Source organism: Sunxiuqinia elliptica (assembly GCF_900113005.1).
GTDB classification, from domain to species: domain Bacteria; phylum Bacteroidota; class Bacteroidia; order Bacteroidales; family Prolixibacteraceae; genus Sunxiuqinia; species Sunxiuqinia elliptica.
The window spans coordinates 1-115,343 of sequence record NZ_FONW01000002.1; the positions used below are offsets into that span (position 1 = coordinate 1).

Genomic DNA, 115,343 nt, shown 5'->3' on the forward strand with positions numbered 1-115,343 from the left:
CCAGAGCAATGATGCAGGCGAGTGTTCTGCGGTTGTGAGCTGGATAGAGCCTACGGCTTTGGATAACTGTACTGCTCCGGGTTCACTGGTCTGGAGTAAGTCCCACACTCCTGGCAGCACGTTTGCAGTGGGTACAACAGCGGTGACTTACGCGGCTACAGATGCAGCAGGAAATATCAGTTTAACCTGCAGTTTTGATGTAACGGTTACCGATGATGAAGCACCGACAATCACCTGTGGTAACACAATTGAGAAAACGATACAGTCAAATGCTTCTTGTACTAGTTATATTGAGGTTCCTGTGCCTGAGGTAAATGATAATTGTGGAATTGCTTCTATTGAGAATAACATCAACGGTGCGAGTGATGCAAGTGGCGATTATCCAGGAGGAGAAACAGTTATAGAATGGATGGTAACAGATTACGGTGGGAATAGTAAGACGTGTGAACAACTGATTATTGTTTATGCAATTCCATCGGCTTTTGATGATGTAGCGATCACAGCAGAAGATACTCCTACAACAATTGCAGTTGTGGCAAATGATGTGGATTGTGATAATAATATTGATTTGAACACTTTGACAATAACTTCTGGGCCTGCGCATGGAAATGTTAATATCACAAGCAATGGAGGAATAAACTATACTCCGGATAAGAATTATGCTGGAACCGATTTCTTTTCTTATCGGATATGTGATGAAGATGAGCAGTGTGATGAAGCAAACGTAGCGATCACCGTTAGGTCACAGAATGATCCTCCTGTAGCAGTAGATGACCTGAACAATACATTTGTCGATATAAATGTTGGTGGCAATGTGCTAACCAATGATTATGACATTGATGGAAATAGTTTGAGTGTCGCAATTGCTGGAAATCCTTCACATGGATCAGTGGTGTTAAATTCTAATGGAGATTATACTTATAGTCCTACAGCTGGCTATTTGGGAGAAGATCACTTTAGCTATCAATTACGAGACGGTCATGGAGGCACAAGTACCGCCGAAGTGTTTATCACGATTATTAGTGATCATGCCATGAGTAACCAACCTCCGGTTGCAAACGAGGATGTTTATGTCGGGAAAATGAATACCTCTATAATTGGGAATGTTCTTAAAAATGATTACGATCCAGATGGAGATCCATTAACATTGAATACGAATTTAGTTGCTCAACCTTCAGAAGGAACAATTCAAATAAATGCTGATGGTTCATTCATTTATTCTCCAAAGACCAACTATTCAGGTCAAATTTCTTTCACCTATCAAGTGTGTGATGATGGAGAGCCCCTTCAGTGTAATACGGCACAAGTAATTTTAATTATTGATCGCAATAGCAATGATAATTCAACAGTGGCTGTTGACGACGCCTTCTTCACAAAGGTTAATAATACGCTAACAGCAAATGTTGTGGGGAATGACTACGATCCGGAGGGACATAGCACAACTGTTTCTTTAATTGGGCAAGCCTTGCATGGAGATGTGGTGCTAAATGCCAATGGAGGCTTCAGCTATACTCCTGATACTGATTATATCGGACCTGACCATTTTACTTATCGATCATGTGATCAAGGAAGCCCAACAGCATGTGATCAGGCGACAGTATACATTAATGTATCTGAAGTGAATCATCCACCTGTCGCTGTTGACGATTGGTTTGGACGAGACGGGGCAGCTGCTAATATCCTATTGAATGATTATGATCCGGATGGAGATGAACTAGTGCTGAATACAACTCCTGTCGTTTCGGTGCAGCATGGAACATTAATTATTAATGCAGATGGTTCGTTTAGTTATACTCCTGAGCAATTATATTTTGAACAAGATTCGTTTACTTACCAGGTTTGCGATAATGCATTGGTTCCATTATGCGATGAAGCAACAGTGATCATTTATGTGGACTCTGATAATGATGGTGTTGCCAATGTATTTGATATTGATGATGATAATGATGGCATCCTGGATATAGTTGAAGGTGATAAAGCAGTTGACACGGATAATGACGGCGTGCCAGATAGTTTGGATATTGATTCGGATAATGATGGTATCCCAGATAACCTGGAGAGTCAGCATGCAGAAGATTACGTTGCTCCATCGGGAGCTGACGCTGATGGAGATGGCTGGGATGATGCTTATGATAATGACAATGGGGGAACACCGATTGTAATTGTAGATACTGATGGAGATGGTATAGGTGATTACTTAGATGTTGACTCAGATAACGACGGAATTATTGATGCAATTGAAGGAAATGATTCTAATCATGATGGCGTTGCAGATAGTATAGCAACTGGCGTTGACAGTGACGGAGATGGTTTGGACGATGCCTACGATACGGTCAATAACAAATCTAGTACAGCTACAAATGCCTTAGGTTCTAATGTTATAATGGGCAACTCAGATGGAGATGAAGTTCCGGATTGGAGAGATATCGACTCAGATAATGACGGAATAGTAGATAGTGTAGAGGGACAAGACAGTCAACTAGCCTATGTCGCTCCAACGGGGAATGATAGCGATGGAGATGGTCTGGATGATGCCTATGATCCTGATGTTGGAGGTATTCAAGTCGGTGTGGTGGATACGGATAGCGACGGTATTCCAGACTACCTGGATGAGGATAGTGATAATGACTTGGTCCCTGATTTTGTTGAAGGACAGGATTTGAATAAAGACGGACAACCTGACCATGAATTTATGGGACTGGATGCAGATGGAGATGGCTTGGATAATTCCAATGATACCTCAGACGATATTACAAGACTTGAAAACCCAATGGGGACTAATGTTCCTTTAGCAGATTCTGATGGAGATGGAATTCCTGATTGGCGTGATACAGATGATGATGGAGACGGTTTACAAACCGCATCCAAAGAAGACTGGAACGAAGATGGGGATCCAACCAATGATGATTGTAACTACAATGGCATTCCGAATTACCTGGATGAAGAATCTTGCGATTTGCTCATTCCTGATGCTTTCTCTCCTAATGGAGATGGAATTAATGACCACTTCAGAATTCGAGGAATGTATAAATATCCGAATGCTAAGATTGAAATTTATAATCGCTGGGGAGCAGTGGTTTATACAAAAGAGAACTATGGAAATATCACCATGTATGGAGACCCTGATGCATGGTGGGATGGTCGTGCTAACAGTAAAGGAACTTCTGGTTCCGAAATACTTCCGACAGGAACTTACTTCGTCGTGTTGATATTGGAGAATTCATTTGTCCATAAAGGCATTGTATACATAAACCGGTAAAATGAATTAAGATGAAGATGATTAAGAATATATCTAAATATGCGATAAGCTTACTGTTGTTAGTATCTTCAGTTGCTACTTCATTCGGACAGCAGGATCCTATGTATAGTCAGTATATGTTTAATATTCAGGCATACAATCCGGCTTACACAGGAACTTGGGAAAGCATTGGTATTATGGCTCTTGGGCGTCATCAGTGGGTCGGGTTTAAAGGAGGACCCGAAACCTATACACTTACAATTCAAGCTCCGTTGAGAAAAAAGAATGTTGGCTTGGGGCTTTCGGTGATGAGTGATGATATTGGTTTTGAAAAACGTTTTGCCGTATTTACCGATTATTCCTACCGGTTTAGTATTACGAATGATATTTCACTTCGCTTAGGTTTAAAAGCTGGTTTTACCAATTACGAGAATAACCTGTATGATTATACTTTGTATATACCAGGTGGTGGGAGTGATCCTGCTTTTGAAGGAGTGATTGACAAAAAGTTGATGCCTAATTTTGGAGTTGGAGCTTTTATGTATTCTGACCGCTTTTATGCAGGATTCTCAATTCCCAAAATTCTACAGAACGATTTTGACAATAATGTTACAAACTATACAACAGGGTATGAACTAAGGCATTTTACTCTGATTGGAGGTTATGTGGTTAACCTGAGTGATGTGGTAAAATTTAAGCCATCATTCAATGCACGTTATATCAAGGGATCACCAATCGTTACAGATATTAATGCAAGCTTCTTATTTGCTGACCGGTTTTGGATTGGAGCTATGTATCGGACAGCTGATTCTTTCGGATTCAATACTCAGTTTATTATCAATCGAAAATTGCGCTTGGGGTATGCCATTGACTTTAATACATCAGATATTAGTTCTTATAACGATGGAATTCATGAGGTGATGATTTCCTATGAATTGAATTTTGTCAAGACACGTTATACATCACCACGTTACTTCTAATCTGCAAAATCAAACAGGATATGAAAACAAAATATTTACTTGCGTTTATCTTCATCTTGATCACAACAAGTGGTATGGCTCAAAAAAGTCTGTTTGAGGATGTAAAGATGTCAATTGATACCTTGGATATTAATACCCCATACAGTGACTTTGGCCCGGCAATTATTGAGAATGAGTTAATCTTTTCTTCTTTTACAGATGATATTGGGAAAAAATCCAAGAATCAGAATAAAGCATTTTACGATTTATTTTCTTCTGATCTGAATCAAATAGGAAATATTATTACCCCAAGAAGAATGTTAACAACAATGATTTCGCAATATCACGAGGGGCCGTTAACATTTTGTGAGAAAACCGGAGAGCTTTTCTTAACCCAGTCAAACTGGGAAAATCCGGAAGAACTTAATATCGTTTTTAAAAAGCGGAATATCCGATTGGGCATTGTCGTTTATGAAAAAACAGCATTGACTTGGCAGTTCAAAGAAAAGTATCCGTTTAACAGCAGCGAGTACTCCATTGCCCATCCAACAATAAACGCCACCGGCGATACACTGATTTTTGTAAGTGATATGCCTGGTGGATATGGAATGACAGACTTGTACTATTCTGCAAAAGTAAACGGAGAGTGGGAAGATCCGGTAAACCTGGGACCAAAAGTAAACAGTGCCGGGAAAGAGATGTTTCCGTTCCTGAATATTGATGGTAGTTTGGTGTTTTCCTCTGATGGACATGAAGGAGTGGGAAGTCTGGACCTGTTTTTTATTGACTTTCCAATTCGTGATTACAGTGCTCGGTCAACTTTTGGCGATCAGATTAATTCATCAGCTGATGATTTCGGATTAGTCATTCATCCTAATCAGCGATCAGGCTATTTTTCTTCAAACAGAGAGGGAGGAGCCGGTGATGATGATATTTACTTTCTGAAGATGGAGGATTATCGATTCAATGTTGTGACACTCTCGAATTATACCAAGCGGGCCTTGACAGGAACCAATGTGAACATTATTGACGAAGACGGGAAAGTTGCCGCAACGGGGCAATCTGATGAAACAGGAAAGATATCGGTCAAATTGAAAGTGGATAAGAAGTATACTTTAATTGCTTCGTTAAATAATTACCTGGATAAGGTGGCTGATCTGGATTTGACCAACGAGGGCGATTTCGTTGAGAAAAATCAAAAAGTTTATCTCGATCCGGAGTTTATGTTGACTGGCCAGGTTGTTGATATCTTAGGAAACATTCCAATCCCGGATGCAATGCTAATTGTTTCGGATGGAAGTAAGGCTGATACGATTTATGCGGACTATCAGGGGCAGTTCTCACATTATATCGAACCTGACAAAGATTATAAAGTTGATGTAACAGCTTATAATTTCTTTGGAACCGAAGTTGAGTTCAATACGCTGGGGATGAAACCAGGAGCTGTAGATTATTTAGTTCAGCTGAATAGTTTGGATGCAGGATCTCGTATCGAACTGAAAAATATTTATTATGATTTGGCTAAGTGGAATATTCGGCCAGATGCAGCAGCGGAACTGGATCGATTGGTCTCAGTGCTAGAAGAATATCCAGACCTTCAGATTCGTTTGGAATCGCATACCGATTCACGTGGTGCGGATGACTTTAATATGGAACTGTCACGCAAGCGGTCTGAATCAGCTTTCCAGTATCTTGTTAGTAAAGGAATCGATCCGGACCGACTTGAGCATGTTGGATTTGGAGAGACTCAGCTAGTAAATAAATGTGAAGACGGAGTGAATTGTACAGAAGAAGAACATGCGGAGAACAGACGAACCGTCGTCGAAATATTAAAAGCAAAAGTTACAAGAAGAAGCAAAGGAAACATCTTCTACTTCTAATAACAAATCTCTCATCGCATAGTCTTTAATTATTTTCTGGTTGATGAAAAGGGGATCGCGAAATTTCGCCATCCCCTTTTTTAGCGTATTATTTTTTTATTAGCTCATTGATCTTCAGTGGAACTTTCATCTCTTTGGCAGATTCTCGTCGGGTTAGTAGCATTGGTGCGGAAACGCCTACTGAGAGAGCCATCAATACAAAAAAAGCTTTTAAGCCGTTGGTCACGGTATCGTCTAACAGTTGATTAAACGAGTTGGGATCAACCTGCTCGGTCAGTCGGATGATTCCCAGCATCATGCGATAGGCGAAAGCTCCGGGAACCATGGGAATAACTGCAGGTATGGCAAAAACAAACGGGGGTGAATGTTTGAAATGCGCAGCGCCAATACTTAGAAATCCAACCAAAAGAGCACCGGCAAAGGAGCCAAGAATAATTCCTCCTCCCAGACTTAAGGTGAGCAACTTGGCAGCGCCTCCAAGTGCGCCCATCAAAAAGATAACCCACAAGGTACGCTTGGGGACATTAAATAAGATGGCAAAACCAACGGCTGCAAATCCGAGCCAGATCCATTTCTCAAAAAAGGCGAACCAATCCATTGTTGTATTGTTTTTGAAAATCAGTTTAAATATTATACATCAAGATTGCACATAATAGTCCAGCGGCAATGGATAGTGCAATGATTAATCCATTCATGCCACGGACAATACCATTCATCAAATTTCCGTCCAGTAAGTCTGAAAGTGAGTTGATTAGAGGGATTCCGGGAATGAGGTACAGTACAGAAGTGGCAAAGGCAAAATCGGGATGGGTGCCTAGCTGAAGTTTTACAGTTGCCCCGGCAATTACCGATGAGCTTAGCGCAGCAAAAAAGATCGCCAGGTAGGGATTGAATGCTTTCTTTACTGCTTCCTGCCGGATAAATAAACCAGCAACAGTTGCTGAAAATGCGATTAGCATATCGATATAACTTCCTCCAAACAAGCGGCAAAACGAGGCTCCAGCAAGCCCAACCATCAGAAGCGTTGTTAAGCGCGAATAGTGTGGCAGAGACTTTAAACGCTCAAGTTCCTGTTGAATTTGGTTCAGATCCCATTTTTCTTCTACAATTTTCCAGCTCATCCGGCTAATGCCACTCACCATTTTGAAATTTGCTCCGTGCGGCGATGTCCGTTTTAAACGGCTGAAGAAGTAGTCTTTTTCTTCGTCAAATAAGGTCAGCATTAAGGCTCGGTGCGTAATGAGCAGTTCGGCATTGTATCCGTAGCTATTGGCTATTCGCGTTATTGTGATGCGAATACGTGATGAGTTTGCACCTGAGGACATGAGGAGTGCCCCAATCTCAAGTAGCAACTTACACAACTTATTAATCATTTCTTCTTTGATATGCATGAGCAACTGTTCAGAAAGTTTATTTGAAGTCGCGAAATAACTAAAATATTGGCGATGCCTGTTTTTTTGCAATTATTCAGACAATACAATTTAAAGTATTGTTATTACTCCAAATCATTCGATTAAGTTACTCGCTTGATTCTGTAGAGACAATACGTAAAAAGCTTCAGTCTGTTAACCTGAAAGAAAACTATTTTGTGAAATTAAGAAGTTAATTAGCAGCGATAATTCCCATTTTTCGCATTAAGAAATTGGCATTCATCGTAGACGTAACGCCATCTGTCAGTTTGTAGTCAAATAGCAGTTCCTCTTCAGTAAGTTGAATTTCAAAACACTTATTGGTGATCTGTTTGGGATAGTCGTTTTGCAATTCCGTCAATTTAAGGTCGTGTGTTGCAACCACTCCAACTGCTTTTAGCGAAAGTAATTGTTCAATCAACTTAATCGAGCCCGAGAGTTTGTCTTCGGAATTGGTTCCTTTCAGCATCTCATCAATAATTACAAAAACAGGTTGGCCGCTTTTAATTTCATCTAGAATGGCCTTGAGTCGTTGTAACTCCGCAAAAAAGTACGATTCATCATTCTGTAGGTTATCCGTGGTTCGCATGTTGGTGAAAAGCGAAATGGGTTTCATGCTGACCCAGCTGGCGTTAACCCGGCATCCGTTCATGGCCAATAGCATGTTGACACCAATGGTTCGCAGAAAGGTACTTTTCCCGGCCATATTTGCTCCGGTGATGATGGTAATCTGGCTTTCTCCGTTCATCCTAAAATCATTTCCGATGCATTTTGCAGCCTTAATCAGTGGGTGTTTTAAGTTGTTGGCAGTTAAGTGAAATTCGCCATCTTCAAATTTCGGAAGTGTCCATTCCGGGTGGTTGTGATTCAGGTTGGCCCAGCTTGACAGAGCGTCGAAATGGGCGATGGTTTTAAACCAGCGCTTGACATCATCCTTATGTTTGTTTTGCCAATCATACAACTGAACGCAGCAACGCAAGTCCCAAAGGGCAAGGCTGTTTAAAATGAATCCAACCAAAATATTTTGCCTGTAGTCAAAACTAGCCATGGTTTTTGTGAGTCTTCTTAAGACTTTACTGGCTGTCTCATGTTGTTCGGAAAATAGTTTGCTTTGATGCTCTTTCAAGAGCTGGGTCTCAAATGTTTTTTCTTCAATCAGAAGCAATAATTCCTGGTAGTTGCCCAACAATTTGGATTGACTGCCAAACAAGTTATAAAAATCCTGAATTGTTTTTCGGTACGAAGCCAAAGTAACAATATTGATAACGACCGAAAGTAGAAAAAGAATCCAGGGTAAACCAAAGAAAGCATATGTAGCAAAGGATAACAGAGTAATGATCGGGAGGATTACTAACAGCCGGCCGAGTTGCTTGGGTTGTTTAATGTGAATTTTCTGGGTGATTTGCTCCAGAAGTTTGAGGTCTTGCTCATCGCGAACATGGCCTTTGGCAGCATAGAACTGTCGCCAGCGAGTATATTTGGCTAACTCAAGCAATCCTTCTTGCCTGATTTTTAAGCTGGAGGTAGACGAATTCGCTTGTTCCAAATCTTGAGCCAGTTGTTTTTTCCCCAGCTGAGTAACCGTGCGGTTGATGAACTGGAAAAGTGATCCTTCGCCAAAGATGTCCAAGTCGTATGTGTAATGATGGTGTGGGTCTGTAAATTCAGCTCCATTTTCAAACTGGCTGTATTCTTCATCGAGTGCTTGCAGCTCTTTTTCGTTGATGGCAATCAGGTTGGTGTACAACCATTTCGCTTTTTCTTGTTTCAGAAAGACTTTGATCCAGTAGAAGAAAATAACAGTACAGCCAATGGCAACAGCATAGGCCAATAAGGGCGAAATCTTAGGAAGATAAATCAGTGACAGAGGAATACCCAGAAATGCCAATAGCCTGAATAAAGCGAGTTGGCGGATTTTCTTTTTTACAGAAGCAAGTTTTTTTTGATCGTGGTGAAGAAATTTGGTGTATTCCTGTCTAAGTTCCTGATTCATGGTTTAAATAAGTTGGGCGTGGAGGAGTTGGTTTGCAACTAAAAGAACGGTCGCTGTAAAAATTAGAAAAACCATAAACAGGCTAAAAGTTTCTTGATTGCTTAAGCTTGTTTCAGCAAGTTTCGGAAGTTTTAGCAGTAAAAATCGGTTTTCGATAATTAAGAACAGGCGATACATCAGCTGTCCAATAAGCAGACCAACCAGCGCACCGGTTAAGACATCAAAAGGGTAGTGTACTCCCAGATAGATGCGGGTGTAGCTAACCAAGGCAGCCCAGAAATAAATGAGTAGCTGGAAACGAGTATTCTTAAACAAGCGGGCAGTGAAAGCTGCAACGGCAAAGGTGTTGGTTGCATGGGATGAAAAATAACCATAGAGCCCACCTTTCCGGTATACATTGTGTACCAAATGTTGAATATCGGGATCGTGCGTGGGGCGAAGTCGCTGGACGGTTTCTTTAACAAATACCGAAAATTGATCGGCGATAACAATCGACAATGCTAGTAAAACAAGAGCAGCTATTGCTTTCATTCGGTATTTACGAATGATAAAATATAGCAGTGTCAGGTAAAAAATAGACCAGGTTGCCGTTTGGGTGAATAAGGGCATAACAACATCCCAAAACGGATTGTGCATACCATTAAAAAAAAGGAAAATAGACTGATCGATTTGTTTTATGGATTGAATAAGAGCGATCATGAAGGATTTAGGATTTGCCAGATTTTATCTTTCAATTGTAAAATACCCTGGTTGGCAACCGCTGAGATGAAACTGTGCGGAATGTCTTTTAGTTCGGCACTAATTTCTTCTTGAAGCTCCTCATCTAAAAAGTCGGATTTACTGATGACCAGGTAGCGGTCTTTATCCAGCAACTCAGGGTTATATTTTTCAAGTTCATTTAAAAGAATACCATATTCTTTTCGGTGGTCTTCACTATCAGCAGGGACCATAAATAAAAGCATGGAGTTACGCTCAATATGTCTCAAAAACCGTAGCCCTAACCCTTTCCCTTGATGGGCACCCTCAATAATTCCAGGAATATCGGCCATCACAAATGACTGCTGGTCACGGTACGAAACAATTCCTAAATTAGGAACTAAAGTGGTAAACGGGTAATCGGCAATTTTTGGTTTTGCTGCCGAAACAACTGATAGTAAGGTTGACTTCCCGGCACTTGGAAATCCGACCAGACCAACATCGGCCAAAATCTTAAGTTCCAAAATTTTCCAGCCTTCTTCGCCATCTTCTCCGGGTTGAGCATACCGAGGGGTTTGGTTGGTTGCAGATTTGAAGTGCATGTTTCCTAAACCTCCGCGGCCTCCTTTAGCCAGGTATTGGGTTTCGCCATCGCGGGTAATTTCAAATAGGAATTCTCCGGTTTCGCCATCTTTGGCAACTGTTCCTAAAGGAACTTCAATGGTGATATCTTCACCATCGGCTCCAAAACTACCATGCCCACTGCCAGATGCGCCGTGGCCTGCAAAAATGTGTTTCTTATAGCGCAAGTGAAGTAAGGTCCACATTTGCGCATTGCCTTTTACAATGACATGACCTCCACGTCCGCCATCTCCTCCGTCTGGTCCTCCTTTGGGAACAAATTTTTCCCGACGAAGGTGAGTTGATCCCTGTCCGCCATTTCCTGACCGGCAGAATATTTTTACGTAGTCAACAAAGTTGTTTTCAGCCATGATTGTAATGATCTTATGGTGCAAAATAAGCAAAAAAAGACGAATGCATTAACTACATTCGTCTTATAATATTGTGTGTATCCGCTTAGAATGAGCTAACTGTTTTTTGTAAACGAGCAGCAATCTCATCAATGGTTCCCATTCCGTTGATGTCGAAATGTTTGTCTTGAGCGGCATAGTACTCCTTAAGAGGAGAAGTTTTTTCATGGTAAACAGTAATCCTGTTTTCAATGATTGACTGATCCTGATCGTCAGAGCGGCCAGAGGTTTTGCCTCGGTTCAGTAAGCGGTCAATTAACTCTTGCTTGTCAACTTCCAGACACAGCATGCCGTTAATTGGTGTTTGCTTTTCTTCCAATAGCTGATCAAGCGCTTTTGCTTGTGCTACGGTCCGTGGAAATCCGTCAAAAATGAATCCGTTTGCTTCAGTATTTTGAGCAAGTTTATTGTTGATCATCCCAATAACCACTTCATCAGGAACCAACTCTCCTTTGTCCATGAATTTTTTAGCCTCCAGGCCCAGCGGAGTTTCTGCAGCAATCTCGCCACGTAATAAGTCTCCGGTTGACAGGTGAATCAACCCAAAACTTTTAATCAGAAATTCAGCCTGGGTACCTTTTCCTGCTCCAGGAGGCCCAAATAGAATTAGATTTAACATTTAACTATTGAATTTTGGTTTTTAGTATTTGTCGATTGTTATTCTACAACCTTGAAAATATCAATCAGGTTGCGTCCTCTTCCGTCATAATCAAGCCCGTAACCGACAATGAAATCGTTGGGGATTTCAAGGCCAACATAATCCAGTTCAACTTCTTTTACTAAAGCATCCGGTTTTAACAGCAGGGTTGCAACTTGTACTTGAGCCGGATTTTTTGCTTCAATTTGTTTGATGGTATTATCAATGGTAATCCCCGTGTCAACGATATCCTCTAAAACGACAACCGTACGGTTTTCCAAACTTTCATTTAAGCCAATTAATTCTTTTACTTGGCCAGTGGTGTTTGTGCCTGTGTACGAAGCCAGTTTAACGAATGAGATTTCTGCATCGAGTAACGTAATTCGCTTGAAAATTTCGGCAGCAAACATGAATGACCCGTTTAAAACACACAGAAACAGTGGATTCTTGCCCTTCAAATCTTCATTCATTTTTTCAGCCATTGTTTCGATAACTGACCGAATTTTCTCGTATGGAATAAACAACTCGAATTCTTTGTCTAAGATTTTTACGTTACTCATTGTGATGGTTTTTTTGTTAATGGAAAGATGAGTTTCAAATCTGTTTATTTTCAATTATTTTAGCTCAGAATTTTAAAAAGTACAAAGAAACAAAAATTAATTGAAAAGATGGAAGCTAAAGTAAGTATCATCATGGGGAGTACCTCAGATTTGAGTGTCATGGAAGGAGCTGCTAAAATTTTGGATGAATTTGAAATTCCATTTGAGATTAACGCATTGTCGGCACACCGTACGCCTGAAGAGGTTGAGAAGTTTGCAAAAGGGGCTAAAGATCGCGGAATTCAAGTGATTATTGCTGGTGCTGGAATGGCTGCTCATTTGCCAGGCGTCATTGCTGCGATGACACCACTGCCTGTAATTGGGGTTCCAATTCGGGCTAGTCTGGATGGCTGGGATTCCATGCTGGCAATTTTGCAGATGCCTCCGGGAATTCCTGTTGCTACCGTGGCAATTAATGGAGCTCGTAACGCTGGTATTTTGGCGGTACAAATGATGGCATTGGGAAATCCGGATTTGATGGCCAAATTCGTTTCTTTCAAAGAAGAATTGAAAGAGAAGATTGTAAAAGCCAACAAGGATCTTTCTGAGATAAAATTCAAGTTTAAAACAAACTAGTTTTTTGTTTAACTGAAAAGTTGTAACTTGAAACTGCTTGGTGCTTAAGGGGGGTATTGAATCTAATACGCCCTTTTGCTATGTTAAGAGTATGGTTAATCGGTTTGCTAGTTTTCTTGTTTGTGCCGATAAGGGCACAAGAATCTTTTCACAGTCCTCCTCGTTTTCAGGCACTCGGAAATGCCAGTGTTAGCCTACAATCTCCTCTTTCAATATTTTCCAATCCTGCCGGGTTTTCTAGCCATGATAAAGTTAGTTTGGGCCTGTCTTATGAAAGTCGTTTTTCCTTAAATGACCTTCAAACGGCCTCAGCCTTCGGTGTGTTTCCTCTTGCGGGTTCTTGGTTTGGTGCTTCTTTTTCTCAATTTGGCAATCAATCTTACCACGAAAATAAGTGGAGTGTCGGAATTGCAAAGCAGCTGTCGGCAAGGCTTCGCGCGGGAATTCAGTTTCATTACCTCAGTATTTTTTTAGTTGAAAATGACGAACGGCCAGCTTATTTATTGGCAGATTTTGGGGTGCAATACGCATTCAAAAATGGGGTGATCGTTGGCGCACAACTTTTTAATCCTAACGAGCTTCAATTTTTTAAAGGAAATTTAACGAACAGCCAGCCATTGGTTATCCGGCTTGGAGTTCATCAAACATTTGGCGAAGCGGTATTGCTTGCGGTGGAGCTATACCAGCAGGAAGAAAAAGTAACTGGAGCTCGTGCAGGCATTGAGTTAAATCTGAAAAGACAGTTCCAGTGTCGGGTGGGAATTGATTCGCAATTGTCCTTATTTACCATGGGGCTGGGCTATTCTGTGAAGCATTTTCAGTTTGATATCGCGTTTGCTCATCATCGTTACTTGGGATATTCTCCATCTTTTTCAGTGTACTACAACTGGCCATGAAAGCTTGCATTATAAATATCAGTTGTGTGTTTATGGCTCTAATATCTTGGGGACAGCAACCGGACATGCAACAGGTCGCTAAGTTGGAAGATGTTATTGAAGCCATTGTTGCAGACAATGAAGACGCTAATGTTGAGCAATTGCTTGATGATCTTCAGGCCTTCAGGGAAGCTCCCTTGAATATTAATCAGTGTCAACGGGCAGATTTGGAACGATTGTATTTTCTATCTCCGGTGCAGATTGATCACCTATTGACCTACCGTCAGCAGTATGGCCCGATTTTGACTCCGTTTGAGTTAGCTCAGGTTGATGGTTTTACTCGTCAGTTGATTGGTTGGCTACAGCTTTTTGTTGTTTTTGGATCGGCAGAAGCAAGCAAACGTTTTTTTCCAACTCGACAGGAAATTCTATTGCGGGCCATCAGGCAGATTGAACTACAAAAAGGCTACAAAGAACCTCGAAAGTACCAAGGTTCTCCAGAGAAACTCTATTTACGCTACCGGTTCTCTTCTTCGACGGTGAGAGCAGGTTTAACTGCCGAGAAAGATGCTGGAGAGTCTTTTTTTTCAGGAGCTAACCCAGAAGGATTTGACTATTACAGTGCTTTTGCAATAATTGGACTGAAAGACGATCAGCATCAATTGTTCTTGGGCGATTATCTGGCCCGGTTTGGTCAGGGCTTGGTGGCCTGGCAAGGATTTTCTCTTGCTAAATCGGCCGAAGTCAACCAGGTTGCTCGATTTGGGCAGGGACTTCGGACGTATAGTTCAACCGATGAAAACAACTACCTGAGAGGCTTGGGCGCGGCATTTCATTGGGGGAATTTCGGGTGGAGCCCATTTGTTTCGTATAAAAAATTTGATGCCAATCGTGAGCAACGAGCAGAAGAGACTGTTTTTACCTCTTTCCAATCGTCGGGCTTACACCGAACAGCAAACGAGATTGAAGATAAAAATTCGGTGAGTGCTTTAACCATCGGAACGAATCTGACTTATACGTTTCAACGGTTCTCTTTGGGCGTGACTGGAGTATACAATCGATATGGCTTGGCGCTTGACCGTAGGGAAGCAGACTACAACCGGTTTCTATTTGAAGGACGGCAACTAACAACGGTTGGAGCAAATTATCAATGGGGCGTGAGCCGGTATTATTTTTATGGGGAAGCAGCTTGGTCTGGAAGCAAAGGATTCGCGTTTATTCAGGGAGTAGAAGGCCAATTGGCTGATGAACTCGAACTGTCGTTGTTGTATCGTTCTATTGGCAAAAAGTACAATGCTCCTTTGGGAAGTGGGTTTACTGAAAACAGCCGCTTAAATGATGAGCAAGGTCTCTACCTGGGAGCAACTGTTGAACCTTTGGCAAATGTGAGTGTAAAGCTGTATGCTGATCTTTTCTCGCATCAATGGATAAAATACACAACAGTGGCTCCGGCAAAGGGGGCAGAATACCTTTTGCAAGTCAACTATCAGCTGAATGATGAGTGGGAAATTTACGGGAGGTATTTTTATGAAGAAAAGCCTGTGAAATCGAAAGGAGCAGATTTTCAGTTTAATTTGGAACAGCAACGGGAGAAATGGAGAGTACACTTGAGTGGAGCAATTGCCGATCGGTATCTTCTAAGGAGCCGACTTGAGTGGATCAATTATCAGCACGAGGAGCAATCAAAAGGATGGCTGGTATTTCAGGATTTTGGGTGGCGAAGCAAAGCAAACAATTGTTCTGCTTGGTTTAGAGTAGCCTATTTTTATACCGATGATTATGATTCCAGGATTTACACCTATGAGAATGATCTGCTCTACCAGTTTGCTGTGCCTGCTTTTTACGGAAAAGGCATGCGTTTTTACCTCAATGGAAAAGTTAAAATATGTGAAAAAATAGACTTCTGGATGAAGCTCGCAAGGAGCTGGTTTATTGGTGTTGACACGATTGGAACTGGTTATAGTCAGTTGGATGCCAATAGCCGTACAGAGGTTAAATTTCAGTTAAGATTCAAGTTTTAACTTGCATTTTATATCTTTGCCCGCGAAACTTAAAGGATTGGGGTGAAAATGAACTACGACGATATTCGGCCTTATGAAGACCATGAAGTCAATCATTACATTAATGTACTGTTAAAGGATGAGGTCTTCCAAGAAGTCCTTCGATTTATCTTTAAAGACGATAATCAACGTCTCGCAGCTCAAAAAGCGCTAGCTCAAATTCAGACTGTGGAAGAGTTACAATTAAGCTTCATGTATACTCTCATTAAAGACTGGATTATTGATAAAACGACCAGCGGAATTAGTTGGAGTGGTTTAGAGCACTTGGATCTATCCAAAAGTTATTTATTCATCTCAAACCATCGGGATATTATTCTCGATTCTGCAATTTTGAACTACATCATAGTCAATGCAGGGATGAATACAACGGAAGTTGCCATTGGCAATAACCTGTTGATTTATGATTGGATTCTCCACGCAGTAAAGTTGAATCGGGCATTCGTGGTTAAACGCAACCTGCCAGCGCGTGAGTTGTTGTTGGCATCGAAAAAACTGTCGAACTACATTCGTGAAGCTGTAACTAAACGGAATCGCTCTGTTTGGCTTGCCCAGCGAGAAGGTAGAACAAAAGATGGTTGTGATCAAACGCAGCAAGCTTTGTTAAAAATGCTGAACCTGAGCAATACAAAGGATTTTGCAGAAGGTTTTCGCGAACTACAAATTGTCCCTCTCTCGATTTCATACGAACGTGAACCTTGCGGAATTTCAAAAGTTGAGGAGCTCTACAAACGGGAGTGCTCTGGGTATGAGAAAACTCAGGCTGACGATATGAAGAGCATGGCTTTTGGATTGACTCGTCCGAAGGGACGCGTACATTTCGCATTTGGAAAGCCAATTGATGCTCCACTGGATGAATTTGCAAAAGCAGAGACCGTGAACGAGAGCATTCAACAGTTGGCAAGCTACATCGATTTAAGAATTTACCGGAATTACAAGCTTTGGCCGAATAACTACTTGGCAGCCGACTTGTTGAACGGTAAAGAAGAACATGCCGATAAAGTGGATGATGCAACCCGTGAAAAATTCTCAGAGTTACTGGAGGATTTGGTGCAAACCATTGGGGAAGGAGATCCAGAACGTCAGCAAGAGTTGTTCATGCAGATGTATGCCAACCCGGTGCTAAACGCAGAAAAATAAGCCATTTATAATTTTTAGTTGGTACTTGTAGCCGAGTTTCTTGGGTAAAGGGGAGTATTGTGTCTTAACCTTTAATTTGGATATTCGTAAGCTTTAATGTTAAAATAATGTTGCCGGATAAGTCTGGCACTCATTTTGCTAACAGGTTTACGGATTAGAAATTAAAGCCTTGAGAAATGAAACAATTTACGCTATTCATGTTGATGATTATGTTATCATTGAGCATGGGATATGCTCAAGATACAACAGAGAGTGCCATACAAGAGATGATTGAAGGTAAGCAGTTTAAGTTTACCGCACGTTCTGTAACCCCTTTGAGCGGATCAACAATAAATTTGACATCGACCTACGACTTGGTTGTTGATAGTTCCTTGGTTGAAGCATGGTTGCCATTTTATGGCAGAGCTTACCAGTCGGATTACGGAAGCACGGAAGGAGGAATCAAGTTTAAGGAAGAAGCTAAGCTGTATGAGGTCAAGTACAATGAGAAAAAGAAATCATATGCTCTTCGGATTGAGGTTGATACCGCAAAAGACTCGTATAAGATATATATAAGTGCGGGGGAGAGCGGTTATGCTTCTATGAGCATTTCTTCCAACCGAAAACAGTCGGTTAGCTACTATGGAATAATCGAAGCAATAGATGAATAAAAAAGGCAGGTTTTTCCTGCCTTTTTTATTTTGTTATTTTTTTCGCTACTTAATCATTCACAATAACTTCTTTCGCTTTTCCAGGTAACACCAGGTTTAATAGAATTCCAACGACTGCTGCAAGCCCGATGCCTGCCAGCGAGAAATTACCCCATGAAATAACAGCTCCTCCAATACCAATGGTCAAGACAATAGAAACAACCACTTGATTTCGAATTTCAGTCATGTCGGTTTTAGAATCAATCAATGTCTTAATACCTACGGATGCAATAAGACCAAAGAGTAGAAGCATGATTCCGCCTAGAACAGCTTGTGGAATTGTTTTCAGGATACCGCTGATTTTACCAATTAAAGAGAAAACAATAGCGGTAATAGCTGAGATACGAAGAACAAATGGGTTGGTCACTTTTGTTAAAGCAACGGCTCCTGTTACTTCAGAATAAGTAGTGTTAGGAACACCTCCCATTAAACCTGCCAAACCGGTTGCGATACCATCTCCCAATAAGGTTCTGTGCAAGCCTGGTTTCTCAATGAAGTTCTTTTGAGCAACACCTCCAATAGCATACATGTCACCAACGTGTTCGATGATCGGAGCAACAGCAACTGGGATCATGTATAGGATGGCTCCCCAGCTAAACTCGGGCATTGTAAAAGCAGGTAAACTAAACCAAGCAGCTTCTTTAATCGGGGTGAAGTCGATTACACCAAATACCAAGCCAGAAATATAACCAACAACAATTCCGATGAAGATGGGAATCAGCTTAATAAGACCTTTGGTAAAAACGACGACAATAACGGCTGTTGCCAAACTAATAATGGCAATTGCCCAGTGAGTCTTGGCCATATCAACGGCAACACTGGCCAGTGATAACCCAATAATCATGATAACTGGTCCAACAACGGTAGCTGGAAATAAGCGTTCAATGAGTTTGATTCCACGCCATTTAACGATGGCCGAAACCACGGTATATACAATACCAACAGCAACAATCCCTGAAAGTGTTCCGGGTAGGCCATAAAGTTTAGTCGCCTCAATAATTGGGGCAATGAATGCAAAGCTACTTCCCAGAAAGACGGGAACCATTCCTTTCGTAATCAAGTGAAAAAGTAGGGTTCCGATCCCAGCCGTAAAAAGGGCTATCGAAGGATCAATCCCCACCAAAAGCGGCACGAGCACAGTGGCTCCAAAAGCAACAAACAAAAATTGCACACCCAAAACCAAGTTACTTCCGGTGAACTGGTTCTGGTTCTCTTTCTTTTTCAGGTTCATAATTTACTTGAAATTTGGTCAATTGATTTTTAATATAGTTTTGCTGAAATGTCGCGAATGTACAATTGGATGTTTGTTTTTCCCCGGAATTCATTCTCGGCAATCGAGTAACAAATATCAAAAGGTAAGCCTTGGCTAATGGCTTCATAATGGTCAGCCTGGCTGAAAGCAATTGCTGGAAATACCGATGAATTACCAGTTGGCTCGACCAAGTCCAGTTTCAAGTGTTCGAGTTGGCGTCCTACACAACGGCTTGTTCCGCTATCGAGTACATTTTCTGTAACAAAAACGGGAGTCATGTTGTGAGGGCCAAATGGGGCAAACTGTTTAAGTATCCGGTAAAATTTAGGGGTGATTTCCGAAAGTTGAATCTTAGCATCAATATCAATCATTTCGGTTTGTTGCTTATCTGTAATATTTTTAACAACAATTTCTTCAAATCGACGGGTGAAAGCCGGGATGTTTTCAATTTTCATGGTTAGTCCGGCTGCATACATGTGCCCTCCATAGGATTCCAGAAGGTCGCTGCAGGAGCCAATGGCTTCGTACAGGTCAAAATCTTTTACAGAACGAGCAGAGCCGGTAGCCATACCATTCGATTCTGTTAAAATAACTGTTGGGCGGTAATAGTGCTCAGTTAACCGGCTGGCAACAATTCCAACCACGCCTTTGTGCCAGTCCCTGTTATAAAGAACGGTAGATTTTCGTTCGGATTGGTAGGGATCATGGGCAATCATATCCAGTGCTTCCTGAGTGATGTCGCGATCCAGTGTCTTACGAATTTCGTTATACGAATTGATTTCGTTACCAAGGTCGATAGCTTCTTCCTCTTCGGTAACAACAAGGATGGCCACGGACTTTTTCCCGTGTTCAATACGTCCGGAAGCGTTGAGGCGGGGACCAATTTTGAAAACAATATCACTGACCGAGATGTCTTGCCCGACCAAGCCCGATAGTTGTATGATTGTCTTTAGCCCAAGGCTGGGGTTGGAGTTAAGCTTGCGTAAACCATAATAGGCCAATACGCGGTTTTCTCCGGTTACCGGAACAATGTCTGAAGCAATACTTACAACGACCAAGTCAAGCAAATCGTATAGCTCAACAACGGGTACATCATTTTGTTGGGCATAGGCTTGCAGGAGTTTAAAACCCACGCCACAGCCCGACAACTCTTTGTAAGGGTAGTCACAATCAGGACGTTTAGGATCTAAAACTGCTACGGCTTCCGGAATGATATCATCCGGGTTGTGGTGGTCACATATAACAAAGTCAATACCACGATCTTTGGCATTCTTTATTTTCTCAACAGCTTTGATCCCGCAATCGAGTACGATAACCAGCGAAATGTTTTGTTCTTCGGCATAGTCAATACTACGCGGAGATATGCCATACCCTTCTGAGTACCGATCTGGAATATAGTAATCCAAGTCCTTAATTCGACTTCTTAAAAACTGATACATCAGGGCAACAGAAGTAGTCCCGTCAACATCATAATCACCATAAATCAATACTTTTTCTTCGTTGCTGATTGCTTGCTCCAGCCGGTGGACAGCTTTGTCCATATCTTTCATTAGGAAAGGATCGTGCAAATCCGATAGGCGGGGGCGGAAAAAGGATTTGGCTTCGTTGTAGGAAGTGATTCCTCGTTGGGCCAAAAGGTTGGCAATTACCATATTCACATTGAGGGCAGCAGATAAATGCTTGATAACATTGACATCGCCTTGAGTTTTAATGTTCCAGATTTTATCCATTCTGATTGCTTGGGCCTCGTTTGTGTCCTCTATTTTAATTGGTCAAAGATAAGCAATGCTAGTTGATCTGGAAAGAAAAAGAAACGCATTAATTCATATTCTGTTAACAGTTGTTCCCTAGTCCAATCTAAATTTCATCCATTCAAACCATTAGGAGAAGCATAAACTTATTAACATTAGCTGATAAAACCCAAGATGTTGATTATGTTCTCTTTAGTTTGACTTGGACTTTGGTAACGATTAAACTTTTCTTTGTTATCTTTGCACCAAATTTTTTTAAAAATACTTCAAATCGAAAAGGATCCATGAGTATAGCAGAGCTTAGCGAACAGGAGGTTATCCGCCGCAATTCAATGGCGAAATTACGCGAGTTGGGAATCGAGCCCTATCCGGCCGAAGAGTATCCCGTAAATGCCAAGACCGCTGAAATAAAGGCCGGCTTTGATCCGGAGAAGAAGAACTACCAGGAAGTCGTATTGGCCGGACGAATTATGAGCCGACGCATTATGGGTAAAGCATCGTTTGCTGAACTGCAAGATGACACTGGACGTATTCAATTGTACTTGAACCGGGATGAAATTTGCCCGGAAGAAGATAAAACCATGTACAACGATGTATTTAAAAAATTGTTGGACATTGGTGACATTATTGGTGTGAAAGGATTTGCTTTCATCACTCAGGTGGGAGAGAAATCAATTCATGTCAAAGAAATTACGGTATTAGGAAAATCACTCCGCCCACTTCCCATTGTAAAGGAAAAAGACGGAAAAACATACGATGCTTTTACTGATCCCGAGCAACGCTACCGTCAACGCTATGTTGACTTGGTGGTTAATCCACAGGTGAAAGATGTTTTCATCAAGCGGACAAAGATCATGAACACCATGCGCGAGATGTTTAATGAAAAGGGCTACCTGGAAGTGGAAACACCAATCTTGCAGGCAATTCCTGGAGGGGCTGCTGCTCGTCCGTTTATTACGCATCACAACAGCTTAAATATTCCGTTGTACCTGCGGATTGCCAATGAACTTTATTTGAAGCGATTGATTGTTGGTGGATTCGAAGGTGTTTATGAGTTTGCAAAAGACTTCCGTAACGAGGGGATGGACCGGACTCACAACCCGGAGTTTACTGCGATGGAGATTTACGTTGCTTATAAGGATTACAAGTGGATGATGGACTTCACAGAAGAAATGGTTGAACGTGTGGCCTTGGCTTTGCACGACAAAACCGAAGTTCAGCTGGGCGACAAAGTAATTGATTTTAAGCGTCCTTATCCAAGAGTGACCATGCGTGATGCCATCTTGGAACATACCGGACACGATATTGCTGGTAAGAACGAAGAGGAATTACGTGAGATTTGTAAAGCACTAGATATTGAAACCGACCCAAGTATGGGTAAAGGAAAACTGATTGATGAACTATTTGGAGAGAAATGTGAGCACAATTACATTCAACCAACATTCATTATCGATTACCCGGTTGAAATGTCACCACTGACTAAGAAGCACCGCGACAACCCCGAGTTAACCGAGCGTTTTGAATTGATGGTTAACGGGAAAGAAATCGCCAATGCTTATTCAGAGTTGAATGACCCAATTGATCAACGGGAACGTTTCGAAGACCAGTTGCAACTTTCTGAAAAGGGAGACGATGAAGCCATGTTTATTGACCAAGACTTCTTGCGTGCACTGGAATATGGCATGCCTCCAACATCAGGAATGGGAATTGGAATCGATCGTTTGACCATGTTTATGACCAATAGCCCATCAATTCAGGATGTGTTGTTCTTCCCACAAATGAAGCCGGAGAAAAAAGCAACGGTTGATTCAGATGAAAAATTCATCGAAATGGGGATTCCTGCTGAATGGGTGGATGTTATTCGTAAAATGGGTTTCCAAAAAACGGAAGCTTTGAAAGAAATTAAGCCAGGAAAGTTTTTTAATGACCTGTGTGGATTCAATAAGAAAAACAAACTTGGCCTAGCCAATCCGTCTATGGATGAGGTGAAGCAATGGCTTGCCTAGTCAGTAAGGCGAACGATTATGCATGGAGAACCTAAAATAGCAATTATTGGAAGTGGAAGTTGGGCGACAGCATTGGCTAAAATTCTGTTGAACAACGTTGAACATATCAATTGGTATTTTCGTAACACGGACAATATTGATCAATTTAAGCGGTTTGGTCATAACCCCAACTACCTAAGAGGTGTTGAGTTTGACATTAACCGCATTACTTTTTTCGATAATCTCGACCAGATTATTGAAGAATCAGATTTGTTGGTTTTGGCAATCCCTTCAGCGTTTTTACATGATTCTCTGAAGGAAGTGACAGTCGATATGAGCCACAAATTCATTGTTTCAGCAGTCAAAGGAATTGTTCCTCATGGCAACCAAATTGTTGGAAGTTATCTGCACGAAACATTCAAAGTACCGTACGATCGGGTTGGAGTGATTGCCGGACCATGCCACGCTGAAGAAGTGGCTTTGGAGCGTCTTTCATATTTGACTATTGCGAGTCCGGACATCAAGCGAGCCGCAGACTTTGCGAATTTACTGGAATGCGAGTACATCCGGGCACATGTATCGGACGATATCTTTGGAACAGAATACGCTTCGGTCTTGAAAAATATTGTGGCTATTGCATCCGGAATTGTTCATGGGCTGCGTTATGGCGATAATTTCCAAGCCGTACTGGTGGCCAATGCCATTCAGGAAATTAAGCGTTTTGTTGATAAAGTACATCCCATAAGCCGCGACATCAAAAGCTCGGCTTATCTTGGTGACCTTTTGGTTACAACCTACTCCCAGTTTTCGCGTAACCGCACATTTGGTGCGATGATTGGGAAAGGCTATACAACACGGACGGCACAAATTGAGATGCACATGGTGGCTGAAGGGTATTATGCCACCAAGTCAATTCATGAAATTAATGAAGAGTTTAAGGTGAAAATGCCTATTTGTGAGGCTGTTTACAGTATCCTGTATGAGAATGTGCCTCCTTCAGTTGGAATTCGACAATTAACCGAAAAATTAAGATAAAGACCATGAAAAGTATTTCATTGAATCTGGATAAAACATTCGATTTTATTTCAAAAGATACCGTTGAAAGCTATGCAGGCCAATTGCAAAAACACAATGAGGACCTGCATAACAAAACCGGAAAAGGGAACGATTTTTTAGGCTGGGTAAACCTGCCTACTTCGATAAGTGAGGCTGAATTGGCCGATTATGAAGCAACTGCAAAAACATTGCAAGACAAAAAGATTGAAGTTTTTGTGGTTGTGGGTATCGGTGGTTCCTACTTGGGCGCTAAAGCAGTGGTTGACGCGTTGACCGATAGTTTTGCGCAGTTGAAAGGAAGCGATAAACCGCTAATTCTATTTGCTGGTCAAAATATTGGTGAAGACTATTTGTATGAGCTTCGTCAGCTGTTGAAAACCAAAGAATATGCTTTGGCTGTTATTTCTAAATCAGGAACAACAACTGAACCAGCCATTGCTTTCCGTTTGTTGAAACAAGACATTGAAGAAAAATATGGAAAAGAGGAAGCTGTTTCTCGGATTATAGCTGTTACCGATGCAGAGCGCGGTGCACTAAAATCATTGGCTAACTCCGAAGGCTATAAAACATACGTAATTCCTGATGATGTTGGTGGCCGTTACTCGGTACTGACTCCCGTAGGATTGCTGGCCATTGCTGTTGCAGGTTTCGACATTCGTGCCTTGGTGCAGGGAGCCGTTGATATGGAAAATGCTTCGGGACCAGACGTTGCGTTCGAAAATAACTTGCCTGCTCAATATGCAGCGGTGCGTAATGAGTTGTACAAAAATGGCAAGATGATTGAAATCTTGGTCAACTACAATCCAAAGTTGCACTACTTTGCTGAGTGGTGGAAGCAGTTGTATGGTGAGAGTGAAGGAAAAGAAGGCAAGGGTATTTTCCCTGCAAGCGTCGATTTTACATCTGACTTGCACTCGATGGGGCAATACATTCAGGAAGGTGAGCGTAAATTGTTCGAAACCGTTTTATCTGTTGCTTTACCCGATCGTGAAGTGCGTATCCCATCTGACGAGGCGAACTTGGATAGCTTGAATTATTTAGCTGACAAGCGCGTGGATGAGGTGAATAAAATGGCTGAGCTGGGAACCATGTTGGCTCACGTTGATGGCGGTGTTCCAAACATTCAGGTTGAACTGCCGAAATTGAATGAGTACTACCTGGGACAATTAATCTATTTCTTCGAGAAAGCTTGCGGTTTGAGTGGTTACACTTTAGGTGTGAATCCATTTGACCAACCAGGAGTTGAGGCTTACAAAAAGAACATGTTTGCCTTGCTTGAAAAACCAGGTTTCGAAGAAGCAACCAAAGCAATTAAAGCACGCTTGTAAGCGTACAAAAGATAATCTGTCTAAGAGGGATGCCACAATTTGTGGTGTCCCTTTTTATTTGTCTCCACTTTTCTGGTTGAAGCCGAAATAGCTCCAATTTCTATTTAAAAGTAGGGCTGTTTTTTAAAGAATGAATTCAGGCTTAGGAGTGGGATAATAGCTAAAGAATAATTATTTTTAGTGGCTAATTACTTGTTGCTTGTCTTTATCTCGTAAAGCAATTACTCACTAATTCAAATTCGACTACTACACATTTACAAGGGGCAGTTTAACTTGTGAAACGAGCATGAAATTTTTCATTCTCATATACACGGAGAATGATTGAAACTATAAACAAATAAACTAAACTCAAACAAATGAAACGAAACATTGGATTATTGATTTTACTAACCGTTTTATTCGGCTGCAACACAGCGACACAAAAAGCTCAACAACCTGAAAAACCAGAGAAGCCAATCAAGCAGCCTATTGAAGGCACCTGGAAATTGCTTTCCGGAACTTTGATTGAAAAAGGTGATACTGTTACAACAGACTATACCAAGGGAGTTGAGTTTATCAAGATTATCAATGGAACACACTTCTCCTTTTTGCAACACGACTTAACCCAAGGAAAAGATTCGGCAGCGGTATTTGGTGCTGGCGGTGGAACCTATACCTTGAAGGATGGAGTTTACACCGAGAATCTGGATTACTGCAGCGCCCGCGAGTGGGAAGGAAACAGCTTTGAGTTCGAAGTTCAGGTCGATGGCGATACACTCATCCAGCAAGGTGTGGAGAAAATTGAAGAGCAAGGCATTGACCGAATGAATATTGAGCGCTACATACGGGTGAAAAATTAGCGTTAGGAAGTTATCCGGAAACTTGTTTTCTGTTAGCTTTGTTTAATGATGAACCAACCCTTTGGCTTGGTTTAGACACTTGATGAACTAAAACGAACGACCAATGAATCAATCGACAATAAAAATCCTACAGAGCTTGGGACTGTCAGAAGATACCCGCTTGCTGATTATCCATGCTGATGATGGTGGGCTGGCCCATGCCGAGAATAGCGCAACCATGCAAGTATTGCAGGAAGGGAGCGCCAATTCATACAGTGTGATGGTTCCCTGTCCCTGGTTTTACGAAATAGCCGGCTTTGCCAAGGACAATCCGCAAATTGATTGTGGTATCCACCTCACCTTAACGTGCGAATGGGAAAAGTACAAGTTTGGCCCGGTGCTGTCTATTGAGGAGGTGCCAAGCCTGGTGGATGAGAATGGCTTTTTCTACCGGAACCGAGCGGGAGTGGCGCAGCATGCCACAGCTGAGGATGTTCGCAAAGAGCTGGTTGCCCAAATCGACCGGGGCATGAAGTTCGGGATTCAGCCCACCCATCTCGATTCGCATATGTACAGTGTTGGGGCACGACCTGACCTGCTGCAGGTATATCGGGAGTTGGGACAGTTATATGATTTGCCTATTTTGCAGAGCAAGGACTTTGCGGACATGGTTCATCCCGGATCGGATAGCCTGTTGGAGGAGGAGGATTTATTGGTCGATCGTATTTTTTTGGGAGAATATCCTGATTTTGAAAAAGGCGAATTGCGCAAGTTTTATGCCGACAGTCTGGATCAACTGATTCCCGGGCTGAACCTGATTTTGATTCATCCGGCAATGGATACGCACGAGATGCAGGGTGTCAGCTGGAATCATCCAAACTTTGGATCTGAATGGCGGCAAATTGATTTGGACTATTTTAGCAGTGAGGCGTGTCAGCAAAAGATTGAGCAAAACGGCATCCGGATGATTACCTGGGAAGAAGTTTATGCTGCCTGGAAAGATGCCTATTTATAAACAAGCTGAGAAGGCAGCTGTTGAAAAGAACGACTGATGGAGGAAATGACCTTACATATAAAAAACATGGTGTGCCCACGTTGTGTGATGGCCGTTGAGGAAGTCTTGACTGATTTGCAAATTGCTTATGAGCGGGTACAGTTGGGTGAGGTGGTCTTGGGCAAAGCGCTAAGCAAGGAACAGCGCAAGCACTTGGAACAACGCCTGCAAAGTTTGGGCTTTGAGTTGCTGGAGTCGGCACGCTCAACCACCATCTCAAAAATCAAAACGCTGATCATTGAACAGATTCATTACTCGAAGGAGCCGATGACCATGAACTTTTCAGATTTGATTGCCGATAAGCTACACCACGATTATGGCTCCCTAAGTCGCTTGTTTTCATCGGTGGAGGGAATGACCATTGAGAAATTCATCACCCGCCAGAAGATTGAGCGGGTGAAGGAACTGCTCTTTTACAATGAGATGACCTTGTCGGAAATTGCCTGGCAAATGGGCTACAGTTCTGTAGCCTATCTATCTACTCAGTTTAAGAAAGAGACCGGCATGACTCCCTCGCAATTCCGGAAGGATCGGGAGCCTCGGTTGAATTCCTTGGATAAGCTCTGACCAAAATCTTATAAACAAGCCACAAAATAGTGTAACACCTGACCGGCTTTCCTGAGCGATCTTTGTAATGCTGAAAGGAGTTAATCCTTCAACTAAAAAGAAAATGCTATGGGAAAGTTAGAAAATAGACAACAATCATTTCCAGTTACCGGAATGACCTGCGCGGCATGTGCCTCCAGTGTCGAGTCCATTTTAAATCATACAGAAGGGGTGCAGAGTGCCCAGGTGAACTTTGCATCCGGATCAGTTTGGGTGGAGTACGAACCACAGGTTGAACCTGCCGATTTGAAGAAGGCATTGCAGGCGGTAGGGTACGACCTGATTGCTGATGTGGATGACCCCTTTGAGGCGCAGCAGCAGGAGCAGGCCCGTTTTTATCAGGAGGTTAAGCGACGTACGTGGTGGTCGGCCATCCTCACCTTGCCGGTTTTTATTCTGGGCATGTTTTTCATGGACTGGGAACCGGGGAAGTGGATTTCGCTGGCTTTGGCCATTCCAATTCTGTTCTACTTTGGTCGCCACTTCTATATTCAAGCGTGGAAACAAGCCAAACATCGCAAGGCCAATATGGATACCTTGGTGGCGCTTAGTACTGGAATTGCTTTCCTATTCAGCCTTTTCAACACCCTATTTCCTGAGTTTTGGTTGAGTCGTGGAATAACACCGCACGTGTATTACGAGGCGGCAACGGTGATCATCACCTTTATATCCTTAGGAAAGCTGTTGGAGGAGCGGGCAAAAACCAATACCTCTTCGGCCCTGCGGAAGCTGATGGGCTTGCAGCCTAAAACCTTGATTGCTATAATTGATGGCAAAGAGCAGGAAATTCCGGTTGAGGCAGTTCAGCAAGGGGCATTGATCGTGGTGCGTCCCGGAGAGAAAATTCCTGTTGACGGTTCGGTGGAATCTGGTCATTCGTTTGTGGATGAAAGCATGCTGAGCGGAGAGCCGGTGCCGGTTGAAAAGCAGGCGGGTGATGCCGTCTTTGCTGGAACGGTTAACCAAAAGGGGAATTTCCGGTTTCGGGCAGAGAAGGTGGGGAGTGAGACCATGCTGGCTCATATCATCCAAATGGTGCAGCAGGCGCAAGGAAGCAAGGCGCCGGTACAAAAGTTGGTCGATAAAATTGCCGCTGTTTTTGTACCCGTAGTGATGCTGATCTCGGCGCTGACTTTTGTGGTGTGGATGAGTGTTGGGGGAGACGATGCTTTCACGCATGCCTTACTCACTTCGGTGGCAGTGCTGGTAATTGCCTGTCCGTGTGCTTTGGGACTGGCCACGCCAACAGCGGTGATGGTGGGGATTGGCCTGGGAGCTGAGAACAATATTCTGATTAAAGATGCTGAAAGCCTGGAGCTGGGGCATCGGGTGAATGCCGTGGTGCTGGATAAAACCGGAACGATAACCGAAGGAAAACCCGATGTTGTTGGCCTGAAGTGGGCTAAATCGGCTGAGGTGGAAAAAACACAGGCCATTTTGCTGGCCTTGGAGAAAGCCTCGGAGCATCCTTTGGCTGACGCCGTTGTGCGGAAGTTGGAAGAAGAAGACCTGTCGCCGGTGGAGTTAAAAACATTTTCGAGCTTAACGGGGCGTGGGGTAGAAGCCACAGACCAACAGGATCAGGCTTACTATGTTGGTAACCTGACCTTGATTCAGGAGAAAGGAATTGCGTTGGATGCGGCGCTTGAGCAGCAGGCCGGGAAGTGGCAACAAGCGGCTAATACGGTCGTGTATTTCGCCAACAGTCAGCAGGTGCTGGCCGTAATTGCCTTAGCTGATCGGGTGAAAGCCTCATCGCAGGCAGCGATTGCCCGCTTGCGCAAGCAACACATCGACGTGTATATGTTGACCGGTGATAACGGCGAAACTGCGAAAGCCATTGCTGCTCAGGTGGGGATTGAGCACTACGAAAGTGAGTTGCTCCCCGATGATAAGGCCAGGTTCGTGAGCCAGCTGCAGGAGCAGGGCAAGGTAGTGGCCATGGTGGGAGACGGAATCAATGATTCGCATGCTTTGGCGCAGGCCGATGTAAGCATTGCTATGGGCCATGGAACCGATATCGCCATGGATGTGGCCAAGATGACTCTGATCACCTCTGACCTGGAAGCTTTACCAAAAGCTTTTGCCCTTTCGGGGAAAACGGTTCGCGGAATCAGGCAAAACCTGTTCTGGGCGTTTATCTATAACCTGATTGGAATTCCAATTGCTGCCGGCGTGCTTTACCCGTTCAACGGCTTCTTGCTCGATCCCATGATTGCCGGGGCTGCGATGGCGTTCAGCTCGGTATCGGTGGTAAGCAACAGCTTGCGGCTAAAAATGAGTAAGCTGGATGCTTAGGGTGAAATACATCGAAAATGTAGAAAAGATCAAACAAATGATAAGCAATCATTCGAATCAAGTGTTGAATAGCTAAGTAATTCACCCCGAACCACTGTTCGACATAAATTCATTTTAATAACAGCCGGGAGGCAAATTTCAAAGAACGCTTGCCTGCTGGCACAAATTTTAAATGCAATGAAGACATTAACGTTTAAAACAAACATCAAATGTGGAGGATGCCTGGCGAAGGTAACTCCGGTACTGAATGAGGAAAAAGCCATTGAAAACTGGAAGGTTGATCTGGAAGCAGCCGATCGTGTGCTAACGGTTGAAACCAACAAGCTATCGGGCAACGATGTACGCCGGCTGGTGCTGAAAGCGGGTTTCGAAGCCCACGAAGTAGGCTAGTGTCAAATCAAGCATGACCTATCGCGCCAAGCCTTGTCCTTTTCCGGTTTTGTTTCATTATAAAAAGACTCACGTAGCTACGGCTATGTTTCCTTTTTCTAATTTTACAAAACACGGAAAATTAGGGTGGCTTACACGAAATCTTACACTTGACTTGACACTAGTAGCGCTCGACGGGTTGGGCATGTAGGGACCCGATTGTTGGTGTCCCTGCAAAACTCGTTTGTCAGGTCGCTTTTGTTGGATTCCCTTTCTTATCTTTGCTGCATGAGATCGGATCAAATGAAGGGCTACCTGTTTGCAGGAATTGCAACCATTGCCTTCTCCAACATCTACATTTTCAGTAAGGCAGCACTTAACGAAGTGCACCTGGCGCAGTTTGGGGTGTACTGGTTTTTCATTGCGCTGGTGCTGAATGTAGCCTGGTTGGTCAAGTCGGGAGGACATCAGGCCATTCGGCAGTTTCGTGGACGGCAATGGCGGGTGCTTGCCTTGCTGGGCGTACTCGAAATTCTGACAACCACCAGTTTTTTTCTTTCCGTACAGGTGATTCCTGATCCGGCCGTCACCTCTTTCCTTGGAAATATGTTTCCGGTGATACTCACCGTGATGGGCATTGTTTTTCTACACGAACGCTTTACCTGGATGGAATCGTTTGGTGCCATACTGGCACTGGTTGGAGCCTTCATTATCAGTTACCAGGGCGGAACCACTTTGTCCGACCTGTTTATTCCCGGAACCGGAATTGTGCTGATCAATGCCCTTTTTGCATCAACGGCTTCGCTGGTGGTGAAGCTGAATGTGAAAAGCCTGACCCCCGAGCAAATGAACACCAACCGAGTGGTTTGGCTGTTTACTTTCTCGGTCATCATGCTGCTGGTGTTCGATCAACCGTTGTCGATTCCTTCAAGTGCCTTGCTCAATATCAGTATTGGAGCTTGCCTGGGGCCCTTCCTTGCCGTGCTGATGATCTACCATTCATTCAGCCTGATTGAAGTGTCCAAGTCCTCTATCGTTCAAAGTACCAAAGGCGTTTTTGTACTGATTGGCAGCTTCTTCTATTTCCACACCCTGCCCCTGCCACACCAATTGGTGGGTGGCGCCATCACCGTCCTGGGCGTTGTCATCATCTCCCTCAGCCGCGCCGGCCTTTTAAAGGCTAAGAAGTGAGGGGACAGCACCAGTCCAAAATAGTGTGACGTGAGTCTTAATATTCCAATAACCCGAAGGTGATAACCATAGGAAAATAATGACTAAGCTAGTCGCAAGGGAGTTGATCAATGTTTTCCAGAGTATTTCAAAAAAGGTGTTTTTTCGAATAACCCGAAGGGGTTTAATAATGGTAGCCGTAGGTTACACCTACGGACAATAATGAATCGCGCAGTCCCCAGAACCCGGAACGGGTTCAATATCTTCCTAAGGCGACGATCTTTTCAAATCAATTTCATTAATTGAACCCCCATTCGGGGTTCCTTTTTGGTAGGATCGTATTGGAATCTACAGGTTGCACTTGTCGTTATTGTTATTGAATCCAGAACTGGATTCAAAATAACCCGAAGGGTTTAATTAGTATAGCCGCAACCTATGGAAAATAATAAATAGCACAGCTCACTGAAGCTGGGGAACGATCAATGTTCTTCGGAACATTTCAAAAGGGTCTTTTTTTTAATAACCCGCAGGGTTTAATAATGATAGCCGTAGGATACACCTACGGACAATAATGAATCGCGCAGTCCCCAGAACCCGGAACCCGGAACGGGTTTAATATCTTCATAGGGGGACGATCTTTTCAAATCAATTTTATTAATTGAACCCCCATTCGGGGTTCCTTTTTGTCGTAATGCAGTTGGAAATCTACAGGTTGCACCTATCGTTATTGTTATTGAAGCCAGAACTGGATTCCAATTAACCCGCAGGGTTTAACTATGATAGCCGTAGGTGCAACCTACGGAAAATATGAGGGATGAGGCCGCCAGAACCCATTATGGGTTCAACATCGTTATAACGAAATCACAATAAATACCGTTCATCAAAATCGATTCCATGTTTTGTCAAAAGTTCGATGAACTCTTCTCTGAATGGTTTAACCCGGTGATGCTCCTGCTGGTTTTTGATGTAATTAATCAGCACTTCCTTTTGCTTTATCGAGTAAGTAAATGCTCCATAGCCCTCCTGCCATGCGGTGAAGTTGGGGAATATCCGGTTTTGTTTTATCCACAATGATGAGGCAACCTTGATGTCTTTAACCAAGGAAGACAACGGAATTGTTGGATGCAAATGCATAGCGATATGGATATGGTCTTCAATGCCATTGATTTGATAAAGTTTACAGTTTTTATTCTTCAATAGTCCCCAGATAAAGCGAAATAGTTTTTCGCGGTTGTGTTCAAGTAATGTTTTTTCCCGGTTTTTTGTGGAGAAAACAAGCTGATACAAGATTTGTGTATAGGTTGACATATTCTGTGATTTTCTTCAAGATAATTAAAATCAATTAATTGAACCCCCATTCGGGGTTCTTTTTTGTCGTAGTGCTGCTGGGAATTTGCAGGTTGCACCTGTCGTTATTGTTATTGAATCCAGAATTGGATTCAAATAACCCGCAGGGTTTAACTATGATAGCCGCAACCTATGGAAAATAATAAATAGCATAGTTCACTGAAGTGAGGGAACGATCAATGTTCTTCGGAACATATCAAAAGGGTCTTTTTCCAATAACCCGTAGGGTTTAACAAACATAGCCGTAGGTTACACCTACGGACAATAATGAATCGCGCAGTCCCCAGAACCCGGAACGGGTTCAATATCTTCCTAAGGCGATGACCTTTTCAAATCGATTTCATTAATTGAACCCCCATTCGGGGTCCTTTTTTGTCGTAGTGCTGCTGGGAATTTGCAGGTTGCACCTATCGTTATTGAATCCAGTTCCTGATTCCAAATAACCCGTAGGGTTTAACTAGTATAGCCGCAACCTATGGAAAATAATAAATAGCATAGTTCACTGAAGTGAGGGAACGATCAATGTTCTTCGGAACATATCAAAAGGGTCTTTTTCCAATAACCCGCAGGGTTTAACAACTATAGCCGTAGGTTTTACCTACGGACAATAATGAATGGAGCAGTCCCCAGAACCCGGAACGGGTTCAATATCTTCCTAAGGCGACGATCTTTTCAAATCAATTTCATTAATTGAACCGCCATTCGGGGTTCCTTTTTGGTAGAATGCTGTTGAGAACCTACAGGTTGTACCTGTCGTTATTGTTGTTGAATCCAGAACTGGATTCAAATAACCCGAAGGGTTTAACTAGTATAGCCGCAGCCTATGGAAAATAATAAATAGCACAGCTCACTGAAGTGAGGGAACGATCAATGTTCTTCGGAACATATCAAGAGGGTCTTTTTTTTAATAACCCGCAGGGTTTAATAACTATAGCCGTAGGTTTTACCTACGGACAATTGAGAATGAAGTAGTCCCCAGAACCTAGGATGGGTTCAACATCATTAATTAAACCCCCGTTCGGGGTTCTTTTTTGTCGTAATGTTGTTGAAAATCTACAGGTTGCACCTGTAGTTATTGTTATTGAATCCAGAATTGGATTCAAATAACCCACAGGGTTTAACAAACATAGCCGTAGGTTACACCTACGGACAATAATGAATGGAACAGTCGCCAGAACCCTGAACGGGTTCAATATCTTCCTAAGGCGATGACCTTTTCAAATCGATTTCATTAATTGAACCCCCATTCGGGGTTCCTTTTTGTCGTAATACAGTTGGAAATCTACAGGTTGCACCTGTAGTTATTGTTGTTGAATCCAGTTCCGGATTCAAAATAACCCGCAGGGTTTAACAACTATAGCCGTAGGTTTTACCTACGGACAATAATGAATGGAGCAGTCCCCAGAACCCAGGATGGGTTCAACATTTTCCTATGTCAATCATCATTTTAAATCGATTTGATCAATTGAATCTCCATTTCAGATTCTTTCTCCCCAAAAAATGACGTTTTTGAGACAACTAAGTCCCTTGTTGAAGCTTATTTCGGGCTAATTTGCCTTGTTTTTAAGTAGCAAAAAGTGCGCTTCGTTGGCTCAGGTGGGGGGCTCATCACGAAAAAAGTGCAGTTCATGAAATTCTGCTTAACCGGTACCCTAGTTTTGATTATTAGGATGTAACTTGTTGTGAACGAATTCTTTTAATTATTTAAAACACACAAACTATGGAAAACAAAATCAATTACCAGCTTCCCAGTGCGGTCGCTGAGGAGGCTGCGGGAAAGATCAACGAAGCCGTTAGCCTTTTGAGTCCTTACCTGATTGCCTTGAATGCTGAGGAGCGGCAATCTTTACCCAAGATGAGTGATGGTACGGCCCCGTTTGTCGAAAAGTGCCTGGACTATTGCGAGAGTGATGCCCAGTTTGCCCCTCCCTTTCTCGATTTGGAAGGCTTCCAGAATGACATGGACAGCTGGGAAAAGCTGATGGCTATTTTGCGGCCGGTTCAGCAGTTGGCGGCCAACCTGGACGATACCACCACCCAAGCCGGATCGGAAGGTTATACGGCGGCACTGATGTATTACAATTCGGTGAAGCAGGCCGCCAAGCTTAGTATTCCCGGCTCCAAAACCATCTACGACGATCTGAAGAAACGCTTTGCCAGCAATGGCAATCGGACGGTTGAGTAAGTTCCCCTAGTTGGATGGTTTTAGTTGAAGTGTTCTAAAGGCAGGATCTGTTTTCAGGAGACTGTCTTTTTTTGTTTACAGGACACCGTTTATTGAACACTCTCGAACACTACCGCCACCAAATCGGCTCAAGTCAGCCGGGATCCGACTCGAGTCAGGTTTGTGCCAACTACTGGTTGCTTTTGGGTGACTCCTTTCATCTTTTTGTCGACTGCAGTTCCCTTTGGGACAACTGGAGTCTGGCCGGAACTAACTGCAGTTAGCCTGAACCTGGGGCGAGTTAGCTGGTACCCGACTGCAGTCACCTCAGGGCTAACTTGAGTCAGGTTTGAAGTGGGAGGGGGTACTTCATAAGTGGGGGGAGGGTACTTCCGAAGTACCCCCTGAGCTGTTAAATAGAAGCTATTTAGAAACAATCCAAAATTGAATTTAGTCATACCTATATTTTGTAAAGTTTTGTAAATTGAGCGGTGAAAATGAAAAAGTAATTGACGAGTAGGTGGATATATGCAGACGTTGCGCTTCATGCGAAAAAAGACAACCTGAAAAATGATAACAGAATTCATCGGACAAGGATTAACAGATAATGTTGAAGAATCAACTGGAGACTACATTTGTTCCTCATTAAAAGAAGAAGTTTTCACAGATATTACGTTTTTTGTTGCTTTCATGAGAAGTAAAGGACTATTGAAGCTGAAACCTTTCATTCAGACCGCAATAGCTCAAAAAAGAAATATTACCATTTATGTTGGAATAGATGATAAGATAACATCAAAAGAAGCTCTGGAAATGTTGTTAGAACTTGATGTTGAAGCATATGTTTACAATTCGAAAAGATACATATTTCACCCTAAAATCTATTTATTTGAGGGAGAATTAAGAAATAGAATAATAGTTGGTTCTTCGAATCTAACTAAAACAGGTCTATTCTTTAATATTGAATCATCTATACTACTTGACTTTACAGGAGAAGATAAAAGTGGGTTTAAAGTTTTAAATCAATTAAAGGAGTATTATTCACCATTACTTGAATTTGATAGTGATAATTTAGACAAAGTAACTCCTGAGCATATAAAATTTCTAGTTGATAATTCCCGAGTTTCTATTGAGCAATATGAGTCCGATGAAGACTACACTGTTAATGCTCATGATAATTCAAAGGAAAAGAATCGGAATCCCAAAATTGGAGAACTTGGAAATATTGAAATCTCGGAGAATAAAAAATCTCCAAAGAGATATGAACTGAAGATAACAGAAGAATATCTTGAAAAATGGGATTCAATGTTCGAAAGAATGAAAGAGTTCAAAGAGAAGTATAATAAGACTACAGTTCCTAGAGATTATCATGATAGAACTTTATATGGATGGTTTCGGAAGCAAAAAAACATATACAATCATCCAACTCTAAAGATGCCTGAAGAGCATTTAGAAAAATTAATCTCAATTGATTTTCATTTTGAAGATGGTCATAAGGAACGTGAAAGGTTAATTGAGCTTAATTGGTTGAGAATTTTAAAAGAAGCATTGGAAGCAGGTGAAAACGTAAAGGCAAATCACAGATACAAATTTAATAACGAGACAATAGGAACATTCTTAGTTGGAGTAAAACAAGCTAACAACGAAAATCCTCCTAGGAAATTAGAATTAAGGAAGGAAATTGAAGAATTGGGTTTTGATTATAAAGAAACAAGTCGAAAACCCGAACATGTTGTACAGCGTTACCTTGATAAATTAGTTAATGATGAGAACCCAAATAAGATGTCCTATCAAAATCATTTTAATAGTGCAATTCTTCCAAAGAAGAATAAAATATCAGCTGAATTAAAGAAAGAACTTGAAGAGGTTTGGGAATTACAATTTGAAGAACCAAGAACTTGGGAAAAGAAATCAAAAGTACAAGATTATACACCAGAATGGAAGGCGTTTAGATATAATAGAACATTAAATCCAGAAGGCAAATGGTACAAGGGCAAATCTCACATGGGAGATATTTATGAATGGGTTTGGGGTAAGAAAAAGAATAAGAGGAAAATGGATTTAGTGATTGATAGGTTTAATGAGCAAGAGAAGAGAGAGCTTAAAAATGAAGGATTTCCAATTGATTAGCCTGCACCTTACTTCCCTCCGCTACTGCCCGATTATATTGTATGGTGCTATTACAAACTAATAATATATAGGATCAACACTTAGTCCCTCATTATTCAGCCAACAAAATGATAAACCACCCAAAAATTAAAATAATGAAACAACGATTATGGATGCTCTTGGTCTTACTGCTCGGAGCCATTGATGGAGAAGCACAGCTTTTCGATCAATACGGAGTGAGCTTGGGAGCAACGTATGCCACCCAGGATTGGGATTATAAATCAAGCATCTATGTTCCGTCAATCGACTATCATGTGGGGATGGCGGCCTTCCTGTTTGCGGAGAAGAAGCTGAATAAAACGTTTCGTCTCAGGCCCGAAATTGGTTACATTCAAAAAGGATTTGTGGATAATCATGAGTTTGTTAGTGGTGGTCCAGCAGTGGAAGTTATTGACAAGAATGTGGTATTCCATGATTTGCAGTTAAACCTAGGACTTAAACTAACGCCTTTTGCAACCAAACTGATGCCTTACGGGGTGTTAGGAATTTATGGCGATTACATGCTGGCTTATGACGATGCCGTTATTCAGGAAGGCGAGGATGGGCCTGAGTTTGACATGTACAGCAGTCAGATTGATGATTTCAAGAAAAGCAATTTTGGCGGTTTTGTTGGGCTGGGACTGGAATTCGATGAGAAACTCTTTTGTGAGCTGACCTATAGCCCCGCATTGACCAATCGTTTCAAAGACCAAAGGATTCAAGTGAAAGACCATTCTGTCGAACTCAAACTAGGGCTTAAGCTGGCTCGATGAAAATGCTGAGGACATTGTTTAGTATTAATTTTCCAAAATAGAATGATGAATAGAATAACGAGCTTATTGATGATGTTTATTCTTTGTGCGTCGGTCGCCTATGGGCAGACGAGCAGGTTTAAACTTGGGCTTGAACTTGGTCCCAGTTTGGCTTCATTAAGTGGAAATGATTTTATCGATGACTATCATGATAGCCGGTTGGGTTTTATCGTGGGGCCAAGCTTGGAATACCGGCTTAGTGACCTGTTGTCGGTTAAAACAGCCCTTGCTTTTGAACGGAAGGGCTCAATGATAAAGTCGGAGGTGCTGACCCTGGATGAAAAATCGTTTGAAGAGTATAAAGCACGAATGAATTTTGATTATCTGACGATGCCCTTACTGGCGAAACTAACAGTGGGGAATACAACCCATTTTTTTGCCAATGCCGGTCCTTCGTTCGGCTACTTAATTCAGCAAAAAACAATTACAGAGGCTTTTGGTGGAATGCCCAAGCATACTGTCGATGAATCTGAGGGTTTCCAAAAAATAAATATTGGCTTGGTTTTGGGACTTGGAGCTGAGCATCCTGTCAATGAGCGCTTATCCTTATCGGTTGAGCTGCGGAGTGATTATGGCTTGAGCAATATTTCGAAACTGCCTATGAGGGATGATGGACGTATTGAAACCAGATCAATTCATTTTTTAGCCGGCTTGACTTATAAACTGAAGAAATAGCCTGGCTGCTTTTTAAATTGTGTTTGGTTTGATGAGGGGCAAAATAATTGGGGACTTGTTGAGTTATTGAAACGAGTAGATGTAATGGGTAAATTATGAGGAAGCAGCAGCCCGACTACGGGGAATATCTAATTGGAGAGGGTGTTGATCTATCACGCCTGGATCTTGTGTTGAAAGGGTTTTACAAGATTGTCTTGTTGAGTAAAGGGAGCAAAATTCGCATTGATTTTGAAGAATATGTTTGCGAGCAGGACGGCATTTTCTTTTTCAACGAAGAGCAGTTTTTTGAGCTTGGGACTCCTGCTAAGGGGCGTCTGGTGTTTTTCCATCCCGATTTTTACTGCATCGAATTGCATGATCATGAACTGGCCTGCGATGGCATTTTGTTTAGCAATGTTTTTTCCACTCCTTACATGGCTTTGGATAAGGCACAGGTTGACAAAATTGATAATGTGGTGGATGAAATTAGCTGGGAGTTGAAGCAGCCCGATCGGTGGACCGAGGAAAAAGTGCGGATACTGGTTAAGTACATCATTATTGAATCGACAAGGACCTGGCTTAAGCAGCGAAAATCGGGCGAATTGGAGCTGTCGGAGCAGGATGAGTTTAGCCGGAAGTTTAGTCAGCTGGTAGAGAAAAACTATACCCGCCTGCATTATGTGGGCGAGTATGCCAAGCTGCTGGGGGTAACCACCAAAACAATGAACAAACGAATAACTACAGATACCGGGATAACGCCCAGCTGCATCATTGTTAATCGCATCATGCTGCAGGCGAAACGCTTGTTGGTGCACACTCAGCTTACAGTGAAGGAGATTGCTCATAAGCTGGGCTACGAAGATGCTGCTTATTTTAGCCGTTATTTCAAAGTGCAAACGCAAGTTGCCCCGCTCACTTTCCGAAAAAATTATCTTAGTTCATAAATTTATTGCACCATCGGGTTACACGCTTACTGTGGAAAAAGTCCTGTACTTTGGACCAAATATCCATTTTTCGCTTGAGGAGCTTGTTCTAATTTTGCCTGAAAAATAAAAACAAAGCAACTATGAAAACAACTGTAAAGGCCAATTGGACCGATAGTCTTAAGCGTGGAAAAGGAGAGTTTCAATCTGATAACCCGCTACTCAATAAAGTTCCCTATAGTTTTATGAAGCGTTCTTCGGGCGATGTTACGCTTCCAGAAGAGTTTTTAGCTGCGGCACATGCTGCTTGCTTTAACATGACGATGGCGATGTTGCTATCTCAGAAGCAATACACGATTGAGTCGCTGGATACGGCGTGCACCATTTCGTACGACAGCGACCAGGTTACACACTCGGAGTTGGAGGTAAGCGTGAAAGTGGAAGGGCTTAGCGATGACGAACTGCAAGCAATTGCTACGGAGGCCAAACAGCTGTGCCCTATTGGACAAGCCTATTCTTTCCCTTCTTCCTTTAAAATAGCAGCTGAAGTTGTTGAATGATAAACTTGCATTGAAGGACTTGCAGCCCTGATAAATCCCTTGTTGGTCTGCAGTTCCTTTGCTTGGAAGGATTTAAATAATTAATGAAAGCCATCGTGTGTGTTGCACGGTGGCTTTTGTTTTTCGCTTTAAAATGAAAAAAGGGATAAGCAAAGCCATGCAGTTGGTTGTTGTAGAAAACGTCATGCCAATTCAATCCAGATGAAAGAACAAAAACCACTTGTTGATGCCGTTTACCGCTTGGAGAAGTTTCCGGGAAAGGGAGGCTGGACCTATGCTGAAATACCGGAAGTCCTGCAGAACAAGAATAATCCTTTTGGGTGGGTGAAGGTAAAAGGATCGATTGATGATGTGGCTTTAAAGCAATACAAACTGATGCCAATGGGGAATGGGCGACTGTTTCTTCCGGTAAAAGCAGCCTTAAGAAAGAAAATTGGTAAAGCAGCAGGCGACTCGGTGCATGTAATTTTATTTCCGGATGATTCTGAGCTAGAGATTCCGGGAGAAATCCGGGATTGTTTTAAAAATGAAGCTCCGGAGCTTTACCAGAATTTCTGTTCTTTTTCAGAAGGAGAACAAAAGGCTTACCTCGATTGGATTTACGAAGCCAAAACGGAAGCAACCAAAGCCAATCGTATTGTGCGAATGATGGAACGCCTTCAGCAAAAGTTAAAATTCTACGATTAAGAAGATAATAGATCGTTAGATTTTCAGATGTAAGACTATCGGATGTTTGTAATGCCTTAATTTGGGTAGCTTATCAGAATATGCAACAAGGCTTCAAGGTATTCGAAAGTTAATCGATTATGGAAGCTTGAAGCCGAGCAGAAAAAATCCGATCAGTGGTTGCTTACCGATCGGATTTTGGTATCTAGTAATGAAAACCGATTTTTATAATTGGATGGGGATCCCGTTGTAAAAGTCCAGAATTTTTGTTCTAAAAATATAATCGTACTTCGCTTGCGACAGGTCACTTTGAGCTTTGGTCAGGTTATTTTTCGATTGGTTGTATTCCACTGTGTTTACCATGCCCACATTAAATTTTTCTTCGGTGTAACGAAAGGCTTCCTGCATCGACTCCACGGCTTTGTTACTGGCCATGTATTTTTTCAAAGCGGCTACTGCATTGGTGTAGGCCTGCTCAATATCTTTGCGCAACACGTTTTTGGTGTTTTGAAGTTCATATTCCTGGTTGATCACTTGCAGCTCAGCATTCTTGATTTGCGTTCGAACTTGCCCTTTGTTGAAAATCGGAATCGACAGATTTACGCCAAGGCCATAACGTTCGTTGTTTTTCAACTGATCGTTGAGCGAAATCTTATCGCCGTTGAAGTCTTCATACTTGTTGTTGTACGAGTTGTAGTAGTCAGCGCCAAAAGTAAGTGTTGGGTACAAACTGCCTTTGGCAATAGCCACCTGTTCCTGGTAACTTCCCAAACGGTATTCTGCACTTTTAATCTCAGGGCGAAGGTTCACAGCCTGACGAAAGACTTCCATCGAATTTAGCAAGCTACCGTTTGCTTTAACAACTGGCAGAACAGGCTTTTCAATCTTAAACTGCTCGGTTGAAGGCAATTCGAGTAGTTGATACAAGTTGAGGTAGGCCAATTGTAAGCTGTTTTGTTGGTTCACCAAGTCCAATTCTTCGCGAGCCAGCTGTGCTTCAATCTCCAGCAGACTTCCTTTAGCCAGGCTTCCGGCATCAACCAGCTTGCCCGTGCGTTCAATCTGCAGTTTGGTCACTTCTGTTTGAGCTTCAGCAACCTGAACCAGCTCTTCGGCAAAAAGGATTTCGAGATAAGCGGCCACGATGTACAAGGAAATGTCATCCTTTGCTTTTTGGAGATCGGCCAAGGCGGCTTTCAAGTCCAAATCAGCTTTTGTGATTGACTTCTGAAGGATGAACCCATTCCAAAGCGTCATGTTTGCACTTAAGCTTCCACCTGTTTGGTTCGAGTTGTAATTGGCGTAAGTATTGTCGTACTGCAACGAGCGCCCAAAGTTGAAGCTGTTGGACAAGCCACCATTCACCGAAGGTAGGCGGTTGTTCTTGGCTTGCTGCAATTCGTTTTCGTAATATTGTGAATTGATGTCCTGCTGCTGAATCCGGATGTTATTCTCAAGCGCATAATCAACGCAACGTTGCAAATCCCATGATTGTTGGGCATTCACAGCTCCCGAGAAAATCAAGACCAGCAGTGCAGTGAGTTGAAATAGTCGTTTCATTGTTATTTTCTTTATGTTTTCCACCAAGCTAATTTAGTCATTCGTTTGGAATAGCGGGGAATTCACTTCAGCTAATTTTGGTGTGCTTTCAAATTTTTAATGCCTCCGTTTTGTTCCAGCTATTCAGTTACCAATTCTGATTAAGTATTTTGGTTGTCAGTTTCTTCCTTCAGCTTTTTCGGATCGATTTTTTCGCCTTTTACCTTATCTGATTTTGCTAAGCCTGAAACCACTTCGATGTTGATTCCATCAGAAATTCCGGTCTCGACTTTTCGTTTTTCAAATTGATTCTCTTCTTCGTTGATCAGCACTTCAACAAAAGCCGAGTCATTCTCAAATTTTAGCATGCCTTCCGGAATAACCATCACGCTGTCTTTGCGCTCAAGGACGATGCTCGCGTTGGCGCTGTATCCAGCTCGGATGAACTGATCGTCTTTCAACGATACATCGGCTTTAATTTCAAATTGAATGGCTCCGTTTTCTTCAACTCCCTTCGGAGAAATGTATTCCAGGATAGCTTGGAACTTCTCTTTTTCGATGGCTCCAATTTCCAGTTCAATCGGCATGCCTTCCTTGATTTTACCAACTTCGGTTTCATCCACTTTTCCCTCGAAGATCATGTCTTGCATGTCAGCAATAGATGCAATGGTGGTTCCTTCGTTGAAGGTGTTTGATTGAATAACCGAATTGCCTTCCTCTACCGGAACATCTAATACCATGCCGTTGATGGTTGAACGAACCAAGGTGTTGGTCGCTGTTTGAGCCTTTTTAGTCACCCCATTTTTAATCAATTCCAAGTTGTTTTCGGCAGCAGCTAACTCTTCTTTAGAGGTGTCGTAGCCTACTTTTGCTTTTTTATAGTCCTCATATGAAATAACCTCTGAGTCGAATAGCTTCTGCTGACGATCATAGTCGATTTTCGAATCTTCAAAGTTGATTTTAGCTTGGTTTAAACGAGACTCAGCAGCATTCAGGTTAACCATGTCTGGAATGATCTTGATTTTAGCAATGATTTGTTCTTTCTTGACAAAATCTCCGGGTTGAATGTAGACTTCCTCAATAATTCCGCTAACCTGAGGTTTAATTTCAATCTCTTGGCGTGGAACCACCGAGCCGGTTGCTACTGTTTTTCGAATGACATTGCTAACAAAGGGCGTTTTGGTTTCAAAAACATCGGGTTGTTTTTTCGATTTGGTGTAGAGGAAATAGATAGTTCCTCCAAAAATTGCGACTAGCAGCGCGATCCCCAAAATTTTAAAAATCTTTTTCATCTTGTTCTGTTTTTTATGTTTTCACGGTATTTGCTGAAACTCGCCTCCGAAGTTGCCGGATTTTACAGGAAGATCGGTTTCCAGAGCTTGTTCCATCGTTTCGGTTTTTATTTTAGTTTTATTTCAGTTTTACTTCTTGTTGCTTAGCTTTCATCGCGCAAGGCATCAATTGGTTTAATTTTGATGGCTCGTCGAGCTGGAATAAATCCGGCAAAAGCTCCGGAAAAAACCAAGACAGCCAAGGCTGATAAAGCCATTGTTAGGTTGACTTCCGGGTTGCGGAAAAAGACTTCATCGCCGGCAGCCAACAGGATTTGGTTAAGCACTTCGAGCAGGGCAACTCCCAGCGACAGCCCAATGTAGCCTGCCATAACCGTCAGGAAAACACTTTCAGCAATGATGTGAAGCATGATTTTCCCGGGGGTAGCTCCAATGGCACGCTGAATCCCAATTTCCTGCGTTCGCTCTTTAATGATCACAAGCATGATGTTGCTGACTCCAATAACGCCTGCCAATAGGGTGCCGATACCGACAATCCAGGTTAGCGCCTGAATTCCCAAGAACAACATGGAAAACTTTTTAAATTCAGCTTCAATGTTGAACGAGCCAATGGCTTGCATATCGTCGGGCGCTATCTTGTGACGCTCTTTCAAAATTCGTTTTAGCTTTTCTTCGAGCGAGCTTACACTGGTTCCTTGGTTAGCCGTTACCGAGAAAAAGTGAATTTCATCGCCATAATTGTAAGCTGTTTGCATGGTTGAGAATGGGATGATAATGGTTTCTTCCTTTTTTCCTCCACCAATATTGATACGGGTTTCAGGATGGATTACTCCAACCACCTGGAAGTAGACTCCGCTGATTTTAAGGTACTGGCCAATCGGGTCTTCATCTTTATCAAACATGACTTCTTCAACACGCTCACCAATTACACACACTTTCCGTTTTTGCAGGACGTCAATCTCGTTCATCAACCGTCCTTTTACCGGAGTCCACCCATCAATTTTGAAGTAGTCAGGGTAATCGCCATAGATGTTGAAGGCGCCGGTGCGCTCGCCACGAATGGTGTTGTCTCCATTCTGCTGCCAACCGAAGAGGCGAGGCGACAGGTACTCGATTTCTTTCACACTTTGCCGGATATATTCAATATCCTGATTGTTGTAAATCCATCGGCGTCCGCGCTGAAAGCCCTCGTATGGCTTGCTGGTCCGTTCGGTCCAAAAGAAAGCAGAGTTGGTGGCAAAGGCTTTAACCCCTTCCATCACTCCATTTTCCAAGGCGCGTCCGGCTCCCGACATAATGATGAGCATGAAGATTCCCCAAAATACACCGAAGGCAGTCATGAAGCTTCGCATCCGGTTTTGCTTGAGGGCACTTAATATTTCTTTCCAAAGGTCAAGATCAAACATGGTTGTTTTTTTAGGTTTTATTCGTCGCGCAAGGCTACAATTGGTTTAATACTGGCTGCCCGTTTCGCCGGGATATAGCCTGCAATGGTTCCGGCTACAACCAGCAGAATGGTCGCAGACACTGCCACTCCAAAGTCGACAGTCGGGTTGAGAAAAATGGTTTCTCCTTGTCCTGCGGCATCTCCTGCCGATTGAACCATCGCATAGTTGACGAGCTCCATAAGTCCGGTGCCCAGTACAAGCCCAATGTAGCCTGCCAGCGTGGTAATCAGGATTGATTCCAGCAGAATTAAGCCAATGACAGAAGCCGGACTGGCTCCAATCGCTTTACGAATACCAATTTCTTTGGTGCGCTCTTTCACGACAATGAGCATGATGTTGCTTACGCCTACAATTCCGGCGATGAGCGTTCCAATTCCGATAATCCAGATGAAAATCTTGATAGCCTGAAAAATCCGCATGGTTTGGATGTAGTTTTCCAGTTTGTTGTACATGCCCATGGCACTTTCGTCGGCAACATCAAAGCGGTGTTTTCGGGCAAAAGTGGTTCGAATGCGTTCTTCAATGGCCTGGCTCTCGTCCAGTGTTTCTCCGTTGATGGTTATGGCAAAATTGTGTAGCCTGTTGGAGCCGTTAAATACTTTTTGGGCCGTTGATACCGGCATGTAGGCATTGCGGTTTCGGGTTGACTCCGGTTCAATGCAAACGCCAACTACTTTGAATGGGACATTGTTGATTCTTACGTATTCACCCAAAGCAGGCTTTTCCTTAAAAAGAGCTTCGTGAATATCTTTCCCGATCACGACAACCTTCCGGGTTTGCAGAATGTCAACGTCATTGATAAAACGTCCTTCCAGGAGTTCCATGCGGTCTACTTCATTCAGTTCCGGATGGCAGGTGACTGTTGTGTATTCCCCTGATTCCTTTCCATAGGAATAACGGGTATTTCCCATAAAGTAACGGCCCGATGCTGTTTCCACGCCGGGAATATTGGTGATAATGTCGTAATCATCATTGTGAAATTGGATGGGACGCCCTGGCTTTAAGCCTTGGTGAGCAATGGTTGTTTCGCCGGTCCAGATCCACATGGCGTTTACTGCGTCGTTCATAAAATTGCTGGCAACCCCATTGCTTAGTCCGTTTCCGGAACCCAGCAGGATCATCAGCATGAAAATTCCCCAGGCAACAGAGAAGCCGGTCAGGAACGTACGCATCTTGTTCTTCTTAATGGTTGACAGGATCTCCTGCCATTTATCGATATCAAACATGAATGGTTTGGTTTAGGCTGTTACCAATTCTTTGTTGTAGGTATGGCGGAATTCGCGAAGCTCTCCATTCCGGATGATCTCATCAATCCGCCCATCTTTCAAACGAACCACCTTTTGGGTCATCGCTGCAATATCGTGTTCGTGAGTAACGATGATAACGGTAATGCCAGCATCGTTAATCTCTTTCAGGATGTCCATCACTTCGTAGGAGGTAGAAGTATCCAAAGCTCCTGTTGGCTCATCGGCCAGGATAATCTTTGGATTTGAAATTAAGGCACGGGCAATGGCTACACGTTGTTTTTGTCCGCCTGACATTTCATTGGGCATGTGCTCAGCCCATTCTTTCAAACCTAATTTTTCGAGGTATTCCAAAGCAATGGCATTGCGCTTTTTGCGATTGACTCCCTTATAGTACAAAGGCAGTGCAACATTCTCCATGGCATTTTTAAACGAGATGAGGTTAAACGATTGAAAGACAAATCCAACCATGTCATTACGAAGTTGGGCTGCTTTCTTTTCGCTCATGTTGGCAATTAACTTATTGGCTAACAGGTAAGAACCTTCATCGTAATTGTCGAGCATGCCTAATATGTTGAGTAAGGTAGATTTGCCGGATCCTGAGGATCCCATGATAGAAACAAACTCGCCCTGCTCAATCTCCAGATCAATGCCTTTGAGCACATGCAGTTTGCTGCTCCCCATGTCGTAGGATTTGTGGATGTTGTTTAGTTTAATCATTGTTTTCTAGTTTTCGGCTTTCTTTTCAAAATTGAGGATTTCATCGCTTTTTTCTGACATTTATTCGATGAACGGGCCATTTTTCCATGTCAATTGCATTTTGACCCCCTTTTTGATGAAAGTTTAATGTTTCAATGTGGCTTACATTTTATAGGACGAACAGTCAGGGGAGACGTTACAAGCTGAATGAATTTTTTTTGAGCGAAAGTTTAACGGAAGAGGTGAGAAGGCGTAAAGAAAGGCATCGGAAAAGGACTAGAAACAGCTTCTGGTGGAAGTAATTATATTCCGCTTTTTTCCCTTTGGAAGGGAGGTAAATTGATTTACAATTGTTGAAATTTTCCGTTGAGAACAAGGCCGTCAATTCCCATTTGCTGTGCTGAATTTAACGCATCTTCGGAGGTATGGACAATGGGCTCTCCCTTGCCATTGAACGAGGTGTTGATCAAGGCCCGAACGTGGTATTTGTCGGAGAGCAGCGACAGCAAGTCAAAGAGATACGCATTTTGCTCTCGCTTAAAGATGGTTTGAATGCGGGCCGTTCCGTCAATATGGACAGCTCCAGCCAGCTCATTTCGCTTGTCCGGAATGATATCAAAATCCAGAAGCATGTATTCACTTAAGGGATGAATTTGATCTTTTTCGGTAAAATAGCGAGCGTTTTTTTCTAGCATCACTGGAGCCACAGGTCGATACCATTCTCGCTTTTTGTGTTGCATACTCACTTGCTGAGCGAGTTTGGGCTTATCAGCCAAACACAACAGGCTGCGGTTTCCTAAAGCTCTTGGTCCTGCTTCTCCAAAACCATTGCACACACCAATAACCTGCCCTTTTAACAAGCTCTGAGCAGCTAACTCCAGATCTTCTGGGGTGTATTGGAGTGTTTCTGTTGGCAGATTCCAGTTGTTTAGGTACGGACTGTGTTTTTCCACAGTGCCGTGTTTGCGCCATTCGGCATAAGCTGCAGCTCCCAGTGCAAGCCCGGAATCCTCGCAGCAAGGAGGAATGTAAACTTCCTCAAAGATGCTGGATTCAACAAGGCGGGTATTGGTAACAATGTTTAAAGCACAGCCACCGGAATAATAGAGTACTTTGGAGTTATATTGTTGCTGAAGTCGTTTGAAAATTTCAAGGGTTTCCCGTACAAATAATTCGTGTAAGGTGGCAATAACATCTTGTAAGAAGGAATTCTTCTGATCAAAGGACTTCAGGTCAACATTGAAATCGGCTTTTGCCTGCTGAAAGAAGCTCGATTTTTTATTCCAAATGTGCTGAAAGTAATCGTGCTTTTTCAGCCATTCATTGAGCTCTTTCCGGTAGGTTCCATGTCCGGCGAGTCCCATCATTTTCCCCGGGACCGAGTTTTGATCGTATAGCTTGGCACCAATCATTCCAAAAACCAAGGCATTGGCATTAAACAAGCTGGTCAGGTACTGGTAGTCCCAGTGGGCAGTTAGCTTTTGAATTTTATCACCGCGGTAAAGCCAAGCCGAAAAATTGCTTTTACTGGCTCCTCCATCGAAGTGAACAAGCAGGCTGTTGGGTTTAAAAGGACCAAAAAAAGGTAAGCACGAACAGATGTGGGCCAGTTCGTGGTTGAGGGCCCAGGCTGAAGCTTGCTTGCCAAACCACCAGCCATTGCCAGGTTCCAAATCAGAGGCCAGTAGTTGAGGTAGTGGGGCTTCAAAACGAACGTTTCCTTGTGAGCTTAAGAAGGTGCGTCCGACCACATTGTCCACAAAAACCAGGTCGTAATCGTTCCCCAGCAGGCGTTTCTCTTTTAGCAGGGCATAAAGTTGCTCGTGCAGGCTGTTGTCTCTTTTGCGCCGTGATACCCTTTCCAGCTGCAGAAACTCAACAACTTTTCCATGTTGCATAATTGCCAGATTATGGTCATGCACATAAAACGGATACTTGTAGGAATCCCGGTCCTGAATTCCATAAATCGCCAATGTCGGTTTATTCGGATTCATCAGACAAACTGCATGTAAATAATCAGAGCAATAAAAAGGTACATGAATAAATTGCTCCAGAATTTTCGCTTCATGAAAATCAGGTAGTTTGAGATTAGAAACGTGAGTGGGAGCGACATGATGATCAAGATTTCCTGGGACACTGCCGGCACGGCAATTAACAAGACAAAGGCAATGAAGAAAATCAAAAAGAAAACCTGAAAGTTTTTACGGGTACTGATTTTCTTTTCGTCGTATTGATTGAGCAGAAAAATACTTGACAACAGGGTTAAAACAGTGAGAAAGCCAAGGTAGATCTGCAAGGGCAGGTTATCTCTTAAAAAGTGGTTATCAACGTACAAGTTGGCTGTAATGGTCTCGGTAAAAACAGCACACTGATTGGTTAGAAAGTAATACGACCAAGTGAAAAGCCAAGGGACGCCAACTCCCATCAGGGGGAGAATGAAATTGCGCCACTGGTACTGTTTCTTAATCAATAGAAATCCGATCCAGATGACTGGGAAAAAGAAAATCAGGTTCAGGTAAAATAAACTTCCCAAGCCAATAAAAAAGCCGGCTTCGAATGCACTGGCGTGAAATTGTTCCAGTTCATAAGATTGAAAAATCCGGTCGACACAGAGCAGCAAAAACAGCAAGGCAAAGTAAACCGGATGCAGCGCATGCAAGCTAAGCAGTCCGCTGACAATCAGGACAAAAATATTGGATGGTAAAAATGTTCGGATACGGATAAAAGCGTAGGCCGTATTTAGCCGTAAAACAAGAAAAGACAGCGCAATAACGAACACCATGGCCAACAGATTACTTACCAGGGCTGATTGCGACAGCCACTGGTGTACCGGTTTGTACAGGAACATTGCATTTTCTCCCTCAAAAAACGGAAAGTATTCGGGATGGATGTAAGAACGAAACCATAGTCCGAGTACGATGAGAGGAATGAGTAAAAAATGATATGCCTGATTGGTTTTGAGTATCCTGAGTATCATTGAGTCCGGATTGCGCTTGTTAGAGTTTATAAATCAAATCCGAGGTCTTTCCGGTAGTACTTGCCTTCAAAATCAATTTTTTCGGCATTGGCGTATGATTGTGCCAGCGCCTCTTTCATGGAATTTCCGTAAGAGCTGACAGCAATGACACGACCTCCGGCTGTTACCACATCGTTTTCAGCTTGCTTTGTTCCGGCATGAAAAAGGATGCTGTCGTTTACATCACCGAATCCGCTCATGACTTTTCCGTTTTCGTAGGAACCCGGATAACCACCTGAAACCAACATGACTGTAACTGCGTTGCGTTCATCAAACTCGATAGATTGCTCGGCCATTGTTCCATTAGCAGCAGCTTCCAGCAGATCAACAAAATCTGATTTGATACGCAGCATAACAGCTTCGGTTTCAGGATCACCCATGCGAACATTGTACTCAATCACATATGGATTGCCATCACAATTAATCAGCCCGAAAAAGATAAATCCATTGTAAGGGATTTGGTCTTTCTGAAGCCCTTCAACTGTTGGCTTGATCACTTGATCTTCCACTTTTTTCATGAAAGCGGCATCAGCAAAAGGAACCGGACTGATTGCCCCCATACCACCCGTATTCAAACCTGTATCGCCTTCGCCAATTCGCTTGTAATCTTTTGCTTCAGGAAGGATTTGGTAATCTTTTCCATCGGTAATTGCAAAAACGGAAAGCTCCACGCCAGACAAAAATTCTTCGATAACCACTTTACTCGATGCAGCACCAAACTGGCCATCAAGCATGGTTTTTAGAGATGCCTCTGCTTCTTCAAGTTGCTCGATGATCAGCACGCCTTTACCAGCAGCCAAACCATCAGCCTTCAACACATAAGGGGCTTTCATTTCTTTCAAGAAAGCGATTCCTTCTTCCAGTGTCTCAGGAGTTACAGTTGTATATTTTGCTGTTGGAATGTTGTGACGAGCCATAAATTTTTTGGCAAAGTCCTTAGAGCCTTCAAGTAATGCTCCTGTCTTTTGCGGGCCAACCACTCTGACCTGGCTCAATTGCTCATCGGCTAAAAAGTAATCGTGAAGTCCTTCAACCAATGGGACTTCGGGGCCAACCACCACCAAGTCAATGGCTTTTTCTAAAACAACTTTTTTAAGGCCTTCAAAATCAGAAACACCTACGGCAATATTTTCGCCTAAGTCAGCTGTTCCTGCATTGCCTGGTGCAATGTACAGTTGGTTTACTTTTGCCGACTGCTTAATTTTCCATGCCATGGCATGCTCTCTTCCTCCTGATCCAACAAGTAAAATATTCAACATGATCTGTAATTATTTGTCTGTTTTTAGCTAGCTACTTTTTGATATTCTTCGGGTATAAGTGTAAAGGTATAACCTTTCTGTTTCAAATTTTTAATAACAACAGGCAAAGCTTCTTTCAGGTTCTTTTGTGCCTTTAAGGAATCGTGAAAGATGATGATGGAGCCTGAACGAACAAAGTTCATCACATTGTTAACGACTTTTTCAGGTGTTAAGTCTGATCGGTAATCACGACTGATAATATCCCACATAACCAATTGATATTGGCTGCTCAGTGCTTTGTATTGTGATTTTTTCAACAGCCCATGTGGCGGGCGAAGGAGCCGCGATTGGATGAATTTCCTGGCCAGCTCAACGTTGTTAAAATAGTCTTCATCGGGCGTTTTTAGCCCTTGAAGGTGGTTAAACGTGTGGTTGCCAACCTGGTGTCCGCGATCCCGTAGTTGCTGAAAAAGTTCGGGGTGACGTTTGACATTTTCGCCAACACAAAAGAAACAAGCTTTAATTTGTTCCTTGTCAAGCAAGTCGAGCACCCAAGGAGTTACTTCCGGAATTGGCCCATCGTCAAAGGTTAAGACCACCTGTTTTTGCTTACCAGATAGTCGCCAAAGTGCTTTGGGAAAATACCTGGTAAGCAAAACCGGAGGTTGTATTCTTGGATCAAATCGAAGCATTAGTTCAATGTACTGTATGCTTGAAAATAGTTGTTAAAACTTGCTGTAATTTCTTTAGAGAAATCTTCCAATTTGTACTCGTTCGTGATGAGACTCATCTCGCGCAGGAAGTACATGATACGCTGAATTTCTTCATCAACTGAAACCAGGTATTTATCATCCAGCTTGAGGAAGTAGTCCATTTCTTCCTTGTACGATTCGTAGATTTCCCGCATCACTTTAGTTCCTTTATCCATAGCTCCAGCCGACAGGTAATCTTCGGCCAACTGCAGCGAGAAGTAGTTGTAAGGAACGATATCGTGTGGAATAAGTTCTAAACTGCGATCCAGTACTTTGATTGCTGAATCTTTCCGGCCTTCCTGTACCAAGCTTTCAGCAAGTCGGTTGAAGTTATTCCGGATATTCATCATCATTCGTTGATTGTTCTCGTCGATGTAAACCTCCGGATCGTTCATGTTTCCCCATTTGAAATCATTCATCATATGTTGGTACATCCGTTCGGTGTTTACACGGCCAAAGTAAATGCCTGACTGCTCTGTTTTAACAGGGGTGAAGCGGTAAGCAAATCCATCAAGCTGGAAGTAATCCTGCAAGCCCAAATATTTATCGCGGCCCACGGTGATGGCATAATAGATTGGGCGCTCCCAATTGGAGTTGGCAATCATATCAAGCACCATAAGCTCATCTTTGGTAACGTAGTTTTTATTCCCAAAGTCGATGAAAATGGTATCCACAATCTGATCGTATTGCGCCTCAGGAACAACCTTATTGCGAATAACAGCTTCTTTATCCACTTTTAAGAACAAGCGTTTAGACGGAATGTAAGCTGCATTATCGGCCTGCGTTAGCTTGGTCTTTGGATTGTCATCTTTGACAAAGTCCAATGCTTTTTTCAAGTCCACAGCACCCTTAATCCGAGGATCATTCATCAGGTAAATCACATCCCGTGTTCCTTGCACATACTGATCTTCCGTAAAGGTGATTGGCAAAGGGTTGGATTCGTAGGCCTGACGACGCATTTGATCGATGTACCAATCGGTTTGCAGGTAACTCAAGTTACATACACGAAGGTCGGTACGAACGCCTTCAACCTCTTGGTTGTACCATAATGGGAACGTATCGTTGTCGCCATTGGTAAAGATGATTCCATTGTTCTCGCAGCTGTTCAGGTAGTTAGCCCCAAAGTCGCGAGCGGTATATCGGTTTGAGCGATCGTGGTCATCCCAGTTTTCATTCGCCATAACTCCGGGAACCAAGAATAAACTCAAAACCGAAGCCGCAATGGCTGTGCTTGTATAAGGAAGCCATTTCTTCAGGAGTTCAGGAATGGCAAGCACGCCAAGTCCAATCCAAATGGCGAAGGCATAAAATGATCCGGCATAAGCATAATCTCGTTCACGTGGTTGATGCGGATACTGGTTCAGGTAGACCACAATGGCAATTCCTGTCATAATGAAAAGCAGACTAACTACCCACATGTCTTTCTTATTGCGGTGATAGTGAAAAAATGCTCCTAATAGTCCGAGTAAAAGCGGTAAGAAATAGTAGGTATTTCGTGCTTTGTTGTTGGCGTATTTGGCTGGCAAATCTGATTGATCACCCAAACGGGCTGAATCAATAAAATTAATACCACTCAGCCAGTTTCCGCTAAGAACATCGCCATGCCCTTGAATATCGTTTTGACGTCCCACAAAGTTCCACATGAAATAACGCATGTACATGTGAACCACTTGGTAGCGAACAAAAAACTGCAGGTTTTCGCCAAAGGTTGGTAGCTTGATCGTCTCCGGCTCTCCTTGGCGGTTGGTTATCTGAACCGTTTTTCCTTCAACGCCAGCCCAACTCTGATAGTCTTTTATGTGTTGGCTTTGACTACTCCACATCCGTGGAAAGAAAGTTGTGAAGCGAGAGTCGTACTGAGGCTTCTGACGAATATCAGAAACGACATATTTGCCATCTTTTTGAATGTAGTACGGTTTATCTTCAACGTATGGATTCTGAGGATCAAGCGGAGTGTTGTAATTCTGGCCGGTAAATAGTGGGCGGTCTCCGTATTGTTCGCGGTTCAAGTAACCTAATAAGGAGAATACGTCATCGGGGCTATTTTGATCCATTGGAGTATTGGCCGAAGAACGAATAACAATCATGGCAAACGATGAATAACCAATGATAATGACCATAAAAGCCACCAGCACGGTATTCCAAAGTACCAGGTTCTTTTTGGTGGTGTAATGAATGCCAAAAACAATCAACCCAATAAGCAGAGCAGCGTAAAAAATAGTTCCCGTGTTGAATGGCAGTCCAAAGCCATTGACAAACATGAGTTCAAACCAGGAGGCAATTTTAATAACCCCCGGAATGATACCATACATGATGATTCCTAGAAGCAAAATCGAAATGACCAGACTGGCAATAATTCCGTTGCGGGTAACCGGATATTTTTTGTAATAATAAACAAAGACAATGGCAGGAATAGCCAACAGGTTTAACAGGTGAATTCCAATAGAAATCCCCATCAGATAGGCAATCAGGATGATCCAGCGGTTGGCATGGGGCTCATCGGCTACATTTTCCCATTTCAGAATGGCCCAGAAGACGATCGCAGTAATGAGCGATGAACTGGCATAAACCTCGCCTTCAACAGCTGAGAACCAGAAGGTATCAGAAAACGTGTAGGCTAAAGCACCAACAACTCCACTTCCAATAATGGCAACGGTGTGCCCCAGGCTATATTCTTTCTCTGTGCCAACCAACTTTTGAGCCAAGTGGGTAATTGTCCAATACAAAAACAGGATGGTAAACGCACTGGCCAATGCCGACAAGGCATTGATCATCATGGCTGCGCTTGATGGATCGGCGAAAATTGTGAAGAAGCGTCCCAAAATCATGAAAAAAGGAGCACCCGGCGGGTGACCTACTTCCAACTTGTAGGAGGTTGTAATAAATTCACCACAATCCCAAAAACTGGTGGTGGGTTCAATCGTCATTAAATAAACAACGGCTGCCACTAAAAAGACCAGCCAGCCTGTAACATTGTTGATGAACTTATAATTCTTCATAGATATAATTAATTTCGACGGATGCTTAATTTTCGCTCAAACAATTCGTAATCAATAATTTTTAAAATGAACGTCTGAACTTGTGATTAATTCTTTTACCGCTAACAAGATGCGCGAATTTTTTATGTTTGCGAAGATAGCACATTCTTTGAACTCAGACTAATGTGATCTTGAAATTAAAACTTTTTAACAGCCAGTCTTTCCGCATGTATTAACACTTTTTTGAAATTGTTTTAACACAGAATCAGTACTTTTACACAAAATCAGAAGAATCGCATGGAAATTAAAGTTTTAGGTCCGGGATGTGTCAAGTGCCGGGGATTGGCCCATCGGGTCGAGAAGGCCGTGGCTAGCTTGCAGTTGTCAGCACATATTGAGAAAGTGGATGATCTAAATGAAATTATGCGTTTTGGTGTATTGCAAACACCGGCTTTAGTTGTAGATGGCGAGGTTGTTATTCGCGGAGACTTGCCAAGTTATAAAGCCATTTGTAAACTTTTGGAAGACCTAAAAAATAAAGAATGAGATTCTTTCTGATCGGACTGCTTGTGACTGTGCTGGGAGCTTGTGTGGAACAGACTCCTGTAAAAAGCGATAAGCTTGTTTTGCCAGAACAAGGGCAGATCGGTTTGTACTACTTTCGGACTTCCGTTCGCTGCGAAACCTGCAATGCCATTGAGAAAATCATTCAGGACGAATTGGCTGGCAAATACGAGGGAGATTTAAAGTCAGGCCGGTTGGTTTTTCGTCAGTTTAATTTGGATGAGGCTGATTGTGCCAAGTTCGCAGGCCAGTTTGATGTCGTCTTTAAATCATTGGTGGTGTTGAAAGATAGCCAGCAAGTAAACCTGACAGAAGAGGCTTTTCTGTATGTGCTGCCAAAGCCTGAAAAGTTTAAAGCAATCTTGGAACAAACCATCGATCAATTTTAATGCAAGAGTTTTTTACCAACCTATTGGATCAATCTTCTTTTTCGCTGTGGTCAGCTTTTTTGCTGGGCCTGTTAACCTCACTAGGGCCGTGCACACTAACTAGTAACCTGGCAGCTGTTGGATTTATTGGTCGCGAAGGGGCGAATAAGAAACAAGTGTTGTTGGGCGGACTTTTCTATACACTGGGGCGGGCACTTTCGTATGTGCTACTCGCTGTTATCTTATATTTTGGAGCCAATGCACTTGATATTTCCGGCTTTTTAGCTCGTTATGGCGAAAAGTTACTGGCCCCACTCTTGATCTTCATCGGAATTGTTATGCTTGACTTGCTACGGATTCCATTCCCCTCGTGGAACTGGTTGGTCAATCAGTTGGAAAAAGAAAATCAGTTGAAAGCGATTAAACCATTTCTGTTGGGGGTGGTGTTTGCTTTGGCTTTTTGTTCTTATAGCGGAGTCATGTACTTTGGGCTGTTGATTCCAATGACCTTGAAAAGCCCGGCAGGACTGCTGCTTCCTTTTTTGTTTGCTTTGGGTACCGGTGTTGTTGTAATTTTATCAACGTTATTGTTGGCCTTTGCTTTTGACGGATTTTCAAGCTGGTTGCGAAAAGTCCAAAACCTGGAAATCTGGTTACGGAGGGGAGTGGCCCTTCTGTTTATTCTGATGGGGGTCTATCAACTTCGAGTTATATTTTAAGCCGTTTTGATGAGATTGCTTTTACTGGCAAACGATAGGCCGGATTACTATTCGTTGCCAATGTGTTTTAGCTTAGAGCAAGCTCATCGCATTTCCACAAGGTCGTCTTTTTACAAAAAATAGCCTTGCTGTACCCATACTGTACCCATGAATAATTGGACAGAAAGGTCAATGTCGAGTAATTTTGCCCCCAAAACGAATTAGCATAATTTCTTAATGCTTATTGAGGTAACCAAAAATCATGAAAAAATTCTACTTCTACCCGAAGTTAGCTAATCTGCTGGCTTTTACCTTCAAAATCTTTTTGATCAGTTTAATGTCTTTTACTGGAGTTTATAACACCTTCGCTTTAGAGTTTAGAACAAAGCTTTTAGATGATCTAGCAGGAAATATAAACTCAATAAGTAATTCGCCAATTGCTCGAGATAATAATAGGATTTATGAGCTTTCTCATAGGAGTTTTATCGAAGAAGAGGATGTAATTCCCCCCACAGTAAAGACTCGTGATATTACTGTTATCTTGGATGAGTCAGGGAATGCTATGATTACGGCAGAAGAGATCGATGATAATTCTTCGGATAATGTTGGGATTACGGGACTTTTCCTTGATCTGACTTCGTTTGATTGCAGCCAGATTGGCGATAATACGGTGAGCTTGACAGCACGTGATGCGGCTGGTAATATGGCATCGGCAATGGCTGTGGTGACTGTACTCGACAATACTCCGCCCAAGCTATTAGAAAAGAACTATACCCTGATGCTGAATTCAGAGGGAACAGCTTCTTTCAATCCAAAAGATTATTCTTTTGAAATAACCTTAACAGTAAATCCAACCTACACTTCGAATTGGGTGATATTTAGATATTTTCAAGACGATCTAACACCGGAGGAGTTGGATGGTTTGTATTTTACGCTTGATGGACTTTCCTATCATCAATTGTTTTTTGATCATACGGATAGATTCGACCAATCCTATTTCTATCTAGATACAGATGGGCATAATCCCAGTCTGAATGCACAGGATATATTTGGGAAAAATCGAAGAGAGTTCACTTTAAGCTTCGCATCGTGGTATGATACCTGTGGAGATGTAGAGGTAAGTTTAAGTCAAAACGAGTTTGGATGCGATGAGGTGGGGAATCATTCACTCAAGTTGCTTTTGTCTGATGCCCGGGGAAATAGCATTGAAGAATCAGTTGTAATAACGATTGAAGATACAATAAGGCCGCATCTAACTACAAAGGATCTGACAATAGAGTTTGAGAATGAAACAGATGTCCCCAGAACAATCACTTCTGTCGATTTGGTCGAGAAGGCGGTGGATAACTGTGCCGTTCAGGATATTACGATAAGTCAAGAGGTGTTTAGTCCGGCTAATGCAGGAGCAAATGAAGTGAAGGTGAGTGTAACTGATAAGCAGGGCAACCGCGTAGAGCAAACAGCCGTGGTAACTGTTGTCGTCCCAGATCAGGTTTCACCAAAGGTTGTGACTAAAGATATCACGGTTCAGTTGGATCAATCGGGAGGGGTAAGCGTTAGTCCGGAACAAATAGATAATGGCTCTAGCGATAATCTGAGAATTACATCACTTACCCTGGACCAGACTTATTTTGACTGCAGTAGCGTTGGCGATAATGTTGTAACGCTAACAGCTCAAGATGCTGCTGGCAATACGGCATCGGAGCCTGCAACAGTCACAGTAGTTGACAATTCTCGCCCTACGCTATTAGAAAAGAACTATACATTGATGCTTGATTCAGAAGGAAGAACTTCTTTTAATCCAGAGGATTATACATTCGAAGTCTCCTTAACAGTAGATCCATACTACACTTCAAATTTGGTGATATTTAGATATCTTAAGGCGGATTTTGAACCAGAGAAATTGGACGGTTTATATTTTACGATTGATGGATTTACCTATCATCAACTGTTTCTTTATCAATCGCATGTAGGTGGGGCTGCCTATTATTATATTGATAAAGATGGTTCTAGTGGGACTCTGAATGTGCAGGATATATTTGGCGAGCAGATGAGAGCGTTTACCTTGAAGTTTGCATCGTGGTACGATAACTGTGGAGATGTGCTGGTTGAGTTGCCAAAAAAGGATTTCACCTGCGATGATTTGGGCGAAAATATGCTTGATGTGACCTTTACCGACACATACAACAATCAGTTGGACGAAACAATTGCGGTTACCGTAAAAGATACCATTAAACCACTTCTGTCAACTAAGAATCTGAAGATTGAGTTTGAGCATGAAGAAGATGAAGCAGTTACTATTGAATCGCAGAATCTGGTGGTAGAGGCCACTGACAATTGTGGAATTCAGGAGATTACTTTAAGTCGAAACACCTTTAACGCTAGTGATGCCGGAGAGAATGATGTTGTCGTAATGTTGACAGATACTTATGGGAATAGTGTTGAGCAAACGGCGGTGGTAACTGTTGTTGTTCCTGATCATACTCCTCCAATGGTAATCACTCAAGATATTCAAGTTGAGTTGGATGAGTCCGGAAAGGCAACCATCAGCCCGGAACAAGTAGATCATGGTTCTTCTGATAATTTGAGGATTACAAACTTAAGCTTGGATCGAACCTTTTTTGATTGTAGTCATCTTGGGGAAAATACGGTTGTTCTGACTGCTTTTGATGCTGCTGGAAATAGGGCATCGGAAACCGCTGTAGTTACTGTGGTTGACAATATTCCACCAAGTATATCTAACAAGCCTCTCATGGTGATGCTGGATGCTGAAGGGAATGCTTCTTTTAATCCTGCGGATTATTTTTTCGAAATGTCGTTAACGGTGTATGGCAACTATGATTACAACAGGATTAGTCTAAGTCGTTTTGAGAATCGTGATGTGGCTCCTGAAGATTTAGACGGTCTGTATTTTAGACTTGAGGGAGCTCCATACCATCAGTTATTTTTTGATCGTACTTATTCTGATGGAAGCTCATTTTACTATATTGATCGGGAGGACTATAGTTCTAATCCCAATATGAAAGAGCTATTTGGCAATCAATCCCGTGAACTGAACTTGAGTTTTACACCATGGCCCGATAACTGTGGAAATGTGCAAATTGCACTGAGTCAGAATGAGTTTAGTTGCAATGATATTGGCGATAACACACTCACCCTAACAGCCCGGGATGGAAGTGGGAATGAGATCAACTCTGAGGTTACGATCACGGTAGTAGATACCATCAGCCCTGTTTTAATCACCAAGAATTTCAAGCTTGAGTTTGAAAATGCGGAAGCTGACTTGGTTACTATTGGTCCTAAAGATTTGATCACGACAGCAAGTGATAACTGTGCAATTCAGAATATTGCGTTAAGCAAAAATACATTTGGTCCGAATGATACTGGAGAGAATGAGGTTATCGTAAGCTTAACTGACATTCATGGTAATACGACAAGAAAACCGGCTTTGGTAATTATTCCCGATGTCATTCTCCCGGAAGTTATAACACAAAATATTACAGTTGAGTTAGATGAGTATGGGAAGGCAACCATTAGTCCGGAACAAATCGACAATGGTTCTTCTGATAATATCGGAATCAAGGCTCTTTCGTTAGACAAAACTTCGTTTGATTGTAGCAACAAGTTTGGCGATAATAGAGTTACCTTAACGGCATACGATGCAGCTGGAAATAAGGCTTCGGCAACGGCTGTGGTTACAGTGCTAGATAATATCCTTCCAACACTATCTGCCAAGAGCTATACACTAAAGCTTGATGCTGAAGGGAACGCTTCTTTCAACCCAAAGGACTATTCATTTGAAATGACCTTGACGGCAGTTCCCGATGGCGGTTCCAATGGGGTAATCTTAAAGGACTTTAAAGAAGGAGGTTCTACTCCAAAAGAGCTTGATGGCTTGTATTTTACCATAGATGGAATTTCCTACCATCAGTTATTTCTTGTCGACATGGATTACGCAGGGAACTCTTATTATTATGTTGATTTAGAAGAGGGTAGTTCTAGCCCCAATGCACAGGAGATATTTGGGTCTCAAGCAGGGGAGTTTGACATGAGCTTTACACTAGGGTATGATAACTGTGGAGAAGTGCAGATTGTCTCAAGTCCGAGTGAGTTTAGTTGCGAGCATGTGGGAGAGAATGCGGTAATCCTGACTGCCCTGGATGCCAGCGAAAATAAAGTAAGCAAACCGGTTACCATTACGGTGAAGGACACCATTAGTCCGGTTTTATTGACCAAGGATTTTGAGATTGATTTTGAAAATGCAAGAGCTGAATCAATCACGCTTGATCCAAGAGATTTAGTGCGTGGCGCTACCGATAATTGTGGGATTCAGGATACTGTTCTAAGTCAAACCACATTTAGCCCGGATGATACCGGTGAGAATGAAGTTATTGTAAGTTTAACTGATATTCATGGCAATCGGACAATGCAAAAAGCGGTGGTCTCCATTCCCGACGTTATTCCTCCAATTATTGAAACACGAGATATTACAGTCGATTTGGACGATTCTGGAGAGGCAACAATTACTTCACAACAAATTGACCGAGGTTCTTCTGATAATGTGGCAATTACTGAACTATTTTTGGATAAGACTTCGTTTGATTGCAGTGATTTAGGCGAAAATACCGTTACGTTGACAGCCCGGGATGCTGCTGGGAATGTGTCATTTGGAAGAGCGATTGTAACAGTTGTTGACAGGCTTGAGCCAACGATTGCTCAAAAAGAAGACATTGTTATCGTTGCAGAAGCGGACGCTTACTCGGCAGTGGTCGAGTTTTCAACTCCTTCGGCAAGTGATGCCTGTGGCGTGGAAGTGGTTCAGACATCAGGACTTGCCAGTGGCAGTGAATTTCCTGCGGGAACAACAGAAGTCGTGTTTACTGCGACTGATACCTCTGGAAATACCAGTGAAAGTCATTTTATGGTGACGGTTGAGACTGTTAACCGAGCACCAGAATTGAAAGGAGAGGTGGATACGATTTATGTAGATAAGAATACGACTTATACAGCAGATCTTCCAACGGGCTTATTTGTTGATGCAGATCCTGGCGATGTGTTAAGCTACAGTTTAGCAACGAAGGATGGATCAGCACTTCCAGCCTGGGTTGTATTAAGCTCGGAGCAAATGCAAGTAACCGTTTCCCCAACAGATTTAGAAGTTGGAGAGCATATTTTCCTATTAACAGCGAGTGATCAACATGGAGCTACGGCAGATGTTGAACTGGTTATTGTTGTGCAGATTCCGACCGGAGTTGAGGATTTGAATCAGGCTTTTGATTTTGTCGTTTATCCTAACCCGAGCAAGGGTAAGGTGTATGTTCGTCTTCAGAGAACTGACGTCTCAGAAGGTGAAATACTGATTCACAGTATTGGAGGACAGGAGATTTACCGGGAAAGTTATTTGTTTGATAAAGAAATAGAATTAGACCTATCGAAAGAAGTGGATGGGGTTTACTTTATCAGTATTCAAGCCGGCGGCCAAGTATTAACCAAAAAGGTAATTTTGAAAAAGTAATAGACTGAATTTTCTAAAAGTAAGAGGCCACTCATTTGAATGGCCTCTTGTTATATTTATGAAATACCTTGTGTTAAGACTGCTTCTCCTTCCTCAATTTTCTTGGCCAAGGATTGAATCGTTTCCTTGTTGACCAAGGCGGTGAAATCATTCCTGATTTTTGAAAATTCATCGTGAAGAGGACATTTATTGCCGCTATCGCAACTTTTAAAGCCAAAGCTACAGCGAGTGAAAGCTTTTTCTCCATCAATGGCCACAATGACACGGTAGAGTTTTAGCGGCTCATCTTTAGCATTAAAAGCAAAACCGCCATTGCGTCCTTTCATGCTATAGATAAAATTAAACCGGGTAAGCACCTGCAAAATTTTAGCTGTAAAATGTTCTGGCGACTCAATCTCACGAGCAATCTCGCGGTATCCCGGTCGTTTTTCTTCCCAATTTTGTAGCTGGATGTACACCAGCGCACGAATAGCATATTCTGCAGATTTTGAAAGCATTGATTTTTAATTTTGGCGCAAAATTAGTGTTTTTTCACCACTTCTTGTTCCAGAAGGGCAGCTTTCGGAAACAAAATATTGTTTTCAAGATGAATATGCTGATGTAAGTCTTTCTCAAACGCCTGTAACGTTTCATAGGCGGCGCGATACGTGTTGCAAGCATCAGCTGGGGGAGTATAACCATTGGTAAGCTTCGAAATCAACTCAAATCGGGCTCCTTCATTTTCATGTTCTTGTATCATTGCTGCAATGGGTTGTGTAACCGACGGGCCACTTGTCGTAATTGTTTTGCCATCAGCTGCCAGTTGGGCTAATTTTTCAACTAGGGGAAAGAGAATTAATTCTTCTTTTTGAAGGTGCATGGTAAGTTGCCCCGCTGATTCTTTGAAATGAGCGTTCACTTCAATAATTTCCGGATGATTGTCTCCGTGAACTTCCTCTATTTTATCAAGGAGCTTATTCAGTAAAGGAATATTCTCACGCACAAACGAGTGGTGATTGTCAACAATGTAATGAATTAACTGAGGCAATGGCATTTCATTAAACTTAGGAGCAACCGACTGTTGTTGGATGGAATGCTCAAGTTGTTGGATTACTTCTTTAACATCGATTGCGTTTGTTGCACAAGCTTCTTGCAAACTTTGCTTACCTCCGCAGCAAAAATCAATTTGGTATTTATCAAACACTTTTACAGTTTGAAAGTGGTCGCGGGCAATGTCGCCTACCAGGTTTTCTACGCTAATCATGATAATTCAATTTAAGATGTGAATACTTAATTTCTGTTCTAAAATACAAATGAGGATAAAAAGGTCCACTGATTGACAAAACTAGAATAATCTTTTTATATTTGCAACAGAGGATAAGAGGATGTTATTATCTATTAAATACAAAAACTATGAGTACAAAGAAGTTATGGTATGGTTTTACTGCAGTAATGGTTCTTTCTTTTGCAGTCCTTCTTTTTTATGGTTGGGAAATTTACAGGCAGGCACCGCCAATCCCTGAGCAGGTGGTTACCACTTCCGGGGAAGTTATTTTAACCAGTCAGGAAATCAAAGATGGCCAAAATGTCTGGCAGTCAATTGGTGGACAAGAGCTGGGAACAGTTTGGGGACATGGAGCCTATCAGGCCCCGGATTGGACCGCAGACTGGTTGCACCGCGAGGCCATGTTCATGTTGAACTACTGGGGAAAGAAGGATTTTGGCAAGCTTTACGAAAACTTATCCAATGAACAGAAAGCAGCCTTAGAAGCAAGAGTTCAAAAAGAAATGCGGACCAATACCTATGATGAACAAACTGGAAATTTGGTGATTTCAGATTTGCGGGCGCAGGCATTTGCTGAAGTGGGGAGCCATTATTCCGGCTTATTTATGGATGGGGAAGAAAAAGCTCATTTGCGCGAAGCTTACGCCATCCCAGTAAACACGATTAAGTCGGCCGATCGCATGCATTTGATGAATGGCTTCTTCTTTTGGGCAACTTGGTCAACCGTAACTGAACGGCCGGGCAAAGAAATTTCTTATACCAACAATTGGCCTCCCGAAGAGCTAGTTGGCAATCGACCAAGCAGCTCGTTAATTCTTTGGACGGGTTTTAGTGTGATTATTCTTTTAGCAGGAATTGGATGGCTGGCTTGGTATTACGCTTCCAACAAAGATGAGGATGAGCGTATGGAAGTTCCGGCGGTCAATCCGGTTTCCGGCATGAAGCTTTTTCCATCCATGAAAGCTACTATAAAATATTTCTGGGTCGTTTCTCTGTTAATGCTAGTGCAAATCATGGCAGGAGTAATTACAGCGCACTATGGTGTTGAGGGAAGCGCATTTTATGGCATCCCGCTTGACCAGTGGCTACCGTATTCCATTTCAAGAACGTGGCATGTGCAGATTGGAATTTTCTGGATTGCAACCTCTTGGTTGGCTACTGGTTTATTCTTTGCGCCAGCAATTGCAGGCAGAGAACCCAAATACCAAAAGTTGGGAGTCAATGTATTATTTTTCTCCTTGTTGGTTATTGTGCTAGGCTCATTAGCCGGACAATGGATGGGTGTGATGCAAAAACTGGGCTTAGTCGAAAACTTCTGGTTTGGGCATCAAGGTTATGAGTATGTGGACTTAGGACGGTTCTGGCAGATTTTCCTGTTTGCAGGCTTATTCATCTGGCTGTTTTTGATGGGGCGAGCTTTATTACCAGCTTTAAAGGAAAAAACGGAGAACCGGAACTTGTTGATCATGTTTTTGATTGCCTCAATTGCTATCGCCTCATTTTATGGCGCCGGCCTGATGTGGGGACGTCAAACGCACCTGGCTATCGCTGAATACTGGCGTTGGTGGGTAGTCCACCTTTGGGTCGAAGGATTTTTTGAAGTGTTTGCAACCGTTATCATCGCTTACCTGTTTGTACGGATGCAGCTGATCGGCGCTAAAATTGCAACGACAACCGTTTTGTTTTCAACCATTATCTTTTTGAGCGGAGGTATTTTAGGAACTTTTCACCACCTCTACTTTACCGGAACACCAACTGCAGTGCTTGCTTTGGGGGCCACCTTCAGTGCGCTTGAAGTTGTTCCGCTGGTGCTGATGGGATTTGAAGGTTATCACAACTTGACCTTAAGCCGGTCCGGTGATTGGGTGAAGGCCTATAAATGGCCCATCTACTGCTTTATTGCGGTGGCATTCTGGAATTTTCTGGGAGCCGGAATCTTTGGCTTCCTGATTAATCCACCAATTGCATTGTACTACATGCAAGGGTTGAACACCACTCCGGTACACGGACACACTGCGCTGTTTGGTGTTTATGGCTTTTTAGGAATTGGATTGATGTTATTCGTCTTGCGCGATATGAACTTGAACAAAGTTTGGAAAGAGAAAACCATCAAAATGGCTTTTTGGGCAATCAATATTGGTTTGTTGTTGATGGTGCTTATAAGTGTGTTGCCTGTTGGTTTGGCTCAAACCTGGGCAAGTGTAAAACATGGCCTTTGGTATGCTCGTTCGGCTGAGTTCATGCAGCAACCATTTATGGCTACATTAAAATGGTTGCGTGTGATTGGTGATACCATTTTTGCAGTAGGAGTATTTGCTTTGGTGTATCACATTTTCGGATTGGCCTTTGGCTGGTCTTATGAGAAAAGTACTACAGAAGATTAGTAAATCGATCTGAGTTATTTACAGGTTCAAAGCCACTTCTTCGGGAGTGGCTTTTTTATTTTAATTCAAGTCATGAACAAGTCTTGCTGGCTGGTGTTTGATTTTTCTGTTAATAATAACGTTTAAAAAATTAAACACATTAAATTATGGGAATTTTTTCATCCTTACTGGGGAATGCCGGAGTTGTTGATCAGGAAAAACTGAAGCAAGAGTATGCACAACTATTGGTTGAAGGTGAGCAGATTGAGATTGGCTTTAAGCTGATTCGAGACACCTTTATTTTTACCAACAAACGCTTAATTCTGATTGACAAACAGGGAGTGACTGGCCGGAAAACAGAATACCTTTCGGTGAGTTACAAGAGCATTTCTCGCTTTAGTGTTGAAACAGCCGGAACTTTTGATTTGGAAGCTGAGCTTAAAATCTGGATTTCAGGCGAAATGCGTCCGAGTATTGCCAAGCGTTTCAACAAGTCGGTGAATGTGTATGATGTTCAGCGGGTATTGGCTCAATATGTGTTGGGTTAATTGGGTTGAATGTTGTCAGAAATAGTGTCAAAAGCTGGTCAGTAAGTAAATTGTTTACTCGTTGACCAGCTTTTTAAATTTTGAGCGAATCGGTTAAATTTCAGGGAGTTTCCACGGGGTTCGGTAGTTTGGCGTGAGGTAGTTGTTGGCTAGTTCGCTGTTTGTAAACCGGTTGGTTTGCTCATCCCAATGAAGCATGCCGGCTCCCGAGCGAATGGCGATGTTGGCACTATGGGCGGCAATAGCTGCTGCACGGCCAATTTCGGGGCTACACACGGGGGATTTTCGGTCGCGGATGCATTGCACAAAATTTTCAACATGTTGGGCATGATTTTCACCGTGGGAATCCAGTTCCAGTGGTGGAGTTTTATCGAGCTTACGTTGGTTGTCCCATTCCGGAAGTACCTTAAAGCCCGATCGGTCAGCCAATATCGTTCCCAAATCACCAACGAAGGCCAGCCCGTAGCTTTGATCCCAGGGGCCATTTTCTGTTCCGGCCGTGTGTTCCCAGGTGACAGCATAATCATCCAGCTGAAAAATTACAGACATGGTATCAAACGTCTCATGAGCATGGTCGGCAAATGAAAGGTTTCCTCCGGATGCCATAATGGTTTTTGGGGGCGCGACTGTTTTCGATGGCCAGAATGCCATGTCCAGCAGGTGTACTCCCCAGTCGGTGACAAGTCCTCCGCCATAATCCCAGAACATGCGCCAGCTTCCGTGAAAGCGCGTGGGGTTGAAGCTTCGCTTGGGAGCCGGCCCCAGCCAGAAATCAAAGTCCACCCCTTCCGGAACCGGAGTGTCGGCTTGGATGGGTTGCCCAATTCCATAGTTGAAATTACCCCAGACATTCACTTTCCGAAGTTTACCCAACTTCCCATCGGCAATTAACTGGTGTATTTTGTTCCAGTGGCCGCCACTGCGCTGTTGCTGTCCCACTTGCACCAGTTGTTTGTTGTAGCGTTTGGCTGCTTGTACAATGAGATTGCATTCGGTAATGCTGTTGGCAAGGGGCTTTTCAACATACACATCCTTCCCGGCTTGCAGAGCATAAATGGTCGGCAGGCAATGCCAGTGGTCGGGCGTCCCAACAATGACGGCATCCACATCCTTGTTTTCAAGCAGCTTGCGGAAATCGCCATAAAGCTTGGGTGATTGTTTGTAGTTACGTTTGATTTCAGCAGCTTTCTCGTTCAGCACTCGCTGGTCAACATCGCAAAGAGCAACACAGTTTACGCCTCGCAGGTTGAGGTGGTGCTTTAAAATGCCAAAGCCCATGTTTCGACAACCGATCAGGGCAACATTTACCTGATCGCTGGGCGGAACTGTTGACGCTTTGAGGTAGGCTGGAAAGGCAGCTGTGGCAATTGTTGCTGCTGCTGTTTTTTGGATAAATCCTCTTCTGGTAGTACGCATGATTGGATTTGTTTTAGTTTGGTTAGGCAACATGTTAAATGCTTATCTTCAAATGTAACAAGAAATTGGCAGAATGATCCCGTGCAAAAAGTTGATGTAGAGCAGGCTTTGCTGAAAAAAGAATACCTTCGTAAGATGAATTATTTGGCGCACTTATACCTTTCAGGGGAAGACGAACATGTGTTGGTTGGTAACTTCATTGGCGATTACGTGAAGGGAAAGCAATTTCAACGCTATCCGTTACAGGTGCAGTCGGGAATTTTGTTGCATCGGCAAATTGATTGGTTTACCGACAGGCATGCGCTGGTAAAAGATTGTGGAAATCGTTTTCGGGAAAACTATGGGCGCTACGCTGGCATTGTGACGGATGTTATTTTTGATCACTTTCTGGCTGCCCGGTGGACTGATTATTCGGCTTCTCCGCTGCGGCCGTTTGCCAAGAAGGTGCATGCCGTGCTGCTGACGAATTTTGCCTTGCTTCCTAAACGGGTGAAGTTATTCCTTCCTTTTATCATTCAGCACAAACGCTTGGAATCCTATGCCAGCTTAGAGGGCATTCATGAGTCGTTGGCAATTATGGGAACGCGTACGAGCCTGCCTGAGGAAGCCGACTTTGCCTTGGAGGTTTTGCAGCGCGATTATGAGTCGATTCGACAAGAGTTTGAAGCGTTTTTTGCTGAGTTAGTCGATTTTGTTGAGGCCAACTTTGAGGTGTATATCCAAAAACCAGCTTTGAAATAGAGCAGGGAATTGTTGTCCTTCCCGGTCCTTGGATTAACTGGCTTTTATTGAACTTATGCTATTTGCAACCTGGGCGGTTTTCATTACTTTAGTTCTGAAATACAGAAGAAAGATTGCATTTTTAATGAATTAGTCCCTTGAGAACAGCTATTAACATAGGATTTTTTGACCTGATTATTTTTCTGGGTGTTTTTCAGGGATTGTTTTTGTCCTTGTTTTTTATCCGCCATCGTAGTCAAACCAATCACGCGAATCTATTTCAAGGACTTTTACTGCTTTTCCTGTCCTTAGTTATTTTTGAGGAGTTGCTCAATAATACAGGGTATATTGTTCATTTATTGGCTATATCCGATTTTTCGGAACCTCTAAATTTTACTTTTGGCCCGTTGGTTTTTCTCTATTTCTTTTATGTACTTCACCCTAAGCAAAAGGGAAAAAGGACTTGGGCTCATTTTATTCCTGCTGTTTTTTGGTTGCTGTATATGGTATTTACTTTCATTCAGCCAGCTGAAGTCAAGTATAATTCCTATTTATCAACTAAGCATCCTGACTGGCCATTTTTGGAGGTGGCCATGACGATTACTGACGATCCGCTCGGAATACGAAATTACGTCAATCAGCTTACATTGATTCATTTTTCCTTGTACTTGGTTGCAGTCGTAAACTTATTGCTCCAACAATTCCAAGAGCAGCACCAATCTTGGTGGCGACCAAGCAACGACTTGCTTCGACGGTTGAGAGACGGACTGCTACATTATTTGGTAATTATTGCGATTTACCTGAGTACGAAGTTATATTTTGGGATGGAGAGTGATATTGGTGGGTACTTGATTGCTTCGTATATTTCATTGATGATTTTTATCTCGAGCTACCAGGCACTTCAAGTGTCTGACTATTTCAAACAACCGCAGTCTTTTCTGGAATTTCCTTCGGCGAAATACCGCAAATCTTCATTGGATGAACAAGACAAAAGACGGATCTTGTCCAAAATTTCTGTAGCCATGGAGAATGAAAAGTATTTTATGCAGAACCTGGCTTCCCTGTCTGGCTTGGCCAAGAACATTCATGAAACAACGCATCATGTTTCACAGGTGATTAATGAAAAGCATGGCAAAAGCTTTTTTGAGCTGTTAGCTTCATATCGAATTGAGGAAGCGAAACGAATCATGTTTCAAGCAGACAGTCAACAGTTGACGATTGAGGAATTGGCAGAACATGTTGGCTATAATTCCAAGTCGGCGTTTAATAATGCGTTCAAACGGCTGACCAAGCAAACCCCATCTCAATACCGTAAAGCCATTCGTATCTCCTAGGGGCGGCGCATACTTTTAAGTTGTTGCCTATCGGGACATACATCGCTACGATCGGCAAAGTCGTTTGATTTTGAGTGTGCTGTCTAGCTTTGAGGAAAAAAGAGCTTGTCATGAGAAATCAAACGAATCAAAAACAAACCCGTCAATACGACATCGATTGGCTACGCATTCTTTTAATTGGGAGCGTATTTCTTTACCACATTGGCATGATCTTTAACAGTTGGGATTGGCACATTAAGAATGATGTCACATATGGATCTCAAAGTGCACTTTGGTATGTGATGACTTTATTGGGATGTTGGCGGATGCCTCTTCTGATATTGATTTCGGGTGCGGGTACTTACTTCGCCTTGGGCCGACGAACATCGTGGCAATTTTTGAAAGAACGGTTTAAGCGACTTTTTATCCCGTTGGTTGTCGGAATATTTGGACTGGTTCCCATACAGGTTTATTTAGAAAAATCTGCTGAATATCAATCTTTAGCTGAGTTTTACTTACATATGTTTGACGGCGTTTATCCTGAAGGAAATTTTAGTTGGCATCACTTGTGGTTCATCGCTTATTTATTTTTCATTGCCGTGCTTATTTCACCTTTTCTGAAATTTTTGAGAAGCAATCGTGCTAACGCTTTTTACATCACTTTGGAACATCTCGCAATGAGGCGGATGGGAGCTAATATCTTTTTAGTGCCCATCGTTGCTTCTCAGTTGCTTTTACGTCCATATTTCCCCGAAAATACCCATGCTCTTCTCGATGATTGGGCTGCCTTGGCTTATTATGGGCTTTTCTTTTTATCGGGTTTCCTATTGATCAAGAATCGTAGACTGAATGATCGCCTGCGTGAGCTTAAGTATGGTTATCTTACTGAGGCCATCGTAGCAAGTGGCTGCTTGTTTCTTATTCCGGATAGTATTGAATCTGTCCTGTTATCCAAGGCTGTTCTGCTGGTATGTGAAGCCGTTGTTGCCTGGAGTTGGGCATTAACAGCACTCGGGTTTGCCCGGCAATACCTAAATTGCGATAATCGATTTCGACGAATAGCGAATGAAGCAATTTATCCGTTCTATTTATTACATCAACCAGTAATTGTGATGGTGGCTTATGAGGTAGTCCAATGGGATTTAGCTTTGGGCTGGAAAGCATTGACTATTACCTTGCTGGCTTTCATCGGGACGAGCTTAATTTATTGGTTTTTGGTGAGACCTTATCAGCTAACTCGGTTGTGTTTCGGCATGAAACCATTGGAACGGAAAACCGAAGTTAAGTTTTCGTCGTTTGCTATTTATGCCCATCAGAAGCAAGCGATTTAAAGCAAAAAAAGCTTCTGAGTTATTCAGAAGCTTTTAGATATCTATGGTAGCTGTTATTTTATACCACGTGTAATTTGAGGTTGGCATTTTCAAAGAAGAATTCATCTTCTTCAAATGCTGGCTCCAAGTCGTCAATCCAAATTGCCCGTGGATTGTACTTGGCAAAGAAGGGTCTTCCAACCCAGTCCGGATTTCTCCCTTGCAGGAAGTTCAGTACAAAGACTTTCTCCCCATGGATTTTTTGAATACCTAATACCTGAACTTTGCCAGGAGCACATGACATGGACGGTCCACGAACCGTGCGGCAAACGCCACTTACCTTTTGAATTGCTTTTTGGTAGGTTTTCCAAGCTTCTTCAAGCGTCACAGCAAAGTAGTCCTGAGCTCCAGTATTGCGGGCCATGAACATGTAGTAAGGAATGATTCCCAAGTTTACTTGCTCGCGCCACATTTTTGACCATAGTTCTGGATCATCATTAATATTTTTCAGCAATGGAGACTGCGACCGGATTTGAACCCCAGCACTTTGCAGATTTTTGATCGCTTGTTTTACGGCTTCGGTCTCCATCGCACGCGGATGGTTAAAATGAGCCATCACTGAAATGGAGATTCCTCGTTGCGTCACCTTTCTGAAAAGCTTCATCAGCTCTTCGGCATCATCATCAGTTGTGAATCGATAAGGCCAGTAGCTCAACGCTTTGGTGCCAATACGAATGGTACGAATGTGATCCAGATCAGCGTCCAAAATGGCGTTGAAATAATGTTCAAAAAACTTGGTTTTCATGACTGCTGGATCGCCACCTGTAAACAGAACATCGGTAATTTCAGGATGCGCTTTCAGGTATTGAATCATTAAGTCAGCCTCTTTCATCGCAAACTTGAAGCTATTGAGTGCAAACTGAGGCCAGCGGAAACAGAACGTACAGTAAGCATGGCAGGTCTGTCCCTGGCTTGGGAAAAACAGCATGGTCTCACGGTATTTGTGCTGAATACCATTCAATCGAACTCCATTCAGCTCAGGAACATTCGATTCTTGTCCTGCTGGATTTGGATTGAGTTGAAGCCTAATTTCGTCAACTGCTTTTTTGATTGTTGCTTTGTCAGTGTTGTTTTTTAAAAGAGGTGCGATCTTTTGGTAGTGCTCTTCAGCGAGCATCCCTTTTTGAGGGAAATTGAGGATAAAAAACGGATCCTCTTCAAAGTTGTCCCAATCGATTAATTCTTCAACGATGTAGTTACTCACTTTGAAAGGTAAAACAGTTCCAATAACTTCGATGACAAATTTTTCTTCTTCACTTAATTTTTCTTCAATCTGAGGAATTTGTCTGAAATTACTGAGTGTGTAAGAACGATACTTCATGTTACATTTAGTTTTATTAAGTTAATACCACCGGAGTAATAACCTATATCATGTGAAAACTGGGGATGCCGTTGCAACCACCTAAAAACATGATATATTACATACTTTTAAGTCCCTTTTTTAACAGCCTTGCGAATTTAGTAAAAAAGGCGGTGAATAGAAAGGAATTTCGACGGTTTATGCCGCTTTTTAGTGGCTTAATTTCTCACTTCTACTTGCGTCAAGTCTCAGAAAGATAAATAGAAGAATGGTAAATGACCATAATGAAGATCCTCCGTAACTAAAGAAGGGAAGGGGAATTCCAATGACCGGAGCCAAGCCGATAGTCATGCCGATGTTAATAGCCAAATGAAAAAACAGAATACAAGCAACACTATAGCCATAAACCCGACTGAAGGTTGACCGTTGTCGTTCGGCCAGGTAAATCAAGCGAAGCAAGAGGGTTAGGAAAAGCATCAAGACGGTGGTTGTGCCAATAAACCCCCACTCTTCTCCAACGGTACAGAAAATGAAGTCCGTGCTTTGTTCTGGGACAAAGTCAAACTTGGTTTGGGTTCCGTTTAGAAATCCTTTACCGGAGAAACCACCTGACCCAATGGCAATTTTACTTTGGTTGACATTATAGCCAATGCCCAGTGGGTCAGACTCAATGCCCAGCACTTCGTTGATACGTGCCTGATGGTGGGGCTCCAGAATATTGTTAAAGACATAGTCCACCGAAAAGGTGAAAAATACCAGTCCCAGGTAGATTCCAAGGATCGTTAGCATGTTATACAAGCGGTGCCGAAGTGAGTATACGCCGAAGATAATAACGGAGATGATGGTTGAATAAAGTAAAAGTTGGGTAGGAGCGATTTCAAGTTTAAAAATAGAACCTCCAAATAGGAATGCTGCCGATAAGCTGGCATAAATCCCCAAGGCTTTGAGTGTCTCGGGCACTTGCTGTCGAATGAAATAATGGAAAAGCAGTGCGCCTATACTTAAAATGATGATGGCGTGGAAGGGGGACAGCACCATCGTCAGTATGAAAATCAGGGCAGCAACGAAAGCTAGAAAGAGGACAACACCGGATAGCCCCTCCCGAAATAAGACTAAGATGAATACGCTGATTACCAGTGCAGAACCGGTGTCGTTCTGCAGGAAAATTAAGGCTACCGGAAGTGCCAGAATCGCACCGATAATCAATAGCGACGAGATTTTTTCCATTTTGAAACTATGGGTGCTCATGTATTTAGCTAAAGCTAAGGCCGTTGTGAATTTCACAAACTCAGCCGGCTGTATCGCAAAACCTCCTATCTGAAACCAAGAGGTGGCTCCTTTTACTTTTGTTCCGAAGAGGAGAACGGCAATAAGCAGCAGGATGGTGATTCCGTAAAAGACGTAGGCAAAGAAAACATAAAACTTACTGTCTATAATCAAGAGCATGATGGCAATGACAATCGCGGCTCCAATCCAAATTATTTGCTTCCCATAACGCTGGCTCATGTCCAGGATGCTGGCATGCTCTTCGTTAAAGACGGCGGCATAAATGTTAATCCAGCCCAGGAAAACGAGAATGAGGTAGAGAATGACTGTTAGCCAATCCAGGTTTGCCCATATGTTGTTTCTTCTTGCCACGCGTTTATTTCTTTTGAATTGGATTTAACAAGTTTGCTTCATGCATGCGAGTTTCAATAGGAATCCGGCGGGGAGCAATGCTGTCGTTCAGGTATTTTTCAATGATTAAACTGGCTATTGGGGCACCATAGCGTGATCCCCAAACCCCATGCTCCACATAGACCGAAACGGCAATTTTGGGGTTGTCTTTAGGGGCGAAAGCAATAAAAACGGAGTGATCAGAACCATGATTATTTTCAACGGTTCCGGTTTTTCCACAAATAATAATGCTGTCCAGTCTGGATGTATATCGTATACCACTTTCTTCCACAACGGCTTGCATGCCTTCAATGACCGGATCGAAGTGTTCAGGCGAAATGGTGGTTTCATGGCGCTCAAATTCTAGTTTCTGTTCCGGGTCTTGGGTATTCCAAACCGACCGAACCAAGTGGGGCGTAATGTAGTGTCCTCTGTTGGCAATGGTTGCTGCTACATTGGCCAGCTGGAATGGTGTAATTTGTAATTCGCCCTGCCCAATGGCCATCGAGCGTATGGTCAAGGCATTCCAGTGATTGGCTCCATAAAAATAGCTGTAGTAGTCAGCTTTGGGAATATTGCCCGGAACTTCGTTGCTTAACTCGTTGCCCAACTTAGTTCCTAAACCGAAACTCATGACATGATTTCTCCATACCTCATAGGCATCACTGACTTTTTGGTATTTCCTAAAAATTGCGCTAAACGTATGCCAAAAAAATGGGTTGCACGATTCTCGAATGGCATCACGCAGGCTAATGGGAGAATAGTGATCGTGGGTACAGCGAATGGGGCGCGAACCTCGTCCGCTACAGCTAAAAGCCGTATGCGTATTAATGGCATCCTCTTCGAGTCCGACTAGAGCGTTAATGAGTTTGAAAGTAGAGCCTGGAGGATAGAAAGCGCCAACTGCCCGGTTAAACATCGGTAACAAGGTATCTTGATCGAGTTTGGCGTAATTTGCTCCTCTTGAACGGCCAACCAAAAGCGAGGGATCATAGGTGGGAGCACTTAAAAAGGAGAGTACCTCTCCGGTAGCTGGTTCAATCGCTACAATACTCCCTTTCTTATTATTCATCAGGTATTCTGCATAGGCCTGCAAGTCAGCGTCAATTGTTGTCGTCAGGTTTTTCCCCAGCACAGCGGATGTGTCCCTACGTCCATTTTGATAGCTACCTTTGATTCGGTTATGCACATCAACTAGCTGAAAGCTAACTCCTTTTTGTCCGCGCAATTCTTTTTCGTAGGCTTTTTCCAGGCCAGTAATACCGATGTAGTCACCTTGCGAATAGTAAGGATTTTTCTCGATGGTTGACCGATTGACTTCACCGACGTAACCAAGTACGTGAGCCGCTGTTTTCTGAGGATATTCCCGAAGCGTACGTGTTTGAACAAAAAAGCCAGGGTAACGAAATAGTTTCTCTTGAAGGACTGCATAGTTTTCGGGTGAAAGTTGCTTGACAATCACCGAGGGTTTATACCTCGAATATCTTTTTGCCTTGTTTAAGGAAGTAATGAAATCCGCTTTCTCAACTTTCAGGATACGGCACAAAGCAGTGGTGTCAAACTCGGATAGCTCGCGAGGGGTAACTAGTAAGTCATACGATGCTTTGTTATATACCAGCAATTCACCATGACGATCATAAATGAGGCCTCGGGCCGGATAGCTTACAACCCTGCGGAGTACATTTTTAGTGGCATATTGTTTATAGTTGCTATCCAGCACCTGAAGTCGGAAAAGGCGAATAGAGAAAATGAGAACCACCACGATAAAAATGGCCGCCAGAAAATACTTTCGTTTCGAATAATTATCCACGTGCTTACTCCTTAAAAATCAGAAATTGACTGATGATAATCAAGATTGAGGTAAACGCAGCACTCAGCAAGCTGCGTATCAAGGTGTGAATAAAGCCATTGAATGTAAAGGCTTCAACAAAAAAGAGGAATAGGTGGTGTGCTAGGACCAAAATTAGGGTGTACCGTAAAAACCAGCCAATTCCCATAAATTTTAAACGGGGTGGGGTATTTACTTCAATGGTGTCGCGGGGTGAAATTAGCGAAATGGTGTAGGGGCGCAAAAAGGCCAGGAAAGTTGTTGCCGAAGCATGAAAACCCGGGGTATTGCTGAAAATGTCAACCAGGAGTCCGAGAAAGAACCCGAGCAGCAGCAAAAGGTAACGGGGAGTTTCAAATGGCAGCAAAAGAATAAAAAGAACATACATGTATGGATTAATGTAGCCACTGAACTGAATGTTGTTCAGAAGTAGTACCTGTAGCAAAACCAGGACCACCAGCATGATGGTATATTTCAATAAATCTCTAATCATTGCTATTCAGGTTTTCCAACATTTTTTGTTCTTCCAGAAAATTATTTTTGACCACTTCAACATGTGAAATGGTTTTAAAGTTGCTTGATAATTTAACTTTTACCTGGTAAAAGTTAGCGCCACTATCGTGGTTAAATTCGTCAATAATTCCGATAAGAATGCCCTCCGGGAAAATGGATGAATAACCACTGGTTGTAATGGTATCTCCAACTGCTAGCTCAACATGAAACGGAATTTCATAAAGCTGAGCATACTGGTAGTCCGAACCATCCCAGCCTAAAGACCCGAAATAGTTGTTCTTTTTTATTTTAGCAGAAATACGCCAACGTTTGTTTAGTATACTTGGCCCCGAACTGTAATGATCTGTAACGTTGGTGACCATTCCGACCAGACCATGCGGCCCAACAATTCCCATGTCTGGCTCAATTCCATCCAGTCGTCCCTTATTTAAAGTGACGTAATTGTACTGTTTGTTCGCTGAATTGTTGATAATTCGGGCCGGAATAAACTGGTAGGTCGTATCCCGAATAATTGAACTATCTCGACGACTAAAAATCTCAACAACCTCAAGCTTTTTCAGTTTGGTGTGCAACTGAGCATTAACAGCAGCTAACTCTTCGTTTTGCTGTCGAAGGTAAAAGTAACTGGTAAAGTCAGCATAGGTTTCCAAAATAGATGCTGTGAACCGGTTACTGGAATTGAGAAATTTAGCTCGTTGAAAATTGTTGTAGTTTACAATCAATATCAACGAGATGACTTCCAGCGCCAAAAACAAGAAAACAAAAGAATGTCGAGCAAGAAACTGGAGCAAACTTCTCATTAAACAGAAGGTTTTTGCTCCTTCCTACTCAGTTTTACCTGATCAGGAAGGAGAATTTATCAACATTTTTTAGTGCGATACCGGTACCTCGGGCCACTGCTCTTAGTGGGTCTTCTGCAACGTGGAACGGAATGTTGATTTTTTCGGTCAATCGCTTATCCAACCCACGAAGCAATGCTCCACCTCCAGCCAGGTAAATTCCTTTTGAAACAATATCAGAATAGAGCTCTGGAGGTGTTTGCTCCAACGCACTAAGGATGGCTGTTTCAATTTTCGAAATTGATTTTTCCAAACAGTGGGAGATTTCCTGGTATGAAACCGGCACTTCAATTGGCAAAGCGGTCATCTGGTTTGGTCCCTGAATAACATAGTCATTTGGCGGTTCTTCCAGTTGAGAAAGAGCAGAACCAACATGAATCTTGATTTCTTCTGCTGTGCGCTCTCCAATTTTGATGTTGTGCTGGTGGCGCATATACTCCATGATGTCGGCGGTAAGGTCATCACCGGCAATACGAATAGACTTGTTGGTAACAATACCCCCGAGTGAAATTACGGCAATCTCCGTGGTTCCACCACCGATATCAACGATCATACTTCCTTCAGGAGCTTCAACATCCAGTCCAATACCAATGGCGGCGGCCATAGGTTCGTAAATCATGTATACTTCCCGACCTCCGGCATGCTCCGAGCTATCTCGTACGGCCCGTATTTCTACCTCCGTAGAGCCAGAAGGGATACAGACAACCATTTTTAAGGCAGGGGAAAACAGTCTGGATTTGGGATTGATCATCTTGATCATGCCCCTGATCATTTGTTCTGCAGCGTTAAAATCTGCAATTACTCCATCGCGCAATGGCCTGATGGTTTTTAGGTTGGCATGTGTCTTACCTTGCATTTGGCGCGCTTTCTCACCAATTGCTACAAGTTTTTCAGTTTTCAGGTCAATCGTTACAATTGATGGTTCATCCACCACAATTTTATCATTCTGAATGATAATGGTATTGGCAGTCCCAAGGTCAATTGCAATCTCCTGGCTTAAGAATGAAAACAATCCCATAGTGTATTTCTCCTAACTGTATCTTAATTTCCGCCGCAGCAGTATTTGTTAATGTTTAAAGTGTCGTCTTCCGGTAAACAACATGGCGATACCAAACTCATCACAAGCTTCGATAACTTCGTCATCGCGAATACTTCCACCGGGTTCAACAATGTATTTTACTCCGTACTCGTTCGCTGCTTCGATGCTGTCGCGGAATGGGAAAAAGGCATCGGAAATTAAGACAGAATCTTCGATGGTAATTCCTTCTTTTAAATTAAAGCGTGGAATTGTTAATTGACGAAGGCTGTCTAACCGATTGGGTTGCCCCATGCCAGCTCCTGTAAGCCAGAACGAACCGTCGGAATTTTCGGTAACTAAAGCAATAGCATTACTCTTCAAATGCTTACATGCTGTAATACCAAACTTGGCCAAGTTCAATTTATTGTTGTCAAATTGAATTTTTGTGACATTTTTAAATTCTTGATCCATGCCTTCGTCTTCATCCTGTACCAACATCCCTCCGCTGATTGAGCGGTAAAGTTTTTCTCCAGTGGTTTCGGCTTTAATTGGTGTAACTAACAGGCGAAGATTTTTCTTTTTACTGAATATTTCGAGTGCTTCAGGAGTAAATTCCGGAGCAATAATGATTTCGACGAATTTCTTTCCAAACCAGTTGGCAACATCCGCGGTTACTGTGTCAGTGAAACAGATGATTGAACCATAAGCACTGATTGGATCACCGGCCCATGCCAATTCGAGTGACTGCAAAATGTCGTTGGTAACAGCCAATCCACAAGGGTTAAGGTGTTTGATGACCGAAACAGCTACTTTGTTGTCGAGGTGAGTCACTGCGTGGTAAGCATCGCTGGCAGCTTTCCAGGAAGCATCGGCATCCAACAGGTTGTTGTACGAAAGTGCTTTTCCTTGCAGGACTTCAGCGTTTGCCAAAGTTGTTTGGCTGTCGGCGTTGTCAAATTTGTAGAAGGTAGCTGACTGGTGAGGGTTTTCGCCATAGCGAAGTACATGCCCATCATTCAGGCTAATCCGGTTTGTTTCGGTAATTCCTTCGTTGAAGTAGTTGAAAATGGCTGAGTCGTAGTGTGATGAAGTCGCAAATGCTTTGCGCGCAAATGCTTTTCGGTCATCCAACGAACTTTCACCGTTTTTCTCATTCAGTAATTGGATGAAATCATCGTATTGGTTGCGAGACGAAACAATGATGACATCGTTAAAGTTTTTGGCAGCGGCACGAATCAATGCAATGCCACCGATATCAATTTTTTCAATAATATCTTGTTCGGACGCGCCTGAAGCAACAGTTTCTTCAAACGGATATAAATCAACGATAACCAAGTCAATTTCAGGGATTTCATATTCGGCAATCTGTTTTTGGTCGCCTTCATTGTCCCTGCGATTCAAAATTCCTCCGAAAACTTTAGGATGAAGCGTCTTGACGCGGCCTCCCAAAATTGAAGGATAGCTGGTTAAGCTTTCAACTGCTGTCACTTGAGTTCCTAAACTTTCAATAAATGATTGAGTTCCTCCTGTTGAGTAAATCTGAACACCTAATTGATCAAGTTTTTTTACGATGGTATCTAGTTTATCTTTATGATAAACCGAGATCAATGCTGATTTAATCTTTTTTAAATCCTTCATTTATAGTCTTTTGAAATTGATGCACAAAGATAATAAAATCGACTGATTTTTCTTTCTGAAAAGAAGCGGAATTCAGGATTTTGTTAACAAAAAGGTAGTTGCAGGTCTGATTTTATTGGATCAGTGTCGGCATTGCTTTTTAGGGGATTTAGAATAGGACTGTAAATCAACTTGTAAGTTGAATCTGAATCACAATGAAAAAATTTGTTAAGTTTTTTTGTGGATTGTTTTAAAAACGGCATGCTGACACAGGAGATTGAATTCGTATTTTTTTTGTTTAGAGCATAAGTCGGCTTGGAATATTTATATCTTTATTGATCTAAATTTACAGCATGCTGCTATTGCGATTAATTTTGGAGAGTTTTGCTTTTGCCGGCGAGTCATTGCGGGCGAATAAGTTACGTACTTTCCTTTCATTGCTGGGGATTACCATTGGCATTTTCGCAATCATTTCGGTTTTCACAGTCATCGATTCTCTGGAGCATTATATCCGAAATAGTTTGAATGCTTTGGGAAACAACATGGTTTATATTCAGAAATGGCCGTGGACTCCTCCTGAAGGAGAAACAGAATATCCGTGGTGGAAATATTTGAATCGTCCGGTTCCGGAGATTGGAGAAACTGAGGAAATTGTTCGTCGTTCGCAATATACTGAGAATGCTGTTTTCTTTTTTGGGTTTGGAGCGACTGTCCAATATGACAATAACCGGGCTGACAATACCGAGGTTTTAGCTACAACCCACGAGTTGATTGATACCTGGAGTTTAAATATCGATCGGGGCCGCTACTTTACCGAGTCGGAAAGTCATTCGGGGACAGCAATGGCTGTTGTCGGGAGTGAGCTGGTTGATCGCTTGTTTGGAGGTAGCGATCCGGTGGGGAAGGAAATCAAAATTATGGGGCATCGGTTGTTGGTGATTGGAACCTACGAGAAGCAAGGGACCGATATGTTTGGCACTAGCATGGATAAACGGGTTCATATTCCGGTGATGTATGCTGCGAATATGGTCGACTTTAAAAATCGAGAGCGTGGACAAACCATTAATGTAAAAGCAAAGGCTGGCGCTGGCCGGGAGGAATTTGTTGCCGAATTGGAAGGGATTTTGCGGGGCTTGCATCGCCTGAAACCAATGGAAGAGAATGACTTTGCCATTAACGAGGTGAGTGCAATAAGCACTCGTTTTGATGCTTTCTTTGCCGTTTTTAACCTGGCCGGCTGGGTGATTGGTGGTTTTAGTATTGTGGTTGGCGGTTTTGGGATTGCCAATATCATGTTTGTTTCGGTTAAGGAGCGCACCCGTATTATTGGAATTCAAAAATCATTAGGGGCCAAAAAATACTTTATTCTACTGCAATTTATTTTTGAGTCGGTTATCTTGTCTTTAATGGGGGGAGCTGTTGGCTTATTGCTTATCTTTCTGGGAACCGGAATTGTTGGCTATGTGTCGGATTTGACCATCGCGATGAATGTTGGGAATGTGGTTCTTGGTTTTGTAATCAGTGGGACCATTGGTATTTTGTCAGGCTTTTTACCTGCCTTAAGTGCCTCACGACTCGATCCGGTGGAAGCGATGAACACGGTGTAGGTGTAGAAAGAGTGCTCAATGTTGTCTTGCTTTCAGTCTACTCTGAATGGTTGTTTAGCGGGTTTCCTAAGTGAATCAATGCATCACCCTGGTAAACAATTGGAGCATGGTTGAGCCCCAAAACATAGCCGCTGGTTGGCACTTTTACTTTATGTTCAAATTTGCCATAAGGGTCCGAAATACTTCCAATAATCTCACCTTTCTCAACGTGTGCTCCATCTTTGATGTAAAAGCGAAAAAGTCCTCCGTGGCGAGCGCGTACCCATGTTGAGTGCTCAATGAGAATGGATTCACTCATGGGTATGGAGGAGAGTTCTTCTGAGAAATTTCGCATTCCCAGATGGTGCATAATTTGCATCACGCCACGTGTCCCTCGCATGGTAATTCGTTTGTGAAAGTCGAGTGATTTCCCTCCTTCAAAAAGCAAAACCTTTTTCCCGGCTTTCATGGCTGCTTGCCGGAAGGAGCGTTCCCGGTCAGGAGCAAACACGATAAAGCGTGGATTGAAAATCTTTGCAAGCTCTACAAGTTCAGGATATCTTCGGCTGATGCGTATTTGTGAGCTATTAAAGCGATTGGCTCCCCCTGTGTGAAAGTCGATACAGTAGTCGATGTGGGGGAGAATGTTATTCATTAGGTGGTAAGCGAAAATACTGGCTAGGGATCCTTGTTTAGAGCCAGGGAACATGCGGTTTAAGTCCTTTCCATCTGGGAATTCACGGGTTTGACTCAAAAAACCAAAAACATTAAGCACCGGAATACAGATGACGGTTCCTCGTTTGGGTTTGTTGATTTTGCGGGAAATAACCTCTCTGATTATTTCCACGCCATTGACTTCGTTGCCATGAATGCCCGCATTAAGCAATAAAATAGGACCGTCTTCCAGCCCTCGTTCAATGATAACCGGTACTTCTACTTTTGTTCGGGTATGTAGCCGGGCAATATCCAGGTTGAGAATAGTTTGTTTTCCCGGCTTTATTTCTGTATCCAGAATGCTTAGAGGGCGATGTGTTTTCATACGGAAGTAAGTTACACATTCCGCTCGACATAGCGAATAATGCTTCTGGCAATATCTTTTTCAGTTGCGGCTTCAATGCCCTCAAGCCCGGGGGACGAGTTAACTTCCAGTATTAGTGGTCCGTGATCGGATTGAAGCATGTCAACACCTGCGACTCCCAGCCCCATAACTCGAGCGGCTTTCAGCGCTGCATTTTCTTCGTCTTCGGTTAGCTCAATGATTTCTGCGGTACCTCCCCGGTGTAAGTTCGAACGAAATTCTCCTTTTTTAGCTTGCCGTTTCATGGCACCAACAACCACTCCGTCAACCACAAAGGCACGAACGTCGGCTCCCTTGGATTCCTGGATGTATTCCTGAACAATAACTCGTGCTTTCAGTCCATTAAATGCTTCGATTACAGATTCAGCAGCATTGTCTGTTTCAGCTAAAACAACGCCCAAGCCTTGAGTTCCCTCCAGCACTTTAATGACCACGGGAGTTCCTCCAACGCTTTTAATAATGTCTTTTACATTACGCGAGTAGTTGGTAAAAACAGTTTTGGGAAGGCCCAGTCCTGCTCGGCTCAAAATTTGAAGGCTGCGGAGTTTGTCGCGCGAGCGCACCAAGGCCTGAGACTCAATGGCTGTAAATACTTTCATCATTTCGAATTGGCGAACAACAGCGGTGCCATAAAAGGTAACTGAAGCTCCGATGCGGGGAATTACGGCATCGACATGCTCAAGTTTATGGCCTTTGTATAAAACTACTGGCTTTCTTTTTTCAATCACCAAATCGCATTTTGAATGGTCGATAACGAGCATTTCATGACCTCGTTGTTTTCCCGCTTCCATCAATCGTTGAGTCGAGTATAGGTTTGGGTTCCTTGATAATACAACAATCTTCATCGGTTTTATTTTATTTTTTTGAGACTTCACATTGCCAAGCAATCCATGGTGTCTCTTTTTTTTTGTTAAAAATAAGGTGCGACTACCTTTGGCTTTCGCTTACCGGGTGGTCAGCCATATTTTGAGTTAGTAACTTATTGTTTTTCTTTTTCCTTTGCTTGACAGGTTCTTGAGTGAACTGTCAACGACAAAACGTTTCGATAGGAATTTGCGTCCTAATAGTACCGGAAATTTCATTGTTCCTCTTTCAGTAAGCGTGAGCTCAATTGGGAAAAGCTCTCCAAAAAGCTGAATCTGAGTGGTGATGCAGTAGCGTTCTTCAAGCTGTCCGTTCGAGCTCTTCACTTTTTTTAGCTCAAAAGTATCGAAGAGGAACTCTTTGTCATGGTACTTGGGATGTTGTGGATCAAGAAAATGACATTTTAGTCTATCTTGATCGTTTTGTTTGATAATTTCAATGTTGTGACAATGGAAGCTGGAAGTATAGGCTCCCGTATCTGTTTTTACCTCAATTCCCTCCAAATGTAAAAGCGGGAAGTTAGCAAGATCTTCGCGTCCGATAACTATTCTGGAAAGCATCTTTTTTTAAATGATGTTGAAGAATAATTTGGCAATCAACATGTACATCATCAGCCCAAGAATATCATTCATTGTTGTGATAAATGGGCCCGTAGCTAGTGCCGGGTCAATTTTCAGCTTGTTTAATATCAGCGGGATGGTTGTTCCAAATAGCGATGCAAACACGATAACAATAAACAAGGAAATACTAACAGCCCAGGTTAATTCCATGCTATTGCTAAAGGCAAAGTTGTATGTGAAAATCAGAGTTGAGAACACCAGGGCCGTGATTAACCCAACAGCTAATTCTTTTAGTAATTTCTTTCCAAATGAGTCAAAGTCACGGGCTCCGCTGGCTATGGTTTGCACAACAATGGAAGAGGATTGCACGCCAACGTTTCCTGCCATTGCAGCAATTAGCGGGATGAAGAAAGCGATTCCTTGAATTTTGGAAAGTGCTTCTTCGTTGGCGCCTAAAACACGTGCACCAAGAATTCCTCCTAATAGTCCGATTAACAGCCAGGGAAGTCGAGCACGGGTTAAATTCCAGACCCGGTCTCCCGATTCAACATCGCCGGTAATACCGGAAACCATTTGGTAGTCGCGTTCGGCTTCTTCTCGGATGACATCTACCACATCATCAATTGTAATGCGCCCTTTGAGTCGTCCAATATGGTCAACTACCGGAATGGCAACCAAGTCGAATCGTTCCATGGCCATGGCAACGTCCTCGTGGGAAGCATCGGTTTTTACATAGTGAATGTCATCCTCAATCAGGTTTTTTATTTTCGAATGCGTTGGATTTAAAATCAGTTTTTTGAGTGATAGAATTCCTTTCAGAAAATCATCGTCATCAACAACATACACGTAATAAATTTCGTCAATGTCTTCTGCTTGTTTCGAAATTTCTTTGAGTGATGTTTGTACGGTCCAGTTTTCATTGACCTTGATTAATTCTTTAGCCATTAAACCTCCGGCCGACTCTTCATCGTATTCCAGCAGATCTGCAATATCGCCAGCTTGTTCTTTGTCTGCAATTTTTTGAAGAACAGCCTCTTTCATGTCCTCCTCCAAGTCGCGAACAACATCGGCGGCATCATCCGAGTCCATGTATTCAATGAATTGCTTGGCAATCAGTTCAGGAGGAAGAACTTTTAAGAACCGACGACGCTCGTTTTCCGGGATTTCAATCAAAACATCCGAAGCCTTTTCGCCTTCAAGTAAAAGGTAAAGAAACTTGGCTTCTTCAGTGTTTAACTCATCCATTATCTCTGCGATATCCATTGGGTGGAGATCTTCCAGCTTGGCTTTTACGACTTCGCTGTTTTGCTGCTCGATAAATTCTTTGAGTTCGTCAATAAATTCCCTGTTCAGTTCAAATTGCATGCTTCCGATTTTAAGACTGGTCTTGAATCAGTCGAGTTATACGTTCAAAATCATTAACACTTAATTGCTCCGGACGTTTAGAAAAGATGAGATCCTGTTTTAAAGTCTCATCACGAATAAATGCCTTGAGTGAGTTGCGTAAGGTCTTTCGTCGTTGGTTAAAACCTGCTTTAACCAATTGAAAGAACAGCTTCTCATCGCAATCAAGTTTTTGGGTTTCATTCCTTCGCAGCCGAATAACGGCTGATTTTACTTTCGGTGGGGGAATGAAAACATTTTCATGAACAGTAAATAAATAGTCAATATCGTAATATGCTTGTAAAAGAACACTTAGAATTCCGTAGGTTTTACTGCCTGGCCCTGTTGCTATGCGCTCGGCCACTTCTTTCTGAATCATGCCAACAACTTCGGGAACCTGATGGCGATACTCCAGAACTTTAAAAAAGATTTGAGAGGAAATGTTGTAAGGGAAATTTCCAATGATGGCAAAAGGCTCCTGAAAAAACTCATTCAGATTGAGTTTTAAGAAATCTTTTGAGATAATCCGATCCTCTAAAGCGGGTAAATGCTTATTCAGGTAGTCGACAGATTCTCGATCAATTTCAACAACGGTTGTTTGGTAATTTGTATTCTGAAGTAAAAAACCGGTAAGCACTCCCATGCCCGGGCCTATTTCAAGGACATGATGAATACCGTCAGCTTGTAGGCTGTCAACGATTTTATGGGCAATATTTTGATCTTTTAGAAAGTGTTGCCCCAGATTTTTCTTTGCTCTGACATTGGTCATTATTGTCGATCTCTTCCATTAGGTGTGACAGATATGTTGTTAAAAATCGAGGCGATTTAAAACAAATCTATATTTTTGTCTGCGAAACTTGCCTTTAAAAAGGCGTGCAAATTTAATAAAGTACTTAAATAATAAATGAAGTGTCGCTAAAAAACGTTTCTAAATTTAGCGTAATTTCACCAATTAACAAGTTTGATTTGAAACCGAAAATAATTCAAGCCCTTAAATTTATTGCCTTTTTAACTCTCGGAGCTCTGCTATTTTGGTTGGTTTATAAAGACCAAGATATTGAGCGGTTAAAATCTATCTTAAAAAATGATGTCAATTACTGGTGGGTGTGGTTGAGCTTGTTTTTTGGCTTGCTCAGTCATATCAGTCGTACCATGCGTTGGAGTTTAATGATAGAGCCACTGGGGAAAAAACCACGTTTGCTGAACACGTTCTTAGCCGTTATGGTTGGATACTTGATGAACCTGGTGTTTCCGAGAATGGGCGAAATTTCGAGATGTGGCGTGTTGGCACGATACGAAAAGATGTCGTTTACGCAGTTGATTGGAACTGTTGTTGTCGAGCGGATTATAGATGTGATCATGCTGTTGTTGCTAACACTGATCGTTATTGTTGGGCAGTTTGGTCAGGTGATTCAGTTTATGGAAAACAATCCTGATGTTCGGGAGAAACTAAATAGTATTGCCATGTCGCCTTGGGTAATTCTGAGTATTGTAGCTCTGATTGCTTTAGTGGTGGTTTTTAGAAAGCGACTGTTACATTCTTCCGCTTTTGAGAAAGTACGTGGAATCTTAAATAATTTTGCGGAAGGCCTGAAGTCCATCAAGGATATGAAAAATAAATGGGCTTTCATTTTACACTCCGTTTTCATTTGGGTGATGTATTACTTGATGCTTTATGTGGTCTTTTTCTCTTTTGAATTTACCTCGCACTTAACCATGATTGCTGGCTTGACAACTTTTGTCCTCGGAAGTTATGGGATGGTTGCTCCGGTGCAAGGAGGGATTGGCGCATGGCATTTCATGGTGGTTCAAGCTCTAATGGTCTATGGAATTGATAAGGCGGATGGGATGGTCTTTGCTTTGTTGGCTCACACCTCAATGACGGGAATGATGATTGTTGTTGGGCTGATTTCCTTACTAATACTGCCATTTATTAACCGGAGTAAGCAATAAAATTGTAGCTTTACCGGAGCTAAAAAAACGCAGAATTCGCTTTGTCGTTCCCGTGATATCCGGGGAGTTGGTCATCTGCTATAACCAGATCGATTTTCATGAATACCGAATTATTTATAGCAAAACGCCTGTTTTCGTCGAAAGATCAAAATCAAAGGATGTCTCGACGGATTGTCCGGCTGGCAGTGGCTGGCATCAGCCTTGGGATGGTCGTCATGATTCTGGCTGTTGCTATTGTTACTGGTTTTCAGCGCGAAATTGAGTCCAAAGTTAATGGTTTTGCGGCTCATCTACAGATTGTCAACTACGACAGTAATCTCTCCTATCAAACCGAAGCGATTAATAAAGAACAAGGTTTTTTAGAAGAACTAAAAGCGATGCCTCAGGTGAAGCATGTACAGCAGTTTGCCACGAAGCCGGGCATGATTAAAACCGATGAAGATATCCAGGGGGTGGTGCTGAAGGGGATTGCTCCTGATTTTGATTGGTCTTTTTTTGATGCCAACCGGGTTGCAGGCGAACGCATTGCTCTGGATTCGTTGCGTACCAATGCGGTCTGGATTTCAGAGCAGCTTTCAAACTTGTTGAAACTGGGACTAGGTGATTCTTTTCGGATGTATTTTTTGAATGAGAATGAACGGGTTCCCCGGATTCGTCAGTTTGAGGTAAAGGGAATTTACCGAACTGGATTGGCTGAGTTTGACCGCATGTTTATGCTGATTGATATTCGCCACCTACAGCGTCTTAATGGTTGGGCTGATGATGAGATCAGTGGTTACGAGATTTTTATGGATGATTTGGAGGAGGTAGATAATGCTGAGTTTAAGATACGAGACCTGGTGTTGGCACATTTGAATGATGAAGATTCTCTTTTACGAGTAATCAACATCAAACGCAAGTTTCCACATATTTTTGACTGGCTTCGGTTGCTTGATATGAACGTCTGGATTATCCTGTCGTTAATGGTATTGGTTGCCGGATTTAATATGATCTCTGGTTTGCTGGTCATTATTCTTGAACGCACACAAATGATTGGCGTGCTCAAGTCGCTTGGAGCCGCTAATGTCGATGTGCGAAAGGTATTTTTATACCTGTCGGCTTTCCTTATTGGTGAAGGTTTGCTTTGGGGGAATGTGCTGGGAATTTTATTGGGACTTGCGCAACATTACTTTCAGATTATTCATCTTGATCCGGCTTCCTATTATGTAGATACTGTCCCGGTGAATATTTCCGTCTTGCATCTGGTACTGCTTAATATTGGTGCACTATTGGTCACCATGCTCATGCTTATTGCTCCATCTTTTTTCATTAGTCGTATTGCTCCGGAAAAAACCATTCGCTTTGATTAAGTGAAGGCTTTTTGCTTGCTGTTTAGCTCTTTTTATTCGAGTTAAGAGAAAGAAAGTTAAGAGATTTAAATTCGGTGTGAAATTTTCGGAAATGAGCATGATTTCTTAAAGCTTTTTGCCACTTACTTTGTTATATTGCAGTAATGAAGGACGATTTCATATCTCAAGTTCATGAATTGTTGCGATCCGAATTGCCTGGAGAAAAGGCACATCAGAAATTATCGCCACCGGGGCGTAAGTTGAAAGCGGATCTGGATGCTATGGAAACCATAAAATACAGCAGCGTTTTGCTGTTGTTGTTTCCCATAGAAGGAACTATTTATACTTGTTTGACACGCCGAAACCCGAATATGAAAACGCATCCGGGACAAATTAGCTTCCCAGGAGGGCGAATTGAAGAAGGAGAACATCCTGAGTTAACAGCTATTCGTGAAGCGCAGGAGGAAGTCGGTATTAAGCCGAATGACGTCCGATTGTTGGGCCAGTTGTCCGAGCTTTATATTCCGGTCAGTGGTTACTCCATTTTTCCATATGTGGGCTGGATGGACTATCGCCCTGATTTTGTTTTGAATAAGGAAGAGGCGGAAGAGTTGATCTTACTTCCAATTCAGCAATTTTTGGTTGAGGATAAAATTAAGCATGTTGAGATGGACACTGTTCGGGGGCGGATATCGGTTCCCTATTACCCATACCAAGGGGAGGTTATCTGGGGAGCAACAGCTATGATTTTAACCGAATTTTTTGACGTCCTCAAGTCCGGGAAACTTACTCTGTGATGATGTTTCGATAGTCGCGATAAGTGGTTAAAACATTGTTAACGTAGTTGTAGGGTTCTTCTCCTCGACAATAGCCCCATCGAACAACCGGATCCTTGAAGTATTTTGATGCCGACTTATTGAGTAGATAATAATCCACATTGTCTTCCCATATTTGAGGGTTTTTATCGTATTTCTGAGCTAAACGCTGCGCATCTTTCACATGCCCCAAGCCAACGTTGTAGGAGGCTAATACAAACTTGATTCGTTGGGTTGAATCGGGAACATCTTCACGCAAGTTTTTGTCCAGCCAATTGAGCAATCTTACCCCTACTTGGATATTTTGCTCTGGTTCTTCAAATTCATTGATCCGAAAAAGATCAGCTGATTCAGGCATGATTTGCATAAGACCGTATGCGCCAGCCCAAGATTCTGCGTAAGGATCAAAGCGAGATTCCCGGTAGATGATGGCTGCAAGTAGCCTCCAGTCCATCTTGCCTTTGTTTGCCGCTTCTTTAATTAAATCATCGAATGGAGATATTTGTCCTCCGCCAATCGAATGATAGGTGCTGCTTACCATAGCATGCGATCGGCTGTTTTCAAAATACTTACGATAAAGGACTGCAAACGTGGCTGTTTTCTTAAAATTTCGAATCCAGTTATTGAGGTAGCTGAGCCACTCTTCCGAGCCATTTCTTACTGCCCAGGCAATGTTTTGAGGAAAGCTGATTGGCGTTTCAATATCCAGGTTGTTGTAGTAGGTTTGGTTTACTTTGGCCACATTTTCATCGCAAACAGTGTAGTCGATATCTCCTTTGGAAACCATTGCAACAAGCTGTTCTACACCGTAGATGGAGTCTTGCAGAATGGTGATTTCTTCGCCGATCTCATCTGAGAGGTTGACCAGTCGACGGTAGTAGGCCGTGTTTTTCTGAACGTAGATCTTTTTCCCACCCAAGTCAAGTTGATTCCGGATGAGGGAGTCTTCTATGGCTCGGAAACTCATTTGCTGCCAGTTGTTGGGTTTTCGCTGAACCAATACTTGCCGGGTTTGTTCCAGAGGCTCCGTAAATTCAATGGTTTCATCTCGCTTTTTAGTGACTGTAAGGTTTTTGGCAACTAAGTCATAGCGCTTGCGGTTGAGGCCATCGAATGTTTCAGATAAGTTGTTGCTGACAGATATTTCCAGTTCCACCCCCATGTCTTTTGCCAAGTGTTGCAAAAGCTCGTACTTAAAGCCCATAGGCTTTCCCCTGTAAACAAAGTAGTTGGTTGAGTTGTAGTCTACAACGGCCCGTAACTTTCCCGATTTCATAATTCGGGTGAGTTCATTCTTTTTGGGTGTTTTTTCGTGTTTGCTTTTAGCCCGGTCATTTGAGCAGGAAAAAAGCAGGAGTAAAGAAATAAGTAACAGAAATCTGCTGGGTGTTTTTATTAAACTCATACAATGGTTTCAGTTCACTAATCGTAGAATGTCCAGGCTACTCCTAAGCGAAATGTCCTTCGGTACAAAGGATGCTGGGGAGCAGACCAGAAATTGCCATCCAATAATCCTGACGCTGCGTTAAGCCATTGAAAAAAGACTCTTGTTCGTTTCAGTTTCAGGTTGATATGTGCATCTACAAACGGAAAGTTACCGATTTTTTTTTCATTCTGCCAATAAAAACGGCCTGTTGCAGGATCATAAGTATCAGCGTAGAACTCGGTATTGTACCTTACGTCAGCTCCAATCTGGGTGTATAAAACTTTGGATATAATGGTTTTGTAATTGACACTCAGGTAGCTGCTGAAGTCTGGCAGGTGCAGGTATTTTTCTTGATTACCTTTTTGCCAGAGTAGCTGTGCTTTTAATAACCAGTGTTTGCTTTCAATGGTTTTATTCAGGTAAGCCGATAAAATCAACATCTCTGCTGATGCTTGTTCTGGTTTAGCCTCTTTGTTGTTGTATATGTAGTTTCCAATCAAGGCATAATTGGCTCCAAGTGTTAGTTTGTAACGTTGTGAATGGATTTTCCCTCTGATGATCATCTCGTTGATGTTGTCAAAGCGGTTGTTCCATTGATGGTGGTTTGAGCTGAAGCGTGTTTGAAAATAATCTGGAACCAGCGTGTTCAATTCACCTGAAAGTTGCAAGCTTGTTGTGTCTCTGCCAATGCGAAGCGGTTTGTAAATAAACGCACTAAGCTCAGTTTGTCCCGAGCGGTAGCCGGTAAGATAGATTTTTCCTTCGGCTCCCCACTTCCAAAACACGCCTTCATCGCGCGAAATGCCGCCACCAACAAAGGTATTGCTATGGTTGAATTTTTGCAGGACGGTATCGATGGGCATTTTAATTCGAATCAAATCGTGTCCGATGTAAGCTCGTTTACTGAAGGTATATTTTCGGTCAGGAGCTTCATAAAATTTCAGTTGGAATGTATTGCTTAGTCGGTTATAACCAATTGTATCATTGGTCGCCAGCGAATCGATAAAGGTATTTTTGTAAAAACTCAGTTCTTCCTCGGTCTGATGCTGATCGTTGTAGGTCTTTTGGTTGCCAGAGTATTCCACTTGGTAAAAGAAACCTGTTCGCGGGATAAATTCATCGTAAATATTGCCGATGCTGTCTTCTACTTCAACGGTTTTCCCCAGTCTGTATTCCGTGTTCCAAAAGAAGGTATTATTCCGAAGGGTGGAATTTGCGTTGTCTCGATTAACGACGTAAATATCCGTTTCTGAGAACTCATTCAAATCAGCATTCGGATCAGCTAAGCCTCCATTCTCTTGGTTTTTAACTCGATTAAAGATCAGGTTAAAATGAGAAACTAACTTGTCCGTATTGTAACTGGAATATAACCCAATAGAGTGGAATTTATTTTCTTGAAACTTGTATTGACCCGTTGCTTTGGATTGATCGTAGAAAAAAGTAAAGTTCAGATCTGGATTTACGTTTTGTGAGTGGAATACATTGAAACGTGTTTCGTTTTGGACATTTTTGTTCCCACTTTGACTATAATCGAGCAAAGTGTAGGGGGTGGTTGTGTTGAAATACCGGATGTCCGACGGTAATTTTGCGTACAGATCAAAATTTTGGTAAAAATAAAAGTCAGAATCTCCCTGTCGTTTAAAGAAGTCATTTGACAGATAGGCTCCTCCAAAATTTCCTGTGAAGGTATTGCTAATGCTTTCCTGAAAGATAGGATTGTATAGATGAAAAAAGCCAAGAGCAGTATCTACTTCAGCTTCTTGGAGCAAAGCTCCGTCGTTTTCCAGAGTCCAAGCCCGAATGTGGGAGGGAATACTTTTTTCATGATCGTGTTCTTCCACATCTAAGCTGTCACTTGTATCGAAAGAGTTGTTCGGATCAAATCCCCCAAAATTATTGAGTTCTCTTTGGGCCAGCGCACAACTCACGCTCACCAACAAAATCCATATGGTTAACTGTAGTTTCTGAAACATGCCGGGGCAAATATAGTTAAAAGTCAAAGTCAGATTGAATTTTAGTCCTTAAAAAAGTTAAATAAAGCGATTGTTTACAAATAAATATGATGGCGCTGGTTCCTAAAGTTTTACAGATACATAAAAAGTCCTAATGATCCAGATGGCTTGCCATGCCTAATCTTAGAAGGCAAGCTTTATTGATGTGCTGTTTCTGTTATCCGTAGAAAGGATACCTGGCAGAACCTTTGTTTGCTGTTTTATTGTGGTAGTTTATCTACAAGTTGGTAGAACTTGTCTACAATTGTATTGTTCATATCGTATTTATTTGCTACTAGTCGGATCGCCTTCTTTTATAGCTTGTTCTAGTCATTATAGTCTCTTAACGTGCTAGGGGGGAAATTATTTTGAATAGTATTTGCCATGCTGTTGCTAACAAATGAAAGATCTAATAAATACGATTCAGCATTTACTCGAAGCCTTCTTTCAGGAAGTTGGAGATATTTTGCTGTTTACAGGAGATGTCGTACGGCAATTTTTCACAGCTCCTTTTGAGTGGAAGGAGTTGGTTCGGCAAGCTTACTACATCGGGAACAAAACTTTGCCATTAATCGGGATTACCGGGTTTATTATGGGCTTGGTATTAACCATGCAAAGTCGACCAGTTATGGAAAGCTTTGGGGCTGAGTCGTTGCTGCCCGGAATGATTGCTGTTTCAATTATTCGAGAAATTGGACCTGTGATTACAGCCTTGCTGTGTGCCGGAAAAATTAGTTCAGGAATTGGTGCTGAGTTGGGAGCCATGAAAGTTACCGAGCAGCTGGATGCAATGGAGGTTTCAGGGGCGAAGCCGTTGAATTACGTCGTTGCCACCCGGGTGTTGGCAACAACGTTTTTGGTGCCTGTTTTGGTCATTATGGCTGACGTGGTTGGTTTGTTCGGATCGTATATGGCCATTGCGATGAATGAAGATTTATCATTCATGCTTTTTTTATCCTTGGCTTTTGATTCGCTGAGCTTTGTCGATATTATTCCGGCAACGGTTAAGACATTCATTTTCGGCTTTTTCATTGGCCTGATTGGATGTTATAAAGGTTATACGGCGGATCGGGGAACCGAGTCTGTTGGACGGTCTGCAAATTCTGCAGTAGTCACAGCTTCGCTAGTGATTTTTATTATTGATTTGCTGGCCGTTCAGTTTACCAGTTTATTAGGGGCTAGTTAATTTATTAAACAATCATGGAAATAGTAATTGATATCAAGCATTTGAAGAAGGCTTTTAAACGGAATGAAGTGTTGAAAGATGTCAATCTTCAGCTTGCCAAAGGAGAGAATTTGGTGATTCTCGGAAAATCGGGAACGGGGAAATCTGTTCTTCCAAAATGTATTGTTCGGTTGATTGAAGCTGATCGAGGAGAGATACATGTGCTTGGAAAAGATATTTTGAAGCTGGAAGCGACTGAGTTGGATGAAGTGAGAAAGAAAGTCGGTTATCTGTTCCAGGGAGGCGCTTTGTACGATTCGATGACGGTGAAACAGAACTTAGTGTTTCAGATCAGGCGTACGCAACTGGAGAAGAACAAAGCCGAATTGCGCGACTTGGTTGAAGAAGCTTTAGCAAATGTTGGTTTAAAAGATGCGATGCAGAAAATGCCAGCTGAATTGTCAGGGGGAATGAAAAAGCGAATTGGCTTGGCTCGTACGCTGATTCTAAAACCAAGTATCATCCTTTATGATGAGCCAACGACGGGCTTGGACCCTGTAACCGCTGGCGAGATCAGCGAGTTGATTTTAGATGTTCAGCAGAAATACAACACCTCCTCAATTATAATCACACACGATATGAAATGTGCCAGAATGACTTCAAATTCGATCCGAATTATGAAGAACGGGAAATTTGAAGTTGTCGGGAGTTATGATGAACTAAGGCATAGCGACGATCCGGAAGTTCGGGCTTATTTCAGCTAAAAAGAATGTATTATGGGTAAATCAAAAAGTCGTTCGTTTAAGTTGGGCTTGTTTGTTTCTGCAGGAGTGCTGCTTTTTATGTTGGCAGTGTACTACCTGGGAAGCAAGCAAAATTTGTTTTCTTCATCCTTCACGGTTCAAAGTCGGTTTTACGATGTAAAAGGCTTGGTTGAAGGTAATAAAGTCCGTTACTCTGGAATTGATGTGGGAACAGTTTCCAGTGTAAAATTGATTGCCGATTCTACCATTATGGTTGAACTGTCGATTGATGAGCGCGTGCGTGAATTTATCCGAAAGGACTCCAAAGTTGAGATTGGACGGGAAGGGCTGATGGGGAGCAAGTTGGTATTTATCCATCCTGGAACTGCGGTGGCTGGCAGTATCGGGGACAACGGAGAATTGGAGTCTGTAAAATCGGTTGATATTGAGGAAATGCTGCGTGAAGCTCAAAAGATTATTGATGATGGAAGGGCAGTATCTAAAAATCTTTTGGCAATGAGTCGGAAAATAAACGAAGGTGAAGGAGACTTGGCACGATTAATTAATGATAATACAATCACAACCACGCTTAGTCAAACAGGAGATGAACTGCTTGGCATTGCTCAAAATGCTCGTGAGATTACCGAAAAAGTGAACAAAGGTGAAGGGGATTTAGGACGTTTACTAAATGATACGACCATTACTTTTCAAATGAATAGAAGCTTGAGTCAACTAGAGGAAGTTGGGGCAAATGCAGATACTTTTACACAAGAGATGGCCAAGTTTGGAAAAGCATTAAATAACGGGCAGGGCCTGCTCAATCGCTTGGTTTACGATAGCGTCATGGCAGTTCATGTGGATACCACGATTGTGAAAGTGGGCGAGGGGGTTGATGATGTGGTTGAAACAGCCGAGGCGATTCGGGAGAGTTGGTTGCTTAATTTATTTTCAGGGCGAAAGAAAAAGAAAGTAGAGAAATAATTAAACGTTTTTTTGTTGTAACTTCTTTTCAATATTATGAATGAGTTATCTGAATCGATTGAATTAAATATTTTGTTCCTTAGTTTGAAATAATCACTTAACTTCAATGGGCATCATCAAAAGAATGCTGGTTTTTGGACCAACCAATTCTCAAAGAAGAAGTGCATGAAAGAACAACTCGAAAAACAAATTCAACAAATAGCTGAGCTTATTAACAAGGTAGAAGAGGGAGATACCAATGTTGATGCATTGATTGGTCTTGAAGAGTTACTGGACTTGTTGAGTAACAAAATTAAGTCAAGTAAATTAGGTGGTTTGCTCGATAGCCAACCGGCTTATCTGGAGTCGGTAAGACATGAGGCCATTTTTATTTTTGATCGATCGTTGAAGGTGTATAAGTATACCGGGATGTTCGATCAACTTTTTCATCCACAGAAAGAGGGGGCTCTAAAAGTTTCAGACTTGCTTCAGTTTAAAAATGCAAAAACGTTTTTTGATAAGATCGAAGAGTTGTTGAAAACCCAAGCAAATCAAACTTTTGATGCAACAATATATTCAAGTCAGGGCGTTCCGTTACCTGCAACAATTAGTTTAGAGCTACTTGGAGGTAAAAAAGGCGATGAGTTGATCGTTGGTGGAGTTAATTTTCAAAATACAACCCTCACAGATATTAAAAATTATCAGCAGCTGGTTATCGAGAATTTGCCGGATATTGATGTGTATCTGTTTGATTCGGATTATCGTTACGTACTGGCCGGTGGGCGAGAGAAAGAGCGTTTTGGGATGTCCAATAGTTATTTCCCCGGGAAAACGCTTTTCGAGGCATTTGAAGATAAAATTAACCGACGGCTTTTCCCATTTTACCGGAAGGCGTTGAATGGAGAGATGGCTGAGGGAGAATTCCGTGTCGAAGATCAGATTTACTATATCTGGGTGACTCCCGTTCCAAATTTTTATAATGAGGTTGTTGGTGGAACAGCTATCGTACAAAATGTAACGAAGGATAAAGAAATTGAGATCCGTCTAAAAAAGGCGAAAGACGATGCTCAAAGAGCAGATAAGGCAAAGTCGCTGTTCTTAGCCAATATGAGTCATGAGATTCGTACGCCATTGAATGCAATCATTGGCTTTGCAGAACAGTTGAGTCAATCGCAGATGAATCGGGAGCAGGATCGTTTTGTGCAATTTATTAGTGATTCCTCCGAGCATTTATTGTCGTTGGTAAATGAGATTCTTATTCTGTTTAAAATTGGAATGGGAAAGGTGCACATTGACCGGGTTCCTTTTAATTTAACTCAACTGCTCAATGTTATTTACAATTCGTTCATTATAAAAGCGAATGAAAAGCAATTGCAGTTCTCCATACAGGTTGACCCAGGAATTCCGGAAACACTTGTTGGCGACCCTTTTCGGCTGAGGCAAATCATTACTAATTTAGTAGCAAATGCGATCAAATACACCGATGAGGGAGCTGTTGTGTTACGTTGCTTTTTGCTCGAAAAAGATGAGCAAACTTACCATCTGAAATTTGAAGTTGAAGATACTGGAATGGGAATCGCATCAGAGCTCATTCCGAAAATTTTTGATGAGTTTACACAGTCTGAAGCGCAGCCTGATAAAAAGCGTAAGGGAGCGGGTTTAGGGCTTACCATTTGTCGAAAGCTGGTTGACTTGATGGATGGTCATATTGATGTGGAAAGTGAATTGGGGCAGGGAAGTTGCTTTTCTGTATTGCTGCCGTTTTATCATCCGTCCGACGAGGAGCAGGCCAAGAGTGAAAGTCACTTTTTATTGAGTGAGAGCTTGTTGAGAGGAAAGAGAATTCTTTTTGCTGATGATGATGAATACAATCTTTTATTAGCCGAAACGGTGCTTGGAAATTGGGAAGCCTCATACACGTTGGCAGTAAACGGAGAAGAAGCTCTCAATCTTGCAAAAACTAACTTATTTGATATTCTTTTGTTAGATATTCATATGCCGCGGATGAGTGGTGTAGAGGTTGTTAAGGAAATAAAAAGCGATCCAAAGAATCCGAACTTAAACACCAAGGTGCTGGCTGTCACTGCCAATGTCTTACAGAGTGATTTAAAGATGTATATGCAGGAAGGCTTTGACGGTTATGTGTTGAAGCCGTTTAAAGAGAAAGAGTTGTATAATAAAATCTGTAATGTGCTACAGCTGGGAGAAGTTTCAGGAACGGAATCACTGTGGGAGGCTCCGAGGCAGGAAAAAGAACAAGAGGGCAATGGATTTGATGCAAGAAATTTAAGAAAAACCGCGAATGGAGATAGCACGTTTTTTTATAAAATGATTGATACATTTGTAAGAAATGCAGAGCAATTAAGTGCCGATCTAGAGCAGAAGTTAGATGAGCGTGATTGGAATGAAATTGGGGAGAGGGCTCATCGGGCAATCCCTTCATTCAAATATTTTGAACTGAATGTGCTTGTCGAAAAGTTGAGACGATTGGAGGATTTATCTTTGCGCGAAAAAAGTTTTGATGCGCTTCCGAACGAGATTCGAGAGGTTTTGAGAATGGTGGACCAAGCGATTGAAGAGGCGAGGCAGGAAACAACAGAATAAAAAAACAGAACCAAAATAGACATAAATCACGGGAACAAAATGAGCAAGATTCTGATAATTGACGACGATACATTTATTTGCGAGATTCTGAAAAAACAACTTGACAGCAGTGGTTATCAGGTTGATACTGCTTTCTCGGGGAAAAGCGGAATGGAGGCAATAAAGGGAAGTAGATTTGACTTGGTGCTTTGCGATTTTAGGCTTCCGGATACGGATGGACTGGAAGTGCTTCAGAAGATTAAGGCTTTGTCGCCGGCAACGGTTGTGATTATCATTACGGCTTATGCCGATGTTCGTCAAGCTGTGAAATTGATGAAGATGGGAGCAGAGGATTACATTACGAAACCTTTGCAGCAAGAAGAAATTTTGACTTTAATACGCAAAAAGCTGGGAGCTGAAAGCCAAAAGCAAGTGAAGACCAAAGCGCATATCTATACTGATGGAGATTTCATTATGGGGAAGAGTGAAAACATGCGCTCGGTGATTAATTTATCCCGAAGGGTAGCGCCAACGAATATGTCAGTGCTTATTCAAGGTGAAACCGGAACAGGAAAAGAATACGTTGCCCGGTTTATTCATCAGCACAGCAAGCGGAATGATAAACCTTTTGTTGCTTTGGATTGTGGAGCTATTCCCAAAGATCTGGCCAATAGTGAGTTGTTTGGTCATATAAAAGGTTCGTTTACTGGTGCTGTGCGCGATAAAGATGGCGTATTTCAGCAAGCTAATGGTGGGACCCTGTTCCTGGATGAAATTGGCAACTTAACCTACGATATTCAGGTTCGTTTACTGCGTGTGTTGCAAGAGCGGACAGTTTCCCGGGTGGGAGAAAATAAATCTCAAAAAGTAGATGTTCGGATCATCACAGCAACCAATGATGACTTGAGGGACGAAGTAAGTCGGAATAACTTTCGGGAGGATCTTTATCATCGGGTAAATGAGTTTAAAGTTAACTTACCACCTTTGCGAGAGCGAAAAGAAGATATCCTGTTTTTTGCACGCCATTTTCTCGAAGCTTCGAATGAGGAGCTTGGCCTGAATGTGGTTGGCTTTAGCCCGGAGGTAGAAGCAATTTTGCAACATTATGCCTGGCATGGAAATCTGCGGGAACTAAAAAATGTAGTTAAACGGGCTGCCTTGCTGACAACAGGGACGGAGGTTGAGCGAGAATGTTTGCCTCATGATATTGTTCATCCACCAGAAGCGGAGGTTACCAGTGGAACCGTTGAAATTGGGGAGTCGAAGTTAAAGGATGCTTCTTCTGAATTTGAGAAACAATTAATAATCAGAACGATTGAGGAGGCGGGCTTTAATAAGTCGAAAGCTGCACGCCTGCTGAAGATCGATCGAAAAACCTTATATAACAAAATCAAGCAATACGGAATTGAAATTTAAGCCAAGCGGATAGCTGTTTGGAATAGAAATTGGGCACTTGCATTTCGTGAGGAGGACTAAAAATGCAACAAGCAAACTTATTGAAAAAAATAGCGATTGTTGATAATGCCCTTGGGTTCTTCAAAATTGATGAGGGAAAGCTGGGGAAAGAAACGCTAAAAGAACAAGTTCAATGCTTTAAAAAAGCAGCTGATTTATTGCAGTACTTGAAACAATTGAAAAAAGATCGAATGTTGACAGAATTTCCAGATTATGTCTTGATTGATATTCATTTGCCGGATATGGAAGCGGATGTCTTTTTGGATGATTTGGATCAGCTGATAGGGGCTAGCGATGCGTCTGAAGTGTTTATTCTGTCAAGTTCAGCTAGCAAGAAAAATCGGGATTTGGCTATGCAGTATCCTTTTGTAAGTGCATACCTGGAAAAGCCTGTTTCGGCTGATTTGCTTGAAGTGTTGATTGGAGTGAAAAGTGTAGATAATCCCCCGCACTAGTTTGTGGATTTTTTTTCACAACTGTATCGTAGCAAGAGGTGTTCTTTTAAAGAAGGTCACTTTTTTGAAGAGGAGACAATATTTTTCTTCAATTAATGTTTTGTAGGGAAGATTAATTTGCAATTTGATGAGTGAAGGGTAAGTCCTGGTAGGACGATTGGTGTAGTGTATAATTTAATGAATTCAATTATGTTGTTTAGGTTTTCTCAAGGACAATCATTCGGGTATTTACGTGGAGTTGTGATGATCTTGCTTGGTTTAGCTTTGCTTTTTTCACCCGAGTTTACTTTGGTGTCAATTGCTCGTTTGGTCGCTACTTTATTTATTGTGAAAGGAGCATTAGCGGGAATTTCGTTATTACTTTCCAGAGGCGAGCAAAGAAATCCAGGATTATTACTAGAGTGTATAATTGACCTTGGAATAGGCTTACTTGTGTTATACAACCCCGGAGGAACAGTGTCGTTCTTTGTCGTTATTTTGGCCATTTGGGCGCTACTTGGTGGTTTGTTAATGGCCTTTTCTTTTAATACCCTTCGCCGGGTGGGGGTAACCAACTGGGGACTGTTTATGAGTAGCATTATTGCTTTATCTTTTGGCTTGGTATTGTTGTTTGAGCCACTTCAGGGAGGAGTCGCTTTAGCAACGATTATCGGAGCCTTCTCCTTAGTTTACGGAATTGCCAATATTATTTCAGTGGCTTCCGGGCGAACCATGTAGGTATTTTCTATTTATTGAAAATAGTATAACTGAGAAGACAGTTACCGTATAGGTAACCGTCTTTTTTTGTTTGGGGTATCTGTTTTTATGAGCTTGAAATGCCTTTTCTTTCTGATAAATAAGTTTTCTTTTTTGCAGTTTCCAGTGTGCTTTATGCGGTCGTTAGATGTCCTGTAATCCCCATTATTCCAGTGTTGTTAAGGTTTTTCTACAACGTGTAGAATATGCTCTACTTCTAATAAGCGATGGTTTAAAATGGATGAATGGCTAATTCATTGATAGCTAGTGTCTTTTGCTTTCGTGTTTTCCTCTGGTAGAGTTTGGAACAGTATTCTCAATATTACAAGTAAATGTTTTAGAAACAAGATGATAACTGACAAGAGTAGATATGTTCGGTTGGATCTGTTCAACATTTAAAAGAGTACAAAAATGAGAAGTTTGAAGAAACGCATTGAGAATATGAATCTTTACCTGAGTTCGAAATCCTATTCGGGCAAGGGAAAGAGTACGATTAAAGGAACTGACCGCCCGATGAGCTCGGGGAAAATGACCAATACCTTGGATGGAACCAAGAGTACGAGAACGTCTGACAAGCTCAGAACGTCGATTTAAAAGCAATTATTAACCAATTTAAAAAAGAAAAGTCATGAGTAAAGCAACAAGAAATGCCCTGCTAGGGTTTGTCGCTGGTGCTGCAGCTGGCGCGCTAGCCGGAGTTTTATTGGCTCCTGAAAAAGGTGCTAAAACCAGAAAGAAAATTCAGAAAAAAGTAAAACGAGTTTCTGAAGATATGACCGATACCATCGGCGAAAAAGTCGATAATCTGAAAGATCAGTTGAATGAGGTGATTCATCAGGTGAAAGATAAAACCGATGAGGCTGAGGCCAAACTCAAGAAAGAGGCAAAAGCTGCAACAAATGCGACCGGTAAGTAACGGAAAACTAATTTTTAACAGTCTGAATTTATGAGCAAAAACCTTTCAGATAATATCAACGAACTGGGAGATGTTACCAAAAAATATGTTCAAACGCGTATTGATTTGGTTAAACTGACTGTTCTCAGTAAAGCAACACAGGTAACTTCTTATCTGATCAGTAATTTAATCCTTGCTTTAGGCGGGGCGTTGATCCTGTTTTTCGTATTGGCAGCTTTCGTTGTTTGGTACGGACAAACCTATGGCGATTATCTGACGGGTTTGTTGCTTGCAATTGGCGTTTTGGTGGTGTTGTTTGTGCTGTTTGCGTTATTTCGAAATCAACTTATCAGCTCGATGGTATTGCGAAAATACTCATCCATGCTCTTTGAGGAAGAGGAAGAAGAGGAGGAGTTATGAAAAACATTCGAAATATGCGTGAGTTGCGTTTAAAAAGGCAGAGTTTAACGTATAAGCTTCACCACTTGGAAGATCAGCTGAAAAGCCAGTCCGATAGAACGGTTCATGCCTTTACTGGTTATGTGAGAGATTTGGCATTTGAAACTGGGATGAAGATTGCTGTGGGCTTACTGCTACGTTATCGGAAAAAGGCGAAGTCCAAAAAAGAGAACGAAAAGGAAGACTAACGCATGGTGCCCGGGGCATTTTGTCTTGGAATAAAGAATGAAATGTCTGGAGTAAAACTGAAGGCAAAAGGCCATGTAACTACTGTCCAGAAAGGATATTTACACGATTGATATGATAGCTCCAAAAGGAGAACAACGATAAAGCTTAGAAAACATGAAAACAAATTTATTGCTACTAGATACAAAAAAGAACATGGAGAACCTCATTTTTTCGGGGTTCAACCTGAGTAATCAACTGCATCGGAAATTGAAGATCGTTTATGTGATGGATTTCAATTGGATAGGAGGTAGCGGATTTGTTGACCCAACAGCCTCCAGTATTGATGCAAATATTCGAGTGGCTGAGAAAGCTTTAAGAAAAGACTTTGAGGAGGCCGAGTCCGAAATGCGCCATGCTATTGGTAAGTACCTTGAGTCCAATCCGCAAAATATTCATTACGAAGTGAGTGTGGAGGAAGATAGTCGAATGACGATTGTGAATGACACGATTCAGGAAGATGGAGATGTGTTGTTGCTAATGAGTAACTACAATAGCTATTCGGGTTTGACTACGGGGACGATTAATTATCCCAATATTATTGATAAAGTTAGCTGCCCGGTACTGATTTTGCCTGACGATGCCCCTTCTGTGAGTCTCAACAGTTTCTTGTATGCCACTGCTTTTCACCCTGAAGATTTTAAAGCCATGCGCCATTTAAAAGAGATTGCTTCTGGGGCTGAAAATCGCGAACTTACGGTGTTTCATAATCTTGAAACGACTGCTTTTGAAGATATCTTGAAATGGACCGGTTTTAAAACAATGACCAAGGAGAGTGTTGACGGAATTCGACTGCGCTTTGCTCATACCCGTGAGAAAAATGTTCGCGAAGGGTTAAAAAAATACCTTGAAGATGAAGATCCAGATGTGGTGGTCATCCTCAAAGAAGAAAAAGGATTTTTTGAAGATCTTTTTTCATCTTCTGAAACTCACTATGTGGTGACTCATTTCAATAGACCAGTATTGATTTATCACGAGAAAAATCTGAAAAAATAACATTGTAAAACCAAATAAAAGCTAAAAATAAGAATAGAAAATACCATGGAAACTAAAGAGAAAACATTTGTACGCCTAGGATTTAATCAAAAAGACACTTCAGAGTTAATTGAGCAGATCAATCTGTTGATCTCCAGTTATCATGTTCACTATCAAAAACTCAGAAATTTTCATTGGAATGTAACGGGGAAAGACTTTTTTGATTTGCACGAAAAGTTTGAGGAATTGTACGATTTTGCAAAAGTAAATATCGATGATTTGGCTGAACGAGTTCGCGTTTTCGGGGCAATTCCAACGGCAACCTTACAAGCCTATCTGGATGCATCGAAAATTGCAGAGCCCGAAGGTGTCCCATCACCAGACGATATGGTGGATCAGGTCTTAAGCGATTTTGAGATTTTGCTCTCGCAAATGATCAATGTGCTTGAAACGGCCAATGATTTGGGCGATGTCTCGACAATTGATTTGGTGAATTCGATGGTTAAACAAACTGAAAAATATTATTGGATGTTTACTTCGTGGCTGGAAGAGAAATAGCTTAAAATCCTAGCAGGATTTATTTGATGATGGTCGGTAGTTTTCTGCCGACCTTTTTTTATCCGATTTAATTTATTTCAGCAGAAATAAGCTGCGATGACATCGCTTTTTTTGGGAACAATGATTCAATATGATTATTTTTACGAGCTTGATCAATTAAACCCAAGTTTTCAACTGTTCGCTGTTAATTATTGACAAAATAGTGAAACTTTAAGGGTCTTTTGTTTTCTTTATATTTGTGACAAATTGCAATAAGTATGACTCCTAATTACGATGAAGGTTCGATTAGAACACTTGATTGGCAGGAACATATCCGGAAGCGTCCCGGAATGTATATCGGAAAGCTCGGAGATGGAACTGCCTCTGATGATGGAATTTATGTGCTCTTGAAAGAAGTCATGGACAACTCAGTTGATGAGTTCATGATGGGATTTGGAAAACGAATCGAGGTTCAGATTTCCAATGAGTTAGTAAGTGTACGAGATTACGGCCGGGGGATTCCGTTGGGAAAGCTACTCGATGTCGCATCAAAAATGAATACAGGAGCCAAGTACGATTCCAAGGTATTTAAGAAGTCAGTAGGATTGAATGGTGTTGGTATCAAGGCGGTTAATGCACTATCCTCTGAGTTTACGATAAGGGCTTTTCGAGAAGGACAAGTGAAAGAGATCGTTTTCTCTTCCGGGAAAGTGATTGAGGAAAAAGAGCTGGCGGCTACGGATGAACCCAACGGTACTTCAGTTGCATTTGTGCCTGATCCGGAGATTTTCAAGAATTTTCGTTTCCGCAATGACTATGTGGAAAGCATGATGAAAAACTATTGTTTCCTGAATGCTGGTCTTGTCATTGTTTGCAATGGTGAGCGCTTTCAGTCGAAAAATGGATTGAGGGACTTGCTGGAGGAAAACCTGGACGCTGATTCGCTTTACCCAATTATTCATTTGAAAGGGGAAGATATTGAAGCAGCATTAACACATGGGAATCAATACGGAGAAGATTACTATTCTTTTGTCAATGGACAGCATACAACGCAGGGGGGGACTCACTTATTGGCTTTCCGCGAAGCAATTGTAAAAACAGTTCGCGAGTTTTATAAAAAAGATTTTGATCCCTCTGACATTCGGGCATCAATTATTGCCGCAATCAGCATTAAGGTTGAAGAGCCGGTGTTTGAATCGCAAACGAAAACGAAGTTGGGTTCAAAAGATATCGGGCCAGAAGGACCTAGCGTTAGGCATCATGTGCTGACCTTCGTGCAAAAAGAACTGGATAATTATTTGCACAAGAACCAGGACGTTGCAGAAGTTTTGCTTCGGCGTATCCAAGAATCGGAACGCGAGCGAAAAGCGATTTCCGGAATTAAGAAGCTGGCAAAGCAGCGGGCCAAAAAAGCCAGCTTGCATAACAAAAAGCTGCGCGATTGTCGTGTTCATTACAACAGCAACAAAGAGCGCAAAGAAGAAACCTCCATTTTCATCACCGAGGGAGATTCGGCAAGTGGGTCCATCACGAAATCACGCGACGTAAATACGCAAGCGGTGTTTAGTTTGAAAGGAAAACCGCTGAATACTTATGGTTTAACGAAGAAGGTGGTTTATGAAAACGAAGAATTTAACCTACTGCAGGCAGCGCTCAATATTGAAGAGAGCATGGAAGACCTGCGCTACAACAAAGTGATTATTGCAACCGATGCCGATGTTGACGGCATGCACATTCGTTTGCTTTTGATCACATTCTTTTTGCAGTTTTTCCCTGAATTAGTAAAAAAAGGGCATCTCTATATTTTGCAGACACCTTTGTTCCGGGTAAGGAATAAGAAGAAAACATTTTATTGTTATTCCGATGAAGAGCGATTAGCTGCGGTCAAAGCTGTTGGCGCAAAACCGGAGATTACCCGATTCAAAGGGTTGGGAGAAATCTCTCCCGATGAGTTTAAGAACTTTATTGGACCGGATATCCGCTTGGACCCGGTGCAGATGAAGAAACATGAATCGGTTTCACAGATGCTTGCATTTTACATGGGGAAAAATACTCCCGATCGGCAGGAGTTCATTATCGATAATTTGTATGTCGAAAAAGATGAAGTAAACTGATCTCATTTCGAATGAGCTTTTTTTACTGAAGTTTTACTTTTAATCAGATTGTTGTGGCAGAAGAGGAAAAAAATAAAGAAAATCAGCAGATTGAACAAGGTGATAGCATTACATATTTATCAGGAATGTACCAGGATTGGTTTCTTGATTATGCTTCCTATGTTATTCTGGAGCGGGCAGTTCCGTATGTGAATGATGGACTAAAACCGGTGCAGCGTCGTATTTTGCATGCCATGCGCGAGATGGATGATGGCAGGTACAATAAGGTGGCCAATATCATCGGGCAAACCATGCAGTATCACCCGCATGGCGATGCATCAATTGGCGATGCACTTGTGCAATTGGGACAAAAGGAATTGTTGATTGATAGCCAGGGAAACTGGGGAAACATTCTGACCGGTGACGGATCAGCAGCTCCTCGTTATATTGAAGCGCGTTTGTCAAAGTTTGCTTTGGAGGTGATCTTCAATCCAAAAACGACAAACTGGAAACTGTCCTATGATGGACGGAATAAAGAACCGATTACGCTTCCTGTTAAATTCCCCCTTTTATTGGCGCAAGGGGTTGAGGGGATTGCCGTTGGATTGGCTTCCAAAATTCTTCCCCACAACTTTAATGAATTGATCGATGCTTCTATTGCCTACCTGAAAGAAGAGGAATTTGAAATTCTTCCCGACTTTCCAACGGGCGGTTCGGCTGACTTTTCAAAATATAACGATGGCCTAAGGGGAGGTGCTGTTAAGGTTCGGGCTAAGATTGATAAAGTGGATAACAAGACTTTGGCAATTACTGAACTTCCATTTGGAAAGACTACTACCACCTTGATTGAGTCAATCATTAAAGCCAATGACAAGAACAAAATTAAGGTCAAGCGAATTGATGATAATACGGCTGATAGAGTTGAAATTTTAGTTCATCTCGGAGCTGGTGTTTCTTCAGATAAGACCATTGATGCTTTGTATGCTTTCACGGATTGTGAGGTTTCAATTTCGCCTAATGCTTGTATCATTGAAAATGATAAACCCTTGTTTATTGGTGTTAGCGAAATTCTAATTCGCAATACCAATCAAACCCGAAGCCTCTTAAAACTGGAACTTGAAATTCGAAAGCGGGAGTTAGAGGAGTCTTGGCATTTTGCATCGTTGGAGAAAATATTTATCGAAGAGCGAATTTATAAGGATAAAGAGTTTGAGCAGGCCGAAAGTATGGATGAAGCCATTGCGCACATCGATAAGCGACTCGATCCTTGGAAACCCCAACTGATGCGGGAGATTACTCGTGATGATATTCTGAAATTGATGGAGATTCGTATGGCTCGCATCCTGAAATTCAATACGGATAAAGCCAATAACTATATTCAATCAATTGAGGATGAGATTGAAGAAATTAAACGTAAGATTGAAAGGATTACGGATTTTACAATCGAATACTTCCAGCGAATCAAAGATAAATATGGAAAAGATCGGCAGCGAAAAACAGAGATTCGAAGCTTTGAAAATATTGTAGCAAGCAAAGTTGTGGTGGCTAACGAAAAGCTTTATTTCGACAAAGAAGAAGGTTTTATGGGAACCAGCTTGCGTAAGGCTGAATATGTTTGCGACTGTTCGGATATTGATGATATCATCGTATTCAGACGGGACGGAACCTATTTCATAACGAAGGTGGCAGACAAAGCTTTTATCGGGAAAAATATCCAGCACATTGCGGTGTTTAAGAAAAATGATAAACGGACCATTTATAACGTTGTTTATCGTGATGGGCGCCAAGGAACCTTTTACATGAAGCGCTTTGCAGTTACTGGAATGACACGCGATAAAGAGTATGACCTAACAAAAGGGACTACTGGTTCACGCATTTGGTACTTCAGTGCTAACCCGAATGGAGAAGCAGAAGTGTTGAAAGTTACCTTGAAGCACAAGGCTCGCCTGAAAAAACTGAATTTTGAAATCGATTTTAGTGAGCTAGCCATTAAAGGCCGTGGGGCCATGGGGAATATACTCACCAAAAATGATGTTCATAAAATTAGTTTGAAAGAGAAAGGTGTTTCAACGCTTGGTGGCCGGAAAATCTGGTTCGACCCCGATGTATACCGTTTGAATTCTGATTCAAGAGGGAAGTTCCTGGGCGAATTCCAAGGCGAAGATAAAATCCTGGTGTTGTATAAAAATGGAGATTACCAGTTGTACAACTTCGATTTGTCGAACCACTTTGATCCTGATATTTTAACCATTGAGAAGTTCGATAGTAAGAAAATTCTTTCGGTGGTTTATTATGATGCTGAGCTCGAGTTTTACTATGTGAAGCGTTTTGAAATTGATGAAATCATGGGGCGCCGTATTGGTTTTATTGGCGATCATGTAGACAATAAATTGGTGAGTGTAACTTGGGTGCGTTACCCTCGTTTGGAGATAGAGTTTGGAGGAAAGAATGTTTCGCGCGATAATGAGATCATTGAGGTCTCTGAGTTTATTGGAGTAAAGTCGCATAAGGCCAGGGGAAAACGGCTGACAAACTACGAAGTAGAGAACATTAAGGAGATTGAGCCTGTTATCAAGGATGAAGATGATAAACCCCAGGATGAGGTTGTCGAAGAAGGAGATGTTGAAGATGACGTTCCTTTTGAAGTTGATCGGCCTGGAGATGAGGAAGATGATAAAAATCAAATGTCGTTATTTTAATGAAGGTTTTTTTGATAGGATACATGGGGTGCGGAAAATCCACCATGGGACGTAAATTGTCCGAGCGTTTGGATGTCGCATTCATCGATCTGGATAAATATATTGAGCAGAAGTACTTTAAAACAATCCCCCAGATTTTTGAAGAAGAAGGGGAGGCTGAGTTTCGTTTAAAAGAACAGGCCGCACTGAAAGAGGTGGCTGAGTTTGACGATGTCATTGTTGCAACCGGTGGTGGTGCGCCTTGCTTTTTCGATAATATGGAGGTAATGAATCAAGCTGGGTTGTGCGTTTTCTTGGATGTTGATGCTGAAGAGTTGGCTCATCGGTTAATTCACTCGAAAACTGAACGCCCGCTAATTAAAGGGAAATCTCCGGAAGAGCTTGTTGACTTCATCTTGGAAATGATGAAAAAGCGGAGGCCTTTTTACGAAAAGGCGCGGTGTGTGTTAAAAGGAAAGGAAATTGCTCCCGAGCAAGTTGTTGCAGAAATAGAGAAGCGAAGTGAGTAAAATTGAAATTTGTGCCTTGGCTTCTGGAAGCAATGGAAATTGCTATTACATTGGTAACGATAAAGAAGCCCTGTTGGTTGATGCGGGTTTATCGGCCAGGCAGTTACAAATGCGTTTAGCGGAGAGACAGATCGACCAGCGAAAAATTAAAGCCGTCTTAATTACCCACGAACATAGTGATCATTGTCGGGGAGCAAGGGTGCTGGGAAAACGTTTCCAAATTCCTGTTTACTTGACGAAAAAGACTTTCTTGGCGATGCGGAAAGCTGTTCAACCTGAAACGCCGAGATGGTTTGAGCCCAATCAGGACTTCCAGGTAGGCGAGTTTTTAGTTACTCCATTTGCCAAACAGCATGATGCCGCTGATGCTTGTTCTTTTCGGATTTCTTATGCCGGAAAGCATGTTGGTGTAATGACTGATATTGGGGAAGCTTGCGACCGTGTAAAAGAGCAGTTCAGTCAGTGTCATGCAGTGTTTCTGGAGAGTAATTACGATCATGATATGTTGATGAATGGTCCTTATCCTTACTATTTGAAGCAGCGGGTTTCTTCCAGCCGTGGGCATTTGTCAAATGAGCAAGCTTGTGACTTATTGCAGGATCATGCAGGGGCAGAGCTACACACGATTTTTTTGAGCCACCTTTCAGGCGAAAATAATACTCCCGAAAAAGCCTATGCTGTTTTCGAGCCCTTGAGCACAACCTATCGTATTGAGTTGACTTCCCGACATGGATCAACCGAACTCGTTGAGATATAACAATACAGACTTAGAAGGTATAATTCACAAAGAATTGCCAACCTCTGAAGTCAAGTGCAGAATTACTTCTTGCAACCTCTATCGAATATCTACCTTCCATACTCCAGTGTTTTAAGGGATGAATAGAGAGACCGACCAAAAGGCTAAGCGGCCTTTCCTCCAAGCTTCTTTCGTGCCCTTGAAGATTATTTGTCGGATTGTATTCTAATTTGTGATTTAATCTAAATCCGATTTGCCCTCCGGAATAAATAGCGATCTGTTTGATTGGTTGGAGCTGAATAAAAATGGGGATGTCCAAGTAGCTTCCTTTGGCTTTTACTTCCCACGAATCTCGATAAGGTCTTTCAAAGGCTTTCTTTGCAAAGAGGAATTCGGTTTGGATGGATATAAATTTATATACTTTAAAATTCGAAAACGCTCCGAATTGGTACTTTCCGATTGGATCATCTAGTTCATAATTAGAGTAGAAATAGTTTGGTCCCAATTTAAATCCAAATGTGCTGTTTTGGGCAATTGATAAGCTTGTTACAAATAGAAATAAGATAAGTAGATAATATTTCTTCATAGCAATTAGGTTTAGTGTGCGCTTTGCTTCTAATCTAACTGGGGGAACTCTAAAATTAATGAAAAAAATATTTATGAAATGGAGAGCATTTGTGTTTTTCAACAAATAACACGTCTGTAGCTATTTGGATATGTGAGGGTGGCTTTTAGGCCATAAAAAAAGCCTGATCAATGATCAGACTTTTAATCAAACAAGTAGTGAAAAATATCGTTAATTGAAGGAGCTGACTTCGAAAGTCCCCGCCCCAATTTCAGAATTAGTCTACTTTAGTAACGTTCGTTGCGATTGGGCCTTTGTTTCCTTGGCCAACCTCAAACTCTACAGTTTCATCTGGCTCTAAGCCAGCGTAGGCGTCAGCTAACCCAGAACGGTGAACAAAGAGGTCTTTGTCTTCTTCTGTTAGGATAAATCCATATCCTTTGGTAGCGTCATACCATTTTACAGTACCTTTCATAATCAAACTCCTAATTAGTAATTTGATCTGAAATTGTTGTCTCTACGGCCATAGCCGCCACCGCCACGGTTGTTTCCGCCACGGAAGCCACCACCACGGTTGTCTCTCTTTTTCTCGATAGACTCGTTAACAACCATTGTGCGACCTTCGACATCAGCGCCATTCAATTCTTCAATGGCTTTTTTTGCTTGCTCAGCGTCAGGCATTTCAACAAAACCGAAACCTTTACTTCTTCCAGTAAATTTGTCTGTGATTAGCTTTACAGAGCTTAATTCACCGTACTCCTCAAAAATCTCACGCATATCATCTTCAGTGATTGCGTAATTGAGGTTTCCTACAAAAATGTTCATAATCAGTATTAAAATAAAAATGTGATGTGGCAAATGTAGATTAATTTTGCTTCTAAAAAAATAAAATGAGAAAAATAAACGAATAATTTCTCTTTTTTCTTTTTGTTGATAATCAATAATAAAGAACTACTTCAATTTTTCGAATTGATGAGAATAGAAGTCAGGTATTTAGTTGTTTGCTTTTGTAAAGGGCGGTTGCTGTACTATAAGTTCTTTCTTTAAGAAAAGTGTGCTGGTGGGAGCTTTATGAGTATGAAAAGGGAGGAATTGTAATTTTTGGCCGATTTTAAATAAACCAGCCAGCTCTTAAAACCAGTTCAATGCTTTTTGGTTGTTGCATTCTTTGGATGAAAGCATTTTCAGTTTTTGGAGCCGGCTGGCTGAGGTGTATTAAGTCTTATTCAGTTTCCAGCAGGTTGTCGCTAATAGCCTGCAGGGTTTGTTGTTTGTATTTACTGTGAACAAGAACAGAGATGTTGTTTCGACTTCCTCCATAAGAGATCATTCGGATTGGAATGCCTTCAAGTGCATTGAATACAGTTGCTCCAAAACCGCGTTCTTCTTGAATAATATCGCCAACAATGCAAATAATGGTTTGGTCTTCATCAACTTCAACTTCTCCGTATTCTTTTAGCTCTCGAACAATGTCGGGGAGAGTACTCGGAGTGTCAACAGTTAGTGAGACGGCAACCTCTGAGGTTGAAATCATATCAATTGGTGTTTTGAAGAACTCGAAGATTTCAAAGACATTCTTCAGGAAACCGTAGGCCATTAACATACGGTCAGAGCGAATTTTAATGGCTGTAATACCGTCTTTTGCCGCGACCGCTTTAATTCCTGTTCCACTGCTTTTTGATGTGATTAAGGTCCCCGTGTCAGATGGATTCATCGTATTCTTTAACCGAACCGGAATATTGTGCAACTTAGCTGGTAAAACGGTTTGGGGATGCAAAATCTTTGCTCCAAAATAAGCAAGCTCGGCAGCTTCATTGAACGAAAGTTGCTCAATCTTTTTGGTGTTATTGACAAAGCGGGGATCATTATTGTGAAAACCATCAATGTCTGTCCAGATTTGAACTTCGGAAGCATTCAGCGCAGCTCCAATTAATGACGCAGTGTAGTCAGAGCCACCTCGTTGTAAATTGTCAATCTCATTCTGATCGTTGCGGCAAATAAAACCTTGCGTAATGTAGTAGTCGGCTTCACCTACTTTTTGTAGAACCTGATCAATGTTTTGTGTAATTGCATCCAGATCTGCTGCTTTTTCTGAATCAATACGCATGAAATCAAGCGCAGGAAGCAATTTGGTTTTGTGCCCATTTTCAAGCATTAGCTGGGTGAATAACCCAGTTGAAATGAGCTCTCCTTGTGCCAGTATTGTTTTTTCCTGAATTTCACTAAAAGTTCCTCCGGCTTGTTTGCGGATGGTGTCAAAGCACTGTTTTATAATTTTGAGGCCTTCCTGTTTTCGAGTTGCAGCCTGGAATAGGTTATCAACAACGTCTTTGTACGTTTGCTCAAGTTTACCAATCTTGGAACGAGCTGCATCTTTATTCTTCTTGTACAAATAGTCCGAAATTTCCACTAAAGCATTTGTTGTGCCTGACATTGCAGACAGAACAACCAGCTTTTTCTCTCCATCAGTAATCAGTTGCATTACAGCGTTCATGTTCTCAACGCTACCAACTGAAGTACCTCCAAATTTTAAAACTTTCATTCGTTTATATTTTAAATTTTCATCGGTTACTCATATGGGGTAGACTTCAGGTTGAAATACCACACATTGGAGTAATAATTCCACTTCCTGTAACGCAGGAAGGTCAATCAATTTTTCTTGAAATGCTTACGAAAAACACTGTCGCATTCCTAGAGTTCAATTTTTTGATTTTCGGGTAGCAAAGATTAAAATTTTTTGCTGATTTATAAAGTGTTATTTTATTCGAGTGGATTAATATTCGTAAAAAATGCATAAATATTAGTTGTTTTTTTGGTAGCTTTTTTCCTGTTTTTGTAACTTATTGTATATGAGAAGGCAAAATACAGGACGTAATGCTAAAGGAGGATGCATTGTTTCAACGAGCTTTGTATGATTATTTGTTAAGAAGCTGTTTAAGTTTTATTGCTCATCTTGTTTTGACTTATTTTGAGATGGATTTTTTGATTTTTCGTTGCAGGTTTAGCGGGCTAAATCAAGAAGTGAAAAGTGAAAAAGAGACAAACAAGTAGTAAAGATCATCTAAACGGCTTCTAAATAATTTAGGTGTTGTAGAATATCTTAATTATTTGTGAAATAGTCGTTAACTTTGAGTACAAAGATTTTTGGTGGATGTCCAATCTCTTCTCAAGAGATTTATGTGCAGCTAGGGGTGGATGCACGGATGTCCACCTTTCTTTTTGCATATAAGTGAGTAACTGGCTTTCTATTTTGCTTCCCTTTTTCTAGAAATGGCCAAATATGGTGTGCTTTTCAGAGTTGAAAAAGATGGTTGAATAGATGTGAAACCCTTCCCGGTTGGTGTTGAGTTTTCGCTCCATATATAAGACGGGAGCACCTTCTTCCAACTTCAGCAATTTACCAATCTTGGCAGTTGCTCGAATGGCTTTCAGCTTTTGTTCGCCTCCTTTAACCTCAATCTGATAGTTATTTCTCAGAACCTCAAACAAGGATTTGTTTTCTAAGGTACGGCTGGTGAAACGAGATAATCGAATGTTGGGAATGTGGTTGATATCATAGAAAATCGGCTGTTCGTTGACAAAGCGTAGGCGTTCAATATAAACACAGCCAAAGTCTTTCTCGGCTTCGGAAAGCTCAAAGCTAAACGGATCGGGCCATGCCGTGATTTTGGGCTTTTGAAGAATTTGGGTTTGCAAATATTGTTTGCCAATAGCTGATGAAGTGCCGGAGATCGACAAAATACCAATGTCCTGTGGTGGTTTCTGTACGATGCTGCCTTTCCCTTGCTTTTTGTAAATAAAACCTTCTTGGACCAAGGTTTCAAGTGCGTGGCGCACAGTTGGTCGGGTAACCCCATGTACCGCGCAGAGTTCATTTTCGGACGGCAGCAAACTGCCTTCCTCATAAATCCCTGAAATAATGTGACGTCGAAGGGTTTCGTACAGCTTTTTATACTGTGGTATTTTGTTGTTTGTAGACATAGGTTAGAGTTTGATAAGCAAAATTAAGAAAAATAATGAATTTTGCACTATTGACTTGTATATACAAGTTGAATGTTTTAAGTTTGAAGTCTTGAATCGAATAGGTGTCTCTTAATAGTTGTTATATAGACTGTTTAAGTGAAAGTTTGTTTGTTGGTTGTATGTTATAACAAGTTGGTGAGTTTGGTTGAATGATAGCAGATGCCACAAGCGAATGAAAACCTTGAACCAAGAAATAACCAGCTAAGAAGAATCAAAAAACTTTTGAAATAAATACTTATGGCAAGTCCAGTAATTATGCCTCGGCAGGGGCAGTCTGTTGAAACCTGTATCATTGGACAGTGGTACAAAGCAGTTGGAGAGCAGGTAAAAGTAGGTGATATCCTGTTTTCTTATGAAACTGATAAAGCTTCGTTTGAAGAGGAAGCAAAAGAAGATGGCGAATTGTTAGCCATTTTTTATGAAGAAGGTGATGAAGTTCCGGTACTGGTGAATGTGGCAGTACTGGGAAAAGCAGGAGAGTCCGTTGATGAGTTTCGCCCGGGCAGTGTAAGTCGTGAAGAAGTCTCTGAAGAGCCAGAAGCCGAAGAGCAACAAGCAACTAAAGAACTTTCTGTAGAACCAGAAGTTATTATTGCCAATGAAGCAGGTGAAGGGCGTTTGCGGATCTCTCCAAGGGCAAAAGTAATGGCTGAAAAGCTTGGTGTTTCGGTAAGCAAGGTGAAGGGAACTGGGC

At 42.1% G+C, this 115,343-nt stretch carries 98 protein-coding genes (1 of these 98 running past the window's edge); 55 read left to right on the plus strand and 43 right to left on the minus strand.

Annotated elements, in window-relative coordinates:
- The 3 genes from BM156_RS04700 to BM156_RS04710 all read left to right on the plus strand — a co-directional run.
- Positions 1 to 3,259: Ig-like domain-containing protein (locus tag BM156_RS04700; RefSeq protein WP_139218215.1), on the plus strand; the 3,259-nt coding region annotated here is incomplete at its 5' end.
- A gap of 11 nt (positions 3,260 to 3,270) precedes the next feature.
- Complete coding sequence (locus BM156_RS04705) at positions 3,271 to 4,218, plus strand: PorP/SprF family type IX secretion system membrane protein (RefSeq protein WP_093918697.1); 948 nt, start codon at positions 3,271 to 3,273, stop codon at positions 4,216 to 4,218.
- Between the two features lie 20 nt (positions 4,219 to 4,238).
- Positions 4,239 to 6,077, plus strand: a complete 1,839-nt coding sequence (locus BM156_RS04710) for an OmpA family protein (RefSeq protein WP_093918698.1) — start codon at positions 4,239 to 4,241, stop codon at positions 6,075 to 6,077.
- 88 nt (positions 6,078 to 6,165) lie between these two features.
- On the opposite strand, the gene BM156_RS04715 is transcribed toward BM156_RS04710, so the two are convergent.
- From BM156_RS04715 to hpt, 7 genes are all read right to left on the minus strand, one after another.
- Positions 6,166 to 6,675 carry a threonine/serine exporter family protein gene (locus BM156_RS04715; protein WP_093918699.1) on the minus strand — a complete coding sequence of 170 codons (510 nt, stop codon included), beginning with the start codon at positions 6,673 to 6,675 and terminating at the stop codon, positions 6,166 to 6,168.
- A gap of 25 nt (positions 6,676 to 6,700) precedes the next feature.
- Entirely contained in the window at positions 6,701 to 7,468 is a 768-nt protein-coding gene (locus tag BM156_RS04720; RefSeq protein WP_212733418.1) for a threonine/serine exporter family protein, read from the minus strand.
- A gap of 211 nt (positions 7,469 to 7,679) precedes the next feature.
- The gene (locus BM156_RS04725; RefSeq protein WP_093918700.1) at positions 7,680 to 9,479 is read right to left on the minus strand and encodes a MutS-related protein; all 1,800 of its coding nucleotides are present in this window, start codon (positions 9,477 to 9,479) and stop codon (positions 7,680 to 7,682) included.
- 3 nt (positions 9,480 to 9,482) lie between these two features.
- Positions 9,483 to 10,178 (minus strand): phosphatase PAP2 family protein, encoded by a 696-nt coding sequence (locus BM156_RS04730; protein ID WP_093918701.1) that lies wholly within the window; start codon positions 10,176 to 10,178, stop codon positions 9,483 to 9,485.
- Positions 10,175 to 11,167 carry a GTPase ObgE gene (gene obgE, locus BM156_RS04735; RefSeq protein ID WP_093918702.1) on the minus strand — a complete coding sequence of 331 codons (993 nt, stop codon included), beginning with the start codon at positions 11,165 to 11,167 and terminating at the stop codon, positions 10,175 to 10,177. The genes BM156_RS04730 and obgE overlap by 4 nt, the downstream gene beginning before the upstream one ends.
- A gap of 85 nt (positions 11,168 to 11,252) precedes the next feature.
- Positions 11,253 to 11,825 (minus strand): adenylate kinase, encoded by a 573-nt coding sequence (locus BM156_RS04740; protein WP_093918703.1) that lies wholly within the window; start codon positions 11,823 to 11,825, stop codon positions 11,253 to 11,255.
- A 38-nt stretch (positions 11,826 to 11,863) separates the two neighbouring features.
- A complete protein-coding gene (gene hpt / locus BM156_RS04745) occupies positions 11,864 to 12,403 on the minus strand; it encodes a hypoxanthine phosphoribosyltransferase (RefSeq protein WP_093918704.1) in 540 nt (179 codons plus the stop codon).
- 99 nt (positions 12,404 to 12,502) lie between these two features.
- Between hpt and purE the strand changes: the two genes are divergently transcribed.
- From purE to BM156_RS04770, 5 genes are all read left to right on the plus strand, one after another.
- The gene (gene purE / locus BM156_RS04750) at positions 12,503 to 13,018 is read left to right on the plus strand and encodes a 5-(carboxyamino)imidazole ribonucleotide mutase (protein ID WP_399165451.1); all 516 of its coding nucleotides are present in this window, start codon (positions 12,503 to 12,505) and stop codon (positions 13,016 to 13,018) included.
- 80 nt (positions 13,019 to 13,098) lie between these two features.
- Positions 13,099 to 13,914, plus strand: a complete 816-nt coding sequence (locus BM156_RS04755) for a PorV/PorQ family protein (RefSeq protein ID WP_093918706.1) — start codon at positions 13,099 to 13,101, stop codon at positions 13,912 to 13,914.
- Between the two features lie 32 nt (positions 13,915 to 13,946).
- Positions 13,947 to 15,914: a helix-hairpin-helix domain-containing protein gene (locus tag BM156_RS04760; protein WP_170846865.1), complete on the plus strand. Its 1,968-nt coding sequence runs from the start codon at positions 13,947 to 13,949 to the stop codon at positions 15,912 to 15,914.
- Positions 15,915 to 15,962: 48 nt separating this feature from the next.
- Positions 15,963 to 17,090, plus strand: coding sequence for a lysophospholipid acyltransferase family protein (locus tag BM156_RS04765; RefSeq protein ID WP_093918708.1), 1,128 nt, complete (start codon positions 15,963 to 15,965; stop codon positions 17,088 to 17,090).
- Between the two features lie 176 nt (positions 17,091 to 17,266).
- Positions 17,267 to 17,740 (plus strand): DUF4251 domain-containing protein, encoded by a 474-nt coding sequence (locus BM156_RS04770; RefSeq protein WP_093918709.1) that lies wholly within the window; start codon positions 17,267 to 17,269, stop codon positions 17,738 to 17,740.
- A 49-nt stretch (positions 17,741 to 17,789) separates the two neighbouring features.
- Here BM156_RS04770 and BM156_RS04775 read toward each other — a convergent pair whose 3' ends face one another.
- Both BM156_RS04775 and recJ read right to left on the minus strand, forming a co-directional pair.
- Complete coding sequence (locus BM156_RS04775) at positions 17,790 to 19,010, minus strand: uracil-xanthine permease family protein (RefSeq protein ID WP_093918710.1); 1,221 nt, start codon at positions 19,008 to 19,010, stop codon at positions 17,790 to 17,792.
- Between the two features lie 29 nt (positions 19,011 to 19,039).
- Positions 19,040 to 20,761 (minus strand): single-stranded-DNA-specific exonuclease RecJ, encoded by a 1,722-nt coding sequence (recJ, locus tag BM156_RS04780; RefSeq protein ID WP_093918711.1) that lies wholly within the window; start codon positions 20,759 to 20,761, stop codon positions 19,040 to 19,042.
- A 305-nt stretch (positions 20,762 to 21,066) separates the two neighbouring features.
- On the opposite strand from recJ, the gene lysS reads away from it, so the two are divergent.
- From lysS to BM156_RS04825, 9 genes are all read left to right on the plus strand, one after another.
- Positions 21,067 to 22,788, plus strand: coding sequence for a lysine--tRNA ligase (gene lysS / locus BM156_RS04785; protein ID WP_093919396.1), 1,722 nt, complete (start codon positions 21,067 to 21,069; stop codon positions 22,786 to 22,788).
- Positions 22,789 to 22,806: 18 nt separating this feature from the next.
- Positions 22,807 to 23,802, plus strand: coding sequence for an NAD(P)H-dependent glycerol-3-phosphate dehydrogenase (locus BM156_RS04790; RefSeq protein WP_093918712.1), 996 nt, complete (start codon positions 22,807 to 22,809; stop codon positions 23,800 to 23,802).
- 5 nt (positions 23,803 to 23,807) lie between these two features.
- Entirely contained in the window at positions 23,808 to 25,151 is a 1,344-nt protein-coding gene (locus BM156_RS04795; RefSeq protein ID WP_093918713.1) for a glucose-6-phosphate isomerase, read from the plus strand.
- 356 nt (positions 25,152 to 25,507) lie between these two features.
- Positions 25,508 to 25,990 carry a hypothetical protein gene (locus tag BM156_RS04800; protein WP_093918714.1) on the plus strand — a complete coding sequence of 161 codons (483 nt, stop codon included), beginning with the start codon at positions 25,508 to 25,510 and terminating at the stop codon, positions 25,988 to 25,990.
- A 103-nt stretch (positions 25,991 to 26,093) separates the two neighbouring features.
- Positions 26,094 to 26,984, plus strand: coding sequence for a polysaccharide deacetylase family protein (locus BM156_RS04805; protein ID WP_212733419.1), 891 nt, complete (start codon positions 26,094 to 26,096; stop codon positions 26,982 to 26,984).
- 36 nt (positions 26,985 to 27,020) lie between these two features.
- Entirely contained in the window at positions 27,021 to 27,590 is a 570-nt protein-coding gene (locus BM156_RS04810; RefSeq protein ID WP_093918715.1) for an AraC family transcriptional regulator, read from the plus strand.
- A 108-nt stretch (positions 27,591 to 27,698) separates the two neighbouring features.
- Complete coding sequence (locus tag BM156_RS04815; protein WP_093918716.1) at positions 27,699 to 29,927, plus strand: heavy metal translocating P-type ATPase; 2,229 nt, start codon at positions 27,699 to 27,701, stop codon at positions 29,925 to 29,927.
- Positions 29,928 to 30,104: 177 nt separating this feature from the next.
- Positions 30,105 to 30,317, plus strand: coding sequence for a heavy-metal-associated domain-containing protein (locus BM156_RS04820; RefSeq protein WP_093918717.1), 213 nt, complete (start codon positions 30,105 to 30,107; stop codon positions 30,315 to 30,317).
- A gap of 282 nt (positions 30,318 to 30,599) precedes the next feature.
- The gene (locus BM156_RS04825) at positions 30,600 to 31,487 is read left to right on the plus strand and encodes a DMT family transporter (protein ID WP_170846866.1); all 888 of its coding nucleotides are present in this window, start codon (positions 30,600 to 30,602) and stop codon (positions 31,485 to 31,487) included.
- Between the two features lie 840 nt (positions 31,488 to 32,327).
- Here the strand turns inward: BM156_RS04825 and tnpA are convergent.
- Positions 32,328 to 32,774, minus strand: coding sequence for an IS200/IS605 family transposase (gene tnpA, locus BM156_RS04830; protein ID WP_093918719.1), 447 nt, complete (start codon positions 32,772 to 32,774; stop codon positions 32,328 to 32,330).
- A gap of 1,759 nt (positions 32,775 to 34,533) precedes the next feature.
- On the opposite strand from tnpA, the gene BM156_RS04835 reads away from it, so the two are divergent.
- Entirely contained in the window at positions 34,534 to 34,998 is a 465-nt protein-coding gene (locus BM156_RS04835) for a hypothetical protein (protein WP_212733420.1), read from the plus strand.
- A 128-nt stretch (positions 34,999 to 35,126) separates the two neighbouring features.
- Here the strand turns inward: BM156_RS04835 and BM156_RS04840 are convergent, their stop codons facing one another.
- Complete coding sequence (locus tag BM156_RS04840) at positions 35,127 to 35,435, minus strand: hypothetical protein (RefSeq protein WP_093918720.1); 309 nt, start codon at positions 35,433 to 35,435, stop codon at positions 35,127 to 35,129.
- 112 nt (positions 35,436 to 35,547) lie between these two features.
- Here BM156_RS04840 and BM156_RS04845 point away from each other — a divergent pair, with 112 nt between their 5' ends.
- From BM156_RS04845 to BM156_RS04870, 6 genes are all read left to right on the plus strand, one after another.
- Positions 35,548 to 37,104 carry a helicase associated domain-containing protein gene (locus tag BM156_RS04845; protein WP_093918721.1) on the plus strand — a complete coding sequence of 519 codons (1,557 nt, stop codon included), beginning with the start codon at positions 35,548 to 35,550 and terminating at the stop codon, positions 37,102 to 37,104.
- A 134-nt stretch (positions 37,105 to 37,238) separates the two neighbouring features.
- Positions 37,239 to 37,895, plus strand: a complete 657-nt coding sequence (locus BM156_RS04850; protein WP_170846867.1) for a porin family protein — start codon at positions 37,239 to 37,241, stop codon at positions 37,893 to 37,895.
- Between the two features lie 42 nt (positions 37,896 to 37,937).
- Positions 37,938 to 38,609 carry a porin family protein gene (locus BM156_RS04855; protein WP_093918723.1) on the plus strand — a complete coding sequence of 224 codons (672 nt, stop codon included), beginning with the start codon at positions 37,938 to 37,940 and terminating at the stop codon, positions 38,607 to 38,609.
- A 95-nt stretch (positions 38,610 to 38,704) separates the two neighbouring features.
- A complete protein-coding gene (locus tag BM156_RS04860; RefSeq protein WP_093918724.1) occupies positions 38,705 to 39,532 on the plus strand; it encodes a helix-turn-helix domain-containing protein in 828 nt (275 codons plus the stop codon).
- 122 nt (positions 39,533 to 39,654) lie between these two features.
- Positions 39,655 to 40,071 carry an OsmC family peroxiredoxin gene (locus tag BM156_RS04865; protein WP_093918725.1) on the plus strand — a complete coding sequence of 139 codons (417 nt, stop codon included), beginning with the start codon at positions 39,655 to 39,657 and terminating at the stop codon, positions 40,069 to 40,071.
- 201 nt (positions 40,072 to 40,272) lie between these two features.
- Positions 40,273 to 40,758, plus strand: a complete 486-nt coding sequence (locus BM156_RS04870; protein WP_093918726.1) for a YdeI/OmpD-associated family protein — start codon at positions 40,273 to 40,275, stop codon at positions 40,756 to 40,758.
- 204 nt (positions 40,759 to 40,962) lie between these two features.
- Here the strand turns inward: BM156_RS04870 and BM156_RS04875 are convergent, their stop codons facing one another.
- The 10 genes from BM156_RS04875 to BM156_RS04920 all read right to left on the minus strand — a co-directional run bounded on the left by BM156_RS04875 (position 40,963) and on the right by BM156_RS04920 (position 54,964).
- Positions 40,963 to 42,297, minus strand: a complete 1,335-nt coding sequence (locus tag BM156_RS04875; RefSeq protein ID WP_093918727.1) for a TolC family protein — start codon at positions 42,295 to 42,297, stop codon at positions 40,963 to 40,965.
- Positions 42,298 to 42,437: 140 nt separating this feature from the next.
- Positions 42,438 to 43,568, minus strand: a complete 1,131-nt coding sequence (locus BM156_RS04880; protein ID WP_093918728.1) for an efflux RND transporter periplasmic adaptor subunit — start codon at positions 43,566 to 43,568, stop codon at positions 42,438 to 42,440.
- Positions 43,569 to 43,711: 143 nt separating this feature from the next.
- Positions 43,712 to 44,974 (minus strand): ABC transporter permease, encoded by a 1,263-nt coding sequence (locus BM156_RS04885; RefSeq protein ID WP_093918729.1) that lies wholly within the window; start codon positions 44,972 to 44,974, stop codon positions 43,712 to 43,714.
- 17 nt (positions 44,975 to 44,991) lie between these two features.
- Positions 44,992 to 46,242 (minus strand): ABC transporter permease, encoded by a 1,251-nt coding sequence (locus BM156_RS04890; RefSeq protein WP_093918730.1) that lies wholly within the window; start codon positions 46,240 to 46,242, stop codon positions 44,992 to 44,994.
- 12 nt (positions 46,243 to 46,254) lie between these two features.
- The gene (locus tag BM156_RS04895; protein ID WP_093918731.1) at positions 46,255 to 46,980 is read right to left on the minus strand and encodes an ABC transporter ATP-binding protein; all 726 of its coding nucleotides are present in this window, start codon (positions 46,978 to 46,980) and stop codon (positions 46,255 to 46,257) included.
- A 323-nt stretch (positions 46,981 to 47,303) separates the two neighbouring features.
- Positions 47,304 to 48,953, minus strand: coding sequence for a carbamoyltransferase C-terminal domain-containing protein (locus tag BM156_RS04900; protein WP_093918732.1), 1,650 nt, complete (start codon positions 48,951 to 48,953; stop codon positions 47,304 to 47,306).
- Positions 48,953 to 49,936, minus strand: coding sequence for a DUF6427 family protein (locus BM156_RS04905; RefSeq protein ID WP_139218216.1), 984 nt, complete (start codon positions 49,934 to 49,936; stop codon positions 48,953 to 48,955). The genes BM156_RS04900 and BM156_RS04905 overlap by 1 nt, the downstream gene beginning before the upstream one ends.
- A 26-nt stretch (positions 49,937 to 49,962) precedes the next feature.
- Positions 49,963 to 51,234 carry a phosphoribosylamine--glycine ligase gene (gene purD / locus BM156_RS04910; protein ID WP_244525709.1) on the minus strand — a complete coding sequence of 424 codons (1,272 nt, stop codon included), beginning with the start codon at positions 51,232 to 51,234 and terminating at the stop codon, positions 49,963 to 49,965.
- Between the two features lie 23 nt (positions 51,235 to 51,257).
- A complete protein-coding gene (locus tag BM156_RS04915; RefSeq protein ID WP_093918734.1) occupies positions 51,258 to 51,905 on the minus strand; it encodes a polysaccharide deacetylase family protein in 648 nt (215 codons plus the stop codon).
- Positions 51,905 to 54,964: a protein O-mannosyl-transferase family gene (locus tag BM156_RS04920; protein WP_093918735.1), complete on the minus strand. Its 3,060-nt coding sequence runs from the start codon at positions 54,962 to 54,964 to the stop codon at positions 51,905 to 51,907. Before BM156_RS04920 ends, BM156_RS04915 begins: the two co-directional genes overlap by 1 nt.
- A gap of 276 nt (positions 54,965 to 55,240) precedes the next feature.
- On the opposite strand from BM156_RS04920, the gene BM156_RS04925 reads away from it, so the two are divergent.
- The 4 genes from BM156_RS04925 to BM156_RS04940 all read left to right on the plus strand — a co-directional run bounded on the left by BM156_RS04925 (position 55,241) and on the right by BM156_RS04940 (position 62,088).
- Entirely contained in the window at positions 55,241 to 55,489 is a 249-nt protein-coding gene (locus tag BM156_RS04925) for a thioredoxin family protein (RefSeq protein WP_093918736.1), read from the plus strand.
- Positions 55,486 to 55,896, plus strand: a complete 411-nt coding sequence (locus BM156_RS04930; protein ID WP_093918737.1) for a nitrophenyl compound nitroreductase subunit ArsF family protein — start codon at positions 55,486 to 55,488, stop codon at positions 55,894 to 55,896. The genes BM156_RS04925 and BM156_RS04930 overlap by 4 nt, the downstream gene beginning before the upstream one ends.
- Positions 55,896 to 56,594, plus strand: coding sequence for an aromatic aminobenezylarsenical efflux permease ArsG family transporter (locus BM156_RS04935; RefSeq protein ID WP_093918738.1), 699 nt, complete (start codon positions 55,896 to 55,898; stop codon positions 56,592 to 56,594). The genes BM156_RS04930 and BM156_RS04935 overlap by 1 nt, the downstream gene beginning before the upstream one ends.
- A 241-nt stretch (positions 56,595 to 56,835) precedes the next feature.
- Complete coding sequence (locus tag BM156_RS04940; RefSeq protein ID WP_093918739.1) at positions 56,836 to 62,088, plus strand: HYR domain-containing protein; 5,253 nt, start codon at positions 56,836 to 56,838, stop codon at positions 62,086 to 62,088.
- A gap of 56 nt (positions 62,089 to 62,144) precedes the next feature.
- Here the strand turns inward: BM156_RS04940 and BM156_RS04945 are convergent, their stop codons facing one another.
- Together BM156_RS04945 and ric are read right to left on the minus strand one after the other, a co-directional pair.
- On the minus strand, positions 62,145 to 62,585 hold the full coding sequence (locus BM156_RS04945; protein ID WP_093918740.1) for an RrF2 family transcriptional regulator: 441 nt from the start codon (positions 62,583 to 62,585) through the stop codon (positions 62,145 to 62,147).
- Between the two features lie 23 nt (positions 62,586 to 62,608).
- Positions 62,609 to 63,331, minus strand: coding sequence for an iron-sulfur cluster repair di-iron protein (ric, locus tag BM156_RS04950; protein ID WP_093918741.1), 723 nt, complete (start codon positions 63,329 to 63,331; stop codon positions 62,609 to 62,611).
- A gap of 149 nt (positions 63,332 to 63,480) precedes the next feature.
- Between ric and BM156_RS04955 the strand changes: the two genes are divergently transcribed.
- Positions 63,481 to 65,736, plus strand: a complete 2,256-nt coding sequence (locus BM156_RS04955) for a nitric-oxide reductase large subunit (protein WP_093918742.1) — start codon at positions 63,481 to 63,483, stop codon at positions 65,734 to 65,736.
- A 146-nt stretch (positions 65,737 to 65,882) separates the two neighbouring features.
- Positions 65,883 to 66,263, plus strand: coding sequence for a PH domain-containing protein (locus tag BM156_RS04960; protein WP_093918743.1), 381 nt, complete (start codon positions 65,883 to 65,885; stop codon positions 66,261 to 66,263).
- Positions 66,264 to 66,356: 93 nt separating this feature from the next.
- Here the strand turns inward: BM156_RS04960 and BM156_RS04965 are convergent, their stop codons facing one another.
- Complete coding sequence (locus tag BM156_RS04965) at positions 66,357 to 67,679, minus strand: Gfo/Idh/MocA family protein (RefSeq protein WP_093918744.1); 1,323 nt, start codon at positions 67,677 to 67,679, stop codon at positions 66,357 to 66,359.
- Positions 67,680 to 67,760: 81 nt separating this feature from the next.
- Here BM156_RS04965 and BM156_RS04970 point away from each other — a divergent pair, with 81 nt between their 5' ends.
- The 3 genes from BM156_RS04970 (at position 67,761) to BM156_RS04980 (ending at position 71,043) form a co-directional block, all read left to right on the plus strand.
- A complete protein-coding gene (locus BM156_RS04970; RefSeq protein WP_093918745.1) occupies positions 67,761 to 68,420 on the plus strand; it encodes an acyl carrier protein phosphodiesterase in 660 nt (219 codons plus the stop codon).
- Positions 68,421 to 68,557: 137 nt separating this feature from the next.
- Entirely contained in the window at positions 68,558 to 69,733 is a 1,176-nt protein-coding gene (locus BM156_RS04975; RefSeq protein WP_093918746.1) for a helix-turn-helix domain-containing protein, read from the plus strand.
- A gap of 110 nt (positions 69,734 to 69,843) precedes the next feature.
- Positions 69,844 to 71,043: an acyltransferase family protein gene (locus BM156_RS04980; protein WP_093918747.1), complete on the plus strand. Its 1,200-nt coding sequence runs from the start codon at positions 69,844 to 69,846 to the stop codon at positions 71,041 to 71,043.
- 58 nt (positions 71,044 to 71,101) lie between these two features.
- Here BM156_RS04980 and BM156_RS04985 read toward each other — a convergent pair whose 3' ends face one another.
- From BM156_RS04985 to purH, 7 genes are all read right to left on the minus strand, one after another.
- A complete protein-coding gene (locus BM156_RS04985; RefSeq protein ID WP_093918748.1) occupies positions 71,102 to 72,403 on the minus strand; it encodes a KamA family radical SAM protein in 1,302 nt (433 codons plus the stop codon).
- A 189-nt stretch (positions 72,404 to 72,592) separates the two neighbouring features.
- Positions 72,593 to 74,020: a rod shape-determining protein RodA gene (rodA, locus tag BM156_RS04990; RefSeq protein WP_093918749.1), complete on the minus strand. Its 1,428-nt coding sequence runs from the start codon at positions 74,018 to 74,020 to the stop codon at positions 72,593 to 72,595.
- Between the two features lie 4 nt (positions 74,021 to 74,024).
- Entirely contained in the window at positions 74,025 to 75,848 is a 1,824-nt protein-coding gene (gene mrdA / locus BM156_RS04995; protein WP_093918750.1) for a penicillin-binding protein 2, read from the minus strand.
- 4 nt (positions 75,849 to 75,852) lie between these two features.
- On the minus strand, positions 75,853 to 76,359 hold the full coding sequence (mreD, locus tag BM156_RS05000; RefSeq protein ID WP_093918751.1) for a rod shape-determining protein MreD: 507 nt from the start codon (positions 76,357 to 76,359) through the stop codon (positions 75,853 to 75,855).
- Complete coding sequence (mreC, locus tag BM156_RS05005; RefSeq protein WP_093918752.1) at positions 76,352 to 77,179, minus strand: rod shape-determining protein MreC; 828 nt, start codon at positions 77,177 to 77,179, stop codon at positions 76,352 to 76,354. Before mreC ends, mreD begins: the two co-directional genes overlap by 8 nt.
- Before the next feature lie 34 nt (positions 77,180 to 77,213).
- Entirely contained in the window at positions 77,214 to 78,236 is a 1,023-nt protein-coding gene (locus BM156_RS05010) for a rod shape-determining protein (RefSeq protein WP_093918753.1), read from the minus strand.
- 48 nt (positions 78,237 to 78,284) lie between these two features.
- On the minus strand, positions 78,285 to 79,874 hold the full coding sequence (gene purH / locus BM156_RS05015; protein WP_093918754.1) for a bifunctional phosphoribosylaminoimidazolecarboxamide formyltransferase/IMP cyclohydrolase: 1,590 nt from the start codon (positions 79,872 to 79,874) through the stop codon (positions 78,285 to 78,287).
- A gap of 332 nt (positions 79,875 to 80,206) precedes the next feature.
- Between purH and BM156_RS05020 the strand changes: the two genes are divergently transcribed.
- Positions 80,207 to 81,460, plus strand: a complete 1,254-nt coding sequence (locus BM156_RS05020; protein WP_093918755.1) for an ABC transporter permease — start codon at positions 80,207 to 80,209, stop codon at positions 81,458 to 81,460.
- 37 nt (positions 81,461 to 81,497) lie between these two features.
- Here the strand turns inward: BM156_RS05020 and BM156_RS05025 are convergent, their stop codons facing one another.
- The 5 genes from BM156_RS05025 to rsmA all read right to left on the minus strand — a co-directional run bounded on the left by BM156_RS05025 (position 81,498) and on the right by rsmA (position 86,093).
- Positions 81,498 to 82,478, minus strand: coding sequence for a succinylglutamate desuccinylase/aspartoacylase family protein (locus BM156_RS05025; protein ID WP_093918756.1), 981 nt, complete (start codon positions 82,476 to 82,478; stop codon positions 81,498 to 81,500).
- Between the two features lie 11 nt (positions 82,479 to 82,489).
- Positions 82,490 to 83,362 (minus strand): 30S ribosomal protein S6--L-glutamate ligase, encoded by an 873-nt coding sequence (gene rimK, locus BM156_RS05030; protein WP_093918757.1) that lies wholly within the window; start codon positions 83,360 to 83,362, stop codon positions 82,490 to 82,492.
- 126 nt (positions 83,363 to 83,488) lie between these two features.
- On the minus strand, positions 83,489 to 83,941 hold the full coding sequence (locus BM156_RS05035; protein ID WP_093918758.1) for an ATP-dependent zinc protease family protein: 453 nt from the start codon (positions 83,939 to 83,941) through the stop codon (positions 83,489 to 83,491).
- Positions 83,942 to 83,947: 6 nt separating this feature from the next.
- Positions 83,948 to 85,306 (minus strand): magnesium transporter, encoded by a 1,359-nt coding sequence (gene mgtE, locus BM156_RS05040; protein WP_093918759.1) that lies wholly within the window; start codon positions 85,304 to 85,306, stop codon positions 83,948 to 83,950.
- 10 nt (positions 85,307 to 85,316) lie between these two features.
- Complete coding sequence (gene rsmA / locus BM156_RS05045; RefSeq protein ID WP_093918760.1) at positions 85,317 to 86,093, minus strand: 16S rRNA (adenine(1518)-N(6)/adenine(1519)-N(6))-dimethyltransferase RsmA; 777 nt, start codon at positions 86,091 to 86,093, stop codon at positions 85,317 to 85,319.
- Between the two features lie 197 nt (positions 86,094 to 86,290).
- Here rsmA and BM156_RS05050 point away from each other — a divergent pair, with 197 nt between their 5' ends.
- The 3 genes from BM156_RS05050 (at position 86,291) to BM156_RS05060 (ending at position 89,402) form a co-directional block, all read left to right on the plus strand.
- On the plus strand, positions 86,291 to 87,277 hold the full coding sequence (locus tag BM156_RS05050) for a lysylphosphatidylglycerol synthase transmembrane domain-containing protein (protein WP_093919400.1): 987 nt from the start codon (positions 86,291 to 86,293) through the stop codon (positions 87,275 to 87,277).
- A 98-nt stretch (positions 87,278 to 87,375) separates the two neighbouring features.
- The gene (locus tag BM156_RS05055; protein ID WP_093918761.1) at positions 87,376 to 88,626 is read left to right on the plus strand and encodes an ABC transporter permease; all 1,251 of its coding nucleotides are present in this window, start codon (positions 87,376 to 87,378) and stop codon (positions 88,624 to 88,626) included.
- 143 nt (positions 88,627 to 88,769) lie between these two features.
- Entirely contained in the window at positions 88,770 to 89,402 is a 633-nt protein-coding gene (locus BM156_RS05060; protein ID WP_093918762.1) for an NUDIX hydrolase, read from the plus strand.
- On the opposite strand, the gene BM156_RS05065 is transcribed toward BM156_RS05060, so the two are convergent.
- Together BM156_RS05065 and BM156_RS05070 are read right to left on the minus strand one after the other, a co-directional pair.
- Positions 89,392 to 90,696: an MltF family protein gene (locus BM156_RS05065; protein ID WP_244525710.1), complete on the minus strand. Its 1,305-nt coding sequence runs from the start codon at positions 90,694 to 90,696 to the stop codon at positions 89,392 to 89,394. The two genes, BM156_RS05060 and BM156_RS05065, sit on opposite strands and share 11 nt — an antisense overlap.
- A 146-nt stretch (positions 90,697 to 90,842) precedes the next feature.
- Positions 90,843 to 92,819 carry a putative porin gene (locus BM156_RS05070; protein ID WP_093918764.1) on the minus strand — a complete coding sequence of 659 codons (1,977 nt, stop codon included), beginning with the start codon at positions 92,817 to 92,819 and terminating at the stop codon, positions 90,843 to 90,845.
- 418 nt (positions 92,820 to 93,237) lie between these two features.
- On the opposite strand from BM156_RS05070, the gene BM156_RS05075 reads away from it, so the two are divergent.
- The 17 genes from BM156_RS05075 to BM156_RS05150 all read left to right on the plus strand — a co-directional run bounded on the left by BM156_RS05075 (position 93,238) and on the right by BM156_RS05150 (position 110,082).
- Positions 93,238 to 94,023 carry an MlaE family ABC transporter permease gene (locus tag BM156_RS05075; RefSeq protein WP_212733421.1) on the plus strand — a complete coding sequence of 262 codons (786 nt, stop codon included), beginning with the start codon at positions 93,238 to 93,240 and terminating at the stop codon, positions 94,021 to 94,023.
- A 14-nt stretch (positions 94,024 to 94,037) separates the two neighbouring features.
- Positions 94,038 to 94,766: an ABC transporter ATP-binding protein gene (locus tag BM156_RS05080; RefSeq protein ID WP_093918765.1), complete on the plus strand. Its 729-nt coding sequence runs from the start codon at positions 94,038 to 94,040 to the stop codon at positions 94,764 to 94,766.
- 12 nt (positions 94,767 to 94,778) lie between these two features.
- Positions 94,779 to 95,726, plus strand: a complete 948-nt coding sequence (locus BM156_RS05085; protein WP_093918766.1) for an MlaD family protein — start codon at positions 94,779 to 94,781, stop codon at positions 95,724 to 95,726.
- Between the two features lie 165 nt (positions 95,727 to 95,891).
- Complete coding sequence (locus BM156_RS05090; protein WP_093918767.1) at positions 95,892 to 98,309, plus strand: ATP-binding protein; 2,418 nt, start codon at positions 95,892 to 95,894, stop codon at positions 98,307 to 98,309.
- Positions 98,310 to 98,348: 39 nt separating this feature from the next.
- A complete protein-coding gene (locus BM156_RS05095; protein ID WP_093918768.1) occupies positions 98,349 to 99,704 on the plus strand; it encodes a sigma-54-dependent transcriptional regulator in 1,356 nt (451 codons plus the stop codon).
- Positions 99,705 to 99,766: 62 nt separating this feature from the next.
- Entirely contained in the window at positions 99,767 to 100,198 is a 432-nt protein-coding gene (locus BM156_RS05100) for a response regulator (RefSeq protein ID WP_093918769.1), read from the plus strand.
- Positions 100,199 to 100,387: 189 nt separating this feature from the next.
- Positions 100,388 to 100,915 (plus strand): HdeD family acid-resistance protein, encoded by a 528-nt coding sequence (locus BM156_RS05105; RefSeq protein ID WP_170846868.1) that lies wholly within the window; start codon positions 100,388 to 100,390, stop codon positions 100,913 to 100,915.
- Positions 100,916 to 101,344: 429 nt separating this feature from the next.
- Positions 101,345 to 101,527, plus strand: a complete 183-nt coding sequence (locus BM156_RS05110) for a hypothetical protein (RefSeq protein WP_093918771.1) — start codon at positions 101,345 to 101,347, stop codon at positions 101,525 to 101,527.
- A 34-nt stretch (positions 101,528 to 101,561) separates the two neighbouring features.
- Positions 101,562 to 101,849, plus strand: coding sequence for a YtxH domain-containing protein (locus tag BM156_RS05115; protein WP_093918772.1), 288 nt, complete (start codon positions 101,562 to 101,564; stop codon positions 101,847 to 101,849).
- Positions 101,850 to 101,879: 30 nt separating this feature from the next.
- Entirely contained in the window at positions 101,880 to 102,248 is a 369-nt protein-coding gene (locus BM156_RS05120) for a hypothetical protein (RefSeq protein WP_093918773.1), read from the plus strand.
- On the plus strand, positions 102,245 to 102,475 hold the full coding sequence (locus BM156_RS05125) for a hypothetical protein (protein ID WP_093918774.1): 231 nt from the start codon (positions 102,245 to 102,247) through the stop codon (positions 102,473 to 102,475). Before BM156_RS05120 ends, BM156_RS05125 begins: the two co-directional genes overlap by 4 nt.
- 154 nt (positions 102,476 to 102,629) lie before the next feature.
- Entirely contained in the window at positions 102,630 to 103,508 is an 879-nt protein-coding gene (locus BM156_RS05130) for a universal stress protein (protein ID WP_093918775.1), read from the plus strand.
- Positions 103,509 to 103,553: 45 nt separating this feature from the next.
- The gene (locus tag BM156_RS20745; protein WP_212733422.1) at positions 103,554 to 104,045 is read left to right on the plus strand and encodes a Dps family protein; all 492 of its coding nucleotides are present in this window, start codon (positions 103,554 to 103,556) and stop codon (positions 104,043 to 104,045) included.
- Positions 104,046 to 104,302: 257 nt separating this feature from the next.
- Positions 104,303 to 106,138: a DNA topoisomerase IV subunit B gene (locus BM156_RS05135; RefSeq protein WP_093918776.1), complete on the plus strand. Its 1,836-nt coding sequence runs from the start codon at positions 104,303 to 104,305 to the stop codon at positions 106,136 to 106,138.
- 53 nt (positions 106,139 to 106,191) lie between these two features.
- A complete protein-coding gene (locus BM156_RS05140) occupies positions 106,192 to 108,816 on the plus strand; it encodes a DNA gyrase/topoisomerase IV subunit A (RefSeq protein WP_212733423.1) in 2,625 nt (874 codons plus the stop codon).
- On the plus strand, positions 108,816 to 109,325 hold the full coding sequence (locus BM156_RS05145; RefSeq protein WP_093918778.1) for a shikimate kinase: 510 nt from the start codon (positions 108,816 to 108,818) through the stop codon (positions 109,323 to 109,325). Before BM156_RS05140 ends, BM156_RS05145 begins: the two co-directional genes overlap by 1 nt.
- Positions 109,318 to 110,082 (plus strand): MBL fold metallo-hydrolase, encoded by a 765-nt coding sequence (locus tag BM156_RS05150; RefSeq protein ID WP_244525711.1) that lies wholly within the window; start codon positions 109,318 to 109,320, stop codon positions 110,080 to 110,082. The genes BM156_RS05145 and BM156_RS05150 overlap by 8 nt, the downstream gene beginning before the upstream one ends.
- 10 nt (positions 110,083 to 110,092) lie before the next feature.
- On the opposite strand, the gene BM156_RS05155 is transcribed toward BM156_RS05150, so the two are convergent.
- The 5 genes from BM156_RS05155 to BM156_RS05175 form a co-directional block, all read right to left on the minus strand.
- Positions 110,093 to 110,647: an outer membrane beta-barrel protein gene (locus BM156_RS05155; protein WP_093918779.1), complete on the minus strand. Its 555-nt coding sequence runs from the start codon at positions 110,645 to 110,647 to the stop codon at positions 110,093 to 110,095.
- Between the two features lie 256 nt (positions 110,648 to 110,903).
- Positions 110,904 to 111,101, minus strand: coding sequence for a cold-shock protein (locus tag BM156_RS05160; protein ID WP_093918780.1), 198 nt, complete (start codon positions 111,099 to 111,101; stop codon positions 110,904 to 110,906).
- A 14-nt stretch (positions 111,102 to 111,115) separates the two neighbouring features.
- Positions 111,116 to 111,451 (minus strand): RNA recognition motif domain-containing protein, encoded by a 336-nt coding sequence (locus BM156_RS05165; RefSeq protein WP_093918781.1) that lies wholly within the window; start codon positions 111,449 to 111,451, stop codon positions 111,116 to 111,118.
- 397 nt (positions 111,452 to 111,848) lie between these two features.
- Positions 111,849 to 113,168, minus strand: coding sequence for an aspartate kinase (locus tag BM156_RS05170; protein ID WP_093918782.1), 1,320 nt, complete (start codon positions 113,166 to 113,168; stop codon positions 111,849 to 111,851).
- A 722-nt stretch (positions 113,169 to 113,890) separates the two neighbouring features.
- Positions 113,891 to 114,607 (minus strand): GntR family transcriptional regulator, encoded by a 717-nt coding sequence (locus tag BM156_RS05175; RefSeq protein WP_093918783.1) that lies wholly within the window; start codon positions 114,605 to 114,607, stop codon positions 113,891 to 113,893.
- 279 nt (positions 114,608 to 114,886) lie between these two features.
- Here BM156_RS05175 and BM156_RS05180 point away from each other — a divergent pair, with 279 nt between their 5' ends.
- On the plus strand, positions 114,887 to 115,343 hold the 5' end (the start) of the coding sequence (locus BM156_RS05180; RefSeq protein WP_093918784.1) for a dihydrolipoamide acetyltransferase family protein. 872 nt of this gene lie beyond the right edge of the window; 457 of the gene's 1,329 nt are visible here — the first part of the coding sequence; the start codon lies at positions 114,887 to 114,889; the stop codon falls past the right edge of the window.

What these genes read in the sequence shown, in the direction of transcription:
- BM156_RS04705 (WP_093918697.1), top strand. Translation starts at nt 3,271, where the DNA reads ATGAAGATGATTAAGAATATATCTAAATATGCGATAAGCTTACTGTTG.
- BM156_RS04710 (WP_093918698.1), top strand. Translation starts at nt 4,239, where the DNA reads ATGAAAACAAAATATTTACTTGCGTTTATCTTCATCTTGATCACAACA.
- BM156_RS04715 (WP_093918699.1), bottom strand. Translation starts at nt 6,675, where the DNA reads ATGGATTGGTTCGCCTTTTTTGAGAAATGGATCTGGCTCGGATTTGCA.
- BM156_RS04720 (WP_212733418.1), bottom strand. Translation starts at nt 7,468, where the DNA reads ATGCATATCAAAGAAGAAATGATTAATAAGTTGTGTAAGTTGCTACTT.
- BM156_RS04725 (WP_093918700.1), bottom strand. Translation starts at nt 9,479, where the DNA reads ATGAATCAGGAACTTAGACAGGAATACACCAAATTTCTTCACCACGAT.
- BM156_RS04730 (WP_093918701.1), bottom strand. Translation starts at nt 10,178, where the DNA reads ATGATCGCTCTTATTCAATCCATAAAACAAATCGATCAGTCTATTTTC.
- obgE (WP_093918702.1), bottom strand. Translation starts at nt 11,167, where the DNA reads ATGGCTGAAAACAACTTTGTTGACTACGTAAAAATATTCTGCCGGTCA.
- BM156_RS04740 (WP_093918703.1), bottom strand. Translation starts at nt 11,825, where the DNA reads ATGTTAAATCTAATTCTATTTGGGCCTCCTGGAGCAGGAAAAGGTACC.
- hpt (WP_093918704.1), bottom strand. Translation starts at nt 12,403, where the DNA reads ATGAGTAACGTAAAAATCTTAGACAAAGAATTCGAGTTGTTTATTCCA.
- BM156_RS04755 (WP_093918706.1), top strand. Translation starts at nt 13,099, where the DNA reads ATGTTAAGAGTATGGTTAATCGGTTTGCTAGTTTTCTTGTTTGTGCCG.
- BM156_RS04760 (WP_170846865.1), top strand. Translation starts at nt 13,947, where the DNA reads ATGGCTCTAATATCTTGGGGACAGCAACCGGACATGCAACAGGTCGCT.
- BM156_RS04765 (WP_093918708.1), top strand. Translation starts at nt 15,963, where the DNA reads ATGAACTACGACGATATTCGGCCTTATGAAGACCATGAAGTCAATCAT.
- BM156_RS04770 (WP_093918709.1), top strand. Translation starts at nt 17,267, where the DNA reads ATGAAACAATTTACGCTATTCATGTTGATGATTATGTTATCATTGAGC.
- BM156_RS04775 (WP_093918710.1), bottom strand. Translation starts at nt 19,010, where the DNA reads ATGAACCTGAAAAAGAAAGAGAACCAGAACCAGTTCACCGGAAGTAAC.
- recJ (WP_093918711.1), bottom strand. Translation starts at nt 20,761, where the DNA reads ATGGATAAAATCTGGAACATTAAAACTCAAGGCGATGTCAATGTTATC.
- lysS (WP_093919396.1), top strand. Translation starts at nt 21,067, where the DNA reads ATGAGTATAGCAGAGCTTAGCGAACAGGAGGTTATCCGCCGCAATTCA.
- BM156_RS04790 (WP_093918712.1), top strand. Translation starts at nt 22,807, where the DNA reads ATGCATGGAGAACCTAAAATAGCAATTATTGGAAGTGGAAGTTGGGCG.
- BM156_RS04795 (WP_093918713.1), top strand. Translation starts at nt 23,808, where the DNA reads ATGAAAAGTATTTCATTGAATCTGGATAAAACATTCGATTTTATTTCA.
- BM156_RS04800 (WP_093918714.1), top strand. Translation starts at nt 25,508, where the DNA reads ATGAAACGAAACATTGGATTATTGATTTTACTAACCGTTTTATTCGGC.
- BM156_RS04805 (WP_212733419.1), top strand. Translation starts at nt 26,094, where the DNA reads ATGAATCAATCGACAATAAAAATCCTACAGAGCTTGGGACTGTCAGAA.
- BM156_RS04810 (WP_093918715.1), top strand. Translation starts at nt 27,021, where the DNA reads ATGGAGGAAATGACCTTACATATAAAAAACATGGTGTGCCCACGTTGT.
- BM156_RS04815 (WP_093918716.1), top strand. Translation starts at nt 27,699, where the DNA reads ATGGGAAAGTTAGAAAATAGACAACAATCATTTCCAGTTACCGGAATG.
- BM156_RS04820 (WP_093918717.1), top strand. Translation starts at nt 30,105, where the DNA reads ATGAAGACATTAACGTTTAAAACAAACATCAAATGTGGAGGATGCCTG.
- BM156_RS04825 (WP_170846866.1), top strand. Translation starts at nt 30,600, where the DNA reads ATGAAGGGCTACCTGTTTGCAGGAATTGCAACCATTGCCTTCTCCAAC.
- tnpA (WP_093918719.1), bottom strand. Translation starts at nt 32,774, where the DNA reads ATGTCAACCTATACACAAATCTTGTATCAGCTTGTTTTCTCCACAAAA.
- BM156_RS04835 (WP_212733420.1), top strand. Translation starts at nt 34,534, where the DNA reads ATGGAAAACAAAATCAATTACCAGCTTCCCAGTGCGGTCGCTGAGGAG.
- BM156_RS04840 (WP_093918720.1), bottom strand. Translation starts at nt 35,435, where the DNA reads ATGACTAAATTCAATTTTGGATTGTTTCTAAATAGCTTCTATTTAACA.
- BM156_RS04845 (WP_093918721.1), top strand. Translation starts at nt 35,548, where the DNA reads ATGATAACAGAATTCATCGGACAAGGATTAACAGATAATGTTGAAGAA.
- BM156_RS04850 (WP_170846867.1), top strand. Translation starts at nt 37,239, where the DNA reads ATGAAACAACGATTATGGATGCTCTTGGTCTTACTGCTCGGAGCCATT.
- BM156_RS04855 (WP_093918723.1), top strand. Translation starts at nt 37,938, where the DNA reads ATGATGAATAGAATAACGAGCTTATTGATGATGTTTATTCTTTGTGCG.
- BM156_RS04860 (WP_093918724.1), top strand. Translation starts at nt 38,705, where the DNA reads ATGAGGAAGCAGCAGCCCGACTACGGGGAATATCTAATTGGAGAGGGT.
- BM156_RS04865 (WP_093918725.1), top strand. Translation starts at nt 39,655, where the DNA reads ATGAAAACAACTGTAAAGGCCAATTGGACCGATAGTCTTAAGCGTGGA.
- BM156_RS04870 (WP_093918726.1), top strand. Translation starts at nt 40,273, where the DNA reads ATGAAAGAACAAAAACCACTTGTTGATGCCGTTTACCGCTTGGAGAAG.
- BM156_RS04875 (WP_093918727.1), bottom strand. Translation starts at nt 42,297, where the DNA reads ATGAAACGACTATTTCAACTCACTGCACTGCTGGTCTTGATTTTCTCG.
- BM156_RS04880 (WP_093918728.1), bottom strand. Translation starts at nt 43,568, where the DNA reads ATGAAAAAGATTTTTAAAATTTTGGGGATCGCGCTGCTAGTCGCAATT.
- BM156_RS04885 (WP_093918729.1), bottom strand. Translation starts at nt 44,974, where the DNA reads ATGTTTGATCTTGACCTTTGGAAAGAAATATTAAGTGCCCTCAAGCAA.
- BM156_RS04890 (WP_093918730.1), bottom strand. Translation starts at nt 46,242, where the DNA reads ATGTTTGATATCGATAAATGGCAGGAGATCCTGTCAACCATTAAGAAG.
- BM156_RS04895 (WP_093918731.1), bottom strand. Translation starts at nt 46,980, where the DNA reads ATGATTAAACTAAACAACATCCACAAATCCTACGACATGGGGAGCAGC.
- BM156_RS04900 (WP_093918732.1), bottom strand. Translation starts at nt 48,953, where the DNA reads ATGAATCCGAATAAACCGACATTGGCGATTTATGGAATTCAGGACCGG.
- BM156_RS04905 (WP_139218216.1), bottom strand. Translation starts at nt 49,936, where the DNA reads ATGATACTCAGGATACTCAAAACCAATCAGGCATATCATTTTTTACTC.
- purD (WP_244525709.1), bottom strand. Translation starts at nt 51,234, where the DNA reads ATGTTGAATATTTTACTTGTTGGATCAGGAGGAAGAGAGCATGCCATG.
- BM156_RS04915 (WP_093918734.1), bottom strand. Translation starts at nt 51,905, where the DNA reads ATGCTTCGATTTGATCCAAGAATACAACCTCCGGTTTTGCTTACCAGG.
- BM156_RS04920 (WP_093918735.1), bottom strand. Translation starts at nt 54,964, where the DNA reads ATGAAGAATTATAAGTTCATCAACAATGTTACAGGCTGGCTGGTCTTT.
- BM156_RS04925 (WP_093918736.1), top strand. Translation starts at nt 55,241, where the DNA reads ATGGAAATTAAAGTTTTAGGTCCGGGATGTGTCAAGTGCCGGGGATTG.
- BM156_RS04930 (WP_093918737.1), top strand. Translation starts at nt 55,486, where the DNA reads ATGAGATTCTTTCTGATCGGACTGCTTGTGACTGTGCTGGGAGCTTGT.
- BM156_RS04935 (WP_093918738.1), top strand. Translation starts at nt 55,896, where the DNA reads ATGCAAGAGTTTTTTACCAACCTATTGGATCAATCTTCTTTTTCGCTG.
- BM156_RS04940 (WP_093918739.1), top strand. Translation starts at nt 56,836, where the DNA reads ATGAAAAAATTCTACTTCTACCCGAAGTTAGCTAATCTGCTGGCTTTT.
- BM156_RS04945 (WP_093918740.1), bottom strand. Translation starts at nt 62,585, where the DNA reads ATGCTTTCAAAATCTGCAGAATATGCTATTCGTGCGCTGGTGTACATC.
- ric (WP_093918741.1), bottom strand. Translation starts at nt 63,331, where the DNA reads ATGATTAGCGTAGAAAACCTGGTAGGCGACATTGCCCGCGACCACTTT.
- BM156_RS04955 (WP_093918742.1), top strand. Translation starts at nt 63,481, where the DNA reads ATGAGTACAAAGAAGTTATGGTATGGTTTTACTGCAGTAATGGTTCTT.
- BM156_RS04960 (WP_093918743.1), top strand. Translation starts at nt 65,883, where the DNA reads ATGGGAATTTTTTCATCCTTACTGGGGAATGCCGGAGTTGTTGATCAG.
- BM156_RS04965 (WP_093918744.1), bottom strand. Translation starts at nt 67,679, where the DNA reads ATGCGTACTACCAGAAGAGGATTTATCCAAAAAACAGCAGCAGCAACA.
- BM156_RS04980 (WP_093918747.1), top strand. Translation starts at nt 69,844, where the DNA reads ATGAGAAATCAAACGAATCAAAAACAAACCCGTCAATACGACATCGAT.
- BM156_RS04985 (WP_093918748.1), bottom strand. Translation starts at nt 72,403, where the DNA reads ATGAAGTATCGTTCTTACACACTCAGTAATTTCAGACAAATTCCTCAG.
- mreD (WP_093918751.1), bottom strand. Translation starts at nt 76,359, where the DNA reads ATGATTAGAGATTTATTGAAATATACCATCATGCTGGTGGTCCTGGTT.
- mreC (WP_093918752.1), bottom strand. Translation starts at nt 77,179, where the DNA reads ATGAGAAGTTTGCTCCAGTTTCTTGCTCGACATTCTTTTGTTTTCTTG.
- BM156_RS05010 (WP_093918753.1), bottom strand. Translation starts at nt 78,236, where the DNA reads ATGGGATTGTTTTCATTCTTAAGCCAGGAGATTGCAATTGACCTTGGG.
- purH (WP_093918754.1), bottom strand. Translation starts at nt 79,874, where the DNA reads ATGAAGGATTTAAAAAAGATTAAATCAGCATTGATCTCGGTTTATCAT.
- BM156_RS05020 (WP_093918755.1), top strand. Translation starts at nt 80,207, where the DNA reads ATGCTGCTATTGCGATTAATTTTGGAGAGTTTTGCTTTTGCCGGCGAG.
- BM156_RS05025 (WP_093918756.1), bottom strand. Translation starts at nt 82,478, where the DNA reads ATGAAAACACATCGCCCTCTAAGCATTCTGGATACAGAAATAAAGCCG.
- rimK (WP_093918757.1), bottom strand. Translation starts at nt 83,362, where the DNA reads ATGAAGATTGTTGTATTATCAAGGAACCCAAACCTATACTCGACTCAA.
- BM156_RS05035 (WP_093918758.1), bottom strand. Translation starts at nt 83,941, where the DNA reads ATGCTTTCCAGAATAGTTATCGGACGCGAAGATCTTGCTAACTTCCCG.
- mgtE (WP_093918759.1), bottom strand. Translation starts at nt 85,306, where the DNA reads ATGCAATTTGAACTGAACAGGGAATTTATTGACGAACTCAAAGAATTT.
- rsmA (WP_093918760.1), bottom strand. Translation starts at nt 86,093, where the DNA reads ATGACCAATGTCAGAGCAAAGAAAAATCTGGGGCAACACTTTCTAAAA.
- BM156_RS05055 (WP_093918761.1), top strand. Translation starts at nt 87,376, where the DNA reads ATGAATACCGAATTATTTATAGCAAAACGCCTGTTTTCGTCGAAAGAT.
- BM156_RS05060 (WP_093918762.1), top strand. Translation starts at nt 88,770, where the DNA reads ATGAAGGACGATTTCATATCTCAAGTTCATGAATTGTTGCGATCCGAA.
- BM156_RS05065 (WP_244525710.1), bottom strand. Translation starts at nt 90,696, where the DNA reads ATGAAATCGGGAAAGTTACGGGCCGTTGTAGACTACAACTCAACCAAC.
- BM156_RS05070 (WP_093918764.1), bottom strand. Translation starts at nt 92,819, where the DNA reads ATGTTTCAGAAACTACAGTTAACCATATGGATTTTGTTGGTGAGCGTG.
- BM156_RS05075 (WP_212733421.1), top strand. Translation starts at nt 93,238, where the DNA reads ATGAAAGATCTAATAAATACGATTCAGCATTTACTCGAAGCCTTCTTT.
- BM156_RS05080 (WP_093918765.1), top strand. Translation starts at nt 94,038, where the DNA reads ATGGAAATAGTAATTGATATCAAGCATTTGAAGAAGGCTTTTAAACGG.
- BM156_RS05085 (WP_093918766.1), top strand. Translation starts at nt 94,779, where the DNA reads ATGGGTAAATCAAAAAGTCGTTCGTTTAAGTTGGGCTTGTTTGTTTCT.
- BM156_RS05090 (WP_093918767.1), top strand. Translation starts at nt 95,892, where the DNA reads ATGAAAGAACAACTCGAAAAACAAATTCAACAAATAGCTGAGCTTATT.
- BM156_RS05095 (WP_093918768.1), top strand. Translation starts at nt 98,349, where the DNA reads ATGAGCAAGATTCTGATAATTGACGACGATACATTTATTTGCGAGATT.
- BM156_RS05100 (WP_093918769.1), top strand. Translation starts at nt 99,767, where the DNA reads ATGCAACAAGCAAACTTATTGAAAAAAATAGCGATTGTTGATAATGCC.
- BM156_RS05105 (WP_170846868.1), top strand. Translation starts at nt 100,388, where the DNA reads ATGTTGTTTAGGTTTTCTCAAGGACAATCATTCGGGTATTTACGTGGA.
- BM156_RS05110 (WP_093918771.1), top strand. Translation starts at nt 101,345, where the DNA reads ATGAGAAGTTTGAAGAAACGCATTGAGAATATGAATCTTTACCTGAGT.
- BM156_RS05115 (WP_093918772.1), top strand. Translation starts at nt 101,562, where the DNA reads ATGAGTAAAGCAACAAGAAATGCCCTGCTAGGGTTTGTCGCTGGTGCT.
- BM156_RS05120 (WP_093918773.1), top strand. Translation starts at nt 101,880, where the DNA reads ATGAGCAAAAACCTTTCAGATAATATCAACGAACTGGGAGATGTTACC.
- BM156_RS05125 (WP_093918774.1), top strand. Translation starts at nt 102,245, where the DNA reads ATGAAAAACATTCGAAATATGCGTGAGTTGCGTTTAAAAAGGCAGAGT.
- BM156_RS05130 (WP_093918775.1), top strand. Translation starts at nt 102,630, where the DNA reads ATGAAAACAAATTTATTGCTACTAGATACAAAAAAGAACATGGAGAAC.
- BM156_RS20745 (WP_212733422.1), top strand. Translation starts at nt 103,554, where the DNA reads ATGGAAACTAAAGAGAAAACATTTGTACGCCTAGGATTTAATCAAAAA.
- BM156_RS05135 (WP_093918776.1), top strand. Translation starts at nt 104,303, where the DNA reads ATGACTCCTAATTACGATGAAGGTTCGATTAGAACACTTGATTGGCAG.
- BM156_RS05145 (WP_093918778.1), top strand. Translation starts at nt 108,816, where the DNA reads ATGAAGGTTTTTTTGATAGGATACATGGGGTGCGGAAAATCCACCATG.
- BM156_RS05155 (WP_093918779.1), bottom strand. Translation starts at nt 110,647, where the DNA reads ATGAAGAAATATTATCTACTTATCTTATTTCTATTTGTAACAAGCTTA.
- BM156_RS05160 (WP_093918780.1), bottom strand. Translation starts at nt 111,101, where the DNA reads ATGAAAGGTACTGTAAAATGGTATGACGCTACCAAAGGATATGGATTT.
- BM156_RS05165 (WP_093918781.1), bottom strand. Translation starts at nt 111,451, where the DNA reads ATGAACATTTTTGTAGGAAACCTCAATTACGCAATCACTGAAGATGAT.
- BM156_RS05170 (WP_093918782.1), bottom strand. Translation starts at nt 113,168, where the DNA reads ATGAAAGTTTTAAAATTTGGAGGTACTTCAGTTGGTAGCGTTGAGAAC.
- BM156_RS05175 (WP_093918783.1), bottom strand. Translation starts at nt 114,607, where the DNA reads ATGTCTACAAACAACAAAATACCACAGTATAAAAAGCTGTACGAAACC.